The 86,694-nt window shown below is 72.9% G+C and carries 88 protein-coding genes, 4 tRNA genes and 1 pseudogene; 51 read left to right on the top strand and 42 right to left on the bottom strand.

The window, feature by feature from the left end:
• Positions 1 to 224, bottom strand: a 224-nt coding sequence (locus ACFC1T_RS27815; protein ID WP_375892819.1) for a hypothetical protein, incomplete at its 3' end; no start/stop codon positions are given.
• A gap of 57 nt (positions 225 to 281) precedes the next feature.
• Complete coding sequence (locus ACFC1T_RS27810) at positions 282 to 1,034, bottom strand: hypothetical protein (RefSeq protein WP_375892817.1); 753 nt, start codon at positions 1,032 to 1,034, stop codon at positions 282 to 284.
• 118 nt (positions 1,035 to 1,152) lie between these two features.
• On the opposite strand from ACFC1T_RS27810, the gene ACFC1T_RS27805 reads away from it, so the two are divergent.
• On the top strand, positions 1,153 to 1,371 hold the full coding sequence (locus ACFC1T_RS27805; protein WP_375892816.1) for a hypothetical protein: 219 nt from the start codon (positions 1,153 to 1,155) through the stop codon (positions 1,369 to 1,371).
• Positions 1,372 to 1,577: 206 nt separating this feature from the next.
• Here ACFC1T_RS27805 and ACFC1T_RS27800 read toward each other — a convergent pair whose 3' ends face one another.
• The 21 genes from ACFC1T_RS27800 to ACFC1T_RS27700 all read right to left on the bottom strand — a co-directional run bounded on the left by ACFC1T_RS27800 (position 1,578) and on the right by ACFC1T_RS27700 (position 10,834).
• Entirely contained in the window at positions 1,578 to 2,057 is a 480-nt protein-coding gene (locus tag ACFC1T_RS27800; RefSeq protein ID WP_375892814.1) for a hypothetical protein, read from the bottom strand.
• Positions 2,054 to 2,287, bottom strand: coding sequence for a hypothetical protein (locus ACFC1T_RS27795; protein WP_375892812.1), 234 nt, complete (start codon positions 2,285 to 2,287; stop codon positions 2,054 to 2,056). The genes ACFC1T_RS27800 and ACFC1T_RS27795 overlap by 4 nt, the downstream gene beginning before the upstream one ends.
• Positions 2,284 to 3,033 carry a hypothetical protein gene (locus tag ACFC1T_RS27790; RefSeq protein ID WP_375892811.1) on the bottom strand — a complete coding sequence of 250 codons (750 nt, stop codon included), beginning with the start codon at positions 3,031 to 3,033 and terminating at the stop codon, positions 2,284 to 2,286. The genes ACFC1T_RS27795 and ACFC1T_RS27790 overlap by 4 nt, the downstream gene beginning before the upstream one ends.
• A 10-nt stretch (positions 3,034 to 3,043) precedes the next feature.
• Complete coding sequence (locus ACFC1T_RS27785) at positions 3,044 to 3,226, bottom strand: hypothetical protein (RefSeq protein ID WP_375892809.1); 183 nt, start codon at positions 3,224 to 3,226, stop codon at positions 3,044 to 3,046.
• A 10-nt stretch (positions 3,227 to 3,236) separates the two neighbouring features.
• Positions 3,237 to 3,425 carry a hypothetical protein gene (locus ACFC1T_RS27780; RefSeq protein WP_375892807.1) on the bottom strand — a complete coding sequence of 63 codons (189 nt, stop codon included), beginning with the start codon at positions 3,423 to 3,425 and terminating at the stop codon, positions 3,237 to 3,239.
• An 11-nt stretch (positions 3,426 to 3,436) separates the two neighbouring features.
• Positions 3,437 to 4,183 (bottom strand): ATP-binding protein, encoded by a 747-nt coding sequence (locus tag ACFC1T_RS27775; RefSeq protein ID WP_375892805.1) that lies wholly within the window; start codon positions 4,181 to 4,183, stop codon positions 3,437 to 3,439.
• On the bottom strand, positions 4,183 to 5,064 hold the full coding sequence (locus tag ACFC1T_RS27770) for a hypothetical protein (protein WP_375892804.1): 882 nt from the start codon (positions 5,062 to 5,064) through the stop codon (positions 4,183 to 4,185). Before ACFC1T_RS27770 ends, ACFC1T_RS27775 begins: the two co-directional genes overlap by 1 nt.
• An 82-nt stretch (positions 5,065 to 5,146) precedes the next feature.
• Positions 5,147 to 5,494, bottom strand: coding sequence for a hypothetical protein (locus tag ACFC1T_RS27765; RefSeq protein ID WP_375892802.1), 348 nt, complete (start codon positions 5,492 to 5,494; stop codon positions 5,147 to 5,149).
• Positions 5,495 to 5,633: 139 nt separating this feature from the next.
• Positions 5,634 to 5,816, bottom strand: coding sequence for a hypothetical protein (locus ACFC1T_RS27760; protein ID WP_375892800.1), 183 nt, complete (start codon positions 5,814 to 5,816; stop codon positions 5,634 to 5,636).
• Positions 5,813 to 6,697 carry a hypothetical protein gene (locus tag ACFC1T_RS27755; RefSeq protein WP_375892798.1) on the bottom strand — a complete coding sequence of 295 codons (885 nt, stop codon included), beginning with the start codon at positions 6,695 to 6,697 and terminating at the stop codon, positions 5,813 to 5,815. Before ACFC1T_RS27755 ends, ACFC1T_RS27760 begins: the two co-directional genes overlap by 4 nt.
• Entirely contained in the window at positions 6,694 to 7,458 is a 765-nt protein-coding gene (locus ACFC1T_RS27750) for an exonuclease domain-containing protein (protein ID WP_375892796.1), read from the bottom strand. The genes ACFC1T_RS27755 and ACFC1T_RS27750 overlap by 4 nt, the downstream gene beginning before the upstream one ends.
• Positions 7,455 to 7,982, bottom strand: coding sequence for a hypothetical protein (locus tag ACFC1T_RS27745; RefSeq protein WP_375892794.1), 528 nt, complete (start codon positions 7,980 to 7,982; stop codon positions 7,455 to 7,457). Before ACFC1T_RS27745 ends, ACFC1T_RS27750 begins: the two co-directional genes overlap by 4 nt.
• Positions 7,979 to 8,887, bottom strand: coding sequence for a hypothetical protein (locus ACFC1T_RS27740; protein WP_375892792.1), 909 nt, complete (start codon positions 8,885 to 8,887; stop codon positions 7,979 to 7,981). Before ACFC1T_RS27740 ends, ACFC1T_RS27745 begins: the two co-directional genes overlap by 4 nt.
• Positions 8,884 to 9,027, bottom strand: a complete 144-nt coding sequence (locus tag ACFC1T_RS27735; RefSeq protein WP_375892790.1) for a hypothetical protein — start codon at positions 9,025 to 9,027, stop codon at positions 8,884 to 8,886. Before ACFC1T_RS27735 ends, ACFC1T_RS27740 begins: the two co-directional genes overlap by 4 nt.
• Complete coding sequence (locus tag ACFC1T_RS27730) at positions 9,024 to 9,176, bottom strand: hypothetical protein (RefSeq protein WP_375892788.1); 153 nt, start codon at positions 9,174 to 9,176, stop codon at positions 9,024 to 9,026. Before ACFC1T_RS27730 ends, ACFC1T_RS27735 begins: the two co-directional genes overlap by 4 nt.
• Positions 9,176 to 9,559: a hypothetical protein gene (locus ACFC1T_RS27725; protein WP_375892787.1), complete on the bottom strand. Its 384-nt coding sequence runs from the start codon at positions 9,557 to 9,559 to the stop codon at positions 9,176 to 9,178. Before ACFC1T_RS27725 ends, ACFC1T_RS27730 begins: the two co-directional genes overlap by 1 nt.
• Positions 9,556 to 9,744: a hypothetical protein gene (locus tag ACFC1T_RS27720; RefSeq protein ID WP_375892785.1), complete on the bottom strand. Its 189-nt coding sequence runs from the start codon at positions 9,742 to 9,744 to the stop codon at positions 9,556 to 9,558. Before ACFC1T_RS27720 ends, ACFC1T_RS27725 begins: the two co-directional genes overlap by 4 nt.
• Positions 9,744 to 10,007, bottom strand: coding sequence for a hypothetical protein (locus tag ACFC1T_RS27715; RefSeq protein WP_375892783.1), 264 nt, complete (start codon positions 10,005 to 10,007; stop codon positions 9,744 to 9,746). The genes ACFC1T_RS27720 and ACFC1T_RS27715 overlap by 1 nt, the downstream gene beginning before the upstream one ends.
• Positions 10,004 to 10,264: a hypothetical protein gene (locus tag ACFC1T_RS27710; RefSeq protein WP_375892782.1), complete on the bottom strand. Its 261-nt coding sequence runs from the start codon at positions 10,262 to 10,264 to the stop codon at positions 10,004 to 10,006. The genes ACFC1T_RS27715 and ACFC1T_RS27710 overlap by 4 nt, the downstream gene beginning before the upstream one ends.
• A 118-nt stretch (positions 10,265 to 10,382) precedes the next feature.
• Complete coding sequence (locus ACFC1T_RS27705) at positions 10,383 to 10,631, bottom strand: hypothetical protein (protein ID WP_375892780.1); 249 nt, start codon at positions 10,629 to 10,631, stop codon at positions 10,383 to 10,385.
• Complete coding sequence (locus tag ACFC1T_RS27700; RefSeq protein ID WP_375892779.1) at positions 10,628 to 10,834, bottom strand: helix-turn-helix domain-containing protein; 207 nt, start codon at positions 10,832 to 10,834, stop codon at positions 10,628 to 10,630. Before ACFC1T_RS27700 ends, ACFC1T_RS27705 begins: the two co-directional genes overlap by 4 nt.
• A 202-nt stretch (positions 10,835 to 11,036) precedes the next feature.
• Between ACFC1T_RS27700 and ACFC1T_RS27695 the strand changes: the two genes are divergently transcribed.
• The 4 genes from ACFC1T_RS27695 (at position 11,037) to ACFC1T_RS27680 (ending at position 13,337) form a co-directional block, all read left to right on the top strand.
• On the top strand, positions 11,037 to 11,555 hold the full coding sequence (locus ACFC1T_RS27695) for a helix-turn-helix transcriptional regulator (RefSeq protein WP_375892777.1): 519 nt from the start codon (positions 11,037 to 11,039) through the stop codon (positions 11,553 to 11,555).
• A 110-nt stretch (positions 11,556 to 11,665) separates the two neighbouring features.
• Positions 11,666 to 11,851, top strand: coding sequence for a hypothetical protein (locus ACFC1T_RS27690; RefSeq protein WP_375892775.1), 186 nt, complete (start codon positions 11,666 to 11,668; stop codon positions 11,849 to 11,851).
• A gap of 68 nt (positions 11,852 to 11,919) precedes the next feature.
• The gene (locus ACFC1T_RS27685; RefSeq protein WP_375892773.1) at positions 11,920 to 13,206 is read left to right on the top strand and encodes a hypothetical protein; all 1,287 of its coding nucleotides are present in this window, start codon (positions 11,920 to 11,922) and stop codon (positions 13,204 to 13,206) included.
• Positions 13,207 to 13,277: 71 nt separating this feature from the next.
• Positions 13,278 to 13,337, top strand: a tRNA-OTHER gene (locus ACFC1T_RS27680).
• Positions 13,338 to 13,449: 112 nt separating this feature from the next.
• Here ACFC1T_RS27680 and ACFC1T_RS27675 read toward each other — a convergent pair.
• Entirely contained in the window at positions 13,450 to 14,253 is an 804-nt protein-coding gene (locus ACFC1T_RS27675) for a phosphatase PAP2 family protein (protein WP_375892772.1), read from the bottom strand.
• A 425-nt stretch (positions 14,254 to 14,678) separates the two neighbouring features.
• On the opposite strand from ACFC1T_RS27675, the gene ACFC1T_RS27670 reads away from it, so the two are divergent.
• Positions 14,679 to 15,665 carry a sigma-70 family RNA polymerase sigma factor gene (locus ACFC1T_RS27670; protein WP_375892770.1) on the top strand — a complete coding sequence of 329 codons (987 nt, stop codon included), beginning with the start codon at positions 14,679 to 14,681 and terminating at the stop codon, positions 15,663 to 15,665.
• Between the two features lie 136 nt (positions 15,666 to 15,801).
• Positions 15,802 to 16,119: a hypothetical protein gene (locus ACFC1T_RS27665; RefSeq protein WP_375892769.1), complete on the top strand. Its 318-nt coding sequence runs from the start codon at positions 15,802 to 15,804 to the stop codon at positions 16,117 to 16,119.
• Between the two features lie 8 nt (positions 16,120 to 16,127).
• On the opposite strand, the gene mscL is transcribed toward ACFC1T_RS27665, so the two are convergent.
• From mscL to ACFC1T_RS27645, 4 genes are all read right to left on the bottom strand, one after another.
• Positions 16,128 to 16,544, bottom strand: coding sequence for a large conductance mechanosensitive channel protein MscL (gene mscL / locus ACFC1T_RS27660; protein ID WP_375892768.1), 417 nt, complete (start codon positions 16,542 to 16,544; stop codon positions 16,128 to 16,130).
• 571 nt (positions 16,545 to 17,115) lie between these two features.
• Positions 17,116 to 17,457: an FmdB family zinc ribbon protein gene (locus ACFC1T_RS27655; protein ID WP_375892767.1), complete on the bottom strand. Its 342-nt coding sequence runs from the start codon at positions 17,455 to 17,457 to the stop codon at positions 17,116 to 17,118.
• Positions 17,458 to 17,583: 126 nt separating this feature from the next.
• Entirely contained in the window at positions 17,584 to 18,960 is a 1,377-nt protein-coding gene (locus ACFC1T_RS27650) for an MFS transporter (RefSeq protein WP_375892766.1), read from the bottom strand.
• Positions 18,961 to 19,320: 360 nt separating this feature from the next.
• Positions 19,321 to 20,805 (bottom strand): potassium/proton antiporter, encoded by a 1,485-nt coding sequence (locus ACFC1T_RS27645; RefSeq protein ID WP_375892764.1) that lies wholly within the window; start codon positions 20,803 to 20,805, stop codon positions 19,321 to 19,323.
• Positions 20,806 to 21,162: 357 nt separating this feature from the next.
• Here ACFC1T_RS27645 and ACFC1T_RS27640 point away from each other — a divergent pair, with 357 nt between their 5' ends.
• Positions 21,163 to 23,883: a penicillin acylase family protein gene (locus ACFC1T_RS27640; RefSeq protein WP_375892762.1), complete on the top strand. Its 2,721-nt coding sequence runs from the start codon at positions 21,163 to 21,165 to the stop codon at positions 23,881 to 23,883.
• A gap of 106 nt (positions 23,884 to 23,989) precedes the next feature.
• Here the strand turns inward: ACFC1T_RS27640 and ACFC1T_RS27635 are convergent, their stop codons facing one another.
• Positions 23,990 to 24,559: a 5-formyltetrahydrofolate cyclo-ligase gene (locus ACFC1T_RS27635; RefSeq protein ID WP_375892760.1), complete on the bottom strand. Its 570-nt coding sequence runs from the start codon at positions 24,557 to 24,559 to the stop codon at positions 23,990 to 23,992.
• A 97-nt stretch (positions 24,560 to 24,656) separates the two neighbouring features.
• On the opposite strand from ACFC1T_RS27635, the gene ACFC1T_RS27630 reads away from it, so the two are divergent.
• The 10 genes from ACFC1T_RS27630 (at position 24,657) to ACFC1T_RS27585 (ending at position 34,273) form a co-directional block, all read left to right on the top strand.
• Positions 24,657 to 25,562 carry a GGDEF domain-containing protein gene (locus ACFC1T_RS27630; RefSeq protein WP_375892758.1) on the top strand — a complete coding sequence of 302 codons (906 nt, stop codon included), beginning with the start codon at positions 24,657 to 24,659 and terminating at the stop codon, positions 25,560 to 25,562.
• Between the two features lie 51 nt (positions 25,563 to 25,613).
• Positions 25,614 to 26,534 carry a UTP--glucose-1-phosphate uridylyltransferase GalU gene (gene galU, locus ACFC1T_RS27625; protein ID WP_270144670.1) on the top strand — a complete coding sequence of 307 codons (921 nt, stop codon included), beginning with the start codon at positions 25,614 to 25,616 and terminating at the stop codon, positions 26,532 to 26,534.
• A 27-nt stretch (positions 26,535 to 26,561) separates the two neighbouring features.
• Positions 26,562 to 27,896 (top strand): gephyrin-like molybdotransferase Glp, encoded by a 1,335-nt coding sequence (gene glp, locus ACFC1T_RS27620; RefSeq protein WP_375892756.1) that lies wholly within the window; start codon positions 26,562 to 26,564, stop codon positions 27,894 to 27,896.
• 161 nt (positions 27,897 to 28,057) lie between these two features.
• Positions 28,058 to 28,498, top strand: coding sequence for a cyclic pyranopterin monophosphate synthase MoaC (gene moaC, locus ACFC1T_RS27615; RefSeq protein ID WP_375892822.1), 441 nt, complete (start codon positions 28,058 to 28,060; stop codon positions 28,496 to 28,498).
• Between the two features lie 73 nt (positions 28,499 to 28,571).
• Positions 28,572 to 29,090, top strand: a complete 519-nt coding sequence (locus ACFC1T_RS27610; RefSeq protein ID WP_375892755.1) for a molybdenum cofactor biosynthesis protein B — start codon at positions 28,572 to 28,574, stop codon at positions 29,088 to 29,090.
• 38 nt (positions 29,091 to 29,128) lie between these two features.
• On the top strand, positions 29,129 to 29,713 hold the full coding sequence (locus ACFC1T_RS27605; RefSeq protein ID WP_375892754.1) for a GNAT family N-acetyltransferase: 585 nt from the start codon (positions 29,129 to 29,131) through the stop codon (positions 29,711 to 29,713).
• A gap of 150 nt (positions 29,714 to 29,863) precedes the next feature.
• Positions 29,864 to 30,868, top strand: a complete 1,005-nt coding sequence (locus ACFC1T_RS27600) for a hypothetical protein (RefSeq protein WP_375892752.1) — start codon at positions 29,864 to 29,866, stop codon at positions 30,866 to 30,868.
• A 72-nt stretch (positions 30,869 to 30,940) separates the two neighbouring features.
• Positions 30,941 to 31,014, top strand: a tRNA-Ala gene (locus ACFC1T_RS27595).
• 354 nt (positions 31,015 to 31,368) lie between these two features.
• Positions 31,369 to 32,610, top strand: coding sequence for a glycosyltransferase 87 family protein (locus tag ACFC1T_RS27590; protein WP_375892751.1), 1,242 nt, complete (start codon positions 31,369 to 31,371; stop codon positions 32,608 to 32,610).
• A 40-nt stretch (positions 32,611 to 32,650) separates the two neighbouring features.
• Positions 32,651 to 34,273, top strand: coding sequence for a DUF2079 domain-containing protein (locus tag ACFC1T_RS27585; RefSeq protein ID WP_375892749.1), 1,623 nt, complete (start codon positions 32,651 to 32,653; stop codon positions 34,271 to 34,273).
• Between the two features lie 11 nt (positions 34,274 to 34,284).
• On the opposite strand, the gene ACFC1T_RS27580 is transcribed toward ACFC1T_RS27585, so the two are convergent.
• The 3 genes from ACFC1T_RS27580 to ACFC1T_RS27570 form a co-directional block, all read right to left on the bottom strand.
• Positions 34,285 to 34,743, bottom strand: a complete 459-nt coding sequence (locus ACFC1T_RS27580; RefSeq protein ID WP_375892747.1) for a universal stress protein — start codon at positions 34,741 to 34,743, stop codon at positions 34,285 to 34,287.
• A 71-nt stretch (positions 34,744 to 34,814) separates the two neighbouring features.
• On the bottom strand, positions 34,815 to 35,684 hold the full coding sequence (locus ACFC1T_RS27575) for a peptidase (RefSeq protein ID WP_375892745.1): 870 nt from the start codon (positions 35,682 to 35,684) through the stop codon (positions 34,815 to 34,817).
• Positions 35,685 to 35,686: 2 nt separating this feature from the next.
• The gene (locus ACFC1T_RS27570; protein WP_375892743.1) at positions 35,687 to 37,009 is read right to left on the bottom strand and encodes a VWA domain-containing protein; all 1,323 of its coding nucleotides are present in this window, start codon (positions 37,007 to 37,009) and stop codon (positions 35,687 to 35,689) included.
• 173 nt (positions 37,010 to 37,182) lie between these two features.
• Between ACFC1T_RS27570 and ACFC1T_RS27565 the strand changes: the two genes are divergently transcribed.
• The 6 genes from ACFC1T_RS27565 (at position 37,183) to ACFC1T_RS27540 (ending at position 45,094) form a co-directional block, all read left to right on the top strand.
• A complete protein-coding gene (locus tag ACFC1T_RS27565) occupies positions 37,183 to 38,025 on the top strand; it encodes an ATP-binding cassette domain-containing protein (RefSeq protein WP_375892742.1) in 843 nt (280 codons plus the stop codon).
• Positions 38,025 to 38,708 (top strand): ABC transporter, encoded by a 684-nt coding sequence (locus tag ACFC1T_RS27560; RefSeq protein ID WP_375892740.1) that lies wholly within the window; start codon positions 38,025 to 38,027, stop codon positions 38,706 to 38,708. Before ACFC1T_RS27565 ends, ACFC1T_RS27560 begins: the two co-directional genes overlap by 1 nt.
• 165 nt (positions 38,709 to 38,873) lie before the next feature.
• Positions 38,874 to 40,283, top strand: a complete 1,410-nt coding sequence (locus ACFC1T_RS27555) for an FtsW/RodA/SpoVE family cell cycle protein (protein ID WP_375892739.1) — start codon at positions 38,874 to 38,876, stop codon at positions 40,281 to 40,283.
• Positions 40,283 to 41,791 (top strand): penicillin-binding transpeptidase domain-containing protein, encoded by a 1,509-nt coding sequence (locus ACFC1T_RS27550; RefSeq protein WP_375892738.1) that lies wholly within the window; start codon positions 40,283 to 40,285, stop codon positions 41,789 to 41,791. The genes ACFC1T_RS27555 and ACFC1T_RS27550 overlap by 1 nt, the downstream gene beginning before the upstream one ends.
• 247 nt (positions 41,792 to 42,038) lie before the next feature.
• Positions 42,039 to 43,526: an amino acid permease gene (locus tag ACFC1T_RS27545; RefSeq protein ID WP_375892737.1), complete on the top strand. Its 1,488-nt coding sequence runs from the start codon at positions 42,039 to 42,041 to the stop codon at positions 43,524 to 43,526.
• 143 nt (positions 43,527 to 43,669) lie between these two features.
• A complete protein-coding gene (locus ACFC1T_RS27540; RefSeq protein ID WP_375892736.1) occupies positions 43,670 to 45,094 on the top strand; it encodes a glycosyltransferase 87 family protein in 1,425 nt (474 codons plus the stop codon).
• A gap of 69 nt (positions 45,095 to 45,163) precedes the next feature.
• On the opposite strand, the gene ACFC1T_RS27535 is transcribed toward ACFC1T_RS27540, so the two are convergent.
• Together ACFC1T_RS27535 and ACFC1T_RS27530 are read right to left on the bottom strand one after the other, a co-directional pair.
• A complete protein-coding gene (locus tag ACFC1T_RS27535) occupies positions 45,164 to 46,930 on the bottom strand; it encodes a penicillin-binding transpeptidase domain-containing protein (protein ID WP_375892735.1) in 1,767 nt (588 codons plus the stop codon).
• 212 nt (positions 46,931 to 47,142) lie between these two features.
• Positions 47,143 to 48,948, bottom strand: a complete 1,806-nt coding sequence (locus ACFC1T_RS27530) for a dolichyl-phosphate-mannose--protein mannosyltransferase (protein ID WP_375892734.1) — start codon at positions 48,946 to 48,948, stop codon at positions 47,143 to 47,145.
• Between the two features lie 105 nt (positions 48,949 to 49,053).
• On the opposite strand from ACFC1T_RS27530, the gene rsmI reads away from it, so the two are divergent.
• The 8 genes from rsmI to ACFC1T_RS27490 all read left to right on the top strand — a co-directional run bounded on the left by rsmI (position 49,054) and on the right by ACFC1T_RS27490 (position 57,807).
• The gene (rsmI, locus tag ACFC1T_RS27525; RefSeq protein WP_375892733.1) at positions 49,054 to 49,923 is read left to right on the top strand and encodes a 16S rRNA (cytidine(1402)-2'-O)-methyltransferase; all 870 of its coding nucleotides are present in this window, start codon (positions 49,054 to 49,056) and stop codon (positions 49,921 to 49,923) included.
• A 229-nt stretch (positions 49,924 to 50,152) separates the two neighbouring features.
• Complete coding sequence (locus tag ACFC1T_RS27520; RefSeq protein WP_375892732.1) at positions 50,153 to 50,584, top strand: hypothetical protein; 432 nt, start codon at positions 50,153 to 50,155, stop codon at positions 50,582 to 50,584.
• Positions 50,585 to 50,737: 153 nt separating this feature from the next.
• The gene (metG, locus tag ACFC1T_RS27515; protein WP_375892731.1) at positions 50,738 to 52,357 is read left to right on the top strand and encodes a methionine--tRNA ligase; all 1,620 of its coding nucleotides are present in this window, start codon (positions 50,738 to 50,740) and stop codon (positions 52,355 to 52,357) included.
• Entirely contained in the window at positions 52,357 to 53,235 is an 879-nt protein-coding gene (locus tag ACFC1T_RS27510) for a TatD family hydrolase (RefSeq protein ID WP_375892730.1), read from the top strand. The genes metG and ACFC1T_RS27510 overlap by 1 nt, the downstream gene beginning before the upstream one ends.
• Positions 53,236 to 53,329: 94 nt before the next feature.
• Positions 53,330 to 53,929, top strand: coding sequence for a Uma2 family endonuclease (locus ACFC1T_RS27505; RefSeq protein WP_375892729.1), 600 nt, complete (start codon positions 53,330 to 53,332; stop codon positions 53,927 to 53,929).
• A 28-nt stretch (positions 53,930 to 53,957) separates the two neighbouring features.
• Entirely contained in the window at positions 53,958 to 54,875 is a 918-nt protein-coding gene (rsmA, locus tag ACFC1T_RS27500; RefSeq protein WP_375892728.1) for a 16S rRNA (adenine(1518)-N(6)/adenine(1519)-N(6))-dimethyltransferase RsmA, read from the top strand.
• Positions 54,872 to 55,786 (top strand): 4-(cytidine 5'-diphospho)-2-C-methyl-D-erythritol kinase, encoded by a 915-nt coding sequence (locus tag ACFC1T_RS27495; RefSeq protein WP_375892727.1) that lies wholly within the window; start codon positions 54,872 to 54,874, stop codon positions 55,784 to 55,786. The genes rsmA and ACFC1T_RS27495 overlap by 4 nt, the downstream gene beginning before the upstream one ends.
• Positions 55,787 to 55,992: 206 nt before the next feature.
• Positions 55,993 to 57,807, top strand: a complete 1,815-nt coding sequence (locus tag ACFC1T_RS27490) for an ABC-F family ATP-binding cassette domain-containing protein (protein ID WP_375892725.1) — start codon at positions 55,993 to 55,995, stop codon at positions 57,805 to 57,807.
• A gap of 84 nt (positions 57,808 to 57,891) precedes the next feature.
• On the opposite strand, the gene ACFC1T_RS27485 is transcribed toward ACFC1T_RS27490, so the two are convergent.
• Entirely contained in the window at positions 57,892 to 59,745 is a 1,854-nt protein-coding gene (locus ACFC1T_RS27485) for an FUSC family protein (RefSeq protein ID WP_375892724.1), read from the bottom strand.
• Positions 59,746 to 60,066: 321 nt separating this feature from the next.
• On the opposite strand from ACFC1T_RS27485, the gene ACFC1T_RS27480 reads away from it, so the two are divergent.
• The 4 genes from ACFC1T_RS27480 to ACFC1T_RS27465 all read left to right on the top strand — a co-directional run bounded on the left by ACFC1T_RS27480 (position 60,067) and on the right by ACFC1T_RS27465 (position 65,264).
• Positions 60,067 to 60,660: a hypothetical protein gene (locus ACFC1T_RS27480; protein ID WP_375892723.1), complete on the top strand. Its 594-nt coding sequence runs from the start codon at positions 60,067 to 60,069 to the stop codon at positions 60,658 to 60,660.
• Between the two features lie 70 nt (positions 60,661 to 60,730).
• Complete coding sequence (locus tag ACFC1T_RS27475) at positions 60,731 to 62,377, top strand: WXG100 family type VII secretion target (protein WP_375892721.1); 1,647 nt, start codon at positions 60,731 to 60,733, stop codon at positions 62,375 to 62,377.
• A gap of 193 nt (positions 62,378 to 62,570) precedes the next feature.
• Positions 62,571 to 63,791 carry a S8 family serine peptidase gene (locus ACFC1T_RS27470; RefSeq protein WP_375892719.1) on the top strand — a complete coding sequence of 407 codons (1,221 nt, stop codon included), beginning with the start codon at positions 62,571 to 62,573 and terminating at the stop codon, positions 63,789 to 63,791.
• A 138-nt stretch (positions 63,792 to 63,929) separates the two neighbouring features.
• Positions 63,930 to 65,264 (top strand): MFS transporter, encoded by a 1,335-nt coding sequence (locus ACFC1T_RS27465; RefSeq protein WP_375892717.1) that lies wholly within the window; start codon positions 63,930 to 63,932, stop codon positions 65,262 to 65,264.
• A 56-nt stretch (positions 65,265 to 65,320) separates the two neighbouring features.
• On the opposite strand, the gene ACFC1T_RS27460 is transcribed toward ACFC1T_RS27465, so the two are convergent.
• The gene (locus ACFC1T_RS27460; RefSeq protein ID WP_375892715.1) at positions 65,321 to 65,917 is read right to left on the bottom strand and encodes a flavodoxin family protein; all 597 of its coding nucleotides are present in this window, start codon (positions 65,915 to 65,917) and stop codon (positions 65,321 to 65,323) included.
• A 151-nt stretch (positions 65,918 to 66,068) separates the two neighbouring features.
• Between ACFC1T_RS27460 and ACFC1T_RS27455 the strand changes: the two genes are divergently transcribed.
• From ACFC1T_RS27455 to ACFC1T_RS27435, 5 genes are all read left to right on the top strand, one after another.
• A complete protein-coding gene (locus ACFC1T_RS27455; RefSeq protein ID WP_375892713.1) occupies positions 66,069 to 66,578 on the top strand; it encodes a winged helix-turn-helix transcriptional regulator in 510 nt (169 codons plus the stop codon).
• A gap of 98 nt (positions 66,579 to 66,676) precedes the next feature.
• A tRNA-Thr gene (locus ACFC1T_RS27450) sits at positions 66,677 to 66,752 on the top strand.
• Between the two features lie 188 nt (positions 66,753 to 66,940).
• Positions 66,941 to 67,627 (top strand): LuxR C-terminal-related transcriptional regulator, encoded by a 687-nt coding sequence (locus tag ACFC1T_RS27445; protein ID WP_375892712.1) that lies wholly within the window; start codon positions 66,941 to 66,943, stop codon positions 67,625 to 67,627.
• A 204-nt stretch (positions 67,628 to 67,831) separates the two neighbouring features.
• Positions 67,832 to 68,794 (top strand): UDP-glucose 4-epimerase GalE, encoded by a 963-nt coding sequence (gene galE, locus ACFC1T_RS27440; protein ID WP_375892711.1) that lies wholly within the window; start codon positions 67,832 to 67,834, stop codon positions 68,792 to 68,794.
• 341 nt (positions 68,795 to 69,135) lie between these two features.
• Positions 69,136 to 70,035, top strand: coding sequence for a LuxR C-terminal-related transcriptional regulator (locus ACFC1T_RS27435; RefSeq protein ID WP_375892710.1), 900 nt, complete (start codon positions 69,136 to 69,138; stop codon positions 70,033 to 70,035).
• Positions 70,036 to 70,083: 48 nt separating this feature from the next.
• Here ACFC1T_RS27435 and ACFC1T_RS27430 read toward each other — a convergent pair whose 3' ends face one another.
• Positions 70,084 to 70,581, bottom strand: coding sequence for a MarR family transcriptional regulator (locus ACFC1T_RS27430; RefSeq protein WP_360231165.1), 498 nt, complete (start codon positions 70,579 to 70,581; stop codon positions 70,084 to 70,086).
• A 111-nt stretch (positions 70,582 to 70,692) separates the two neighbouring features.
• On the opposite strand from ACFC1T_RS27430, the gene ACFC1T_RS27425 reads away from it, so the two are divergent.
• A complete protein-coding gene (locus ACFC1T_RS27425) occupies positions 70,693 to 71,484 on the top strand; it encodes a methyltransferase domain-containing protein (RefSeq protein WP_375892708.1) in 792 nt (263 codons plus the stop codon).
• 35 nt (positions 71,485 to 71,519) lie between these two features.
• Here ACFC1T_RS27425 and ACFC1T_RS27420 read toward each other — a convergent pair whose 3' ends face one another.
• Positions 71,520 to 72,122 (bottom strand): TetR/AcrR family transcriptional regulator, encoded by a 603-nt coding sequence (locus ACFC1T_RS27420; protein ID WP_375892821.1) that lies wholly within the window; start codon positions 72,120 to 72,122, stop codon positions 71,520 to 71,522.
• 227 nt (positions 72,123 to 72,349) lie between these two features.
• A complete protein-coding gene (locus ACFC1T_RS27415; RefSeq protein WP_375892707.1) occupies positions 72,350 to 73,342 on the bottom strand; it encodes an acyl-CoA desaturase in 993 nt (330 codons plus the stop codon).
• A gap of 267 nt (positions 73,343 to 73,609) precedes the next feature.
• On the opposite strand from ACFC1T_RS27415, the gene ACFC1T_RS27410 reads away from it, so the two are divergent.
• From ACFC1T_RS27410 to ACFC1T_RS27385, 6 genes are all read left to right on the top strand, one after another.
• Positions 73,610 to 73,680 (top strand) — tRNA-Gln (locus ACFC1T_RS27410).
• Between the two features lie 153 nt (positions 73,681 to 73,833).
• The gene (gene glmU / locus ACFC1T_RS27405) at positions 73,834 to 75,288 is read left to right on the top strand and encodes a bifunctional UDP-N-acetylglucosamine diphosphorylase/glucosamine-1-phosphate N-acetyltransferase GlmU (RefSeq protein ID WP_375892705.1); all 1,455 of its coding nucleotides are present in this window, start codon (positions 73,834 to 73,836) and stop codon (positions 75,286 to 75,288) included.
• A 202-nt stretch (positions 75,289 to 75,490) separates the two neighbouring features.
• Positions 75,491 to 76,468 carry a ribose-phosphate diphosphokinase gene (locus ACFC1T_RS27400; RefSeq protein ID WP_375892703.1) on the top strand — a complete coding sequence of 326 codons (978 nt, stop codon included), beginning with the start codon at positions 75,491 to 75,493 and terminating at the stop codon, positions 76,466 to 76,468.
• Positions 76,469 to 76,814: 346 nt separating this feature from the next.
• Complete coding sequence (locus ACFC1T_RS27395) at positions 76,815 to 77,408, top strand: 50S ribosomal protein L25/general stress protein Ctc (RefSeq protein ID WP_375892701.1); 594 nt, start codon at positions 76,815 to 76,817, stop codon at positions 77,406 to 77,408.
• 154 nt (positions 77,409 to 77,562) lie between these two features.
• Complete coding sequence (gene pth / locus ACFC1T_RS27390) at positions 77,563 to 78,141, top strand: aminoacyl-tRNA hydrolase (RefSeq protein WP_375892700.1); 579 nt, start codon at positions 77,563 to 77,565, stop codon at positions 78,139 to 78,141.
• A gap of 154 nt (positions 78,142 to 78,295) precedes the next feature.
• A complete protein-coding gene (locus tag ACFC1T_RS27385) occupies positions 78,296 to 78,619 on the top strand; it encodes a hypothetical protein (protein ID WP_375892699.1) in 324 nt (107 codons plus the stop codon).
• Between the two features lie 67 nt (positions 78,620 to 78,686).
• On the opposite strand, the gene ppc is transcribed toward ACFC1T_RS27385, so the two are convergent.
• Positions 78,687 to 81,497, bottom strand: a complete 2,811-nt coding sequence (ppc, locus tag ACFC1T_RS27380) for a phosphoenolpyruvate carboxylase (protein WP_375892697.1) — start codon at positions 81,495 to 81,497, stop codon at positions 78,687 to 78,689.
• 260 nt (positions 81,498 to 81,757) lie between these two features.
• Here ppc and ACFC1T_RS27375 point away from each other — a divergent pair, with 260 nt between their 5' ends.
• Positions 81,758 to 83,053, top strand: coding sequence for a sensor histidine kinase (locus ACFC1T_RS27375; protein WP_375892695.1), 1,296 nt, complete (start codon positions 81,758 to 81,760; stop codon positions 83,051 to 83,053).
• Between the two features lie 15 nt (positions 83,054 to 83,068).
• On the opposite strand, the gene ACFC1T_RS27370 is transcribed toward ACFC1T_RS27375, so the two are convergent.
• Positions 83,069 to 83,671, bottom strand: a complete 603-nt coding sequence (locus ACFC1T_RS27370) for an SUKH-3 domain-containing protein (protein WP_375892820.1) — start codon at positions 83,669 to 83,671, stop codon at positions 83,069 to 83,071.
• An 83-nt stretch (positions 83,672 to 83,754) separates the two neighbouring features.
• Positions 83,755 to 84,216 (bottom strand): YwqJ-related putative deaminase, encoded by a 462-nt coding sequence (locus tag ACFC1T_RS27365; RefSeq protein WP_375892694.1) that lies wholly within the window; start codon positions 84,214 to 84,216, stop codon positions 83,755 to 83,757.
• A gap of 516 nt (positions 84,217 to 84,732) precedes the next feature.
• Between ACFC1T_RS27365 and ACFC1T_RS27360 the strand changes: the two genes are divergently transcribed.
• Entirely contained in the window at positions 84,733 to 85,734 is a 1,002-nt protein-coding gene (locus ACFC1T_RS27360) for an SMI1/KNR4 family protein (RefSeq protein ID WP_375892692.1), read from the top strand.
• A gap of 63 nt (positions 85,735 to 85,797) precedes the next feature.
• A pseudogene (locus ACFC1T_RS27355) lies at positions 85,798 to 86,694 on the top strand (hypothetical protein); the annotation flags it as partial.

Here is an 86,694-nt window from a genome sequence, read left to right as displayed (position 1 = left end):
AGGCCGAGGCGGCGCGCGAACATGGCGGGCTCGTCAGGGTGTTCGGCGAGGTTCCGCTGAACGGCGGCGTCGATTTCAGCGGCGACCTGCTCGCGAACCTCGGTGGCGTGGTCGTCGAGGAGGCGCTCGACGCGGGCCTTGGCGTCGGCGTACTCGGGGCTGGCGGGGTCCTCGCCGGTGATGAGTTCGGCGAGGAGGGCGTCGCGGGCGGTCTGGGTGGTCATGGTGGTCTCCGTGGTGGGTGTGCGTGGCGGCCGGTGGGTACCGGCCGCCGGGGTGGGTCAGTTGTCCTTGGTCTTCTCCGGGGCCGAGACGACAGTGCCGGTGGGGTCCAGCACCATGGAGCCGTCGTTCAGGCCGTCGCGGATGTACTGAGCGCCGTACCGGGAACACCCGGAGGTGACGTTGCGGCTCGCCTCGGTGTCGAAGACTGCGAAGTAGCCGACGCCCACCTCTCGCACCACGTACCGGTCGCCTGCCTGCTCGGTGTCCTTCGGCGGCTCGATGGGGTCCGTGGCTCGTACTTCGGTGCGGTGCTCGATCACGCGGAAGTGTCGACGGGACCCCTCGATCAGGAATGCCTGCGCGCGACGGGTGGCGGCTTCCTCGCTGGCGTGGTCGCTGACGTAGGACCATGCGTCGGTGGTGTCCTTGCGGGACTGGAGCGTCCACGTGATCTCGGCTTTGACGATGGTCTTGTAGGCCGGCCGCTGGGGGCGTGCGGGTCGCGTCATCGGGGTGTGGTCAACGGTCTGTTCGGGGGCCGCGCCGTAGACCTCGAAGGACTCGCAGGGCTGGATCGGCTGCATGGAACGCTCGACGCGGGCGAGGTGGTCGTTCCATCGGGTTTCGCAGCTCGTGCAGAGGCGCCCGGAGATGTCCTCGGCGGCGTGCAGGCGGGCGTCCGGGTTGCGGGTGATGTTGCTGCGGCACGCAGCGACGAGTCGGCCGTCGGCGGCCGTCTTGAGCATGGCGTGGGCCAGGGTGCCGGTGTTGCTGTAGGCCCAGACGGCGAGCTCGTTGGTGGTTTCCATGGCGGTCTCCTTTGTGGGTGCTGCTCCGGCCTTGTGGGAACTATGTTGGCCAACTCTGTTCTCCTTGTCAACTCACTTGGCCTCTTGAGTTGGCCAACCCGTGTGTCACAATCCCTGCATGGACACCGCATCCCTCGACGCAGCCGCCCGGCGATACCAGGAAGCCGAAGTCGCGCTCGCCACTGCACGCCTCGCCCTCCAGGCCGAGGCCGTCGCGGCCCTCCGCGCCGGCACCAAGCAGGTCGACGTCGTCCGAGCCACCGGCTGGACCCGCGAGTACCTGCGCAAGCTGAGGAGCGCGGCCGACAAGCGCGACGCCGAGGCCGCCGAGAACTGACCCGCCCCACCCAGCAGCCGCCGGCCAGTGCCGCGCGGCGCTTTGTGCTGCCCGCATCCAGTGACGCCGGTCAAGGCCTGCTGACGCATCGTCGCCCTCCGTCGCGTGGCGGCCCTTCTGGGGCCTGCGGGTGTTCGGGTCGCGCTCTCCGGCGCCTGGGCCGTGCGCGGCCGTTGGTGGTCCGGTCCTGGCCGGGCACGGGGCCGTCAGGTGGCGGGTTGCTGACGGGCGATCTGGGCGTCGTCGGCGAGTCGGGCGTTGTGGGCCATCGCGGCACCCGCGGCCTCGCCGAAGCTGGGGTGCGGGGTGCCGAAGTGGGCGGGCCGGCGCTCGGCGCGGATCTGCTCGTTCTCGGCGGCGAGGCGCTGGATGTCCTCGGCGACGGCTTCGGCAGCGTCGAGGGCACTCTGGAGCTGTTCGGCGGCCTCGACGGCGCGGTCGCGACCGTGCTCGGTGATGTCGAGGTGCTCGCGGGCGGTGCTGGCGCGGGTCGTGGCGGAGTGCCAGGCGGCGCGGAGGCGCTCGTTCTCGGCGCGGAGTTGGGCGTTCTCCAGGGCGCGCTCGGCGATGTCGGCGGTTCGCTCGTCGAGGCGGTCCTCCAGCTGCCGGACCCGGGTGAGCAGGGCGGCCACGTCGTCGGTGTTGGGGTGGGTCTGGATGGCGTCGAGGTCGAGGGGCTGGTTCATCGGGTGGTCTCCTCGGCGTCGAGGTAGGTGCGCTGGTCGAGGGCCCAGGGCTGGTTGCTGCAGGCGGTGCAGGGGCGGCCGGTGGGCTCGCTGGCGCGGGTGCCGTGCTTGCCGCACGCGGTGATCACGATGTGGGCCTGGCGGCTGGGGCGGACGATGTGGTCGACGCGGCCACCGACCAGGGCGACGCGGTCGTCCTCGTAGCGGTCGCGGTACACGGTGCGGCTCATCGGCTGGTTTCCTCGGTGGCGCCGGCCGCGACCAGGACGGGCTCCTGCTGGCTGTCGGGTTCGGTGGTGGCCGCGGCGGTCAGGGCGGGGGCGGGCTTCCCGGCCTTGGCGCGGTCGTAGGCGGCGATGCCCCAGATGATCGCGTGGCAGCACCACACGTAGTGCCACGCCCAGTCCCGGACGTCCCACTCGGTGGACTCGAAGGTGAACGGCTCCTCGCGGCCGGGCCGGTACTCGAACTGGCGGACGCCGGCGAGGGCTTCGCCCTCGTCCTCGATGCACCAGGTGGGCAGCTCGCCGAGCAGTTCGTCGTCGAGCTCTTCGTGCAGGCCGGCCAGGTAATCGGCGGTGACGTCGCCGGACTCCGCAAGGGCGGCCAGGTCGTCGGCGATGTGCTGGCGGAGGAGTTCCTCGGAGTACTCGCGGACGCCAGCGTGCCGGTCGGCGGCGTCGAGCTTCTCCTCCCAGTACTGGAGGTTGGGGCCGCCGCCCCACGCCGAGCGGCGGAAGAAGTCGAGCATGTCCTGGGTGCGGCTGAACGTGTAGCTGCCCATGTCGCCCTTGATGGTCAGGGTGCCGGGCCAGGTGATCAGGTCGAACCAGTGCGAGCTGTCGCCGGGGGTGGCGTACCGCAGGTGTCGGTAGAGGCCGTCCTCGTGGAGGACGGTGAGCTGGTGCTTGGCGACGTCGAGGCGGAAGCGGGCGGCAACGCGCTGTTCGAGCGTGGGCTTCTTGGCGGTGGTCACGGTGGTCTCCTCAGGCAACGTCGCGGGTGACGGTGGTGAAGCCGCCGTGGATGGTAATGATCGAGATGAGGCCGGGCCGCTCGTAACGCCACTCGGCAACGTGGGCAAACGGGATGTCGCGGGCGATGAGCCGGAGCCGGGCCCAGATCGGCATGTCCGCGGGCGGGGTGGAGTTGAGCAGGACAGTCGGCATCGGGGTCTCCTCAGGCGGCGGGTTGGGTGGTCTGGTGGACGAGCCAGGCGTCGGCGCGGCTGGGGTGGCTGCCGGAGGCGAGGCGGCGGCCGGTGGGGGTCCGGCAGGGGGTGCCGGCCTTGGCGCGGCAGGTGGGGACGGGGCAGGGGATGGCCCACTCGGGCGGGCGGTCGCCGTGGCGACGCAGGCCCGGGGGCATCGGGGCGCCCATCACGCGGCCTGGCGGCGGCGGTCTCGTCCGGCCATGACGACGACGTCGGTCATCTCGGTGAGGCGGCTGACGATGCGGTCACCGAGGACGACGTTGAGCCCGGGGCCGAGGATCGCGCCGGTCTCCGAGTGGCGCGGCGCTTCGGTGGGGTAGTTCGAGGTGAAGATCGTCGGGCGGCATGCGTTGTAACGCTCGTTGATCAGCCGGTAGGTGATCTCCTCGACCCACTCGGATGCCTTGGCGGAGCCGAGGTCGTCGAGCAGGAGGAGCGGGATGCGGGCGAGCCGGTTGAGGCCGGTCTCGGTGCCCGCGTCGGATCCGCCAGGGCGGAGCCTGCCGTACATGTCGGCGGCGGTGGTAGCGATGATCTCGTAGCGGGCCGGGCCGGCTTCGGCGATCATCCGCAAGGCGGCCCATGCCTGGTGGGTCTTGCCGGTGCCGGTGGTACCGGTGAGGAGCAGGGAGCGGGCCTCGGTCGGGTTGGCGGCAACCTGCTCGGCCCAGGCGGCGATGGCGGGGTCGGTGACGATGCGGGCGTTGGCGTACCGGTTCGGGACAGCGTTGCCCCAGCGGGCGAGGGCGAACTCGGCGCGGGCGCGGTGGTGGTACTCGGGGTGGCCGGGCTGGTCGGGACTGGGGGTGTCGTCGACAGTGCCGCGGTCGGGGAGGTTGAGACCGCGGGCTTCGAGACGGGCCTGGAGGGCGGCCATGGCGGCGGCGGGGTTCATGCGCTGGGGCTCGGGCATCAGGAGGTCCAGCCGTTCTTGTACACGGACGGGTCGGGGTTGCTGTAGGGCTGCCAGTCGTTGCCGGAGACGGCGCGGAGCGGGGGTCGCTGGCCGGCGGCGGTGTCGGGCTCGTCGTCGTAGCAGCCCTTGTTGAGCCAGGTCGCCGGGTGCTTGGTGTACTGCGGGTCCTCGTTGGCGCGCTCTCGGGCGTAGGCGGTGGCGGCGTTGACGAGGTGCTGCGGATCGGCGCCGCGCTCAATGGCGGCGCACCACGCCTTCTTTGCTTCCTCGCGGGCCTTCTTCTTCGGGTAGACGAGCCAGAAGGCGCCGAACGCTTCGAGGTGGTGGTCGACTTTCGGCTTGGCGGGGGAAGGGGTAGCCGGGGCTCGGCCTTCGCGGCGGGGAGAGTCTTTATCTGTTGAGGGGTCTGAGGGGTATGAGGAGAAGGGGGGAGCCCCGGCTCCTTCTGAGTGAGCCGTGGCTCCTTCTGAATGAGCCCCTGCTCCCCCTTGCGGGTCCGAAGGGGTAGCCGTGGCTCCCTCTAGGGGTAGCCCGTGCTCCCCCTTGCCTCCGAAAGGGGGAGCCACGGCTACCCCTTCAAAGGGCGGAACGAGGAAGGTCATCCGGACGCCAGGTACTGCGTACAGCGCCCGTCCGTCCTTGCCCTTGCCGATCGGGATTCGGAACTCCCAGCCAGCCACGGCCAGCCGTTTCAGGGCGTTCCGCACCACGCTGGTGTCCTTCGCCCCGGCCCACCGGGCCAGATCCTCCAGGGCGGCCCAGGACTTGCGGGTCTCCTCGTTCGCGTCGTCCGCGATCTCCAAGGCCACGGCACGCTGGAGCCCGGTCACCTGCGGGCCCAGGGCCTCCCGCAGTTGGCGTCGCAGCTCGTAGCCCACGTGATCCTTCTTCCGGTCGTTCGGTCGGGGTTGGTGGCCTGGGGCGGGGGTTGCTGCCTCCCCGCCCCAGGCGGTCGGCGGGTCAGGTGAGGCTGTGGGCGAACACGCCACCGTGCTGCGTGATGACGGCATCGACGTCCATGACGACCTGGTAGGGCACCTTGCGGATGGACTCGACGCTGCCGGTCCAGTCGAGGGAGTCGGCGAGCAGGTAGTCCTCGGCGGCGAAGGTCGCGCGCTTGGCGCACGGCCAGCCGTAGGCCACGAGCCGGCCGCTGGCGTGGATCACCGCGTACGAGGTGTGCCGGCTGGACCAGGCGACGTAGAGCCCCGGGGTTCCGGTCGGGATGGCGGGGACGATGCGGGCTCGGGTGAGACCCGCGTGGGTGACGGGCACGGCGAGCGGAACGCGGTCGGCCAGGGTGGTCATCGAAGATCCTTCGGGTCGGGTGGCTCGGGGTGCCCGTTCTGCCGGGCGGGGGTGTGCTCTGCGCACCTGGCGCCGCAGGGGTAGGGCCGGGCGGGCTGCCCGCAGTGCTTGCGGACCGCGGGCAGCCACTGCTGGCAGGTCACGCCGGCTGGTCGAGGTCGAGAGCGGCCATCAGCAGGGCCTCGTCCGCTTCGCTGTGGGCCCGGCGGGCGATGTACCGGCGGGCCGCCGCCCGGGTCTCCTCGGGCAGCTCGGTCAGCGTCAGCGAGGCGCCGTACGACTCCGCCCGGTCCGCCGGATCCCTGTACCGGTTCGCCGTCATGCCGCCACCGATCCCACGCCGAGGATCGCCGGCACCGGCACCCCAGCCCTCTGGTGGGCCCTCTGAACCGCTTCCCACTGAATGCCCAGCCGGGTGGCGATGACCTGCCGGGTGCAGCCGTTCCGGGCCAACTCGGCGGTGTCCTCGATGATTGCCTGACGACGGTCTCCCGCAGACGGGGCCGAGTAGCGGCGGCCCTCCGGCGGTCCGGGCTGGGTGCCCGGGTCGTCGATGTTGGTGTTGAGCCAGCAGTTCGGTGCTGCCCAGTCCTGCCGCTCTGCCCAGGCCGCTGCCCGCCGCACGGACTCGGCCGGGACGTCGTGGCGCCGGGGGTCCTGGTCGCACAGGTCGTCGTACAACTCGGCGACCGCCGCCCGGGTGGACTCCTGTACCGTCTGTTGACGGGTGGACGCCATCGCCAGGGTGTGGCGGGCGACTCCCGACCGGTCGGCCAGGACCGACAACGGCCAGCCGATTGCCCGCAGGGCCTGCAGGCGGCGTGCCGTCCCCACCGACGGGACCAGGGCCTTCGGCGTGCCCGGCGACGGGTCGAACCGGATCGACAGCAGCAACTCGGCTCGCTCCGGCCGGATCCGTTCAGTGCGCGGCTTCGATCCAAGCGGCATCCGCAGCCGCCGCAGTTCCTCGACCAGGACACCCGAAACGCGGGCCATCTGCTCCCACGACATGCCCTGCGCGTGCAGGGCCTCCAGGTGTTCGCGCGCCGGGGTCGCGTCGACCAGGGGCTGCCAGGTGCCGTAGGCGCGCTTGCGGTAGCGGGTGCGCTGGTACGCGGCGTACGCGTCGCAGCAGGCCAGGCACTTGCAGCCGCGGTACTTGTAGCCGGTCACGGTGCCGTGCTTGAACGTGGCGGTCTTCATCGGGCCACCTCCTGCCGGGGGATGAGCGGCCAGTGGCCGTGGACACCGGAGGCGTCGCGGCTCTGCCGGGCCAGGTACTGCCGCAGGTTGTCGGCCTGCTCGGCCGCCCATCCGGTCTGGGCCGTGTGCAGGTCCGCCAGGGAGGCCTGGCCGATGGCCGGGTGGTGCTCGGCGATCGCGTACGCCACCTGCACGGCGGCCAGCGCGTCGGCCGCGGCCTCGTGCGCGCCGTCGAGGCGGACGCCGTAGTGCCCGCAGAGTGCCCCGAGGTTGCGCTTGCCGCGCCGGTACCGGTCGACCTGCCGGTCCAGGACCAGCGGGTCCACCACGACCGGCTCGCGGCCGGCCAGTTCGACGAGCGTGCGGTGCCCGTGACGCCGCAACTCCCGGTCCAGCATGGTGAAGTCGAACGGGGCGTTCATCGTCACAATCGGCGTGCCCTCAGCGATGTGCTCGGCCAGAGCCAGTGCGATCTCCAGCACCACCCGGGCCGCGGGCCGGCCGACGGCCAGGGCATGCGCCGTCGCGATGCCGTGCACCGCCGTGGCGGCCTCCGGGATCACCACCCCCGGCGCGGGAGCAACGATCCACCCGTACCGGGTCGGCGCCATCCAGCGGACCGCGTTGTCCTCGGGGTTCGTCCACCGCTGGGGGCCCACCCGCAGCACCGCGGCGGTCACGATCCGGTCGGATTCCAGGTCGAGGCCCGTGGATTCGAGGTCGAAGCCGGCCAGCGGCCGGTAGTGCCAGGGGCGACTCACTCCGCACCCCCAGAGGTCAGCTCCGGCAGCACCAGCCCGGCCAGCGCGCCGGACCGCCACGCCTCAGCAACCCGAGCGGGCCCAGCGGCCTCCCACGTCGTACGGGTATGGGCGGCACGCGGCTGCATCCGGACACCCGGCACGTCGTGCACCACACCGGTCTCCTGATCCACCCACTGCGGCACACCCGCGGCGGTCAGTTCCTTGAGCAGGGACTTCACGAACGCCTCGCGGACGGTGGTGACGAACTCGCGCTTGATCTGGTCGGGCCGGTTGTCCCGCACCCACTCCAGGAACGCCGCGTTGTCGACCACCTCGGCGGCCGGCTGCGGGGCCACCAACGTCACCTTTGCCACGACCGTGCCGTTCGGAAGCGTCGCCTCGATCCGGGTCGTGCCGTGCTCCTGGCGGGCCGCCTTCATGCCCGCGGCCTGCTCGGCCTTCGCGGCTTTGAGCTGCTCGCCGATCTCCTCGTACAGGGCCTGCAGTACGGCCGTCCGGCCTGCGGTCTCCTTGAGGGTCATGCCGCACCGACCAGCAGCTGGGTCATCTCGGCGAGCTGCTCGACCGACGCCTCGGCGATCGGCACGCCGTACGACTGCTTGAAGTCCTGCTCGATGGTGGCGGCGACGCCAGCGGTGAGCGCGGCACCGCGCAGGGCGTCCACGGCGACCGTCCGCCCGTCGTCCTCGACGACCTCGGCGTTGACCGGCCCAGCCGCCGCCTTCTTCCGGCCGACCTCAGCGATCTGCTCCAGGTACGTGTCGTACGAGCCGAAGGCCTTGGCTTCCTGCCAGATCCGGCGCACCTCATCGGCCGTTGTCGCCTGGTAGGCCTCGTGCAGGAAGTCGCGCTGCTCGACCGGTTCGGCCTGTACCGCCCGCAACGGCTGCACCGGCGCCTCAACCGGGTTGCCGTCCTGGTCGACGTACGCACCCAATTCTTCCGGCGTGTAGATCGTTCCCTGCAGAATCTCCGAGCACGCCGACCGGGCCGCCTCCGTGATCGCACGAGCCCGCAGCATCGCCGCCGGGAACTGCTTCCACGTGTCCTTCCCGGTCAGCTTCGCGGCCTGCGCCCGGTCGATGGTCCACACGGCCCGGAACTCGAAGTCCGGGTCGTCGGATCGGATGATCACCACCTCGGCCCGCTTGTCGTCGCCGGTCACCCGGAGCTTGTGGCCGGCCCGTCGTACGAGACCCGCGATCAGGTCCGCGCTGGCGGTGGGCTTGCCGTTGATGACGTGGATGGACTGGACGGCGGTCATCGGGTCGACGCCCAGCGTCTGGCCGTAGGCGATGGCCCACAGGAGGTTCGCCGGCTGGTTCTGGTACTGGCGCGGGAGGAGGCTCGACTGGGCGAGGGCCTTCGCGTAGTCCATCTGCGCGGCGAGTACGTTCGGCTGGAACGTGGCGGGCAGGTTGGTCATCGGTCGTTCTCCGTGCGGGAGTTCGGGAGGGGGCAGATCAGCCAGCCGCGGCCGTCGGGCCGGACCAGCTCCAGGGCCCGGAAGGGCCAGTCGCAGCGGCGCACGCGCAGGGCGGCGAGAGCGCGAAGGCGGCGGATCACCGGCCGTCCTCCTCGACGCGGAAGGTCGCGTAGGGCACCCGCTCCATCTCGGAGGCTCGGATCGACTGCACCCGCTTGCGGGCGGACCAGTCGAACCACCCCAGCAGCCCGAACCCGACGGCCGAGACGACGATCACGAAGGCGAGCATCACGCCACCTCCCCGCGGTGCTGGTGCGGGAACGCGATGACCTCGGGCGCCTCGGCAGCCTCACGCCGGGCCGACATCGTCAACGCCGCCGCCGCGGCCAGCTCGTCCGCGAGCCGGTACGCGTCCACGTGCGTCAACTCGACCTCGGCCTCGTCGAACTGCAGGTCCGCCTCGACGTCCTCGACTGCGGCGTCCCACGCCGGCCCGCCCTCGTCGACCACCGCCGCCAGGGCGTCCAGTGCCTCGACCACCCGCTGCCGCGAGTCACCCCACGCCTCCGCCAGCGTCCGCAACGTCCCGTACCGGACCCCACGGTCCTGGAGGACCACGTGCATCCACATCGGGTCGATGTGGGCATGCAGCATGCCGTCCTGGGCGCTCATCGACCCTCTCCCGTCAGCCGGTTGTGCTCGTCCTCGTACTGGCGGGCGACCGCCTCGGTCCACTCATCGGGGGCACCGTGGTCGTCGATGAACTGGCCCATCAACAGCAGCTCCGGGTCGGCCTCCAGCCAGTTCTCACCCGCCCCCGCAGCAGCGGCCTTCTCCTCCGGCGAGTACTCGGCCATCACGCGCTCACCTCGACACCCAGCAGCAGCTCCAAGCCCTGCACCTGCAGGCGGGCGACGTACAGCTCGTGCATCAGGCCCTCGATCGTCGCGTGCATGGAGCCGAACAGGTGCGCGGCTTCGATCGAGTTCATGAATCGGCCCGGACGGGCCTGCAGAGCGTTCGCACGGTCCACCACCGTCTGGGCCCGTACGATCAGCGACCCCTCCAACAGGCCGGCCTCCAAGGCCTCCTGCAGCGACATCACCTGCAGCGCACTCACCGGGCACCGCCCGTCCGCGCCGCGAACTCGGCCACCAGGGCCTCCGTCGAGGGCGACCACGCCGGCAACTCCGGCAACGGCCCGTACAGCACCACGTCCAGCGCGTCCAACCACGGGTCCTCGAACACCAACAGCGCCACCGGCATCGCGATCTCCGCGAGCAGGGCGTCCAACAGCGTGTCCAGCTCCGACTCGTTGGTCTCCGCGGCCCGGACCGGGGTATCGGTCTCCGGGAAGTGGTAGGGCATGATGGACACAGGTCCACCTCTCCTTCTTGTTCTTGGTGTGGTGGTGGGCCGCTGGGCCTTCGCGGGCGGCATCCGGGCGCAATCCGGGTGACTGCCGGGCGGGGGCCCGACCCTTTTCTGGGCTGCTTCAGGCGGCGCGACGGCGACCGCGGGTGGCCGGGTCAACCTCACCGGCCTGCTGGATCGCGAACACGTGGTCCAGGCGGAAACAGATCTTTCCGGCAACCTTGGTGTGCGGGATGCGCTTGTTGTACGCGGCGTCCTTCAACGTCCGGACGGTGTACGGCAGGAGCTTCATCTCGATCACCTCCTCCGGCGTGTAGAGCCGGAGCCGGTCCGCTGCGGAGAGCGCGGGAGGCTCGACCAGCACGGTCACGGCTGTTCCTCTCGGTTGATGGCGGCTACGGGCACCGTCAGCGCCGCGGCAATGCGCCGAAGCGTCTCCTCGCTGGCTCCGGATAGGCCCCTCTCCAAGCGGGAGAGGAACCCGACGTCCCGGCCAGTTCTGGCGGCGACCTCACGAAGGCTCAAGTATTGAGACCTCCGTATGGCCCTGATTGCGGTGCCGTTCGGTGTCACGAGAAGAGAACACCACACTGAGCCTCAACTTTCAAGGCTCCTGGCTACATGGTGGCCACACTTTTCACCGGTGATAGTTGAGGCCTTGCGGGCGTATGAGGCCTCTGATGCAACACTTTCGAGGTTGGCTTGAGCCTTAAGCGCAGCTCAAAAGGCTTGATCCGGTCGTCGGAGTTGCATGAACATGGGGCATTATGGGGCCATGGACAGAGACTGGGGCCGCCTCGGACGCGCCATGAAGGCGGCGCGGGTGGATTGCGGCATGACTCAAGACGACCTCGCCAGGGTCGTCGGCGTGGGCCTGTCGACAGTCCAGACCCTGGAGAGGGGCTCGCGCTCGTACGCCAAGGTCAACGCGACTCACAAGGCCATCGCCAAGGCCGTTGGCTGGACCGAGGACAGCATCGAGGCCGTGCTAGCCGGCGGCAATCCGACCGTTCGCGGGTGGCACGGCGACACCAAGCCGGGTGACATCGAGGACGGCGAAGTCGACGAGCTTCTCGATGACCTGACTGAGCGGGTGCGGGCAGCCCTGCTCGGCGGAAAGGTTGCCGACGCGACGGCGATCGAGCTCGACAGTGAGGACGAGGGCAAGGTGGTGTTGCTTTGGAAGCGAGGCGAGCAGCAGAACCTCACCCCCGGGCAGCAGCGGAAGCTGGAGAAGAAGTTCAGCCGGCTGCAGAGGGCCGCGCACGAGATCTTCTCTGAGGACGCAGAGTAAGTCGACAATCACAAGACACGCCCGCAAACCCGTGCGCATATGCCAACCGTGTGACACGATTCCGCTACCTGAGTGAGGGGGGTCACCCAACCAGGTAGGGGGAGCGACCCTTGCGGATCGAGCGCGTACCGGAAATCCCCCACGACGGCCTAGCCGTCGTCCGACGGAAGGCCGGCACGCCGGTGGTCCTGCTGAACGCCCGCCTCGTCACCGAGGCCCAAGCGCACCAGCTCGGCCGGCGGCTCCGTGAAGACCCGGACTTCCTAAGGGCGTTCGGCGGCGAGGCTGACGTGTAGCACCACTCTTGGCGCGGCGGGGCATGCGGGACGGCAGGCCCCGCCTGCCAAGACAAGGGAGGTGCACCTTGGCGTACGGCGAGAAGGTTTACAAAGTCCGCAACGGCAAGAAGACCAAGCAGTACAGCTGGAGAGCGAAGTTCCTACTGCCCGACGGGATCAACTACGGCAGTGCATCGGGGTTCGCCACCGAGAAGACGGCCAAGGAGTACGGGCAGGAGCAAGAGGCCGCCATTCGGGCCGGCCGCTGGGTGGACCCGAAGCTGAGCGGCACGCACTTCGGAGTGTTCGCTGCCGAGTTCATGAAGGCACGACCGAAGCGTGGTCAGACCGTCGACACGCGTTGGAAGCAGCTGACGGGGCACATCTTCCCGCGGTGGCAGTATGTGCCGTTGCGTGACATCAACTGGTTTGCCGTCGACTCGTGGCAGCTCAACGAGCTACAGGTCGACGACGTGACCAAGGGGCATGTCGTATCGCTGATGTCGACCATTCTCACAGCGGCGGTGGATGCGAGACACCTCCTGGTCAACCCGCTGATGGGGCGTCGGCGAACGAAGCCGGTCATGGTCCTTGGCGCGGTGCCGAAGCGCGTTGACGAGTCGAAGTGGCACCCGCCAGCTGCCGTCATTCAGACCGCGGAGCGACTCGGTTGGGCCGACGGTTTCCAGTTGTTGTCCGCGGCCTTCACTGGCATCAACTGGGGTGAGGGGCAGGGTCTGGACCGCACGCACGTCCTGGAGCGTCGGCAGCTTGACGACGACGGCTCGGCGTGGACGTGCCCGATACTGCGAGTCGTTCAAGAGGTGGCCGAGTACGAGCAGCGTGGACCGGGCGGGGAGAAGCTTGGAACGGTGCTGGCCCTGGAGCCGCTCAAGAACGAGCATCGGATCCGGGACGTCGACCTACCGCCCTTCCTGGCAGGGCTGTGGCGGCACCGGGCCGAGGTGTGGGAGAACGACTACCTGCTGTCGACTGAGAGTGGGTCGTGGTGGCGCCGCGGGAACTGGGGCAAGGTCCTGCGGCCGGCAGCGGACGGACGTCCGGCTCGGGCTCGGAGGCAGGGGGCGGCTGAACGGGTCGCCTGGGAGCCGCTTGCGCCTGGTCTGACGATGCGGGGGGCCAGACACACGCACGACACGCTGCAGGAACAGATCATGGTCGCGGCGTCACTTGCGTATGAGCAGGCCGGACACAAGCCGTCTGGGATCAAGGGCGTCTATCAGCACCCGACGGTGCGGATGCGACGGCACCGCCTGGATGGCTTGCAGGAGGTCTTCGTACGGGCCATGCTGAGCTTGGGGAAGGAGACCCTGTGGGGCATCCCGGTGAATCTGGAGCTCTCGCAGAAATGATCACCGAAATTTCCCCCAAACGATCTTCTCTTCGCTGTCTGAGGGAACATCACCGCTGGTCGGCAGCTTGCAGAGCAGCTGATAGCCCGGTCCTCCTAAAGCCGGTGTCGCAGGTTCGAATCCTGCCTGGGGCACATTCAGAACCGCAGTTCGCAGGCCCTCCGCCCACCCCGGGCGGAGGGCCTGCGGCGTTCCCGTCCCTCCGCTCCCCGGGCCCTCCGGCACCGTCCCCTCGGGGCCGGGTCAGCGGAGCGGACCGTCCAACTCGCTCTCCTCCAGCGGTTCGTCGGCCCGCGGCATGCGGACGGACGGCACGATGACCCGCTGGACCCTGGGCCTGGTGCGCCAGTTGACCCGTCGGACGTCCCGGGCCAGGGCGCCCGGCCGCCAGAGTTCGATCACTGCCGTCACGACGCCCAGGACGGCGCCGGCGGCCAGCCAGCCGGCCAGTACGTCGCTGGGCCAGTGCACCCCGAGGGCGGTCCTGGTCCAGCCGATGGTCAGCACCGTCACCGCGGCCACCGCGCAGGCGGCGGTCCGGCCGCGTCGGCCGACCCGGTACCAGACCAGGCCGACCAGGACGGCACAGGTGATCGCCGAGGCCATGGCGTGCCCGGAGGGGAAGGCCGGGCCGCCCGCGTGCGACACCGGGTCGGAGAAGGCGGGCCGCTGCCGGCCGACGGCCAGCTTGAGCGCCCACTGGGCCGCCCAGCCCACCAGCGCCTGGGCGGCCACCCAACCGGCCAGCACCCGGGCACCGATCAGCAGGAGCCAGGCGGCCGCACAGCCCAGCAGGATACGCATCGTGACCGGGCCGCCGATGTCGGAGAGGGTCTGCACCGCGGCGGTCCAGATCCGGTGATCGCGTGCGTAGGAGTGCAGTCCGCCGATCCAGTCCTGGTCGAACTCGTGCAGGGGGTGCCAGCGGCCCGTCACCAGCGCCGCCAGGAGGCCGAACAGCGCGGCGCAGCCCAGCGCGACCGACGCGTCCCGAAGGAGGCGGCGATGACGCACGGTGACGGGTCTCGTGCTGTTGGTCAGGTGCATGCCTGACACCTTCCCAGTGCGCTGTGCCGATCGGGAGCTGGAGTGATAGCGATTCGGCATCTTTTGTGCGGAGGACCTGCGTGCGCCGGGGGGCGGGCGCGGGCGGAAGCCGGGGGCGCGCGGGAACGTCCACAAGCGTTCGCCTGTTCAACCCATGGGCGACGGTTACGTGTGCGGTCGGTGAAGAGGCGTTCCACGGGCGGTCGCGAACGGGCACCCGAGGTGCCCGAGTGGTCACCGAGTGTCCAGAACCGGGGTGAAAACCGGCAGGATACTGCATCACGAGGAAGAATCTGAACGACTTGGGAATGTTGTCCGGAATCTGTTCGTTGGATCGTTACGTGTGAGCCCCTGGGGGCCCGCACTTCTTGCCCTCCAGGGGGGCAGGCAGGCAGACCTCGGCAACACCAGCAAAGGGAGCAAGCATGGCCACCCGTGCCGTCGTTCGCGACAGGGCCGACCGGACTCGCGCGGCCCGCCCGACCAACCTTGAGGCCGACCGCGACCTGGTCGGTATGTACCTCGACGAGATCGCCAGGACGCCCCTGCTCGATGCCGCCGAGGAGGTCGAGCTCTCGCTGCGGATCGAGGCCGGTGTGTACGCCCAGCACCTGCTGGAGGAGAGCGAACTCCCCGACGGCCGGCTCCCCGACGGCATCACGCGCGAGGAGCTGGAGACGATAGCCGCCGACGCCGAGCGCGCCAAGGACGTCTTCATCCGCTCGAACCTGCGCCTGGTGGTGGCCGTCGCCCGGCGCTACCCGCGCAGCGGCCTGCCCCTGCTGGACCTCATCCAGGAGGGCAACGCCGGTCTGGTGCGCGCCGTCGAGAAGTTCGACTACGCCAAGGGCTTCAAGTTCTCCACCTACGCGACGTGGTGGATCCGGCAGGCGATCACCCGCTCGATCGCCGACCAGTCCCGCACCATCCGGCTGCCCGTGCACCTGGTCGAGGAACTCGGCCGGATCCGCCGGGTGCAGCGGGAGAAGTCCAAGGAGCTGGGGCGTGAGGCGGAGCCGGCCGAGATCGCGGCCGAGCTGGACACCACCGAGGCCCGGATCAAGGACGTGCTGGACTGGGCGCGGGACCCGGTCAGCCTCAACATGTCGGTCGACGACGAGGGCGAGACCCAGTTCGGCGACCTGGTGGAGGACACCGGGGCGACGTCCCCCGAGGACGCCGTGATGGTGATGCTCCGCCGCGAGGAGCTGGACGGCCTGATCGGGCGGCTGGACGACCGCACCGCCTCGATCATCCGCTCCCGCTACGGCATGGAGGACGGCCGCGAGCGCACCCTCACCGAGGTGGGCAAGCAGCACGGCCTCACCCGCGAGCGGATCCGGCAGATCGAGAAGCACGCCCTGGCCGAGCTCAAGAAGATCGCCGACCACGCGGGCTTCGAGGCCGCCTGACGGCCGGCGGCCGAGGCCGACCACCCGGGCCCGGGTGCGGAGTGCTCCGCACCCGGGCCGGCGCATGTCGTCGGGAGCCTCGCGAGGCTTCTACGCTGAAAGGACAGGTCGGACCGCGAGCAGGGGAGTGGACGAGATGAGCGAGCAGGAACAAGGGCAGGCGCAGGAACCGGGGCGCGAACAGGGCCAGGACCGGGCGCGGGGGGGCACCCCCGCCCCTCCCTCCCCCTCCCCCTCCCTCCCCCCCTCCGCCTCCACCCCACCCACCACCACCCCTCCCGCCTCCACCACCTACACCTCCGCCAAGGCCCGCCTGGTCTTCCGCGACCCGCTGGACCAGCAGTCCAGGGACGACACCGACGCCGGCTGGGGCGATCGCCCCGGGGCGGGTGCCGGCGGTGGGCGGGGGCTGGACTGGTACCTGAGCCAGCGCCCGCCGCACCACGGCGACTGAGGGACTTCCTAGCGCGCCACGACCAGCGCGTCGCGGATCTCGGTCAGCAGTTGGACCTCCTTGGCCTCGGCCTCGGCCGCCACCTCGGCGGCGCTCTTCCGCTTGGCCGCCATCCGGTTCATCGGCACGATCAGCACGAAGTAGACGACGGCGGCGGTGATCAGGAACTGCAGGAGGGCGCTGAGCACCGACCCCCACAGGATGAGGATCCCGGACGTGACCTCACCGGTGGCGCTCACCTCGCAGGGCCCCTTGAGGCAGGAACTGTAGGACGCCAGGTCCTTCGTCCCGAACACGCCGACGATCGGATTGATCACGCCTTTGACGAAGGCGTTGACGATGTTGGTGAAGGCCGCGCCGATGACCACGGCGACGGCGAGTTCGACGACATTTCCACGCAGCAGGAATTCCTTGAAGCCTTTCATGCCGCCTCGAACGACGAAGTCGTCGCCGGGTTACGGGTGATCTTCCGGAAGCCCGGATTGACAACCCGTACGGCCCACGCCGCCGCCCGGGGGCGGTGGCAGCCCGGCCCGCGCGGGCCCGGAGGCGAATGCCGCGGCCGCCGCGAGCAGCACCAGCGCGGGCATCCCGCCCCGCCGTCGGACGGCCCGGCGCCAGCGGTGCCACCCGCCGCAGCCGCGCCGGATCGGCGGGAAGCTCGGCACCTCCCGCCGGGGCGGTACGGAGGGGGCGGGCAGCGGGAGGGGCAAGGTCGTGGTCGTCATCGGGACACCTCCGGAATCGGGCGGGTCTTGCTCGGTGTCCCCTACCTTGCGCGGATGCGCCGTGCCCCGGAAGTCGATTCCCACAGCCTGTGGACAAACCCGCCCCTGTGGACAACTTCGTACACCCGCACGAGTTGTTTCGATTCCGGAAGTTGACGGCGGTGCGCGGAAAGGCCCGCCCGGCGCGCGAAAGACCTGCCGCGACACGCGAAAAGGCCCGCCGTCCCCGCGTGGAGCGGGGCCGACGGGCCTTCCCGTGAGACCGAGGTCAGCCGGCGGCCGGAGCCGGGCTGCTGGACGAGCTGGACGAGCTGGACGAACTCGACGTGCTCGAAGAGCCGGACGACGAGCCGGCCGAGCCGGAGCCCGACGACGTCGAGGAGCCGGTCGACGAGCCGGAGGACGATCCCGAGCTCACCGAGCTGCTGGAGGACGAACGGCTGTCGGTCCGGTAGAAGCCCGAGCCCTTGAACACGACGCCCACGGCCGAGAAGACCTTGCGGAGCCGTCCCTGGCAGTCGGGGCACGTGGTCAGCGCCTCGTCGGTGAACTTCTGCACCGCCTCCAGGCCGTTGCCGCACTCGGTGCACTGGTACTGGTACGTGGGCACTTGTCTTCCTCCTGGCACTCTCGCCTGATGAGTGCTAACGATGGTCAATGATGCGGTATTCCGTTGGATCAGTCCAGCGAATCCGGTGTGAGATGAGCCGGTACCGAGTCACCGACGACCGCGCGTTCAGCCCTTCGCGGCACCGAACAGCTGTGCCGCGCCGCCGAGGTCGGCCGAGGAGGCCACCACGCGGCCCGCCCCGCCCGGGGCCACCAGCAGGTGCCGCAGCGACACCAGCGCGATCACACCCAGCCCGGCGCCGACCAGCGGCACCAGGAACCCGGCGGACGGCCCGTGGGCGTCGATCAGCCGCCCGGCCACCATCGAGCCGACCGCCAGGCCCAGGCCGATGGCCCCGGTCAGCCAGGTGAAGGCCTCGGTCTTGGCCCCGTCCTCGACCAGGGTCTCGACGAGGGTGTAGCCGCTGATCAGGGTCGGCGCGATGGCCAGGCCGCAGACCAGCGCGGCGATCGAGAGCGTGACCAGGTTCGGCATCGCCCACAGTGTGGAGCAGCCTGCCACCAGCAGCGCGTAGCTGACCACCATCCGCTGCTGGACAGCCCGCCGCCAGGCGATGACGCCGTAGAGCACGCCCGCGACCATCGAGCCGCCGGCGAAGATCCCGTACACGGTGCCGGCCGCGTCGTGCTGGCCGACCGAGTCGGCGAAGGCGTTCACCGAGACCTGCATGCCGCCGAACACGGCCCCGACCCCGAGGATCACCCCGGCCAGCAGCCGGACGCCGGGGGAGGACAGTGCGGAGGCGCGCCGGACGCCGGGCTCCGGGGTGATCCGGGCGGGTGCGGTGCGGCGCTGGGCGGCGAAGACCAGGCCGCCGACGAAGGTCAGCGCGGCCTCGACGACCAGGGCGGTGGCCGGGTTCACCGAGGTGGCGATGTTGGCGGCCAGGATCGGGCCGATCACGAACGTGAACTCGTCCGTCACGGACTCGAAGGCGAAGGCGGTGCTCACCTTGGCCGACGTGGAGGCGGACGCGCCCTCGGCGCCGATGGTGGCGATCCAGCGGGCCCGGACCATCGCGCCGATCTGCGGAACGCTCGCGCCGGCCGGGACGGCGGCCAGGAACAGGCTCCAGGCGGGCGCGTGGCCGAGCGCCAGCGCGATCAGCAGGCCGACCGAGGCCGCGTGCACCACGACGGTCGGGACGAGGACGGCGGCCTGCCCGTACCGGTCGGCGAGCCGTCCGGTCTGCGGGCCGATCAGGGCCTGGGCGACGGCGGCGATGGCCGTGACGGTGCCCGCGGTGCCGTAGGAGCCGTGGGTGTCCTTGACCAGGAGCAGGATGCCCATGCTGAGCATCGCGTAGGGCATGCGCGCGATGAAGGCGGGGGCCAGGAAGGTCCAGGCTCCGGGCGTGCGCAGCAGCGCGCCGTACCCGACCTTGGCCGGTGTCGCGGCGTCGGTGGTCGCGCTGTTCGGGGTGCTGTCCGCGGTGTCCGGAGCGCTGTCCGCGGTGGTCTCGACCGTTCGGCGGGCCGTCACGGTCGGTCCTTCCTGCTGCCTGGTAGCGCGGCAGGGCATGGGGTGGCCCCGACGGCGCCGAGAGTCGTCCTCTCGCGCGTCGACCGGGGTAGATACCGGGCCGGCCGGGCCTGGTGGGCCGGGGCCGGACCGCGGCCGCCGAGCGGTCGCGCCAACTCTGCGTCAGGCAGATGCTGGGGGTGTTCTAACGGTAGTCATACGGCGTGGTCGTACCACCATACAGTTACGCGCGTAGATCCCGCCAGACCACCCGGACCACCCGAGCCACCCAGACCGCCCAAGCCACCCGGACCACCCGGGCCCCTCAGGCCACCCGGGCCCCTCAGGCCACCCGGGCCACCGAGACACCCCGGCGGCGCCTCAGCGCCCGTTCAGCCACCCCGCCAGCTTGCCGCCCTTGTCCACGGCCCGCAGCCGCCGCTCGGCCGCCTCGCCGACCTCGTCCGTGGTGACCACCAGCAGCTCGTCCCCGCCGCGCAGCATCGTCGCCTTGTCCGGCACGAAGGAGCTGCCGTCCCGTACGACCAGGGTGACCGCCGCCCCCTTGGGCAGCCGCAGCTCGCTGACCTCCACACCGGACATCTTGGAGGTCGGCGACAGCGTGACCGAGAGCAGGTGCCCGTGCAGCTTCTCCAGTGGCGCGGACTCGATGTCGAGGTCCTGGCCCATGGCGCCCTCGCCGATCCGCAGCCGCTTGGCCATCCAGGGCAGGGTCGGGCCCTGGAGCAGGGTGAAGACCACGACCAGGATGAAGACGATGTTGAACACGTCGTCGGCCTTGTGGGCTCCGGAGACCACCGGGATGGTGGCGAGGACGATGGGCACCGCCCCGCGCAGTCCGGCCCAGCTCAGCAGTGCCTGCTCGCGGACGGGCACCTTGAACGGGGTGAGCGTGAGCACCACGGACAGCGGTCGGGCAAGGAAGACCAGCACCCCGCCGACCACCAGCGCGGGGACCACCGCGTCGCCCATGGTCTCGGGCGAGGCGAGCAGTCCGAGCAGCACGAACATCCCGATCTGCCCGATCCAGGCGAGGCCGTCGGCGAAGCCGCGGACGGCCGGGCCGTGCGGCAGCTTGGAGTTCCCGAGGATCACCGCGCTGATGTAGACGGCGAGGAAGCCGGAGCCGTGCAGCAGCGCGCCGCCGGCGTAGGCGAGCACGGTCAGGGCGACCACGGCGATCGGGTACAGGCCGGAGGACGGCAGGGCGACGTGCTTGACGGCGAACGCGCCGAGCTTGCCGACGGCCAGGCCCACCGCGGCGCCGATCGCCAGTTCGGCGGCGATCGTGGCGAGCAGCATGTACCAGGAGTCCAGCTCGCCGGTGGAGGCGAAGGCGACGACCAGGATGACCACGGGCGCGTCGTTGAAGCCGGACTCGGCCTCCAGCAGGCCGGTGAGCCGGTGCGGCAGCGGGACCATCCGCAGCACCGAGAAGACGGCGGCGGCGTCGGTGGAGGAGACGATCGCGCCGAGCAGCAGCGAGGTGCGCCAGTCCAGGCCGACCAGCCAGTGCGCGCCGGCCGCGGTGACGAAGACGCTGACGCCGACGCCGACGGTGGCCAGGACGGTGGCCGCCGGCATGGCGGGTCTGACCTCGCGCCAACTGGTCTTGAGGCCGCCCTCGGCGAGGATCACCACGAGTGCCGCGTAGCCGAGCACCTGGGTCAGTTCGGCGTTGTTGAAGGTGACGCCGATCCCGTTCTGGCCCAGTGCCACGCCGATCCCGAGGTAGATCAGCAGACTGGGCAGCCCTGATCGGGTCGAGAACCGGACGGCGACCACTGCGAAGAGCAGGATCACGGAGGCTTCGAGCAGGAGCTGGTTCAGGTGGGCGACGTTCACGCAGTGGCACCTCGGGCAGGCATGGGCGGGCGGGGTGTCAGGTGGTGCCGGGCCGGGCGGTGCCGGACCGTCGACCCGTTAAGAAGTCGTCAATGCTCCTGTTGCGGATCGTTACTCAGTCTAACATTTTGCCATATCTTTAGTTTCATTGCCTACTTCCTTCCTCGTCGCGCCCGCCGTGAGTGCCCTCGGGGCGCCCACCGGCCCCTTCCGGGCCGCCCGTTGACCGCCTCCGATCCCGCCGGGAGCGTCCCCCGTGCACGCCGGCCGTCCGACTCGGCCTAATGTGGTGCCCTGTCACGGCCCCAGGCCCTGGACACGCCCGCCCGCCCCGAAGTCAGGACCGCAAGGACCCAGATGCCCCGCTCGAAGAAGTTCCGGCGCGCCCGTCTGATCGTGATCGTGCTGGTCGTGCTGCTGGTGGCCGGTGTCGGCTACGGCGGCTACCGCGGGGTCACCGCGGTCCGCGCCTCCTTCCCGGAGGTGGACGGCACGGTCAAGGTGGCGGGCCTGAGCGCGCCGGTCGACGTCAAGCGCGACGCCAACGGCATCCCGCAGCTGTACGCGGACACCAGCGAGGACCTGTTCCGCGCCCAGGGCTACGTCCAGGCCCAGGACCGCTTCTGGGAGATGGACGTCCGGCGGCACATCACCGCGGGCCGGCTGTCCGAGATGTTCGGCGACGGCCAGGTCGACACCGACTCCTTCATCCGCACCATGGGCTGGCGGCAGGTGGCGCAGAAGGAGTACGACACCAAGCTCTCGCCGGAGACCAAGAAGTACCTCCAGGCCTACGCGGACGGCGTGAACGCCTGGCTCGCCGAGCACCCCGGCGGGGAGAAGGCCTCGCTGGAGTACGCCATGCTCGGCGCGGTCAACAGCGGCTACAAGCCCGAGCAGTGGACCCCGGTCGACTCGGTGGCCTGGCTCAAGGCGATGGCCTGGAACCTCTCCGGGAACCTCCAGGAGGAGATCGACCGCTCGCTGCTGGCCCAGGACTTCGGCCCGGACAAGATCGCCGAGCTGTACCCGGACTACCCGTACGCCCGCAACGGCACGATCGTGAAGACCGGCACCGTCAACGGCGACACCTACCGCCCGGCCGACGGCTCGACCCCCGCCGGCGCCGCCCCCGGCGCGGGCACCGCCCAGGGCGCGGCCACCACCAAGGCGCTGCTGCAGGGCCTCACCGACCGGATCGACGGGATGCCGCAGCTGCTCGGCCGCCCCGGCCAGGGCATCGGTTCCAACTCCTGGGTGGTCGCCGGCTCGCACACCACCACCGGCAAGCCGCTGCTGGCCAACGACCCGCACCTCGGCCCCGGCCTGCCCTCGGTCTGGTACCAGATGGGCCTGCACTGCCGGACCGCCTCGCCGGCCTGCCAGTTCGACGTCACCGGGTTCACCTTCGCCGGCATGCCCGGCGTGGTGATCGGCCACAACAAGGACGTCGCCTGGGGCTTCACCAACCTGGGCGCCGACGTGACCGACCTCTACCTGGAGAAGGTCACCGGCCCGGACACCTACCAGGTGGACGGCAAGGACGAGAAGTTCGACCTCCGCAAGGAGACCATCAAGGTCGCCGGCGGCGAGGACCGCACCATCACCGTCCGCACCACCCGCACCGGCGCCCCGCTCATCTCGGACGTCAGCACCGAGCAGCAGAACGTCGGCAAGTACGCCCCCAACGGCAGCTCCGCCCCCGACCGCGGCACCGGCGGCTACGGCGTCGCCCTGCAGTGGACGGCGCTGAGCCCGGGCAGGACCATGGACGCGGTCTTCGAACTGGACCGGGCCCGCAACTGGGACGAGTTCCGCGCCGCCGCCAAGGACTTCGCCGTCCCCGCGCAGAACCTGATCTACGCCGACAGCAAGAACATCGGCTACCAGGCCCCGGGCGTCATCCCGGTGCGCGGCAAGGGCGACGGCTCGATGCCGGCCCCGGGCTGGGACTCCTCGTACCAGTGGAAGCCGGACCCGGTCCCCTTCACCGCCCTGCCGTACAGCCTCAACCCGGCGGCCGGCTACATCGTCACCGCCAACCAGGCCGTGGTGGACCCGAGCTACAAGTACAGCCTCACCAAGGACTGGGAGTACGGCACCCGGGCCAAGGAGATCACCGACCAGATCGAGGGCCTGCTCAAGAACAACGGCAAGATCTCGCCGGACGACATGCAGACCCTCCAGCTGGACAACACCAGCATCATGGCCAAGACGCTGGTGCCGCTGCTGCTCAAGCAGCGGATCGACGACCCCTACGTGCGCGAGGCCCAGGACCTGCTCAAGGACTGGAACTTCCACCAGGACGCCGACTCGGCCGCCGCCGCCTACTACAACGGCGTCTGGCGCAACCTGCTCAGCCTGGCCTTCGGGCAGAAGTTCCCGGCCGACATCCGGGCCAAGGACAACTGCCTGCTGGTGCGCCAGCAGGACGACCCGACCAAGCCGGACAGCTCCAGCAAGATCGTCACCCAGTGCGGCACCCGTGACCCGAGCAAGGCCCAGCCGGACGGCGGCGACCGCTGGACCGAGGTCGTGCGCACCCAGCTCGACAAGCCCGACAGCTCCTGGTGGACGTACATCGACTCCGACCACAAGGAGCAGAAGGGCCTGGACAACCTGCTCAAGGAGGCGATGAAGAACGCCCGGCAGGACCTGACCTCGCTGCTCGGCAAGGACATCTCCACCTGGAGCTGGGGCCGCCTGCACAAGCTGGAGCTGCGCGAGCAGACCCTCGGCACCGACAACTCCTCGATCGCCTCCGGCCTCGTCCACAAGCTGCTCAACCGCGGCCCGTACCGCCTCTCCGGCGGCTCGGCGGCGGTCGACGCGGCCGGCTGGAACGCGGCGGCGGGCTACCAGGTGGACTGGATCCCGTCGATGCGGATGGTGGTCGACCTGAACGACCTGGACTCCTCGCGCTGGGTCAACGTCGGCGGCGCCTCGGGCCACGCCTTCCACCAGAACTACAACGACCAGACCGACCTCTGGCTCAAGGGCAAGCTGCTGACCTGGGCCTACACGCCGGACGCGGTCGAGAAGGCCACCAAGCACAAGCTGGTGCTCACCACGGGCTGAGGCCCGTCCCGAGCCCGCGCGGCCCCGCCCTCCTCCCCGGGAGAGCGGGGCCGCCGCCGTTTCAGCCGCCGCCGCCCCGGCCGCCGCCGCCTCAGCCGCCGCCGCCTCAGCCGCCGCTGTCCCGGCCGCCGCCGTCCCGGCCGAGCGCCCGCACCCCGGAGGGCGTGACCGCGAGGTCCACCGGCAGGTCGTGCGGCTCGGCCGGCACCCGCTCCAGCAGCTCGTGCTCGTACAGCAGCACCGCCAGGACCGGCCGCGTCCCGGCCCGCTCCAGCCGGGCCAGCACCCGGTCGTAGCTGCCCCCGCCGCGGCCCAGCCGCAGACCGGCGGCGTCCACCGCCAGGCCCGGCAGCAGCACCACCGAGGCCCCCGTGACGGCCTCCGGCCCGAGCCGCGGCCCGACCGGCTCCAGCAGCCCGCGTCCGGCCGCGGCCAGCGCCGCCGGCCCCGCGTACTCGGCCCAGTCCAGGTCGTTGTCGGGCAGCAGCACCGGCAGCAGCACCCGGACGCCGCTCTCCCGCAGCGCGTCCAGCAGCGGACGCGTCCCGGGCTCCGCGCCCACCGACACGTACGCGGCCACCGTGCTGCCCGGCGCGGCCAGCTCCCGCGCGTGTCCGGCCAGCGCGAGTGCCGCCCGCGCGCGCCCCTCGGCGGTGAGTGCGCGGCGCCGCGTCAACAGCCGTGTCCTCAGGTCGCTTTTCTCGTTGTGCACCGGATCCTCCACGTCCGAAAACCGTGACGCGCAGAGCCTGACACGCGAAAGGGCGCCCCGATTGTCCACCCCGTTGCTGGTCCAGGCCCTGGCCGCGCTGAGCGCCCCCGCGCTGGCCGGCGCCACCGTGCTCGGACTGCGCGCGCGCCGGGAGCGGGCCGGGGCGGCCGCCGACCGGGAACGGCTGACCGGCCGGATCGCCGAACTGGAGGAGCGCTGCGCCGAGCTGGAGCGGACCGCCTCCTGCGACCCGCTCACCGGCGTCTGGAACTACCGCCACCTGCAGCTCACCCTGGACCGGGAGATCGAACGGGCCCGCCGCGCCGAGCACACCGGCCAGGCCGAGGGCCCGCGCCCGCTGGCCGTCCTGCTGCTGGAGATCGCCGGCTTCGACGCGGTGCTCGCCGAGCACGGCCGGGCCCGCGGCAACGCGATACTGCGCGACCTCGCCCAGCGGCTCGCCATGGAGATCCGCCGCGCCGACACCCTGGGCCGCTACAGCGGCGAGGAGTTCCTGGTGGTGCTCCCGGACACCGGCGCCGAGGGCGCCGCGCAGGTCGCCGAGCGGCTGGTCTGGTCGGTGCGCCGGCACCTGCTGCTCGACTGGTCCTCCGGCACCCGGGCGCCCCGTCCGGCCGGGGGCAACGGCCTGACCGCCGCCGTCGGCATCGCCGTGCTCCCCGAGGACGGCGCCCACGCGGCCGTCCTGCTGCGCTCCGCCGACGGGGCCCTGGCCGCCGCCCGCCGCGCCGGCGGCGACTGCTGGCGGCTGGCGCCGGGCCCCGGCCGCCCCGCCGGGCCCCGTGAGCAGCCCGCATCCGGGCCGGAGCGGGCGCCGACTCCCGAACGTGACCGTTCGGAAAAGCCGGGTAGTCTGTCGGCCTGTACCGGAGGGGACCCCCTGGCCCAGCCGGTCGCTTCCCATACGCCCGCCACCGTGGCCGTGCCCCGGGACGTGCTGTCCTAGCCGCCCGACCGCGCTCGGCCGGGCGAAAACGTGCCTGAGTAAGGTAAACGCATGACGACGACCACCTCCCGTATTCCGGTAACCAAGGCCGTGGTACCCGCGGCCGGACTGGGCACCCGCTTCCTCCCGGCGACCAAGGCCACCCCGAAGGAGATGCTGCCCGTCGTCGACAAGCCGGCCATCCAGTACGTCGTCGAGGAGGCCTCCGCCGCCGGCCTCTCCGACATACTGATGGTCACCGGCCGCAACAAGCGCGCGCTGGAGGACCACTTCGACCGCGCCTACGAGCTGGAGGAGCTCCTCGTCCGCAAGGGCGACGAGGACCGCCTGCGCCGGGTCCGCGAGTCCGTCGAGCTGGCCAACATGCACTACGTCCGCCAGGGCGACCCGAAGGGCCTCGGCCACGCCGTCTCCGTCGCGGAGCAGCACGTCGCCGGCCAGCCCTTCGCCGTCCTGCTCGGCGACGACCTGATCGACCCGCGCGACCCGCTGCTCGCCCGCATGATCGAGGTGCAGCAGGAGCTCGGCGGCTCGGTCGTCGCCCTCATGGAGGTCGACCCCTCCCAGATCCACCTCTACGGCTGCGCGGCCGTCAAGGCGAACGGCTTCGGCGAGGACGTCTTCCAGGTGACCGACCTGGTCGAGAAGCCCGAGCCGGGCGAGGCGCCCTCCAACTACGCCGTCATCGGCCGCTACGTCCTCGACCCGCTGGTCTTCGACGTGCTGCGCGAGACCCCGCCCGGCCGCGGCGGCGAGATCCAGCTCACCGACGCCCTGCGCGAGCTGACCACCCGCGACGCCGAGGCCGGCGGCCAGGTGCACGGCGTGCTCTTCAAGGGCCGCCGCTACGACACCGGCGACCGCGCCGACTACCTGCGCGCTATCGTCCGACTGGCCGCCGAACGCGAGGACCTGGGCCCGGAGTTCCGCTCCTGGCTGCGGGAGTTCGTCGGTTCCGAGCTGCAGGACTGATCTCACGACACAGAGAGCGAGCCGCCGATGACCCGGTCCACGGAGCACACCACCACCCCCGCAGCCTGCTGCGACGGGTCCGCGGACCGGGCACCGGCGGCTCCTCGCTTCTGGACGGTGGACGAGCACCGCGCCGACGTCCTGGCCGCGGTCGGCCCGCTGCCCGCGATCGAGCTCCAGCTGCTCGACGCCCAGGGCTGCCGGCTGGAGGAGGACGTGGTCGCCGAGGGCGACCTGCCGCCCTTCGACAACAGCTCGATGGACGGCTACGCCGTCCGCACCGCCGACACCCGGGGCGCCACCGAGGCCTACCCCTCGGTGCTCGCCGTGGTCGGCGACATCGCGGCCGGCGCGGGCGACCTGCCCAGGGTCGGCCCCGGCCGGGCCGCCCGGATCATGACCGGCGCCCCGGTGCCGCCCGGCGCCCAGGCGGTCGCCCCGGTCGAGTGGACCGACGGCGGCACCGGCACCGGGACGGCCGCCGCCGCGATGACCGCGCCGGTGCCGGACGAGGAGGTCCGGGTGCTGCGCCCGGTCGCCGAGGGCGCCCACATCCGCCGCCGCGGCAGCGACGTCGCCGCCGGCACCACCGTCCTGGAGGCCGGCACCCGGCTCGGCCCCACCCAGCTCGGCCTGCTCGCCGCGATCGGCCGGGCCACCGTGAAGGTCCGCCCGCGGCCGCGGGTCGTGGTGCTCTCCACCGGCAGCGAGCTGGTCCAGCCCGGCGAGCCGGTCGGGCCCGGGCAGATCTCCGACTCCAACAGTTTCACCCTCACCGCGGCCGCCCAGGAGGCCGGCGCGATCGCCTTCCGGGTCGGTGCCGTCCCCGACGACGCCGACCGGCTGCGCGCCGTGCTGGAGGAGCAGCTCGGCCGGGCCGACCTGATCGTCACCAGCGGCGGGGTCAGCGTCGGCGCGTACGACGTGGTCAAGGAGGTCTTCGAGTCCTACGGGGGAGTCGACTTCCGCAAGCTGCGGATGCAGCCCGGCAAGCCCCAGGGCTTCGGCCGGATCGGCGGCGCGGCCGGGGTGCCGCTGCTCGCCCTGCCGGGCAACCCGGTGAGCGCCTACATCTCCTTCGAGCTCTTCGTCCGCCCGGTGATCCGCACCATGCTGGGCGCGACCGACGTTCACCGCCCGGTGGTGCGCGCGCTCTGCCCGTCCGCGCTGCGCTCCCCGGCCGGGCGCCGGCAGTTCCTGCGCGGCCGGTACGCGGCGGACGGCACCGTGCGGCCGGTGGGCGCCGCCGACTCGCACCTGGTCGGGGCGCTGGCCCGGGCGAACTGCCTGATCACCGTTCCCGAGGAGGTCACCGAGCTGCCCGCCGGCAGCGAGGTCGACGTGGTGCTGCTGGACTCCTGAGCGTTCCGCGGGCGGCGGGTCAGCAGCGCCCCGAGGCGAGCGGGCGGCGGCAGAGCGGTACGGTAGCGCGGTATTCGACCTGCGCGCCCCTGGAGTTACCCGTGACGACACCGAATCCCGGCGACCGCCTCACCCACGTCGACGACCGGGGCGCCGCCCGGATGGTCGACGTCTCCGAGAAGGCCACCACCGCGCGCACCGCCGTCGCGGCCGGGCGGGTCAGGGTCTCGCCGCGGGTGGTGGCGCTGCTGCGCGGCGAGGGCGTGCCCAAGGGCGACGCCCTCGCGGTGGCCCGGATCGCCGGGATCATGGGCGCCAAGCGGACCCCGGACCTGATCCCGCTCTGCCACCCGATCGCGGTCTCCGGCGTCGAGGTGGACCTCACCGTCGGCGACGACGCGGTCGAGATCACCGCCACCGTGCGGACCGCCGACCGCACCGGTGTCGAGATGGAGGCGCTGACCTCGGTGACGGTCGCCGCGCTGACCGTGATCGACATGGTCAAGGCGGTCGACAAGGGCGCGAGCATCGAGTCCGTCCGGGTGCTCAGCAAGACCGGCGGCAAGAGCGGCGACTGGTTCGCGCCGGAGGTTTCGGCGTGAGCGAGCGGAGCGAGCGAGCCGTCAAGAGGTGCGGATGGGCGAATGCCCCTGCCGAGCGAAGCGAGGTGGGCGCATGAAGGCGCTCGCGGTGACGGTCTCCAACCGGGCCTCGGCCGGGGTGTACGAGGACAAGGGCGGCCCGCTGCTGGTGGCGGGTCTGACCGCGATGGGCTTCACCGTCGACGGCCCGCGGGTCGTCCCGGACGGCGAGCCGGTCGAGGCCGTCCTGCGCGAGGCCGTCGCCGCAGGCTACGACGTGGTGCTGACCACCGGCGGCACCGGCATCTCGCCGATGGACCTCACCCCCGAGATGACCGCCCGGGTGATCGACCGGCAGGTCCCCGGCATCGCCGAGGCCGTCCGCGCGTACGGCCGCGACAAGGTGCCGACCGCGGCGCTCTCCCGCGGGCTGTCCGGGCTCGCCGGACGTACCCTGATCGTCAACCTGCCGGGTTCGACCGGCGGCGTCAAGGACGGTCTGGCCGTCCTGGAGCCGCTGCTCGCGCACGCCGTCGACCAGCTCGGCGGCGGGGACCACCCCCGGCCCGACGCACCGGCTTCCGGGACCGAAGCATCGAGGAGAGGGCACTGAACGCCGGCTGGCCGGTAGAACTCCACGAGGGGGAGGTCGTGCTGCGCCCGATCCGGGCCCGCGACCAGCGCGAGTGGCAGGAGGTGAGCCGCCGCAACCGGGACTGGCTGCGGCGCTGGGAGGCCACCGTGCCGCCCGGCCCGGCCGGCCAGGCCGCCGGGCCCCGCCCGACCTACCGGCAGATGGTCCGCTTCCTGCGCGGCGAGGCCTCGGCGGGCCGGATGCTGCCCTTCGTGGTGCTCCACAAGGGCCAGCTGGTCGGCCAGTTGACCGTCGGCGGGATCACCTGGGGCTCGATGTGCTCGGCCAACGTCGGCTACTGGATCGACGAGGCGGTGGCCGGCCGGGGCATCATGCCGACGGCCGTGGCGCTGTCGGTGGACCACTGCTTCCACACCCTCGGACTGCACCGGATCGAGGTCTGCATCCGCCCGGAGAACGGCCCGAGCCGACGGGTGGTGGAAAAGCTCGGCTTCCGTGCGGAGGGAATGCGCCCGCGCTATCTCCACATCGACGGGGACTGGCGGGACCACCTGGTCTACGCCCTGACCGCCGAGGAGGTCCCGGAGGGGATGCTGGAACGCTGGCGGGCGCTCAGTTCCGGCCGCGAGCCGCGTAATTGAATATTTGTTCGAAAGAAATATCGATATGGCATCGGCGCGGTGGCGGACCGTCACAAACACCGGCAAAATAGTCGGAGAATCAGCTTGATCACACGACACGCCGCGCCAAATTGCTGCCGGGCCTTCCCCGTCGCCCGTACGGTGTGAATCGTGAGCAGTAGCGGCCTTATCTACGCCGTCATCGTAGGGGCCTGGGCCGCCTATCTGGTGCCCATGTGGCTCCGCAGGCAGGACGAACTCAACGAGGCGCGCCCGACGGAACGCTTCAGCACCGCCATCCGCCTGCTGGCCGGGCGTTCGGCGCTGGAGCGACGGGCAGCCCGGGCCCTGGGTGACGAATCGCGTGACGACGAGCACAGCAGCGACGGCCCCCCCGAGCGGGACGCGGCCGACTCCGGCGACCCCGCCGTGCGGGAGCCCGAACCACCGGTGGAGCGGCCGGCCGAACGGCCGGCCCCGGTGCGGCAGGTCGGGTCCGAGCGCCGGGCGCTGCTGCTGGCCCGTCGGCGCCGGATGGTCACCGCCCTCTTCCTGGCCTTCGCGCTCGGCGCGGTGGTCGCCGCGGTGGCGGGCCTGGCCTTCCTCTGGGTCCCGGCCGTGCCGGCGGTCCTGCTCACCCTCTACATCGGCCACCTGCGCAAGTTGGAGCGCCAGCGGTACGAGGTGAAGCTGGACCGCGACCGGGCCGCCCAGGCGGCCGAGCGGCTGCGCCAGCGCGAGCGGCAGCGCGCCGAGGCCCCGGCGGACGACCGGCCGACGGTCGAGGCGCCCGCCCCGGACGACGACGCCCTGCCCGCGCCCGCCGGGCACCGCTCCGGCCGCCGTCCGCACCTGCGGCTGGCCGCCGATCCGGAGCAGGCCACCGTCGCGGTGCCCTCCGCCTCCGCGGTGGCCGAGGCGACCGAGCACGAGGAGTGGGTCGACGGCATGCGCGAGCGCGGTGCGGCCGGCCCCGACTCCTGGGAGCCGGTGCCCGTCCCGCTGCCGACCTACGTCACCGCGCCGGTCGCCCCCCGGGTCTCCCGCGGCCTGGACCTCTCGGCCCCCGGCACCTGGACCGCCGGCCGGCCCGCCGAGTCCCGCACCACCCCGCTGTTCGACCAGTACGCCGAAGCCCCGGCTCCGCAGTCCCGTCCCCGCGCGGCCAACGAATGACCGCCGTGACCGCCCCCGACCAGGGGGGTGGTCACGGACCCCCTCCGAAAGGTGCTAGAGTTTCTTCTCGTTGGGGCTGTGGCGCAGTCCGGTAGCGCACCTCGTTCGCATCGAGGGGGTCAGGGGTTCGAATCCCCTCAGCTCCACCCAACGGACCGGTTCCGACCGGCCCAGCAAATCCCGCCGGGAGTTCAACTCCCGGCGGGATTTCGCGTTTTGACGCCCCGGAAGCCCCGGGCCGCCCGCTCCGTGACCGAGCTCACAGCGCCCCCGCCGGGCGGAATTCGTTGTGCTTCCGGGCCCAGGGGACTCTCAGAGGGGTCGGTTATGGTGGGTGGGCCCAGACGGTGACGAGGGAACGATCTGGTCTATCTCAACGGGGTGCCATCGCGGTGCGCGAGTTCGGTCTGACACGGTGGACGCGACAGGCGGACCCGGAGGGGCCCGAGGGCGGCCCGGCGAGCGGAAGACCGAATTCCTGGACCATCGCGGCGGCCTGCGTGGCCGTGCTGTCGGTGGCGGCCTTCGTCCTCCAGCGCCACCTGCACGGGGCGAACATGGTCGACATGCTCGTCTACCGGGCCGAGGGCCAGGCCGTGGTCAACGGCGACGACCTGTACGCGATGCGGCTGCCCGGTTGGGACCTCCCGGCCACCTACCCGCCGTTCGCCGCGATGCTGTTCGTGCCGAGCACCTGGTTCGACGTGAGCCCGCTGCGGATCCTGGTGACGCTCGGCAACTACGCGCTGCTCGGCCTGGCCGTGCACCTGTCGCTCAAGCTGGCCGGCTGGCCTGCCCGGCGCTACCGGACGGCGGCCACCGTCCTCGCCGCCGGCCTCGCGGTCTGGCTGGAGCCGGTCTACACCACCTTCCAGTACGGCCAGGTCAACCTGGGCATCCTCTGCCTGGTGCTGTGGGACCTCACCCGCCCGGACCGCAGCCGGTCCAAGGGCGTGGGCATCGGCCTCGCCACCGCGATCAAGATCACCCCGGGGCTGTTCACCGTCTACCTGTTCCTGACCGGCCGGACCAGGGCCGCCCTGGTCTCCATCGCCACCTTCCTGGCGGCCGGCCTGGTCGGCTGGGCCGTGCTGCCGGACGCCTCGTACGGGTTCTGGGCCAAGTACCTGTGGGACCCGAGCCGGGTCGGCGTCACCGTGCTGGTCGACAACCAGTCGCTGCGCGGGGCCGTCTGCCGGCTGCTCGACGTCAACGACCCCGGCACGGTCGGGCTGATCGCCTCCGCGCTGGTCGCCACGCTCGGGCTCGGGGTGGCCGTGCTCGCCGGGCGCTCCGCCCGGGTGCTGCGCCGGGCCGACGCCTGGGGCGGCGTCTGCGCCGCCCTCACCGCGCTGCTGGTCTCGCCGATCAGCTGGACCCACCATTGGGTGTGGTGCCTCCCGCTGATCGCCCTGCTGGCCGCGGAGGCCCGCAGCGCCGGCCGGCGGGTGCTGCTCGGCGTGACGCTGGCGGTGTTCCTCTCCCACGTGATGTGGATCGTGCCGCACCGCTGGGGCCGCGGCGTCGCCTGGTACTGGCAGCTGCCCGGCTCGATCTACCCGCCGCTGGCGGTCGCCGTCCTGGTCGTCATCGGCCTGCGGCTGTACCGGGCCCGGCGGCAGGCCGTGGACGCCTCGGCCGGTGCCTGGGCGCTGCTCGGCGCCAAGCTCGACCACGACCCCGACGACCGCAAGCACGACGACGACCGCGACCGCGACCCCGCCCTGAGCAACCGGACCTGACGGACCGGACCTCACGGACCAGAGACGGACCAGAGCCGACGTGACCACCCAGACCGCGACCCCGCCGACGACCCGGGCCGCCGTACCCGCCGCCGCCCGCCGGGCCGCGGCCGTCCTGGGCCCGCCCGCCCGGCGCACCGTGCTGCTCAGCCTGCTGTGCTTCGCGGTGATGTGCGCCATCGGGATGCAGGGCTGGCTCTCCGTCTCGCTCGGCGGCTTCGACCTCGGCATCTTCGACCAGGGCGTGCGCGGCTACGCCCACTTCGGGCTGCCGGTCTCGACGCTGAAGTACTACCACCACGAGTTCCCGCCCGGGTTCTCGCTGCTCGGCGACCACTTCTCCCCGGTCCTGGCGCTGCTCGCGCCGCTGTACTGGATCTGGGACGACCCGCGCTCGCTGATCATCGGGCAGGCGCTGCTGTTCGCGCTCGGGGTGCCGCTGATCCGCCGGATCGCCGCGCACTCCTTCGCCGCCGCCGAGCCGCGCACCGCCCGTCGGGCCGCGGACCTGGCCGGGCTGGTCTACGCGCTCGGCTGGCCGCTGCTGGTCGCCTCCCGGGTCGGCTTCCACGAGGTGGCCTTCGCCGTCCCGCTGACCCTGCTGATGCTGGAGCGCGGCCTGGCCCGCCGCTACGGCACGGTGGTGCTCGCCGCGGTGCTGCTGTGCTGCACCAAGGAGGACCTCGGCCTGCTGGTCGGCGCGTACGGACTGGTGCTGCTGCTGCGCACCCGCCGCACCGGGGACCGCGCGGGGCGCCTGACCGGACTGGGACTGCTGCTCGGCGGCCCCGTCGCCTCGGCGGTGGCGATCAAGTGGCTGATCCCGGCGATGGGCGGCGAGCCGGGCTACTACTGGAACTACAAGGCGCTCGGCGACGACGGCGGCCAGGCGGTCACCCACCTGCTGCACAACCCCTTCCTGCTGGTGCAGACCGCCTTCGACCAGCCGTTGAAGCCGCTGCTGCTGCTCTGGCTGTTCGGCACCGTGTTCCTGCTGCCGCTGCGCTCGGCGACCGTGCTGTGCCTGCTGCCGCTGCTGGCCGAACGGATCCTCTCCAGCAACCCCAACCACTGGTCGATCGCCCGGCACTACGACTCGATGCTCTGGCCGGTCCTGCTGACCGCGAGCCTCGAGGTGCTGGGCCGGCTGAGCGGCACCGGGCGGCCCGAGCGGACCCGGCGACGGGCCCGGCTGCTGGGCCTGGGTACGGTCGGGGTGGCGCTGGTGGCGGCGGTGCCGATCGGGCTGCTGCAACTGGCCGTGCCGTCCTCCTGGGAGCCCAGGGCGAGCGAGGCCGCGCTGGTCCGCGCGGCCTCGCTGATCCCGGACGGCGCCTCGGTGGAGGCCGACAACCAGATCGCGCCGCGGCTGACCGCCCGGACGGACGTGGTGCTGGTGGACGGGACACCGCGCGGGCGCGAGTACGTGCTGACCCGCTCCGACAAGCGGTCCTTCCCCTTCAAGACCGACAAGGAGCAGGCCGACCGGATCCAGCTGCTGCTGGCGCACGGGTACCGGCAGCTCTGGGCCGAGGACGGGGTGGTGCTGCTGCACCGCGAGGGCGACCAGCCGATCCCCGGTGAGCACGTGCCGGGGCCGGGCAGCAAGCCGGTCCAGGACGAGGTGCCGTCCGACGTGGGGCACAACCTGTTCAAGGGCTGATCCGCGCGCCGTCACGGGCCGGTCCGCGTACCGTCCGCCCGGACGACGGCCACCGGGCAGGGCGCGTGGTGCAGGCAGTACTGGGCGACGGTGCCCAGCGGGGCGTCCGGCGGGGTGGAGTGGCCGCGGTTGCCGAGGACGAGCAGGGCGGCGCCGGCCGCGGCGGCGACCAGGGCGGGCCCGGGCGGCCCGGCCTTGAGCCGGCGGTCCAGCCGGAGACCGCAGTCCAGCCGGAGACCGCAGTCGGCGGCCGCCTCGTCGAGGATCTCCGCGGCGCGGCGCTCCGGTTCGAAGCCGTCCAGGGCCGGCGGCACCAGGCCGTGCTCGCCGAACAGGGAGGGGAAGTCCCAGACCGCCACCGCCTCCAGCGGGCCGCCGGTGCGGCGGGCCAGGCGGGCCGCCCAGCGGACCGCGGCGCGGGCGGGGGCGGAGCCGTCCACGCCGACCACGATCCGGCCGCGCGGCTGCACCCTTCGATCGTAGACGCGGTCGAGGGCCGGCCGGAAGGTGTCCGGCCGGCCCTCGACGGGTGGGGCCGGGACTACGGGCGCTCGGCGTAGTGGCCGTGCTGGTGGTGCGAGCCCTGGGGCGGGACGGCGCCGTGGTGGCCGGGGCGGTGGCCGCGCGGGTGCCGGGTCAGGTGGTAGCCGAGGATGCCGGCCAGGGCGGCCAGGAAGCCGCCGCCGATGGTCCAGTACCAGCGGCTGTTCCAGCCGGAGAACCAGCCGGTGTACCAGTGGTCCTGCTCCGCGACCGGGGCCGCGGCCCGGGCCGTGCTCGCGCCGCCGCCGACCGGCGGGACCAGCGGCGCCTTGAGCGCGCCGCCCTCGGGCTGGGCGTTGTCGGCGTTGCCCTTGGCGGCGACGTGCAGCTGGGTGGTGGCGGCCAGGCCGAGGTCGGGCTGCGGGGCGTCGGTGACCGAGAGCCGGACGTAGTAGGTGCCGGGCAGCGGGTCGCCGGACCACGGCTCGGCCCAGGTGCGGACCTCGCGCAGGGTGCAGTTCAGCGCCAGCGAGGTGGTGTTCTGGTCGCCGGTGGCGTTCTGGGTGCCGGCGGTGCAGGCCTGGCGGCGGCGCAGCCCGTCGAAGACCTCGACGCTCCAGGTCTGCGGGCCGTGCCGGTCGGCGGCCGGGGCCAGGTTGACGGTCAGGCTGACCGTCGGGGTCTGGCCCTCGGAGGCGCCGAACGCCCAGTAGAGGTAGTCGCCGGTGGAGACGGCGACATCGGCGTCCTGGCCGGGGGAGAGGTTGACCGCGGTCAGGAAGGAGGTGCCGGCCTTGGTGGCCGGGGCCGGGGTGCCGCTCGCGGTCGCCGTCGGGGACGGCGAGGCGGCGGAGGCGGCCGGGGCGCCCAGCGCGAGGGCGGGCAGCAGGGCGAGGGCGGCGAGGGCGCCGCGGATCGTCGTACGCATGATCAGTTCTCCCGCCAGACGGCGATCCGCCAGCGTGCGATCCAGCCGGCGAGCAGGCCGAGGACCAGGCCGGCCAGGGTGAGGGTGAGCAGCAGGATCCAGCCGCGGCCGAGGCCCATGGCGGCGCCCTCGGGGGCGGGCGAGGCGGAGGCGAGGTCCACGGTCAGCTCCAGCGGCATGCCGGGGTCGGCCTGGACGCCGGACTGCGGGGCCAGCGAGTTGCTGACCACCAGGCAGACGGTGGTGTCCGGCTTGTCCTTCGCGGAGGCGGTGGGGCTCGCGGTGACGTAGCCCTTGGAGTCGTTGGTGGACCAGCGCAGGCCGGTGGAGATCACGTCGGCGCGGGCGCTGCCGGCGTCGGTGCCGCGGACCAGTTCCTGGCCGGCGGCGCTGGTGGCCTGGAGCAGGACGCCGTAGTCCCGGGCCACCGCGCGGTCGAGGCCGACGCTGACCGAGGCGCGCAGTTCCTGGCCGGACTTGACCGGGACCTTGTAGACGCGGTGCTCGGAGAACTTCTCCCGGTCGCTGTAGACGCCGGGGGTGAGCACCGGGGCGCTCTCGCACTTGTCGGTGCCGGCGGTCTTGGACGGGGTCACCGTGTAGGTGTCGTTGGAGCGGTCGACCAGCTGCTTCACCTTGTCGGTGAGCTGCTGGGGGGTGCGGACGTCGGTGTAGGTGCCGCCGGTCGCGTTGGCGATGCAGAGCAGCTGCTGGCGGGTCTTGTCGTCGTGCGCCAGGCCGAGGGTGTCGACCACCAGGTGGATGCCCTGGGAGGCGAGTTCGCGGGCGACGTCGCACGGGTCGGGCGGGGTGCAGGTGTCCTCGCCGTCGGTGATCAGGACGATCCGGCGGGTGGCGTCGCCCTTGCCGAGGTCCTGGGCCGCGCCGCGCAGGGCGAGGCCCATCGGGGTCCAGCCGGTGGGGCGCAGGGTGGCGACCGCGGTCTTGGCCTCGACCTTGTTGGTCTTTCCGACCGGGAAGAGCTGCTTGGTGTCCTGGCAGCCGATGTTCTTGTCGTTGCCGGGGTAGGTGGCGCCGAGGGTGCGGATGCCGAACTCGGTCTCCGCGGGCAGGGCGTCGATCACCTCGTTCAGCGAGTTCTGGGCCACCGAGATGCGGCTCTTGCCCTGGATGTCGGCGGTGTTCATGGAGCCGCTGACGTCCAGGATCAGGTCGACCTTGGGGGCCTCCTTCGGTGCGGGGGAGGCGCCGGCTGATGGTTCGTCGGCGTGGGCGGGCAGGCCGAGGAGCAGCGAGGCGCCCGTTATCGCCAGGGCGGCCAGCAGGCTGCCGAGCCTGGTCTTCGGTCGTCGTCCGGTATTCACCCGGCCGATCCTAGGGATCATCAGTTCGTCAAGGCCAAACGAGACCGGACGGTGCACCCGCCCGCCCCGGCGTGAACTCCGGCGTGCGGGGCAGGGTTTGCCGGACGCGGTGCTGACGTCGGCCTTACCCGCGCTGGATAGCCTTCGGGGGACCGGAGGGAGGCGGGGTGCGGATGGAGCTGGCCGCGGTCGGCAAGCGGTACGGGCGGGGCGGGCGGTGGATCCTGCGGGACGTCGGACTGGTCGTGGGGCCGGGGGAGTTGGTGCGGATCTCCGGGGCGAACGGGAGCGGCAAGTCGACGCTGCTGCGGCTGGCGGCCGGGATCGAGCGGCCGAGCACCGGCCGGGTGGTGCGGCCCGGGTCGGCGGCGTACGTGCCGGAGCGGTTCCCGCCGGCGCTGCCGTTCGACGCGGCCTCGTACCTGGTGCGGGTGGGCCGGGTGCACGGGCTGTCGGCGGGGGAGGCGCGGCGGCGGTCGGGGCAGTGGCTGGACCGGTTCGGCATCGCGGACCGGGCGGGCACCCCGTTGAGCCGGCTGTCCAAGGGCACCTGTCAGAAGGTGGCGGTGGTGCAGGCGTTGATCGCCGAGCCTCGGGTGCTGCTGCTGGACGAGGCCTGGACCGGGCTGGACCCGCGGGCGCGGGCGGTGCTGGACGACGCGGCCGCCGAGCGGGCGGCGGCGGGTGGCGCGGTGCTGTTCGTGGACCACGACCCGGCCCGGCTGGCAGGGCGGACCAGCGCCGCCTACCGTGTGGGCGCGGACGGCGGGCTGCGGCCGGTCGGGGAGCCGGTGCCGGCGCTGGACGGGGGGCCGGTGGTGGAGGTCGAGGTGGACCTCGCGGACGGTGCCCCGCTGCCGCGGCGGCTGCCCGGCGGGCCGGTGGTGACCGCGCTGGACGGTACGGCGGTGCGGCTGGAGGTGCCGGCCGGGCACTCGGACGCCCTGCTGCGCGGCCTGCTGCTGAGCCGCCCGGCGCTGCGGGTGCTGGCGGTGCGCCGACGGGAGGAGGGGTGATGGGGCAGGTCGGGGCGCTGACCCGGTACCACCTGGAGCTGCTGGTGCGCTCGCACGCCTGGCTGCCGCCGTTCCTGGCGTTCGCGCTGGTGCTGGTGGTCGGGGTGACGCCGGGTGATCCGCTGCTGGGCGGGCTCGGGTTCGGGGCGGGGCTGCTGGTGCCCGTGAGCGCCTGGTGCGTGCGCGGTGTGCTGACGGCCGAGCCGCCGGCCTCGCGGGCCTGCCTGGTGGCGGTGGCGGGCCCGGTGCGGGTGCACCTGGGGGCGCTGCTGGCGGCGGTGACGGCGGGGCTGCTGCTGGCGGTGGGCGAGGTGGCGGCGCTGTGGTGGGTCGGCGGCGCGGTGGCCGACCCGGGGGCGGGGCGGGAGCCGGGTGTCGGCCGGGCGCTGCTGGCCGGGCTGGTGGCCTCGGTGGTCTGCGTGCTGCTGGGGGCGTCGGCCGGGGTGCTGGGCAACCGTCCGGTGCTGGTCCGCTCGCCGTACGGGATCCTGGCGGCGCTGGGGTCGGCCGCGGCGGCGCTGGTGCTGCCGGGTTCGCCGGCCAACGCGGCGGTGCGCGGGGTGGTGACGGCGGCCCGGACCGGGCGGGTGGCCGTGCCCTGGGGTGAACTGCTGCTCTCCGTCGTGCTGTTGGCCGTGTTCGGGGCGGGGGCGGCGGTGCTGGCCGGGCGGCGGCCGGAGTGAGGTGCGGCGGGCACGGTCGTGGCAAAGGCGGACACACCGTGGCAAAGAGTCGATATATATGGATAGTGCTCGTTAGGGTGACGAACCGGGGCACCGGTGTCCGGACCCGGTCGGCCCCTTCGACTCCCGCCTCCCCCAGGACGGTCCGTGGCGACACCCTCCGCCGTGACGAGATCCGCGGCCCGGCCGGTCCGGCCGGTGCGGCCCCGGCGCACCACCGAGCTGGTGCTGGTGCTGGCCGCCGTCCTGATCGCCGTGTTCGGCTACGTCGAGGTCGGGGTGAACCTCGACGGGCGGGCGCCCGCCGACGCCGCCCAGTACGGGGCGGCGCTCGGCGTACTCGCCCTGGCGGCGCACGGCGCGGTCCGCCTGCGGGCCCGGTACGCGGACCCGCTGCTGCTGCCGATCGCGGTGCTGCTGAACGGGATCGGCCTGGTGGTGATCTACCGCCTGGACCGGGCCACCCCCGGCCGGGAGGCCGCCTCCACCCAGCTGCTCTGGTCGGCCCTGGGGGTGGGACTGTTCACCGCCGTGCTGCTGCTGGTGCGCGACCACCGGCGGCTGCGCCGCTACGCCCACGTCGGGGCGCTGCTGGCGCTGGTCCTGCTGGTGCTGCCGATCCTCTTCCCGCCGGTGTACGGCTCGCGGATCTGGATCGTGGTCGGGCCGCTGTCCTTCCAGCCGGGGGAGTTCGCCAAGATCCTGCTGGCGGTCTTCTTCGCCGCCTACCTCGCGGTGCACCGGGACGCGCTGGCGCTCACCGGCCGCCGGGTCTGGCGCTGGCAGCTGCCGCGCGGGCGGGTGCTCGGGCCGGTGCTGCTGATCTGGGCGGCCTTCGTCGGGGTGCTGGTGCTGGAGACCGACCTCGGGACGGCCCTGCTGTACTTCGGGCTGTTCGTGGTGATGCTCTACGTGGCCACCGCGCGCACCGGCTGGATCGCGATCGGGCTGGGCCTGGCGGCGGTCGGCGCGGTGACGGTGGGCTGGCTCTCGCCGCACGTGCACAGCCGGGTGGTGGACTGGCTGGACCCGCTGGGCTCGATCGCGGCGGGCCGGGGCGCCAACCAGATCGCCCAGTCGCTGTTCGCCTTCGCCTGGGGCGGTGAGCTGGGCACCGGGCTGGGCGACGGGCACTCGGTGCTGATCGGTTTCGCCGCCAAGTCGGACTTCATCCTCGCCACCATCGGCGAGGAGCTCGGCCTGACCGGGCTGTTCGCCGTGTTCCTGCTGTACGCGGTGCTGGTCTCGCGCGGCTTCCGGACCGGCATCGCGCTGCGCGACCCGTTCGGGCGGCTGCTGGCGATCGGGCTGGCCGCGATCGTCGGCCTCCAGGTGTTCGTGGTGGCGGGCGGGGTGCTGGCGCTGATCCCGCTGACCGGGATGACGATGCCGTTCATCGCCCAGGGGGGTTCGTCGGTGGTGACCAACTGGATCATCGTGGCGCTGCTGGTGCGGATGAGCGACGACGCCCGGCGGCCGGTCCCCGCGCCCGCGCCGCTCCCCGTGACCGCGCCCGGGACCGCGCCCGTGACCGGTCCGGAGCAGGGGCCCGGCGCCGGGCCGGAGGCGCGGTGATGGCCGGCCTCGGGCCGCGGGGCAACGGGCCGCAGGGGCTGCCCGGGATCTCGGTCACCGGGCGCCGGGCGGCCACCTTCTGCCTGCTGCTGGTCGGGGCGCTGTGCGTGCAGGCCACCCGGGTGCAGGTCTTCGAGGCCCGGGACCTGGACCGCAACAGCGCCAACCAGCGGCTGGTCGTCGAGCGCTACGCCCGCCCGCGCGGGGACATCCTGGTCGACGGGCAGCCGGTGACCGGCTCCCGGCCCACCGGCGGCCGGTACGCCTACAAGCGCACCTACGCCGACGGGACGACGTACGCCGCCGTCACCGGCTTCTCCTCCCAGGCGTACGGCAACAGCCAGCTGGAGGGCACCGAGGACGGCCTGCTGAACGGCACCGACGGCCGGCTGACCGGCTGGTCGCTCCGGGACGCGCTCACCCGCCGGCGCAGCCCCGGCGGGAACGTCCTCACCACGATCGACCGGGCCGCCCAGCAGGCCGCGGTGCGCGGGCTCGGCGACCAGAAGGGCGCGGTGGTCGCGATCGAGCCGGCCACCGGGCGGATCCTGGCGCTGGCCAGCACCCCCTCCTACGACCCGGGCGACTTCGCCGGCTCGGCGGGGGCCGACCAGACGGCCTGGAACCGGCTGCAGGCCGACCCCGACCAGCCGATGCTCAACCGGGCGCTGCGCCAGACCTACCCGCCGGGCTCGACCTTCAAGGTGGTCACCGCCGCGGCGGCGCTGGCGGCCGGGGTGGTGACCGACCCGGACGCGCCGACCGACGCGCCCTTCCCGTACGTGCTGCCGGGGACGACCACGCCGCTGGTGAACGACAGCGCGGCCTGCGACCGGCCCGGGCTGTCGCTGGACGCGGCGATGACCGCCAGCTGCAACAGCGTGCTGGGCCACCTGGGGGTGCGGACGGGGGTGGAGAGGCTGGTGGCGACGGCCGAGGGCTTCGGCTTCAACGACCCGAAGCTGGACGTGCCGGTGCGCCCGGCCCGGTCGAACGTCGACACCGCGATGGACCCGGCGCAGCTGGCGCTCTCCTCGATCGGGCAGTTCGACACCGCGGCCACCCCGCTGGTGATGGCGATGGTCGCGGCCGGGGTCGCCAACGACGGGACGGTGATGCGGCCGCGGCTGGTGGACCGGCTGACCAGGGGCGACGGCACCGTGGTCGAGGTGCGCGGGCCGGCCGTGTACCGGCAGGCGCTGACCCCGGCGGTGGCCGGGCAGCTGCGGAAGCTGATGACGGACGTGGTGGAGAACGGCACCGGCGGCAACGCCCGGATCCCCGGGGCGGTGGTCGGCGGCAAGACCGGTACCGCCCAGCACGGGGTGGACAACAGCGGGACGCCGTACGCCTGGTTCATCTCCTGGGCCGCGCCGGCCGGTTCGGCCGCCGTGGCGCCGGTCGCGGTGGCGGTGGTGGTCGCGGACAGTGACGCCACGGACGTCACGGGTGGCGCGCTGGCCGCCCCGATCGCCCGCTCGGTGATGCGGGCGGTGCTCGGCCGCTGACTCGGACAGGGGTGCTGACCTGGTCTTTTATCCGATGCCCGGAAGATCCGCCGCGTGCGAAGTGTCCGGTTTGTGAGCTCTGGTGCGCCGATTCGTACAATGCGCGGATCGGTATTGTTTGTTTGCGACACTGGCGCCTTTGCCGGGTACTGTCCCATGTTTGTTCGGTTGGTCCCCGAAGTCACCCCCCAGTACTCGGAGTGACCGGCCACCAGGACACCCTCCCCCGCCCAGAAGGACAGCAGTTTTGGCCAGCAACACCCTCGGTGCGCGTCTGCTGCGCCGCAAGCCCGTCTCGACCCTGCTCGCCGAGAGCGAGGGCCACGGCCTTCCGGCCGGCGCACCCGAGGAGGGCGGCCGCTCCGGCATCCACCTGCGCCGCTCGATCGGGCTCTGGCAGCTGTCCGCGATCGGCATCGGCGCCACCATCGGCACCGGCATCTTCTTCGTGCTCAACACGGCGGTGCCGTCGGCCGGTCCGGCGGTCATCCTGTCCTTCGTGATCGCCGCGGTCACCGCCGGGCTCACCGCGCTCTGCTACGCCGAGATGGCCTCCGCGATCCCGGTCTCCGGCTCCTCGTACTCCTACGCCTACGCGACCCTCGGCGAGGGCGTCGCCTTCGGCGTCGGGATCTGCCTGCTGATGGAGTACGGCGTCTCCGCCTCGGCCATCGCGGTGACCTGGGCCGAGTACCTGAACAAGTTCTTCGACCTGGCCTTCGGGTTCAAGATCCCCGAGCAGCTCTCCGGCGCGCCGGACAGCACCCACTGGTTCAACCTGCCGGCGCTGCTGCTGGTCGCCATGGTCTGCTTCCTGCTGATCCGCGGGGTCAGCGAGTCGGTGAAGGTCAACGCCGCCATGGTCGCGGTCAAGATCGTGATCCTGCTGCTGTTCATCGGCGTCGCGCTCACCGGCTTCCACTCCGGCAACCTGACCCCGTTCATGCCGCTCGGCATCGGCGGCGTGCAGGTCGCCGCGTCCAGCATCTTCTTCTCCTTCATCGGCCTGGACGCCGTGTCCACCGCCGGTGAGGAGGTCAAGAACCCGCGCCGGACCATGCCGATGGCGATCATCATCTCGCTGGTCGTGGTGACCCTGCTCTACATCCTGGTCGCGCTGGCCGGCATCGGCGCCCAGCCGTGGCAGAAGTTCGACGGCCAGGAGGCCGGGCTCGCCCAGATCCTCCAGGACATCACCGGCCAGAGCTGGCCCGCGATGATCTTCGCGGTCGGCGCGATCGTCTCGATCTTCAGCATCACGCTGGTGGTGATCTACGGGCAGACCCGCATCCTCTACTCGATGGGCCGCGACGGCCTGCTGCCCAGGCGCTTCGCCGAGCTCTCCCCGCGCACCGGCACCCCGGTCTGGAACACCCTGGTGGTCGGGCTCGGCGTGGGCGCGCTGGCCGCGTTCATCCCGCTGAACGTGCTGGCCGACATCACCAGCCTGGGCACCCTGATCGCCTTCTCGGTGGTCTCGATCGGCGTGATCGTGCTGCGCCGCACCCAGCCCGACCTGCCGCGCGGCTTCAAGGTCCCCGGCTACCCGGTCGTCCCGCTGCTCAGCGTCGGCTTCTGCGTCTACCTGATCACCGGCCTGCACGCCGACACCTTCCGGGCCGGGGCGATCGCCCTCGCCGTCGCCCTGGTCGTCTACTTCGGCTACAGCGTCAAGCACTCCCGCCTGGAGCGCGCCGAGCAGCCGGCCGTCCCGAGCGGGACCGGCACCGGCTGACCAGGGCGTCGGCCGCCGGGCCGTTATCCAATCGTGAAGGGCCGCCGCGTGGTACGACACCCGGCGGCCCTACGCGCGTAGCGTCCCGACCGGGGCCCGAGGCGGTGGCGACAGCGCCCGGTTCGCCGCCATAACCTTCCACCATGGTGAGCACCCGCACGCCCGGCTTCTCCCGCCCGCGCGGCCGCTTCACCGGCCGTTCCAGAACGCCGGCCCCGACCATCGACGCCGAACCGCCGCCCAGACCCGGACGGCCGCCGACGGGCTCCACCGGCCGCCCGTTCCCCCGCCAGCGTGGTGAGAGCACCTTCCCGCCCACGCCCGTTCGGTGGAATCCCGCCCGGCTCGCCTCGCTGCGCTGGGTGCAGCTGCTCGGCTGTCTGATCGCGGCCGGCTGGGCCGCGGCCTTCCCGCTCGTCTCCGACCTGGCCAACCAGCGGCTGTGGGGCCTGGTCGCGGCCCCCGCCTACGTGGTGGCCGGGCTGCTCTGCCTCACCCTGCCGCGCCGCTTCGCGGCCGAGGCCGCCGCCGTGGTCGCCCTGCTCGGGGCCGTGCTGGCGCCGCTCGGGCTGCTCGCGGTGACCGGCCGCCACCAGTCCGAGGTGATGGTGGTCGAACGCTCGGCCCACCTGATGCTCACCACCGGCGACGTCTACCTCCCGCACCCGGTGGTGGTCACCGACTACAACCCCTACCTCCCGGCGATGTCCCTGTTCGGACTGCCGCGCCAGCTGCTCGGCAGCTCCACCGCCTTCGCCCGGGTCGCCGGGGACGCCCGGATCTGGTTCGCCCTCACCTTCGTGGTCTGCCTGCTGGCCGCCTGGCGGCTGCTCCGGCCCACCCGGCCCGGCACCGACGGCCATCGCGCGCCGCTGCTGCCGCTGGCCGTCCTCACCGCCTCGCCGCTGATAGCGCTGGCCCTGGTGGTCGGCGGCGTCGACCTGCCGCTGATCGGGGTCTGCTGCCTGGCGATGGCGCTCGCCGAGCGGGACCGCACCGTCGCCGCCGGGCTGGTGCTCGCGCTCGCCTGCAGCCTCAAGTGGACCGCCTGGCCCGCCCTGCCGGTGGCCGTCCTGCTGCTGTGGCGGCTGTACGGCCGGCGGCCCGCCGCCCGCACCGCGCTGATCGGGGCCGGGGTGAGCGCGGCGGTGCTGCTGCCGTCCGTCCTGACCCAGCCGCAGGCGCTGCGCGACCAGGTGGTGCGCTTCCCGCTCGGGATGACCGCGATCCGCACCCCGGCGGGCAGCCCGCTGCCCGGCAAGGTGCTGGCCGGCTTCGGGCCGACCGGGCACACCGTCTCCCTCGCGCTGATGACCCTGGCCCTGGTCGGGGTGGCGATCTGGCTGGTGGCCCGGCCGCCGGTCTCCGCGATCGCCGCCGCCGACCTGCTGGCCGCCGGGTTGGCGATCGCCTTCACGCTCGCCCCGGCCGGGCGGTTCGGGTACCTGGCGCTGCCCGCCGTCCTGGTGATCTGGCCCCGGCTGGCGGCCCGGCGCTGGAGCAGCCGGCGCCCGGCGGCGCCCAGGCCCGCGCCGGAGGTGCCGCGGCCCGCCCTGCCGAGGAGCTGACCGGGCCCGCACGCACGGGAGCCCGCCACGTCGTCCGTGGCGGGCTCCTCGCGTACCGGACTCAGGCGCTCACTTGTTGCCGGACTTGAGCAGCGAGGCCACGGCCGGGCCGGCCGCGTCCACGCCGTGGCCGCCGCCCTGGACCTCGGCGGCGACCGCGAGGTTGCCGCGGAAGGCGGTGAACCAGCTGTTGGTGGTGGACGCGCCCTGGACCTCGGCGGAGCCGGTCTTGGCCCCCGCGTTGTCGGTGATCCCGGCCATCACCTGGCTGGCCGTGCCGCCGACGGCGGTGGCGTTCATCATCGCGCGCAGCTTGGCGGCGACGTCCGGCGAGATCTGCCGGGCCGCCTGCTGCTGGGGCAGTCCGGCGACCAGGATCGGCTGCTTGAACGCGCCGCTCTGGACGGTCGCCGTGATCGAGGCGATGGCCAGCGGGTTCATCTGGACCTTGCCCTGGCCGATGTAGTTCATCGCCTGCTCGTCCTTGCTGCCCGGGGTCGCCGGGATCTTGCCGTCGGCGTTCGGCAGGCCGGTCTTCCACTCCAGGCCGATGCCGTACACGTCCTTGGCGGTGCCGGACAGCGTCTCGGGCTTGAGGCTGGTCAGGCCCTGGTTGATGAAGGCGGTGTTGCAGGACACCATGAAGTCCTTCTGGAGCGAGTAGTCCGGGAAGGCGCCGGGGAAGTCGTTCGGGATCGCCACCGGGTTGCTGCTCTTCTCCGGGCAGGCCACGTTGCTGTCCGGGGTGAGCCCGGACTCCAGCAGGGCCGTCGAGGTGACGATCTTCATCGTCGAACCGGGGGCGAGCAGGCCGGTGAAGGCCCGGTTCTGGCCGGTGGCCGGGGCGTTGGCGAAGGCCAGCACCTGGCCGGTGCTGGGCTCGACGGCCACGATGGAGCCCTGCTTGCCGCCCAGGTCGGTCATCGCCTTCTCGGCGGCGGCCTGGAGGGTGTTGTCGATGGTCACCTTGAACGGCTTGCCGGGCTTGGGCTCGACGATGGTGAACAGCTTGTCCGCGGCGGTCTTGCCGGCCGGGTCGGTGATCACCACCGCGCTGCCCGCGTCCTGGTCCTTGTTCGGGTCCGGCGGCAGCAGCTTGTGGGCGTTGTCCTGGAGGGTGGCCATCAGCGCCGGGGTGAGCGAGGCGCCCTGCAGCGCCTTGCCGTTGCGGTCCACCACGGTGGACGGCGGGGCGAAGACCTGCTGGGTGGCGATGGTCTCGTTGCCGGACAGGTGCGGGTGGATCACCGAGGGCGCCCAGTGCACGGCCGGGGTGTTGTCGCTCATCTTCACGACGCCGAGGAAGCCGTTGTAGTCCCAGACCCGGCTGGTGCCGGCGAACTCGGCGCGGGCCTTGAAGCCCATCAGCACGCCGGTGGGCCCGGAGGGGGAGGCGGCGGCGGACGGCGAGTCGGTGGCGCCGGCGGTGGCGCCCGCGGACGGGGTCGCCGAGGCCGCGCCGGTCGGCTTGGCCGGGGCCGGGGTGCCGGTCGCCGAGGCGAAGGCCTGCGGCGTGGCCGGGCCGGCCGGGGACAGGGTCAGCGCGCTCGGCTTCACCTGGTCCTTGAAGGCCGTCAGCGCCGTGGTGGCCGCGGCCGGGTCGTCGGTCAGCGAGGCCGCCTTGGCGATGTCGCCGGAGGTCCAGGCCGCCAGGAAGTCCTTCGCACCGCTCGCCGCCTGGTCGGCCGTGGGCGGCTCGGCGACCACCGTGCGGGGCTTCTTGTCGCCGGACGAGGAGTCCGACCCGCCCATCAGGCTGTAGGCCCCGTAGCCACCGCCCGCGAGGACGGCGATGGACACGCCGGTGATGATGCCGATCTTCGCGCCACTGCGCATGGTGCAAATCCCCCAGGGGTCTCGCGGCCGGGCGCAACCGGCGGGGCCGGAAACGCGGTACTCCCCCCACCCTAGGCAGGGCGGATCGGTGCGCCGACGAAACGCCGGGGACTTGTGACGGATCTGGTACGTGTTGTGGACGGGTTCGGACGGTTGGAGGGGGACCGTGTGCGCGCCCTCCCCGGACGCTTCCGCCGCTGGTCACGGGGGTCTCAGATCCAGCTGTTGAACCACATCCGGGCGCGCCAGTCGCTCAGCGGGATGGTCTGCCCGGTGAACAGCGGATAGAAGTACAGGAAGTTCCAGATGATCAGCAGCACCAGCAGCCCGGCCGCGGCCGAGCCGATGATCCGGCGGTCCCGGGAGGCGCCGGCCGGCCCGATCAGCGCGCCGATCAGCATCGTCACGGCGAGCACCAGGAACGGGACGAAGACCACCGCGTAGAAGAGGAAGATCGTCCGCTGCTGGTAGAGGAACCACGGCAGGTAGCCGGCGGCCAGGCCGCACAGCAGCGCGCCGGCCCGCCAGTCCCGGCGGAAGGCCCAGAGCCACAGGCAGTAGACCAGCGCCAGCAGGGCCGTCCACCAGAGCAGCGGGGTGCCGATGCCCAGCACCTCACGGGCGCAGTCGGCGACGGTGCAGCCGCTCTGGCCGAGCTTGGGGGACTCGTAGTAGAAGGACACCGGGCGGCCCAGCACCAGCCAGGACCACGGGTTCGACTGGTAGGTGTGCGGGTCGGTCAGGTGGGTGTGGAACTCGTAGACCGTCGAGTGGTAGTGCCACAGGGCCCGCAGGCCCTCGGGTATCCACGGGTAGTCGGTGGAGCGGCCGACCGCCCAGTCCCGGCCCCAGCCGCCCTGGCCGGGTGCGTTGCTGCTGGCGAACCAGCCCCACCAGGACGCCACGTAGACCGCGACCGAGACCACGACGACCGACACGAAGGCGGGCACCACGTCCCGGGCCAGCACCGCCAGGTACGGGCGCGGGGCGCCGGCCAGCCGGCGGGCGCCGACGTCCCACAGCACGGTCATCAGGCCGAACGCGGCCGCGACGTACAGGCCGCTCCACTTGGTGGCGCAGGTCAGGCCGACGCAGACGCCGGCCGCGATCCGGTACGGGCGCCAGCCCAGGTGGAGCCGCTGGGCGAGCACCGCGTCCTCGACCCCGCCGAGCCTGGCCGCGAGCCGGGCCCGGGTGCGGTCCCGGTCCAGGACCAGGAAGCCGAAGGCGGCGAGGATCCAGAACATCACCACCAGGTCGAGCAGGGCGGTGCGGCTGAGCACCAGGTGCAGGCCGTCCACCGAGAGCAGCAGTCCGGCCACGCAGCCCAGCAGGGTGGAGCGGAACATCCGGCGGGCGATCCGGGCCAGCATCAGCACCGACAGGGTGCCGAGCAGGGCCACCGCGAACCGCCAGCCGAAGGGGTTCATGCCGAACAGCTGCTCGCCCGCGCCGATGATCCACTTGCCCACCGGCGGGTGCACCACGTACGACGGCGTCGAGCGGTACGGCACGGCCGCGCCCGGCGTCATGATCGTCGTGTTGGCGTCCTCCGGCCAGTTGATCTCGTAGCCGCCGTGCCAGAGCGCGTAGGCGTCCTTGGCGTAGTACGTCTCGTCGAAGATGATCGCGTGCGGCTGGCCGAGGCCGGTGAACCGCAGCAGCCCGGCGAACACCGCGACCGCGACCGGTCCCAGCCAGCCGGACCAGCGGCACAGGAAGTACCAGAGGCCCTGCGGCAGCCGCACGCCCAGCCGCAGCAGCAGCGGGGACTGCGCGACGTCGGGCCGGGTAACCCCGGGGCCGTCCGGCATCGGCGGGACGAGGCGCTCGGTGAGCGTGCCGGTCGGGCGGGCCCGGTAGCCGAACCCGGCCAGGCGCTCCCGCCAGGGCGCGGGTGCCAGGGGTGGCTCCGGTGTCAGGGGTGACTCCGGTGAGCGGGGGGACGGCAGGCCGACACCGCCCCGCGCGGAGTGGTCCGTACCCGTGGGCGTCTGCGCCGCCGTGTCGCCGTTCATCCGCCACATCGTAGGGGCGCTCCTCGTACGTGTGACCGGTCCCTCGGAAGCTGACCGAATCGTCACCAAACGCCCCGGCGGCCCGGAGCTGCGAGGATGGGGCCCGTGACAGGAGTACTCGTTCTCGCAGGCACCCCCATCGGCGACGTCTCGGACGCCCCGCCCCGGCTGCTCACCGAGCTGGCCACGGCGGACGTCATCGCGGCGGAGGACACCCGGCGGCTGCGCCGGCTCACCCAGGCCCTCGGGGTGACCCCGGCCGGGCGGGTCGTCTCCTACTTCGAGGGCAACGAGGTCGGCCGCACCCCCGAGCTGGTCGAGGCGCTCCTGGGCGGCGCCCGGGTGCTGCTGGTCACCGACGCCGGGATGCCGTCCGTCTCCGACCCCGGCTACCGGCTGGTGGCCGCCGCCGTCGAGGCCGACGTCAAGGTCACCGCGGTGCCCGGGCCGTCCGCGGTGCTCACCGCGCTCGCGCTGTCCGGCCTGCCGGTCGACCGCTTCACCTTCGAGGGCTTCCTGCCGCGCAAGACCGGCGACCGGGCCCGGCAGCTGGCCACCGTCGCCGCCGAACCGCGCACCATGGTCTTCTTCGAGGCGCCGCACCGGATCGCCGAGGCGCTGGCCGCGATGGCGGAGGCCTTCGGGCCGCAGCGCCCGGCCGCCGTGTGCCGCGAGCTCACCAAGACCTACGAGGAGGTCAAGCGCGGGCCGATCGGCGAGCTGGCGGCCTGGGCCGCGGACGGTGTCAGGGGCGAGATCACCGTCGTGGTCGCGGGCGCCCCGCCGGCCGCGCCCCAGGAGCTGACCCCGGCCGAGCTGGCCCGGCTGGTGGCCGTCCGGGAGGAGGCCGGGGAGCGGCGCAAGGAGGCCATCGCGGCGGTCGCGGTCGAACTGTCCGTGCCCAAGCGGGAGGTCTTCGACGCGGTCGTCGCGGCGAAGCGGGAAGCCGTGGAAGGGGCTTTGAAAAAGGGGTGAATTCCGGGGGTTGCGTGGCGGGCGGGGAGTCGTACCTTGGAGGGAAGGCCCGGCTAAACGCCCGCTGCGATGAAGGTTCGACCCCGGATTCCGGTTCCCGACGCGCCCTTTGTATAGGGCTCGCCAACCCGCATCCAAGTCTTCACAAGAAGGGCGTCAGCCAGGGCGGTACGGGCATTTCCTTGAACGGAAAGACCCAGCCGGGCGAGCGCCCGACGGGCACTGGGAGTTGGCTATGAGCGACACGATCGGTAGCCCCCGCAGTGGCAACGCGCTGAACGCCCCCGGCCTGGCGGGGCGGGCGCACACTCCCGTCGAGACCGTCCGGGAGGCCTACTCCTTCGCCTGCCTGCGCTGCGGGTACGGCTGGGAGCAGGCGTACGACATCGAGCACCACGTGGCCCGGGACGGTCACATCGTGTTCGAGTACCACGCCAACGGTGTCCGGGTGCCGTCCCCGCTGCTCAAGCCGACCTGCCCGGGCTGCGGTGGGCACACCGTCCGGATCATGCGCGAGGGCCGGGTGGCCGGCGCCGACCAGCCCTGGCAGCACGCCCCCGGCTACCCCGCGCACGCCGAGCCGGCCCGGCCGGCCCCGGCCGCCGGGCCCGCCCGGCCGCAGGGGCGCTGGGCCCGGTTCTGGTCGCGGCTCCTGGGCTGACCGGGCCGACGGGTCCGGGGCCGACCGGGCCGACGGGTCCGGGGGAGCGCGGCCGGGGCCGCCCGCCGCGAGCAGTGCGGCGGGCGGCCCCGCGGTACGCCCGGGCGATATCCGGTCGAGGGGTGCGTTCGGGCCCGACTAAGCTTTCCGACCATGGCGGCCACTTCAGACCACAGCACCACCGGGACGAGCGCCCCGGCGTACTACGTTTCCACTCCGATCTACTACGTCAACGACCGTCCCCACCTGGGCCACGCGTACACCACCGTGGCGGGCGACGTCCTCACCCGCTGGCACCGCCAGCGCGGCGAGAAGGTGTGGTACCTGACCGGCACCGACGAGCACGGTCAGAAGATCATGCGGACCGCCGAGGCCAACGGCGTCAGCCCGCAGGAGTGGTGCGACAAGCTGGTCGAGGAGGCCTGGAAGCCGCTCTGGCAGCACCTGGAGATCGCCAACGACGACTTCATCCGCACCACCGAGGAGCGGCACACCGCCCGGGTGCAGGAGTTCGTCCAGGACCTGTTCGACAAGGGCGAGATCTACAAGGGCGGCTACTCCGGCCCCTACTGCGTCGGCTGCGAGGAGTTCAAGCTCCCCGCCGAACTGCTCGACGGCGCCACCGAGGACGAGAAGCTCTGCTCCGTCCACAAGAAGCCGGTCGAGTGGCTGGAGGAGGAGAACTACTTCTTCCGCCTCTCCGCCTACGCCGAGCGGCTGCTGGAGTTCTACGCCGCCAACCCCGGCTTCATCCAGCCGGCCTCGGCCCGCAACGAGGTGCTGCGCTTCGTCGAGCAGGACCTCAAGGACCTCTCGATCTCCCGCTCCACCTTCAACTGGGGCGTGCCGCTGCCCTGGGACGAGAAGCACGTCCTCTACGTCTGGGTCGACGCGCTGCAGAACTACATCACCGCGGCCGGCTACGGCAGCGACCCGGAGCGCTTCGCCGAGCTCTGGCCGGCCTCCGTCCACCTGGTCGGCAAGGACATCCTGCGCTTCCACGCGGTGATCTGGCCGGCCATGCTGATGGCCGCGGGCCTGCCGCTGCCCAAGCGGGTCGTCGCCAACGGCTGGCTGATGGTCGGCGGCGAGAAGATGTCCAAGTCCAACCTGACCGGCATCGCGCCCACCGACCTCACCTCGCACTTCGGCGTCGACGCGTACCGCTACTACTTCCTGCGGGCGATCCCGTTCGGCACGGACGGCTCGTTCTCCTGGGAGGACTTCACCGCCCGCTACACCTCCGAGCTCGCCAACGACTTCGGCAACCTGGCCTCCCGGGTCGCCGCGATGGTCGGCAAGTACTTCGGCGGGACGCTGCCGGCCGCCACCGCCGCGGGCGAGGCCGAGCAGGCCGTCGCGGACGGGCTGGCCGCCGCCGTCGCCGCCGCCGACGCCAAGATCGGCGAGGAGCTGGACTTCGCCGGCGGCCTCGCGGCGATCTTCGAGTTCGTCAAGCAGGTCAACGGCTACCTCACCACGCAGGAGCCGTGGAAGGTCGCCAAGGACGAGTCCGAGGAGGGCCAGGCCCGCCTCGCCACCATCCTCTACACCGCCGCCGAGGCGCTGCGCGGCACCGCCGTGCTGCTCAACCCGGTGATGCCGTCCACCGCCGAGAAGCTGTGGGCCTCGCTGGGCGCCGCCGAGGGCCTCGGCGCGCTCGCCGACCAGCGCATCGCCACCACCGGTGACTGGGGTCGGCTGCCCGTCGGCGCCACCGTCACCAAGGGCGAGATCCTGTTCCCGCGCCTCGAAGAGAAGCCGGCCTCCTGATGGCCGGCAAGGACGACGACCGGTCGACCCCGCCGCCGCTGCCGCACCCCCTGGCCGTGGCGGTGGCCGACTCGCACACCCACCTCGACATGCAGGCCGGCACCCCGGCCGAGGGGCTCGCCCGGGCCGCCTCGGTCGGGGTCGCCACGGTCGTCCAGGTGGGCTGCGACGTGCCCGGCTCGCGCTGGGCCGCCGAGCTGGCGGCGCAGTACGAGCAGGTGCACGCGGCCGTCGCCCTGCACCCCAACGAGGCGCCGCGGATCTTCCTCGGCGACGCCGACGGGTGGTCCGGGCAGCAGCGGCTCGCGGGCGGGCAGGCGGCGCTGGACGAGGCGCTCGCCGAGATCGACGCGCTGGCCGCGCTGCCGCAGGTCCGCGCCGTCGGCGAGACCGGGCTGGACTACTTCCGCACCGGGCCGGAGGGCGTGGAGATCCAGAAGGAGTCGTTCCGCCGCCACATCGAGATGGCCAAGCGGCACGGCAAGGCCCTGGTCATCCACGACCGCGACGCCCACGAGGACGTCATCGCCGTCCTGCTGGCCGAGGGCGCCCCGGAACGGACCGTCTTCCACTGCTACTCCGGCGACGCCGGGATGGCGAAGGTCTGCGCCGAGCACGGCTGGTACCTCTCCTTCGCCGGCCCGGTCACCTTCAAGGCCAACCAGCCGCTGCGCGACGCCCTGCTCGCCACCCCGCTCGACCGGATCCTGGTCGAGACCGACGCCCCCTTCCTCACCCCGCACCCGTACCGGGGGCGGCCGAACGCGCCGTACCTCATCCCGGTCACGGTGCGGTCGATGGCGGCGACCCTGGGGCTGCACGAGGACGAGCTGTCGACGGCGATCGCGGCGAACACGGCACGGGCCTTCGGGTACTGAGCGGGTCGAACGGGTTTCGGGTTTCGAAGGAACGATTCGGCACTCCCGGCTTCTTCCTAGGCTGGTTAGCATGAGTGCAGTGAGGGAGGTGGCAATGACCGCCGAGCCGATCAGCGAACCCGTGGACGATCGCGTCGAATGGTTCCTTCCGCCAGCCCAGGGCTGGACGTACGAGCAGGCTCAGGATTTCGACCTGCCGTTCGAGTGGGATCTGGTGGACGGAGTCATTGTGGTCCGGGGGCAGACGAACTTCTGGCATGACCTGGTGCGTTCGGGGCTGGAGCGAGGGCTGTTCGCTGCGCGCGTCGAGCCCTGTGCGGTCCTGCCGGAGCGGTGCATGCTGCTGGACGAGAGCAACACGGCCAAGCCCGATGTGGTGGTGTTCGACAAGACCGGTCTCGACGTCTTCGAGCTGGACTGTCTGCCGGTCGAGTCCGTGGTTCTGGCCGTCGAGGTGGTGTCGCCCGGGACCCGGGCCAGGGACCGCTTCGGCAAGCCCGGGCAGTTCGCCGAGAAGGGCATCCCCCACTACTGGCGGGTCGAGCGCGGCATCGACGACCTGCCCATCGTCCACGAGTTCCACCGGGACGAGGAGAAGGGCGTCTACTTGCCCGTCGCCCAGCACGAAGGGGTGCTCCGTACCTCGGTCCCGTACCCCGTGGAGATCGACCTCGCCGCGGTGGTCGAACTCTGAGTGCCGCCCGCGCCCGTATCCTTGGCGCGTGAGCAGCACCGACCCCACCCCTGACAGCCACCTGCTGGGCGCCGCCGACATCCGCGAACTGGCGGCCGCGTTCGGCGTGAAGCCGACCAAGCAGCGCGGGCAGAACTTCGTCATCGACGGCAACACCGTGCGGCGGATCGTCCGCGCCGCCGAGGTGACGGAGCAGGACGCGGTGGTGGAGGTCGGGCCGGGGCTCGGCTCCCTCACGCTGGCGCTGCTGGACGTCGCCCGGCACGTCACCGCGGTCGAGATCGACCCGGTGCTCGCCCGGCACCTGCCGGACACCGTCGCGGGCCGGATGCCCCGCAAGGCGGACGCCTTCGCGCTGGTCCTCAGCGACGCCATGGAGGTCACCGAGCTGCCCGGGCCGGCGCCCACCGCGCTGGTCGCCAACCTGCCGTACAACGTGGCCGTGCCCGTCCTGCTGCACATGCTGGCGACCTTCCCCAGCATCGAGCGGACCCTGGTGATGGTGCAGAGCGAGGTCGCCGACCGGCTCGCCGCCAAGCCCGGCAACAAGGTCTACGGCGTCCCCTCGGTCAAGGCCAACTGGTACGCCGACGTGAAGCGGGCCGGCGCGATCGGGCGGAACGTGTTCTGGCCCGCCCCCAACGTCGACTCCGGGCTGGTCTCGCTGATCCGCCGCGAGCCGCCGAGGACCACCGCCACCCGCGAGCAGGTGTTCGCGGTGGTCGACGCCGCGTTCGCCCAGCGCCGCAAGACCCTGCGCGCCGCGCTGGCCGGCTGGGCCGGCTCCGCCGCCGGGGCCGAGCAGGCGCTCGCGGCCGCCGGGATCGACCACAAGCTGCGCGGCGAGATGCTGACGGTGGAGCAGTTCGCCGCGATCGCCGAGCACAAGCCCGTCGCGCCGGTGGCTCCGGGCACGTCTGCCACGTCTGCTGAGGACGGCGAGTGATCACCGTACGGGTACCGGCCAAGGTCAACGCCCAGCTCGGGGTCGGCGGACTGCGCGCCGACGGCTTCCACGACCTGGCCAACGTCTTCTTCGCGGTCGCGCTCGGTGACGAGGTCACGGCCACCCCGGCGGACGGCGTGACGCTGTCCTGCTCGGGCCCCGACGCCGACGCCGTCCCGCTCGACGACAGCAACCTCGCCGCCCGCGCCGCCCGGCTGCTCGCCGCCCACCACGGGATCGCCGACCCGGGCGTCCACCTGCACATCGCCAAGGCCATCCCGGTCGCCGGCGGCATGGCCGGCGGCAGCGCCGACGGCGCCGCCGCGCTGGTCGCCTGCGACGCGCTGTGGCAGCTCGACACCCCGCTCCCGGTGCTGCTGGACCTCGCCGCCGAACTGGGCTCCGACGTGCCCTTCGCCCTGCTCGGCGGCGTCGCGCTGGGCCGCGGCCGGGGCGAGATCCTGGAACCGCTGCCGGTCGACGGCACCTTCCACTGGGTCTTCGCGGTTGCCGACGGCGGCCTGTCCACCCCCGCCGTCTTCCGCGAGTGCGACCGGCTCCGCGAGGAGGCCGGCACCGGCTCCAGCGACCTCCAGGTGCCCACCCCCGACGCCGACCGGGCCCTGCTCGCCGCCCTCGCCGACGGCGACGCCGTCGCCCTGGCCGGCGCGCTCACCAACGACCTCCAGGCCGCCGCGCTCTCCCTGCGCCCCGCGCTGGCCGCCACCCTGCGGGCCGGCACCGAGGCCGGTGCGCTCGGCGCCCTGGTCTCCGGCTCCGGACCGACCTGCGCCTTCCTGGCCAAGGACGCCGAGGCGGCGGCCACCGTCGCCCGGGCGCTGCTGGCCTCCGGCACCTGCCGGGCCGCGCACGCCACCTACGGGCCGGTGCCGGGGGCCTCGGTCGTCTGACTCCGACGGGGTGGGGTGCCGCGTCCGGTGCGGTGAGGGCGTCGGTCCTCCGGTGTGCCGGGGGCGTCGCTCGGGCGGCGTGGTGGGGGCGCTCGACGCGGTGAGGGCGTCGCGGCCCGCCCATTAGGCTGGGGTGATCGGGTCGTCCCCGAGAGAGGGGCGGGCTGGGCCCGCCCCCGACCGCCGAACCCAGGAGCGCAGCACACGTGGCCGTCAACCTCGCCACCATCGAGTCCGTCACGAAGGTCTACGGCACCCGCACCCTGCTGGACGCGGTCAGCCTGGGCGTGAGCGACGGCGACCGGATCGGCGTCGTCGGCCGCAACGGCGACGGCAAGACCACCCTGATCCGGATGCTCGCCAAGCTGGAGGAGCCCGACGGCGGCCGGATCACCTGGAACGGCAACCTCGAACCGGCCGTCCTCACCCAGCACGACTCGCTCGACCCGAAGGCCACCATCCGGCACGAGGTCATCGCCGACCGCGCCGACCACGAGTGGCTCGGCGACGCCCGGATCCGCGACATCATCGAAGGCCTCTTCGGCGGACTCGACCTGCCCGGCTTCGCCGACGGCCTCGACACCGTCATCGGCCCGCTCTCCGGCGGCGAGCGCCGCCGGATCGCCCTCGCCAAGCTGCTGCTCGGCTCCCCCGAGCTGATCATCCTCGACGAGCCCACCAACCACCTCGACGTCGAGGGCATCAACTGGCTCGCCCAGCACCTGCAGAAGCGCCGCTCCGCGCTGGTCTGCGTCACCCACGACCGCTGGTTCCTCGACCAGGTCTGCACCCGGATGTGGGACGTCCAGCACGGCGACGTGCACGAGTACGAGGGCGGCTACTCCGACTACGTCTTCTCCCGCGCCGAGCGCTCCCGGATCGAGGCCGTCGAGGAGCAGAAGCGCCAGAACCTCGCCCGCAAGGAGCTGGCCTGGCTGCGCCGCGGCGCCCCCGCCCGCACCTCCAAGCCGCGCTACCGGATCGAGGCGGCCAACGCCCTGATCGCCGACGTGCCGGACCCCCGGGACAAGAGCGAGCTGATGAAGTTCGCCAACGCCCGGCTCGGCCGCACCGTCTTCGACCTGGAAGGCGTCACCGTCAAGGCCGGCCCCAAGCTGCTGCTGGAGAACCTCACCTGGCAGCTCGGCCCCGGTGACCGGATCGGCCTGCTCGGCGTCAACGGCGCCGGCAAGACCTCGCTGCTGCGCGCCATGCGCGACGCCTACGCCAGCGAGGGCGACGTCCAGCCCACCTCCGGCGTGATCAAGGTCGGCAAGACCGTGCGGCTGGCCTACCTGTCCCAGGAGGTCGCCGAACTGGAGCCGACGACCCGGGTGCTGCAGGCCGTCGAGCAGGTCCGCTCCCGGGTCGACCTCGGCAAGGGCCGGGAGATGAGCGCCGGCCAGCTGTGCGAGCAGTTCGGCTTCGGCAAGGACAAGCAGTGGACGCCGGTCGGCGACCTCTCCGGCGGCGAGCGGCGCCGGCTCCAGCTGCTGCGGCTGCTGATGGACGAGCCCAACGTGCTGTTCCTCGACGAGCCGACCAACGACCTGGACATCGAGACCCTCAACCAGCTGGAGGACCTGCTCGACGGCTGGCCCGGCTCGATGGTCGTCATCAGCCACGACCGGTTTTTCATCGAGCGGACCACCGACGTCGTCCACGCGCTGCTCGGCGACCAGAAGATGCGGATGCTGCCGGGCGGCGTCGACGAGTACCTGGAGCGGCGGGCCCGGATGGCCGCCGCAGCGGCGCAGGCCGCCCCCGTCGCCGCGGCCCCGGCCGCCGACCCCGCCGCCGGGCTCTCCGGCGGGGACCTCCGGGCGGCGAAGAAGGAGATGCAGCGGATCGAGCGCCAGATCTCCAAGCTGGACCAGAAGGAGTCCAAGCTGCACGCCCAACTCGCGGAGCACGCCGCGGACTTCTCCAAGGTCGCCGAACTGGACGGGCAGCTGCGCACCGTCCGGGAGGAGAAGGAGGAGCTGGAGCTGACCTGGCTGGAGCTGGCCGAGCAGGTCTGACCGCCCGCCTTCTCGACTACCGCCGTTCGAGCAGGAGTTCCAGCTCGTCACTACCGCCGCTTGAGCAGGAGTTCCCACTCGGCACTACCGCTGCCTGAGCAGGAGCTCCAACTCGTCCGCCGCACGGCCCAGCGCACTGAGCGCCGGGTCGTGCGGTGCGTCCGGCCGGGCCGCCGGACCGACCGGCGGACGGTGCTCCCGGGCGGCGGCCGTCAGCTCGTCCAGGGCCCGCCGGACCCGCTCGGTCTCCCCCGGATCCGGCACCCGGCCCCCGTACCGGATCTGCGCGGCGAACGCCGCCACCGCCCCGCCCAGCCGCTCCAGCGCCGCCGTGGCCGGCAGCCACTGCTCGGCCAGCCGGCCCGTGGGCGGCGGCTCGGCCAGCCCCTGACGGACCTCCTGCCGGGCGTCCGCCAACGACCGGTAGGCCGTCCGGCGCAGCCACACCTCTCCGGTCCGGTGCTCCGTCACCGCATCCAGGTAGGCGCGCAGGGCGGTCGTCGCGGTCACCAGCCGCGGCTCGATCCGGTGCCGCGGGCGCTCCGGCCACAGCAGGTAGCCGAAGAGCAGCACGATCGTGCTCGCCAGGACCGTGTCCAGCACCCGCGGCCAGAACTCGGCCGCGCTGCTCTGCCCGCCGAGTTGGAGCAGCACCAGCGCCATCGGCGTCATCGCCACCGTGGTCAGCCCGTAGTGCGCCGCCGTCGCGTACGGCAGCAGCGCCACGCACAGCGCCGCCACCGCCGTCAGCACCCACTCCTCGGTGGTCGACGCCAGCAGCGCCGCCGTCACCACCACGCCCAGCACCGTGCCGACCGCCCGGCTCACCGCCCGCAGGAACACCGAACCCAGATCCGGCTTCACCACGAACGCGATCGTCATCGGCACCCAGTAGCTCTTGCTCAGCGGGTAGTTGGCCGTCACCGCCGAACCCACCGCGATGCACAGCGCCACCCGCAGCCCGTACCGCGCCGACGCGGCGGACCACAGCCGCCCCCGGAGCCGCCACGGGTCGGGCGGCGGCGCGGGAACCGCGTCGATCCGGGCCGGCCGGCCCGCGACCGCGTCCGCGGCGGCCCGCAGCGCCACGTCCAGGGCCTGCCGCGCCGGGGTGTCCGGCCGCCACCGCGGCACCACCACCTCGCCGCCGCCCCGCCGCACCGCGGCCGCCAGCTGCCCGGGCACCGCCGCCACCTCCGCCGGCACCGGCCGCCACGCCCACAGCAGGCCCGTCGCCGCCTCGGTCGCCGCCAGCGCCGCCTCGTACACCGGGCGCAGGGCCGTCCGGCCGTGCCCGGGGAACAGGTCCTGCACCTGGTTCAGGCGGGCCGTCAACACCCGGCGGGAACCCGCGCCCCGCGGCGTCCCCAGATCGCCGAGCGTCCGGCCGAGCGCCTCGTACGCCGCCGCCAGCGCCCGGACGCGCGGGTCGGCCGCACGACCGGGCAGACCCAGCAGTACCACGAACGCCGCACCCGCCAGCATCATCGGCGCCGCCGCCCACCACGGCCCCGGCAACGGCATCCCACTGCCCAACGCCGCCGACACCAGCAGCAGCATCCCCGCCGCCGACCCGCGCGGACCCGTCGCACTCAACGCACCCGACACGAACGCCGTCAGCGTCAGCCCGGCACCGAGCACCACCACACCCGCGTGGACGTGCTGCAAGGCCGTGCCGATCAGCATCCCCGCCGCCGAAGCCGCCACCGCCGACCCGATCCGCGCCGTCCGCAGCCCCGCGGGCTCGACCCGGTCGTTCATCGTCGCGTGCATCGCCCCCAGCCCGGCGAACACCCCCAGGTCCAGCCGGTGCGCCCACAACCCCAGCACCAGCGGCACCGCCATCCCCACCGCGGCCCGCACCATCAACACCACCGGCAGCGGCGGCCGTTCCGGCCGCACCGCCCGGGCCCACCAGGGCGTCCTCTGCTCAGGCATGTCGTCACACGTCCGTTCTGCGGCCACGGCTCGCTGCTGAGCGACATTGCACGGCAGATGGGGCGTACCGGGGCAGTCTACCCAGCGGCCCGACCCCGGACTGGACGTGTCAAGTTCGTACCGATCGCGCCCGCGCGGACCAAGGGCCCTGCCGGGCCGACAGAGGCGGTGGCTACCATGACAGAGGCGGGGGCCGCCCCCAGGGCGGGCGGCCGAACCGACCAGGACGGTACGTCTTGGAAGTTGACGGTGCGTTGCGGCGCGACGGGGCCCGGGACACGCCCGGGACGCGCGGGCCGTACGGGGGAGAGGTGGATTGCTGTGGGAGAGCCGACGACCACGCCGAGCGCGGGAACGACGCCGGCACCGGGGACACCGGGGGCACCGGACGCGACGCCGTTCATGCTGGACGGGCCGACGATCCCGCTGCCGTGGGGGCACGGGATCAAGATCGCCCCTGTGGTCAGCACCGTGCAGACCAACGTCAGCGCCGGCGACCTGGTCGCGGCCTTCGGCAAGCACGACGTCCAGGTCGAGATCAACACCCTCACGGAGTTCGCCAAGAAGGTCGAGGCCCTGCTCGCGGCGATGGAGGGCTCGGAGGCCGCGTCGTACAAGCTCGAGGCGCAGAAGGTGTCCCAGAAGAGCTTCGTCAGCGGGGGCCAGGCGCACCAGTTCGTGGAAGCGGTCGCGCTGTCCTCGACCTATGAGAAGGTCCACACCCAGCTCGTCAAGCTGCACAAGGACTTCACGTCCCAGATCAAGGCGATGCAGAGCGCGGTCGCGTCCACGGCGCACAACTACTCGACCAACGAGGACAACGCGACAGCCGATCAGAACGCGGTCGCGCAGAGTGCGGGTCTGACGGGAACGAGCGGCCCGGGGTCGAAGCGGACCGGCGCCAAGGACTTCTGATGGCGGTCGACGAAGACGGTTCACGGGGAACGGGGAGAGAGTAGTGGCAGTCCAGTCGAAGTTCGAAGGCATGGATCATCAAGTCCTCGCGGACATGGTCGGGGGAACCGATCCCGCGACGGTCCTGAGCCGCGGCGGGAAGCTGCAACAGGCCGGCGGCGTCCTCAAGGAGTTGAGTGAGGCACTCAAGTCGCACCTCTCCAAGGTCACCTGGGAAGGCCAAGCCGCGGAGAACTTCAAGACGTGGGCCGGGAATCTGCAGCAGTCCGCCGAGAAGCTGGGAACCTACTCGGTGGGCGCGGGCGATGCCATGAACCAGGCCGGTGAGGCGCTCAGCACGGCCAAGGCCGCGATGCCCAAGGTGCCGACGGAAGCCCTCGGCTGGGTGAGCGGGCGGAGGAACCAGGGGAACCCCGACCCCGATGTGATCAGGCAGCTGAATACAGTCGGTTGGAACCCGAACGGCCCTTCCACCGGGGACATCGACGCAGCCATGAAGCGGAAGAACCCGAACTGGGTCTCCGAGACGCAGGCGATGGCCGGAACGAAGGAAGTCTACGACGCACACCAGGAAGCCATCCGCCAGATGGAGAAGCTGGGCGAGGCCTACGCCGCTGCGACGACGACGCTGAACGGGCTGGGCGACAACGTGGTGCTGCCGGGGACGCCCGGGGCGAACCAGAACGATTCCACTGCGGTCTCCCGCGACGGTGGGAGCACCAGCGGCAGCTACGGCGGGTCCGTGCGCGCTCCTCGTTCAGCGGGTAGCAGGAGTGGCGGAAGCTCCAACCCGTCCGTGGGTTCCTATGACGGCCCCACCATGCGGCAGCGCGACCCGGGATCAGGCTGGCAGGACCCGTACAACCCGACCCACCCCGGCCCGACTCCGCCCTACGGCGGCGGGCAGCTGCCGCCCCCGCCGCAGGACCCGGGCACCCCGACCCCGCCGTCCCACCCGTCGGACCCGGTCACCCGTCCCGGCACCGGCCTCGACAGCATCCCGACCCTGCCGGACCAGACCACTCCGGTCGGTCCCGGGGGCGGCCCGGTGCTGCCGAGCGGTCCGGGTGGAACTCCCGGCTACCCCGGCGGTCCCGACGGCCGGGGCGGGCTGCCCGGCACGCCGGGCAGCGGCCCCATCTCCGGCTTCCCGGTGGGCATCGGTGGCGGGTCCGTTCCGACCAAGGGCATCGGCGGCATCCCCGGCAAGGGCGGCGGCTCGGTTCCCCTCCGTACCGGCCCGTTCAGCGGTGGTTCGGTCCCCGGCAAGGCCGGTACCCCGGGACTCCCGAGCGGAACGGTCTTCGGCCGTGAGGGCGCGCCGGGCGGCGGCCGGGTCGGCGGTTCGGCCATGGGTGGCGGAATGGGTGGCATGCACCCGGGCATGGGCGGCGGCCACGGCGTCGTCGGCGGTGCCGGTGGTACGCGCGGCCGGGGCCTGACCTCGACCCCGGGCGGCACGGTCGGCGGCCGCAAGGGCCCTGCTGCCAGCGGGGAGTTCACCCCCGGCGGCACGGGCCTGCGCAACCGCGCGGCTGCGGCGGAAGCTGCCGAGAGCGGTGCCCGGTCCGGGCAGAACGGCATGATGGCCCCGGGTGCGGGCGGCCACGGTGGCAAGAAGGACCGCGACCGCCGCAACCGCGCGGACTACCTCCACGAGGACGAGGAGACGTGGACCAGTGGTACGCCGCACAGCAACCCGGACGTGATTGAGTAGGACGGCATCGTCTGCCCGGCCACTGGGCCTGCCCAGTGGCCGGGCAGATCTGTTCGGGGCACGCTTTCCCGGCCTGTGGGGAGGCAGACGAGGAGTGGTGATGGGGCGGACGAACGCGCGTGGGCGTTGCCGGGCTGCGGTTGCGGCGCTTCTGGCGGCGGGAGCCGTAGTCGGCCCGATGACAGTGCCTGCAGTGGCAGAGGGATCGATCCGTGAGAAGCAATGGCATCTGGATGCCATGCATGCGTCGGAGATGTGGACGACCTCCAAGGGACAAGGCATCACCGTTGCGGTCATCGACGGTGGATTCAAGCTGGATCACCCCGATCTCGTGGGGCAGTTCCTGCCAGGAAAGGACTTCAGCGGTGGCTCCGACGGCGTAGGGACCTACACCGACGGGCACGGTACGGAGATGTCGAGCCTGATCGCTGGGACCGGGAAGAGCGTCGGGGGGACGGGTGCATACGGCCTGGCTCCAGGAGCCAAGATCCTCCCCCTGAAGATCAACAATGGCTCGGGCTCAGCGATTTCCCCGTCCGACTTCCTCGACCAGATCGGTCAGGCCGTCACTTATGCGGTCGACCAAGGGGCCAAGGTCATCAACATCTCGCAAGGTTTGGATGCGGTCCGATTTGCTTCGGACGACGTCGACAAACTGAAGCGGATTATTGCCCAGGCAAGGGCCAAGGGATCCCTGGTTGTGGCGAGCGTTGGGAACGAGGCACAGTCGGGGAACCCTGTCTCCTATCCAGGCGGTCTCCCCAATGTGGTTGGCGTCGGTGCAGTTGATCACGATGTCATCGCAACGTCCGAATCCGAGCAGGGGCCGCAAGTGATCCTTGCCGCGCCCGGCATGGACATCATTGCGGCCTGTACTGCTGATACCGGGTACTGCAAGAGCCACGGCACGTCCGACGCAGCCGCGTTGGTATCTGCGTCGGCAGCCCTGGTCTGGTCGGTGCACAAGGACTGGACCGCGAATCAGGTTCTCCGAGTTCTCATCAACACGGCGGGGAAGCCGACTGACGGGTCCGCCCGCAGCAATGATGTCGGATACGGAGTCGTACGGCCGCGGATCGCTCTGACGGAGCCCGGGGATCCTGGTCCAGCGGATGTGTCTCCGGTGCCGGTGGCGGATCCCGTGCCCTCGAAGAGCCCGTCCGTGTCCGCTGCCTCCAAGGCTCCGTCGTCGTCGGCTGCGGGCCCTGGTGGAAGTCCGTCCGATGTGGCGGTGGGTGCGCCGACTGCGGAGCCGAAGGCTGGGGCGTCGTCCGGGTCGGGTGGTGTGCTGCCGGTCGTGGGTGGGGTGGTGGCCGGGCTGCTGGTGGTGGCGGGTGTGGTGTTCGCGGTGGTGCGTCGGCGGAGGGCTGCCGTGCCGCCGGTGCCTCCGGGGGGCAATCCGTACGCGCAGTAGGCGGGTTGGGGCAGGTGGGCCCGGGTGTCGCGGTGGCGGCGCTCGGGCTTTTTGGTGGGCGCTGGGGGGCCGGGTGTGCGCCGGGGTCACTCGGGTGGGTGCTGGCGGGGGTGGGGTGGGGGTGGCGAGGGTGGTGGTATGGATGCGGAGGGTGCCCGGCGGGCCGGGCAGTTGAGGCGGGCCGCGGCTGCGGCGTTGATCGGGACGGCGATCGAGTTCTACGACTTCTTCCTGTACGGGACGGCGGCGGCCCTGGTGTTCGGGCCGGTGTTCTTTCCCGGGCTGGGTGGGGCCGGGGCGTTGTTGGCGGCGTTCTCGGTGTACGCGGTGGCGTTCCTGGCCCGGCCGTTGGGGGCGGTGGTGTTCGGGCACTTCGGGGACCGGGTGGGGCGGAAGGCGACGTTGGTGGTGTCGCTGTTGCTGATGGGCCTGGCGACGGTGGCGGTGGGGTTGTTGCCGGGGTTCGCGGTGTGGGGGTGGTGGTCGCCGGCGCTGCTGGTGGTGCTGCGGGTGTGCCAGGGCGTCGGGTTGGGCGGGGAGTGGGGCGGGGCGGCGCTGCTGATCGCGGAGAACGCGCCGGCCGGGCGGCGCGGGCGGTACGGCGGGTTCCTGCAGTTGGGGCCGTCGGGCGGGTTCGTGTTGGCGAACGGGGCGTTCCTGGTGCTCCAACTCGCCCTGGACGAGGGGTCGTTCCGGGCGTGGGGCTGGCGGGTGCCGTTCCTGGCCTCGTTGGTGCTGGTGGCGGTGGGGCTGTTCGTGCGGCTGCGGCTGGCGGAGACGCCGTTGTTCCGGGCGGACGAGCGGCGGGACCGTCCGCCGGTGGTGGAGGTGCTGCGGGAGCACTGGCGGCCGGTGCTGGCGGGGGGTGGGGCGATCACGCTCGGGTACGCGTTGTTCTACCTGACCACCACGTACGCGCTGGCGTACGCGACGTCCGGCCTGGGGGTGGCGAGCACGGTGGTGCTGGCGATGCTGCTGGTCGGTGCGGTGGGCGGGGCCGTGACGGTGTGGCTGAGCGCGGCGCACAGTGACCGGTGGGGGCGGCGGCGGACGCTGCGCTGGGCGGCGGGCCTGGCGGCGGGCTGGTCGCTGGTGCTGTTCCCGCTGCTGGAGACGGTGCGCCGGCCGTTGATGTTCCTGGCGTTGGCCGGGGCGATGGTGGTGCTGGGGTGCCTGATGGGCCCGGTGGCGGCGTTCCTGCCGGAGCTGTTCCCGACCCGGGTGCGCTACACGGGTGCCGCGTTGACGTACAACCTGGGCGGGGTGGTCGGCGGGGCGCTGACGCCGTTGGTGGCGACGCGGCTGACCGGGGTGTACGGGACGGCGCAGCCGGTCGGCTGGTACCTGGGGGTGCTGGGGCTGGTGGCGCTGGGCTGCCTGTGGTTGCTGCCGGACACCACGGGCGCGGAGTTGGCCACGGTGGACGGCGGACGCCGCCGGGCGCCCGTGTTGGGGGCGGATCCGGCGGCGTAGCCGTGCGGTGCGGCGGTGCGGCCTCGGTCGGCCAGGGCCCAGCAGTCGGCCAGGGCTCAGTCGGCCAGGGCGGCGCGGCCGGCCAGCACGACGGCGGTGTGCCGGGCGACGCGCTCGCCCAGGTGCTCGGCGGTGGCGATGTCGGCCTTGTGGACGGCCTCGGGGCCGGCGTCGGCGGGCGAGGAGGCGGCGGCGCCGGAGAAGAAGCCGAGGCGGTTGAGGTCGTCCTCGGAGGCGGTGGTGGCGTTCCAGCCGGGCTTGAGGCCGAGGTTGACCCAGTTCATGCCGTGCTGGGCGGCGAGGGTCTGGAAGAAGCCGAGGGTGCCGGCCTTGTCGCCGCTCTTGGAGGCGGAGTTGGTGAAGCCGGCCGCGAGCTTGTCCTTCCAGGCGTCGGTGAACCAGCGCTTGCTGCTGGCCTCGGCGAAGACGTGGAAGGCGCCGGAGGCGGTGCCCATGTAGGTGGGGGAGCCGAAGACGATCGCGTCGGCGGCGTCCAGCTGGGCCCACTGCTCCTCGGTGATGGTGTCGACGGCGATCGTGACGACCTCGGCGCCCGCTGCGGCGGCGCCTCGGGCGACGGCCTCGGCGATCACGGCGGTGTGGCCGTAGCCGGAGTGGTAGGCGAGGGCGACGGTCGGGCGGATGGCGGTCATGCGGGCACTCCTGGGGACGGGACGGCGTGAGCAGGGGAGGGCAAGGAGGACGGAGCGGGGCGGGCCCGCTCCGTCGAACGGTCTCCAATATAGACCAGGTCTCCATCGGAGACCAGGTGCGGATCGGAGACCGCAGGTCTACCCTGGGCGTATGACGACGGAGGAAGCGGCCCGGGTCGAGGTCGAGCGACGGGCGGAAGGCGCCGGGGCCGGGCGGGAGCCGGAAGGCGGAGGGCGGCAGCCGGCAGGCGAAGGCCGGGTGCCGGAGCCGGAGCCGGGACCGGAGCCGGGGCCGGAGCTGGACGTCTTCGCCCAGCTCTGCCCCAGTCGCGAGCTGTTCGCCGAGCTCGCCGACAAGTGGTCGATGCTGATCCTGATGAGCCTGTCCGCCTGTGGGCCGCAGCGCTTCTCCGAGCTCCAGCGCGGGGTCGGCGGGGTCAGCCGCAAGATGCTCACCCAGTCGCTGCGGAGCCTGGAGCGCAGCGGGCTGGTGCTCCGCACGGTCTTCCCGGAGACGCCGCCGCGGGTGGTCTACGACCTGCTGCCGCTCGGCCGCGAGCTGGCCGCGCTGGTCGCCCCGCTCGGGCGCTGGACGGAGCGCCGCGCCGGGCAGATGCTCGCGGCGCGCGAGGAGTTCGACGCGGCGCACGCCGGGGGCTGACGGCCCACGGGGTCCGGGGTGGAGCCGATTTCCCTTCCGGGCCGACGGCCGTGTAATGTCTTCCTTGTTCGACCGGCCAGGCGGAAACGCAAGGCCAAGCCCCTATAGCTCAGTCGGTAGAGCGTCTCCATGGTAAGGAGAAGGTCTGCGGTTCGATTCCGCATGGGGGCTCCACTGAAAGACCCTCGCCTCGCGGCGGGGGTCTTTCGCGTTCTGTGCACCGGGCTCCGCCCCGTTCCGCCGCTGGTCCCGCGATCCTCGGTGGCCTAGCGGGTCGGGTACGGAATGCGTTGTGATGGTGCGTCATCGGCCGCCCGCCCGCGGGGTGCGGGCGCGAGCCGGACCCCGACCGGGAGGGCGTCATGGGTGTTCGACTCGTGGTGGTCGACGACCACCGGCTGCTGGCCGAGGCGCTGGCCACCGCGCTGCAACTGCGCGGGCACCGGGTGCTCGCGGTCGGCTCGCCGGCCGGCGTGGCGGCCGATCTGGTGGCCGGGCGGCGGCCCGAGGTGTGCCTGCTGGGGGTGTCCGCGCCGGGCGAGCCGGGGGCTTTCGACGGGCTGCGCCGGATCCGCCGGGAGCGGCCCGAGGTGGCCGTGATCGTGCTCGGGCCGGTGGGTGAACTCCGGGGTGTGGCCTGCGCGTTCGCGGCCGGGGCGGCGGGGTACGTGCCCAGCGACGAGCGGATCGAGGTGGTCGAGCGGGCGATCGGGCGGGCCCGGGCGGGCGAGGCCGCGGTGACGGTGGACGTCCTGCGCGGGGCCTTCGACCAGTTGCTGCGCCCGGTGGCGGAGCCGGACGACGAGGCGGTCCGGCTGCTGCGGCTGCTGACCCGCCGTGAGGTGCAGGTGCTGGCCCGGATCGCGGACGGCGAGGACACCGCGGCGATCGCGGCCGGGATGCGGATCGCCGCGAGCACCGCCCGCACCCACGTGCAGCGGGTGCTGATGAAGCTGGGGGCGCGCACCCGGCTGGAGGCGACCGCGGTGGCCGCGCGCACCGGCCTGCTGGAGCGGATGGCCGACGGCCGGCGGACCGCCGACGGCTGAGCGGGTCGCCGGGTTGCCGGTGCCCGCGGGGCGGCGGCGCGGCAGCGCCGTGGAGGTCGGCTGAGGAGTGGGTGAGAATGCCGGGGAGCGACCGCCCCGGTGGTCCGGAGCACCCCGGCGGGCAGGGACAATTGAGCGCAGTCGTACGCATTCCGTCGATGGCGCCGCCGACCGCGCGGACCATCGCCCGCTGGAGGTCTCATCATGAGTAAGTACCTGGTCACGGGTGGCGCCGGCTACGTCGGCAGCGTGGTGGCCGCGCACCTGCTGGAGGCGGGTCACCAGGTGACCGTCCTGGACGACCTCTCCACCGGCTTCCGCGAGGGCGTCCCGGCCGGTGCCGAGTTCGTCGAGGGCCGGATCCAGGAGGCCGGCCGGGTGCTGGACGGTTCCTTCGACGGCGTGCTGCACTTCGCCGCCTCCTCGCAGGTCGGCGAGTCGGTCGTGGACCCGGAGAAGTACTGGCGCAACAACGTGGCGGGCTCGCTGGAGCTGATCACGGCGATGCGCGCCGCGGGCGTGCGCAAGCTGGTGTTCTCCTCGACCGCGGCCGTCTACGGCGAGCCGGAGGTCGTGCCGATCGCCGAGACCGCCCGGACCTCGCCGACCAACACCTACGGCGCCAGCAAGCTCGCCATGGACCACATGATCACCAGTGAGGCCGTCGCGCACGGCCTGGCCGCCGTCTCGCTGCGCTACTTCAACGTGGCCGGCGCGTACGGCGCCTACGGCGAGCGGCACGACCCCGAGTCGCACCTGATCCCGCTGGTCTTCCAGGCCGCGCTCGGCCGGCGCCCGCACATCGCGGTGTTCGGCGACGACTACCCGACCCCGGACGGCACCTGCATCCGCGACTACATCCACGTCGCGGACCTGGCCGACGCGCACCTGCTGGCGCTGGACGCCGCCAAGCCGGGCGAGCACCTGATCTGCAACCTGGGCAACGGCAGCGGCTTCTCGGTGCGCGAGGTGATCGAGTCGGTCAAGCGCGTCACCGGCCGGGAGATCCCGGTGCAGGTCGTCGGCCGCCGCGCGGGCGACCCGGCCGTGCTGGTGGCCTCGGCCGAGCGGGCCCACCAGGAGCTGGGCTGGACGCCGCGCCGCCCCAACCTGGACGACATCGTCGCCGACGCCTGGAAGTTCACCCTGGAGCAGACCGGCGAGTAGTCCGACGAGTAGGTCGGCGAGCAGACCGGCGGGCAGTCCGGCGACGGCCCCGCCGGCCGGGCCGGAACGGGACGGCTCCCGGGGCGCGCTCCACCGCGAGCGCACCCCCGGGGGCCGTCCGCCCGGTCAAGTCCGGCCCCTCGCGCACCACCTGACGAAACTTCACCGAACCGCCACGGGAGCGTTTCCCGGCCCGTACGCTGAGTGCGGTACCGGTGGGGGCCGGCGTCCTTTCGGCTTCACCGGCCACCGGTGGGCGGGCGGAACGGCGGGTCCGGAACGCGGACGCCGGACCGGCCCCCGTCCCCGGGCTCGGGCGCTCTGAGCAGGGGGTAGTGACGATGGGGCGGATCCGGGTCCTGGTGGTCGACGACCACCGGATCTTCGCCGAGGCACTGGCCGCGGCGCTCGCCGCCGAGCCCGATGTGGAGGTGGGCGCGGCCGGTAGCGCGGCCGCCGCCGAGCGGGCGCTGGAGCGGGCCGCGGCCGAGGGGCGGGCCTACGACGTGGCGCTGATCGACGCCGACCTGGGGGTTGAAGCGGGCGGTCCGGCGGCCCGGGCCCGGCCCGGTCCGGAGGCGGCCGAGGAGGCCCGGCGCCGCCCGGCCCCGGGGATGCCCGCCGCCCGCAGGCCGGGTGCCGCCCCGCTCGCCCCGCCCATCCCGGCGACCGCCGCCGCCCGCCCCCCGGACCAGCTCCGCGCCGATCAGCTGCGGCCCACGGCCCCGCCGCCGGACGGCATCACCCTGCTGGGCCGGCTCCGCCGGGCGCATCCGGGGCTGCGCGGGGTGGTGCTGGCCACCGCGGACGATCCGCACCGCGCCGCCCGGGCGCTGCACGCGGGTGCCACCGGCTGGGTGGCGAAGGAGAGTTCGCTGGCCCGGTTGCTCGCGGTGGTCCGGGGGGTGCTGCGGGACGAGACCCACCTGCCGCCGGCGCTGCTCACCGGGGTGATCCGCGAGCTCACGACGGCCCGGCGGGACCGCACCGAGAGCGAGCGCCTGGTGGACACCCTGACCCCGCGGGAGAAGCAGATCCTGCGCTGCATGGTGGCGGGCCTGGGCCGGCAGGCGGTGGCGGAGCGGCTGTACCTGTCGCCGCACACCGTCCGCACCCACATGCAGAACGTGCTGGGGAAGTTGGGGGTGCACTCCACGCTGGCCGCCGTCGCGGTGGCCCGCCGGGCCGGGGTCAGTCCGGCGGAGCCGGCCGCGCCGCCGTCGATCGCCTCCACGCCGTAGCGGGAAGCCGTAGCGGAGCGCCGTGGCCGGACGCCGCAGCGGTGGTCGTCAGCCCGGGATGTTGTCGAACGGGGCGACCAGCAGCCGCAGCAGGCCGGCGAGTTCGCCCTGCTGGCCGGAGCTGAGCTGGGCCAGCAGTTCGCGCTCGTGGGCGAGCAGACCGGCCAGGGCCTGGTCGGCGCGGTCGCGGCCGTCGTCGGTGAGCCGGACGAGCACGCCGCGCCGGTCGTCGGGGTCGGGCAGGCGCTTGACCAGGCCCTTGCCGGTGAGGCGGTCGATCCGGTTGGTCATGGTGCCGGAGGTGACCAGGGTCTGGGTGAGCAGCTGGCCGGGGGAGAGCTGGTACGGGGAGCCGGCCCGCCGCAGGGCGGTCAGGACGTCGAACTCCCAGGGCTCCAGCCCGTGCTCGGCGAAGGCGGTGCGGCGGGCGCGGTCGAGGTGGCGGGCGAGCCGGCTGACCCGGCTGAGCACCTCCAGCGGCTCCACGTCGAGGTCGGGGCGCTCCCGGCGCCACGCCGCGACCAGCCTGTCGACCTCGTCCTCCATGACGATCAGTGTATCGGTGGATGTGTCGATGTGAAGTCTCTTGACATCGAGAAATGTGCCAGCGAGGCTTTTCGGCGATATCTTGATGTCGAGATACCTGCGAGGTGAACCATGACCAGCCCCGTCTGGGACCCGGCGCAGTACCTGCGCTTCGCCGACGAACGCACCCGCCCGCTGCGCGACCTGCTCGCCCGCGTCCCCGCCCTGCCGAACGAGCCCGCCCCGACGGTCCTCGACATCGGCTGCGGCCCCGGCAACTCCACCGCCGTCCTGCGCGAACGCTGGCCGAAGGCCCGGCTCACCGGCCTCGACAGCTCCGCCCCGATGCTGGAGGCCGCCCGCACCGACGGCGAGCCCACCGCCGACTACCTGCTCGCCGACGCCCGCGACTACGACCCGGCCCCGGCCGCGCCCGACCTGATCGCCTCGAACGCGACCCTCCAGTGGGTGGACGGCCACCTGGCGGTGCTGGCGCGCTGGGCGGACGCCCTGGGGCCCGGCGGGGTGGTCGCCGTCCAGGTGCCCGGCAACTTCGAGGCCCCCAGCCACACCCTGCTCGCCGAACTGCGCCGCAGCGCCCGCTGGCGCGACGCCCTCGGCGCCGACGCCGTCCGGGGCGGCGTCCACCCGCCCGGGCGGTACCTGGACGTCCTCGCCGGGGCCGGCTGCGCCGCCGACGTCTGGGAGACCACCTACATCACCCTGCTGCCCGGGCCGGACCCGGTGCTGGAGTGGGTCAAGGGGACCGCGCTGCGGCCCGTCCTCGGCCGGCTCGCCGACCCGGCCGACCGGGCCGCCTTCCTCGCCGAGTACGGGCGGCTGCTGCGCGAGGCCTACCCGGCCGGGCCGCACGGGACGGTCTTCCCGTTCCGGCGGATCTTCGCGGTCGGGGTCAGGCGGTAGCCCGTCGTCCGGCGTGAGGACGGGCGGACGGGCGGTCAGGTCAGGCGGTCGCCGACCAGCCTCGGGTGCCGCTCCAGGCCCTCCAGCCCGTGCCAGGCGAGGTTCACCAGGTGCGCCGCCACCGTGGCCTTGTCCGGCTTGCGGACCTCCAGCCACCACTGGCCGGTCAGCGCGACCATCCCGACCAGCATCTGCGAGTACATCGGGGCCAGCCGGGCGTCGAAGCCCCGGGACTTGAACTCCAGGCCCAGGATGTCCTCGACCTGGGTCGCGATGTCGCTGATCAGCGAGGCGAAGGTGCCGGTCGACTGGGCCACCGGGGAGTCCCGGACCAGGATCCGGAAGCCGTCCGTCGAGGTGTCGATGTAGTCCATCAGCGCGAAGGCCGCCTGTTCCAGCAGCTCGCGCGAGTGCCCGCCGGTCAGCGCCCCGGTCACCATGTCCAGCAGCAGCTGCATCTCGCGGTCCACCACCACCGCGTAGAGCCCTTCCTTGCCCCCGAAGTGCTCGTACACCACGGGCTTCGACACCCCGGCGCGCTCGGCGATCTCCTCCACCGAGGTGCCGTCGTAGCCGCGCTCAGCGAAGACCGTCCGGCCGATCTCCAGCAGCTGTTCCCGGCGCTGCTTGCCGGTCATCCGGACCCGGCCGCCCCGGCGGCGCGGGGCCGGGGCGGCCGCGGACCGGTCGGCGGCGCCGTCCGCGGTCCGTTCGGCACCGCCGTCGGGGGCCGCGCCCGGCGCCGCAGCGGCCCGCGGACGGGCCGGCGCCGTTCCGGGCGCCGGGTCCGTCCGCGTGCTGTGGTGACCGCCTGTGCTGTCTGCGCTGCTCCCGTTCACCCCTACATCATGCTGGAAGCGCCGCCTCATGCGGCGCGGCGGGCGGCGATCCGCTCCGCGTCCGGCCAGCGGACGTCCCGGACCCAGCCGGCCAGCTCGAACCAGCGGATCAGCCGGGCCGAGGAGTCGATCTGTCCGCGCAGGACGCCGTGCCGGGCCGAGGTCGGGTCGGCGTGGTGCAGGTTGTGCCAGGACTCGCCGCAGGAGAGCACCGCGAGCCACCAGACGTTGCCGGAGCGGTCCCGGGAGCGGAACGGGCGCCGGCCGATGGCGTGGCAGATCGAGTTGATCGACCAGGTGACGTGGTGCAGCAGGGCGACCCGCACCAGCGAGCCCCAGAAGAAGGCGGACAGCGCGCCCTCCCAGGACAGGCTCACCAGCCCGCCGACCAGCGCGGGCAGCAGCAGCGAGATGGTGGTCCAGAGCCAGAACAGCCGGGAGATCCGCCGCAGCGCCGGGTCGCCGACCAGGTCCGGGGCGTACTTGAGCTGCGGGGTCTGCTCCTCGTCGAACATCCAGCCCATGTGGGCCCACCACAGGCCCTTGACCAGGGCCGGGACGCTCTCCCCGTAGCGCCACGGCGAGTGCGGGTCGCCGTCCTTGTCGCTGAACCGGTGGTGCTTGCGGTGGTCGGCCACCCAGCGCACCAGCGGTCCCTCGACGGCGAGGCTGCCGACGACGGCGAGGGCCAGCCGCATCGGGCGGGGGGCCTTGAAGGAGCCGTGGGTGAAGTAGCGGTGGTAGCCGACGGTGATGCCGTGACAGGTGAGGAAGTACATGGCGACGGTGACCGCGACGTCGGTCCAGCCGAGCCCCCGGCCCCAGGCCACCGGTACGGCGGCGACCAGCGCGGCGAACGGGACGAGGATGAAGAGGCCGAGCGCGATCCGCTCGGCGGCCCCCTGCTTCTCGCCGCCGCGGGTGGCGGACAGCCGGGTCGCGGCGTCGGCGGAGGGATCGGGGGAGGGGTCGGGGAGGGCGGTGGCCCCCGCGTGCGCCTCGTCGGCCTGGATGGTCATGGGCGTCCCTTCGCGGCGTCCCGGAACGGGACAGAGCGGACCTACGTTGGCGTAACCTACGGCATCGTAGGTTGCGCTCCGTGTCCAGGGGAACACACCCCCGCGCGGCGCTTGAGTGAATTCACCCGACTGGATGGATGAACCCGGAACCCCTCCCGTGCCCGGATCGGACGGGCCAGGAGGGTCGGCATTGGTGGTAGATGTGAGGCGCGCTACCCCGTAGTCTTGGCCCAGCGCGCCGCCGGGCCTCCGGCGGTGGAGCTCCGGTCCCGGATCGTCTAAGGGCAGGACAGCTGGTTTTGGTCCAGCTTATGGGGGTTCGAATCCTCCTCCGGGAGCACTGAGTACGGCCGCGGGCGGGCACGCGCGGGCCGGGCGTCTGGCGTTTCGGCTCGCCGCCCCGCACTATCCTCGAACTGCCAGAGCACATGTGCGGACCGCGTTCTGGCCTGCTCTGCCCTCTCTTTGAACCTAATGAGGAGCCTCCCCGCATGGGTGCCAATTCGCTTGCCGCCGTTGTCGTGCTCGCCGCCGGTGGTGGGACCCGGATGAAGTCGAACAAGGTGCCCAAGGTGCTGCACGAGGTGTGCGGGCGCTCGCTGGTGGGTCACGCGGTTTCGGCGGCCGGGGAACTGACGCCGGGGCAGCTCGTCGTGGTGGTCGGCCACCAGCGCGAGCAGGTCGAGGAGCACCTGGCGACGCACTACCCGGCCGTGCGCCCGGTCGTTCAGGAGGAGCAGAACGGCACCGGCCACGCGGTCCGCACCGCGCTGGAGTCGCTGGCCGCCGACGGCGTGACGCTGGACGGCACCGTGATCGTCACCGCCGGGGACTCGCCGCTGCTCACCGGGGACACCCTGCGCCGGCTGGCCCGCTCGCACGAGGCCCAGCAGAACGGCGTCACCGTGCTGACCGCCGTCGTCCCCGAGCCCTTCGGCTACGGCCGCATCCTGCGCGACGAGGACGGCACCGTCGCCGCGATCGTCGAGGAGCGGGACGCCAGCGACACCCAGCGCGCCATCGCCGAGATCAACTCGGGCGTGTTCGCCTTCGACGCCAAGCTGCTCACCGAGGCGCTGGCCGAGCTGACCACCGACAACTCGCAGGGCGAGGAGTACCTGACCGACACCCTGGAGATCCTGCGCGAGGCCGGGCACCGGGTCGGCGCCGTGGTCGCCGAGGACCACCGGGACATCCTGGGCATCAACGACCGGGTCCAGCTCGCGCAGGCCCGCCGGCTGCTGAACGACCGCCTGCTGGAGCGGGCGATGCGCGCGGGCGTCACCGTGGTCGACCCGGCCAGCACCTGGATGGACGTCCAGGTGACGTACGAGCCGGACGCCGTGGTGCTGCCGAACACCCAGCTGCAGGGCGCGACCCACCTGGGCGAGGACTGCGAGGTGGGCCCGAACTCCACCCTCCGGGACACCCTGGTCGGCGCCGGCGCCCGTGTGAGCAACACCACGGCCGACCGCGCCGAGATCGGCGAGCTCGCCTCCACCGGCCCGTACGCCTACCTGCGGCCGGGGGCGAAGCTGGCCCGCAAGGCGAAGGTCGGCACCTACGTCGAGGTCAAGAACTCCGAGCTGGGCGAGGGCGCCAAGGTGCCGCACCTCTCCTACATCGGCGACGCCACGATCGGCGAGGGCACCAACGTCGGCGCGGCCTCGGTCACCGTGAACTACGACGGGGTGAAGAAGCACCGCACCGTCATCGGGGCGCACTGCCGCACCGGCTCGGACAACATGTTCATCGCCCCGGTGACCGTCGGTGACGGCGCTTACACCGGCGCGGGCTCGGTGATCACCACCGACGTTCCGCCCGGCGCACTCGGCGTGAACCGCGCGCAGCAGCGCAACATCGAGGGCTGGGTGGAGCGCAAGCGCCCGGGCACGGTGTCCGCGCAGGCCGCGCGGGCCGCGACCGACGGCGCGGCCGAGGTCTGACGCGCCCACCGGGGACCGGTCGGCCGGTCCCCGGGGCGGACGGTTTCTGCGCGGGCGCGTAACCTGGGGGACATACGTGCGCCACTGGGCTTACCGCCCGTGTCCAGGCGTACCGACATTCCCCGATCCCCTCGTGAGTGCGGGCTGCGCCTGCCCTCCTCGGGAGCGGGGTTCAGCGTCCGCAACACGAGGAGACGGTGCAGTGAGCGGGATCACGACGTCGGGTGAGAAGAAGCTCAAGCTCTTCTCCGGCCGTGCCCACCCGGAGCTGGCGAGGGAGGTTGCCGAGGCGCTGGGGACCGAGCTGGTCCCGACCAAGGCCCTGGACTTCGCCAACGGCGAGATCTACGTCCGCTTCCTGGAGTCGGCGCGTGGCGCGGACTGCTTCGTGATGCAGAGCCACACGGCTCCCATCAACCAGTGGATCATGGAACAGCTGATCATGATCGATGCTCTCAAGCGGGCCTCCGCCAAGAGCATCACCGCGATCCTGCCGTTCTACGGGTACGCCCGCCAGGACAAGAAGCACCTCGGCCGCGAGCCCATCTCGGCCCGTCTGGTCGCCGACCTGCTCCGCCAGGCCGGTGCCGACCGCCTGATGGCCGTCGACCTGCACACCGCGCAGATCCAGGGCTTCTTCGACGGCCCGGTGGACCACCTGTTCGCGCTGCCGCTGCTGGCCGACTACATCGGCGAGAAGGTGGACCGCTCCAAGCTGACCGTCGTCTCGCCGGACGCCGGCCGGGTCAAGGTGGCCGACCAGTGGTGCGACCGGCTGGACGCCCCGCTGGCGATCATCCACAAGCGCCGCGACATCACCCAGGCCAACACCATCCTGTCGGCCGACGTGGTCGGTGACGTCGACGGCCGGGTCTGCGTCCTGGTCGACGACATGATCGACACCGCCGGCACCATCTGCGCCGCCGCCGACGCGCTGTTCGAGAACGGCGCCGCGGACGTCCTGGTGGCCGCCACCCACGGCGTGCTCTCCGGCCCGGCCGCGGACCGGCTCAAGAACTCCCGGGTCAGCGAGTTCGTGTTCACCAACACGCTGCCCACCCCGGCCGAGCTCCAGCTGGACAAGATCACCACGCTGTCCATCGCCCCGTCGATCGCCGCCGCGATCCGCGAGGTCTTCGAGGAGGGCTCGGTCACCAGCCTCTTCGAGGGCGTGCACTGACGAAGCCCCGCGCAGGCGGCCCCGGACCACCCCGGTCCGGGGCCGCCGCCGGTTCGGGGCCGCTGCCGGTTCGGCGGGGGGCGCCGGGTTCGGCGGGGGCGTCGGCCGGGGGCCCGATTTCGTCGCAGCGGGCCGGTGCGGTTAGACTCGTGAAACTGCTCGGCGAGGGATGTCGTGTGCCCGCTCGACGGACACCGACTCCGTGATCGACGCGCTGCCGTAACGGATTCCGTCCGTCGGCAGAAGTCGTTGCCGCCGAGTGACCCCCGAACGTACTGAGGGTGTGGTCCCGGCGGTTTTTCGCGTTGCCTGCACCCCCGCGCCATTCTTCACGAGGAGTGCAGTCGTGTCCGAGATCCGCATTGCCGCTGAGACCCGTTCCGAGTTCGGCAAGGGTGCCGCCCGTCGCGCCCGCCGCGCCGGCTTCGTCCCCGGTGTCGTCTACGGCCACGGCCACGCCCCGGTTCACCTGAACCTGCCCGGCCACGACCTGATGATGGCCCTCAAGACCCCGAACGCCCTGCTGGTCGTTCCGATCGAGGGCAAGGACGAGTACGTCCTGCCGAAGGCCGTCCAGCGCGAGGCCATCAAGCGCACCATCGAGCACGTCGACCTGCTGCTGGTCAAGCGCGGCGAGAAGGTCACCGTCGAGATCCCGGTCCACACCGAGGGCGAGCTGGCCCCGGGCGGCAACCTGCTGGAGCACGTCCTCAACGCGCTGCCGGTCGAGGCCGAGGCCACCCACCTGCCCGAGTCCGTCACCGTCTCGGTCGAGGGCCTGGAGGCCGGCGCCTCCATCCACGCCAAGGACATCGCCCTGCCGGCCGGCGTCACCCTGGCCGTCGACGCCGACGCCGTCGTGCTGCAGGTCATCGGCGCCCAGGCCTCGCAGGCCGACGCCGACGCCGAGGCCGCCGAGGCCGAGGGCACCGAGGCCTGAGCCTCCGGTACCCCGTAGCTTTCGACCGCTGCCCCGGTCGCTCCCCTGGAGCGGCCGGGGCAGCGGTGCGTCCAGGATGATCGGGATGACGGCGTCGAGCGCGGCGTCGGGCGCGGAGTCGAGCGCGGAGTCGAGCGCGAGGGAGAAGGGAAACATGGCGGAGGAGTACGACGGGCCCTGGCTCGTGGTGGGGCTGGGCAACCCGGGCGAGCAGTACGCCCGGAACCGGCACAACATCGGTTTCATGGTGGTCGACCTGCTGGCGCAGCGGATGGGTGCCAGGTTCAAGGCGCACAAGAGCCGGGCCCAGGTGGCCGAGGGGCGGTTGGCGGGCAAGCGGGTGGTGCTCGCCAAGCCGATGTCCTTCATGAACCTCTCCGGCGGGCCGGTGACGGCGCTGCGGGACTTCTACAAGGTGCCCGCCTCGGCGCTGATCGCCGTCCACGACGAGCTGGACATCGACTACGCGGCGCTGCGGCTCAAGCTGGGCGGCGGGGACAACGGCCACAACGGGCTGAAGTCGATCACCAAGTCGCTGGGCCCGGACTACCACCGGGTGCGCTGCGGGATCGGCCGGCCGCCGGGCCGGATGGAGGTCGCCGACTTCGTGCTGAAGGACTTCTCCTCGACCGAGCGCAAGGAGCTGGAGTGGTTCGTGGACCGCTCGGCCGACGCGGTGGAGGCGCTGCTGTCCGAGGGGCTGGAGCGGGCGCAGGGCACGTACAACTCCTGAAACGGGCGGCGTCTGACGTGACGTCATGCGCACGGTGTGCCGGGTACACAACAGTCGTACAACGCTTGCCCGGTAAACCTGAATCCGTGTGAGAACCCTGTGCGGGATCGGATAGCGTCGGCCCGGTACGCGAACGGGTCCTGGGGAGTTCTCGATGCGCAGATTGCGTCCGGTCCGCCGACTCCGGCGGCTCCGGGTGGTTCGGCTCAAGCAGTTCGGACGACGGGTCGGCACCGCCGGTGCCCTGGGGGCGGCCGGGATGCTGCTGTCCAGCGGCGCGGTGGCGCACGCCGATCCGGTGGCCGAGCCCGATCCGGCGATCACGCCGGAGCCCGCGGCGGCGCAGTTCGCCCCGCTGCTGGGCGAGTCGGTCGGCCCCGACGCGGGGCTGCTGGCGGTCGGCGGCGGCCTGGTGGTCGTGGCCGGCGGGGCGGCCCTGTGGCTCAAGCGCCGGCGCGCGGGCGAGCCCGCGGAGTAGGAACGTACGTACGCAGGGCCGGTGTCCACGGGACGTGGACACCGGCCCTGCGTCGTTCGGCCGGTCGTCAGCCGGTGTTGCGCAGGCCGGCGGCGATGCCGTTCACGGTGAGCAGCAGCGCGCGGGCGCGCAGCGGGTCCTCCGGGCGGCCGGTCGCGACCTCCTCGCGCTGGCGGCGCAGCAGCGCGACCTGGAGGTAGGAGATCGGGTCGAGGTAGGCGTCCCGGACGGTGAAGGTCTGCTTCAACACCGGGTTGTGCTCCAGCAGTTCGTTCTCGCCGGTGAGCCGCAGCACCTCGCGCAGGGTGAGGTCGTGCTCGGCGACGATCTGGTCGAAGATGTGCCGCAGCTCGCCGGGCACCAGCTGCTCGACGTAGTGGCGGGCGATCCGCAGGTCGGTCTTGGCCAGCGTCATGGCGACGTTGGACAGGAAGTTGCGGAAGAAGTGCCACTGGCCGTGCATCTCGTCCAGCACGTCGCCGAGGCCGGCCGCGCGGGCGGCGGCGAGGCCGGAGCCGACGCCGTACCAGCCGGGGACGACCTGGCGGGACTGGGTCCAGCCGAACACCCACGGGATGGCCCGCAGGCCGTCCAGGCCGGCGCCGGAGTCGGGGCGGCGGGACGGGCGGGAGCCCAGGTGCAGCGAGGCGAGCTGGTCGACCGGGGTGGAGGCGAAGAAGTACTTCGGCAGGTCCTCCTGGTCGACCAGGGCGCGGTAGGAGGTGTGGGCGGCCTCGGAGACCCGGTCCATCGCGGCGTCCCAGCGGGCCAGTTCCTCGGGGGCCTGGCGCGGGGCGGTGTGCAGCGCGGAGGCGGCGAGGGTGGCGGAGATGGTCAGCTCCAGGTTCTCCCGGGCGAGGGAGGGGAGCAGGTACTTGTCGGAGATGACCTCGCCCTGCTCGGTGACCTTGATCTCGCCCTCCAGGGTGCCCCAGGGCTGGGCCAGGATGGCTTCGTGGGAGGGGCCGCCGCCGCGGCCGACGGTGCCGCCGCGGCCGTGGAAGAGGCGCAGCCGGATGCCGTAGCGGTGGGCGACGTCGCGCAGTCGGCGCTGGGCGCGGTGGATCTCCCACTGGGAGGTGGTGATGCCGCCGAACTTGGAGGAGTCGGAGTAGCCGAGCATGACCTCCTGGATGTCGCCGCGCAGTGAGACGAGCAGCCGGTAGGAGGGGTCGGAGAGCATCTCGTCGAGGATGCGGTCGGCCTGCTGGAGTTCGTCGGTGGTCTCCAGCAGCGGGACGATGCCGATCTTGGCGATCCCGGCGTGCAGGTCGATCAGGCCGGCCTCGCGGGCCAGCACGGTGGCGGCGAAGACGTCGTCGGCGCCCTGGCACATCGAGATGATGTAGCTCTCGACGATCTCGTCGCCGAAGCGCTCGAAGCCCTGGCGGATGGTGTTGAAGACGCCGAGGGTCTTGGTGCCGGCCTCGTCCAGCGGGGCCGGGGTGGGGGCCAGCGGGCGGCGCGAGCGGAGCTCCTTGGCGAGCAGCTTCTGCCGGTACTCGCGGGGCATGTCGGCGTAGCGCCAGGCCTCCTCGCCGAGCCGGTCGAAGAGCTGGCCGAGGGCGTGGTGGTGGGCCTCGGCGTGCTCGCGGACGTCCATGGTGGCGAGCTGGAGGCCGAAGGCCTCGATGGTGCGGATGGCGCGGGCCAGCCGGCCGTCGGCGATCAGCTCGCCGCGGTGGGCGCGCAGCGACTCCTGGATCAGCCGCAGGTCGGCGACGAGTTCGCGGGTGCCGACGTAGTCGCGGCCCTCGACGTGCGGGGTGCCGCCGGCCAGCCGCTCGCGGGTGTTCTCCAGCTTGAGCCGGATGCAGGTGGCCTTGAGGCGGTACGGCTCCTCGGCGTTCATCCGCTTGTAGCGGGGGCTGAGTTCGGGGAGCCGGTGCAGGTCGGTGTTGAGCGAGGCGAGCAGTTCGACCGAGGCGCCGGCCAGCCGCTCGGAGGTGGAGAGGGTGTTGCGCAGGTCGTCGATGGCGGCGAGGGCGTCCTGGATGCCGTACTCGTGCTGGAGGTTGAGGACGTCCCAGGTGACCTGCGGGGTGACGTTGGGGTTGCCGTCGCGGTCGCCGCCGATCCAGGTGCCGAAGGTCAGCGGGCGCACGCCGTCGGGCAGGTTGAGGCCGACCCGGGCGAGCTCCTCGTGCAGTTCCTCCAGCACCTCGGGGACGGCCTCGCGGTAGAGCTCGTCCAGGTAGTAGACGGCGTTGCGGGCCTCGTCGGTGGGCTCGGGGCGGGCGATGCGCAGTTCGTCGGTCTGCCAGAGCAGGTCGATGACCTCGGCGAGGCGGCGGTCGGCGGAGCGCTTGGCGCTGCTGGTGCGGGCCGGGTCGGCGGCGGCCAGGCCGTTGCTGAGCTCCTCGCGGTGGATCCGGTCGAGGAGTTCGCCGATCCGGCGCAGCTTGTTGAGCACGCTGCGGCGGGCGGCCTCGGTGGGGTGGGCGGTGAAGACCGGGCGGACCGCGAGGTTGGCCAGGGTGTCCTGGAGGTGCTTGGGGTCGGCCTCGGCGAGCTGGTCGGCGGTCTGGGCCAGCAGCGAGCCCTCGCGGGCGCGGCGGGTGGCGAACTCCCGGCCGCGGTGCACCTGTTCGGTGACGTTGGCGAGGTGGAAGTAGGTGGAGAAGGCCCGGACCAGCTTGGCGGCCGTGTCCAGGTCGATGTCGGAGAGGAGTTCGGCGGTGGCCTCGCCGTCGGTGCGGCTGAGCAGGCGGACCTGTTCGACCAGGCCCAGCAGCTGGGGGCCCTCCTGGCGGACCAGCGTCTCGCCGAGCAGGTCGCCGAGGCGGCGGATGTCCGCGCGCAGGGCCGAGTTGTCCTCGGCTGCGCCGGCGGCGAGGACGGTGGGGCTGTCCGCCGGGGTGGGGACCGGAGCGGTCACGGCTGGCTCCCTCTGGTGGTGGGGTTCGGCAACGGCTCATCGTCACAGGTCCACGCGCAGTGTGGCGGGTGTGACGCGTGCGGACCGCGCTGTCCGACGCGACCAGCATAGGTGTCGGGGCGGTCGCTGTCCGCGAGGTGGCCGGATGGCGGACAGGGCTGCCGAAAACCACCTGTGGTCTGGACCACTTGAGGGGGGTCGGGGGTGTGCCGGGCAATCCGGGTGGGGAAGGGCGGGGGTTGCCGCTTAACCTGTCACGCATGAGCAAGTCGCCTGGGGAGCGCGTGCCGGTCCGGTCGTTCTGGTGGTGGAAGCGGCGGCGCAGCGCCCTCCTCGACGTCGGGCTGGCGCTGCTCGCCGCGGTCGAGTGCTCGGCCAGCACGATCGCCTTCCTCTCCGCCCGGATGCACGTGAGCGTCCTCGGCATGGCCGGGATCGCCCTGCTCGGCACGCTGGCCGGCGGTTCGCTGGTGGTGCGCCGGCGGTGGCCGGCCGTGCCCGTGGTGGCGACCCTGCTGGTGCTGCCCGGGATGCTGGGCGTGCTGCTGCTGGTGGTGTCGCTGTACACGCTGGCGGAGACCTGGGAGTGGCCCTCCCGGCGCCGCCGGGTGGTGGCGCTGTCCGGGCTGGCCTTCGCCGAGGCCGGCGCCGTGATGGCGCTCCAGTTGATGACCCCGGACGACTCGGTCGCGGCGGAGCGGACCCCGCTGTGGGGCCTGGTCGTGCTGTCGCTGCTGGTCGCGGTCGGACTGACCGTCGCCCCGGTGGTGACCGGACTGTACGTGGGGGCGCGGCGGCGGCTGATCGAGTCGCTCAAGGACCGTGCGCACGGCCTGGAGACCGAACTGGACCTGCTCGCCGAGCAGGCCCAGGAGCGCGCCCGCCGGGCCCGGTTGGAGGAGCGCACCCGGATCGCCCGGGAGATGCACGACGTGGTCGCCCACCGGGTCTCGCTGATGGTGGTGCACTCCGGGGCGCTGGAGCGAATAGCCGTCAAGGACCCGGAGAAGGCCGCGCAGAGCGCCAGGCTGATGGGCGAGGTGGGCCGGCAGGCGCTGAACGAGCTGCGCGAGATCCTCGGTGTGCTGCGGATGGACGACGAACGGCCGCAGGAGCCGGACTCGCTGGCCGTGCTGCCCCGGCTGGTCGACCAGTCCCGGGCGGCCGGGATGGCCGTGACGCTGACCGTCAGCGGCAGCCGGCAGGAGTTCACCGGCGAGGCCGAGCAGACCGCCTACCGGGTCGTCCAGGAGGGGCTGACCAACGCCCACAAGCACGCGGGCGGGGCGCAGGTGTCGGTGCTGCTGGCGTACGCGCCGAACGGGGTGCGGGTGAGCGTGGTGAACGCCTGCCCGGGCGGGGAGCGGGGGGCGGCGCAGCTGCCCAGCGGGGGCAACGGGCTGGTCGGGATGCGGGAGCGGGTGATCGCGCTGGGCGGCACCTTCTCCTCCGGGCCGGAGGCGGACGGCGGCTTCCGGGTCGAGGCGGTGCTGCCGTCCCGGCTGGCCGTCCGCGCGGACCGGCTCGGCCGGCCGGGCGCCGCGGGTCCGGCCTGATCCACGGGAGGCGCCTCAGCCCGGCGTGGACGGGCCCTGGCCGTACGCGCGGCCGTACTCCTCGGCGGTGCGCAGCCGTTCCGGGGCGGTGCCCAGGACCAGGGTGCTGATCGCCTGGTCGATGCCGTGGCCGAGGAACCACTCGCCGGTGTGGTCCAGGCTGTAGACCCGGGCCTCCTCGTCGACGGCCAGCAGCGCCTGCCCGTAGGCCTCCTCGCCGAGCGGGGCGAGCCGGCTGCCCAGGGCCCGGCCGAGGTCGAACAGGGTGCGCGGCTGGTGCAGCCCGCACATCGGGTCGATCAGGAACGGGGTGCGGGCCAACTGGCGGCCGGGGCCGGAGAGGTCGAAGGCGAGGCCGCCGAACTCGGCCCAGGCCTCGACGGCCGCCGGGAACACCGCGTGCGGGACGCCGCCGGGACCGCCGTGCCCGACCAGGGCGTCGGCCCACTCCTCGGCCTGCCGGATCTGCCAGCGGCCGGGGTGCCAGCCGGCCGCCTTGAGCTCGGCGGCGACGTCGGCGGGGAAGCGCGGGCGGGTCCGCCCGGTGGGGCCGGCCGGGGGCGGGGTGCCCGGGGCGAGGGTGGCCGGCGGGGGCGGGGGCGGGCTGGGCGGGTTCAGGGCGTGCTCCGGGGCTCGGGGACAGGGGGCGTACGAGAGGCGTACGGGAGGCGGGCGGGCGTGGGCGTCCGGCGTGCGGACGCTCAGCGCGCCGGCGGTCCGACGGCGACGCTCTGCACCGTGAAGTGCTCCAGCATCGGTGCGCAGGAGCGGCACGGCGGGGCGTGGGTGCCGTGTGCCGGGTCGCCTTCCTCGCGGATCCGGAGCGTCGTCATCCGGGAGCCCTTGAGCGCCTTGCGGGCTTCCTGCAGGCTCATCGGCTTGCGGGCGGCGCGCTTGGAGCGCTTCCCGTCGACCGTGGTCAGGTACTGGGAGAGCAGGACGGCCTCCGGGCAGCGGCCGGTGAACCGTTCGCGGGCCTCGACCGGCAGGGTGTCCAGGAACTCGCCGACCAGCGGGTGCAGGACCGGGCGCCGGTCGTCCTTGTCGCCCGCCAGGGTGTGCACCTCGCCGCCCTTGGGCGACAGCGCGGCGGCGACGGCGGGCAGCAGGCTGTCGCGGTGGTGGCGCAGCACGGGCGGGCCCGCCGGCTCACCGGTGGTCATGCGGTGTCCTCCTCCTCGTTCCTGGCGGTCCGGTTCCCGTTGGCTCCGGTCGGTCCCGGGGCAAGCCTGTCATTCGGTACCGACAACCGCACAACCGGGGTGCGGGGCGGACCGAACACCCGTACGGCCACCGGCCGGCCGGGCACCCGTCCCACCCGCATCCTGGCCGCCCACCGGCCGGACCCGCACAGCATCGTCATGACTTGTCCGTCGATTTACCGAAACCGCCCCCGGTCCGGACCCCGCCCGGTACGGTTCCGGCAGCGAGCCCCGGGCGGGCCCCGGTGGCAACGGCGACGCCGGGGCGGTGCTCGCCGACGACGACGAACTCGCCGCCCCCGTACGGCCGATCGGCGGCCACGGCGCCCGCGACGAGTCACACAGGCCCGGCAGGTAGGGGTCGTGGAGGTGTTGCGGCGGGCCCTGGGTGCGAGGGGTCGGCCGGGCGGGTGACCCAATAGGCTGGTGCCCAGCAAGCGCACCGAGCATTTTGCAGCAGCCAGTGGGGGCTCCCAGATGACGACAGGTCGGCCCGGCGTCACCGCCGCACCGAACGCGGCGTACGCAGGTCAGGTGGTGCAGTTCCCGGACCCGGTCCGTGCCGAGCGGCACCCGGCCGGGGTCCGGGTGGACGAGGCCGGCTACCCGGACTTCGGTCCGTACGCCGCCGCGGCGGCCGAGGTCGCCGACCCGCCGCAGGGCTTCGGCGTGGACGAACTGCGGCTGACCGACTACGTCTCGGCCAACGCCGCCCTGTTCACCCAGGGCCACCCGCTCTGGGCCGACCTGGAGACCGCGGTGGCCACCCCGCCCGGCTGGACCTGGCACCACGCGGTCGGCCGGGCCGCCCCCGGCTGGCGCCGGATGGAGCTCGTCCCGGTCGAGGTCAAGTCCCTGCTGCGCCACCACGGCGGCCTGGCCACCTCGCCCGCTGACCACACCCGCCGGGGCACCCGCCCGCTGCAGGAGCGCCGGCCCGTCCACTTCTCGCTGGCCAAGGACGGCGGCGACCCGATCGGCGTCCCCGAGGACCTGGTGCAGCGCGCCGAGGAGCGCCTCGGCTACCAGCTGCCCGGCGCCTACCGCACCTTCCTCAAGCTCGGCGGCGGCCGCGGCCCGGTCGGCGTCGCGCTGGACACCGAGCTCGGCATGCTGCTCGACCAGCCGTTCCTCACCCTCACCGAGGAGTACGGCACCGAGGACGTCGTCTACGCCAACAAGTGCCTGCGCGACCACCTCACCAAGGACTACCTGGGCATCGCCTACGCGCAGGGCGGCCTGATCGCGCTCAAGGTGCGCGGCGACCGGATCGGCTCGGTCTGGTTCCACCTGTACGACGACGCCCGGGACTCCGGCGGGCCGGAGGCCCCCGAGGAGCGCTGCGCCCGGCTGCTGCTGCCCTGCGGGGACGACTTCGACGCCTTCCTGCTGCGGCTGGCCGGCAGCCCGCCGGAGCTGGAGACGGTCGCGGAGCTGATGGTGGACGGCGGGTTCGCCCGGGCCGTCCCGGTGGACTGACGTGAGCGCGGGAACGGCGTTGAGGGAACGAGTGGGGACGACGGGGACAGGGGTGAACCGGGCGTGGTGACGTACGCGCAGGCGCAGGAGCTCGCCGAGGAGTGGGTCAACGGCGGGGTGCCGCACGGGCAGCAGCGCGAGGTGCGGGTCCGGGAGTTCGACCTCGGCTTCGTCTGCTGGGCGGTCTCGCCCGCGGACACGGCGGGCGGGCCCGCCGCCGGTGCCGACGGCGGGGCGGGTGCGGGCGGGGCGCGGCTGGTGATCGCCCGCGACTCGGGCGCCAGCACGCTGTGGCCCGCGCTGCCCGTCAACGAGGTGGTCCGGCAGTTCGAGGAGGTGTACGGGCGGCCGGTCGCGGCCAACCCGGCCGGGGCGGCGAAGCCCGCACCGGGGCCGGTGGAGGCGACCTCCTTCCTGCTCAGCCCGCCGCAGTGGCTGCAGGAGGCGGGAGCGGCGGCGATCGCGGCGGAGGCCGAGAAGCTGGGGGGTGCCGCGGCCCCGGCCCCGACCCCGGCCCCGGCTGCCGCGCCCGCGCCTGCCGATGTGCCGCCCGCACCGCTGCCGCCCGCGCCCGTACCGGTCGCGCCCGCCGTGCTGACCGAGCCGCCGGTCTCCGCGCGGCCCGCCGGGGACGCGCCGACCATGCTCGCGCCGCCGCCCGGCGAGGACCCGTTCGCCGCCCCGCTGCCGCCGAGCGCCTCGACGCCGCCGCCCGCGCCGGTCGCGCCGGTCGCGGCCGAGGCGGCGACCGTGCTGATGCCGGAGGGCCTGCGCACCTCCGGTTCGGACCTGCCCGAGGCGCCCGCCCCGGCCGGGGCCGAGGCCGCGACGATGCTGATGCCCCCGGGCGGCGGCCACGGCCTGCCGCCGGTCGGTGCCCAGCCGCCGGTCGCCCAGGCCCCGGCCCAGGCCCCGGCCGCGCCGCCCGTCGCCCCGCCCGCTCCGGTCCCGGTGCCCGCC

It is taken from the genome of Kitasatospora sp. NPDC056076, assembly GCF_042266305.1.
Taxonomy (GTDB): Bacteria; Actinomycetota; Actinomycetes; order Streptomycetales; family Streptomycetaceae; genus Kitasatospora.
The sequence above is the reverse complement of the archived record's forward strand: the minus strand, read 5'-3'. Positions and strand labels throughout refer to the sequence as shown.

Coding starts and splice junctions, on each gene's coding strand:
- ACFC1T_RS27810 (WP_375892817.1), bottom strand. CDS start 1,034: ATGGAAACCACCAACGAGCTCGCCGTCTGGGCCTACAGCAACACCGGC.
- ACFC1T_RS27805 (WP_375892816.1), top strand. CDS start 1,153: ATGGACACCGCATCCCTCGACGCAGCCGCCCGGCGATACCAGGAAGCC.
- ACFC1T_RS27800 (WP_375892814.1), bottom strand. CDS start 2,057: ATGAACCAGCCCCTCGACCTCGACGCCATCCAGACCCACCCCAACACC.
- ACFC1T_RS27795 (WP_375892812.1), bottom strand. CDS start 2,287: ATGAGCCGCACCGTGTACCGCGACCGCTACGAGGACGACCGCGTCGCC.
- ACFC1T_RS27785 (WP_375892809.1), bottom strand. CDS start 3,226: ATGCCGACTGTCCTGCTCAACTCCACCCCGCCCGCGGACATGCCGATC.
- ACFC1T_RS27780 (WP_375892807.1), bottom strand. CDS start 3,425: ATGCCCCCGGGCCTGCGTCGCCACGGCGACCGCCCGCCCGAGTGGGCC.
- ACFC1T_RS27775 (WP_375892805.1), bottom strand. CDS start 4,183: ATGCCCGAGCCCCAGCGCATGAACCCCGCCGCCGCCATGGCCGCCCTC.
- ACFC1T_RS27765 (WP_375892802.1), bottom strand. CDS start 5,494: ATGACCACCCTGGCCGACCGCGTTCCGCTCGCCGTGCCCGTCACCCAC.
- ACFC1T_RS27760 (WP_375892800.1), bottom strand. CDS start 5,816: ATGACGGCGAACCGGTACAGGGATCCGGCGGACCGGGCGGAGTCGTAC.
- ACFC1T_RS27755 (WP_375892798.1), bottom strand. CDS start 6,697: ATGAAGACCGCCACGTTCAAGCACGGCACCGTGACCGGCTACAAGTAC.
- ACFC1T_RS27745 (WP_375892794.1), bottom strand. CDS start 7,982: ATGACCCTCAAGGAGACCGCAGGCCGGACGGCCGTACTGCAGGCCCTG.
- ACFC1T_RS27740 (WP_375892792.1), bottom strand. CDS start 8,887: ATGACCAACCTGCCCGCCACGTTCCAGCCGAACGTACTCGCCGCGCAG.
- ACFC1T_RS27730 (WP_375892788.1), bottom strand. CDS start 9,176: ATGCTCGCCTTCGTGATCGTCGTCTCGGCCGTCGGGTTCGGGCTGCTG.
- ACFC1T_RS27725 (WP_375892787.1), bottom strand. CDS start 9,559: ATGAGCGCCCAGGACGGCATGCTGCATGCCCACATCGACCCGATGTGG.
- ACFC1T_RS27720 (WP_375892785.1), bottom strand. CDS start 9,744: ATGGCCGAGTACTCGCCGGAGGAGAAGGCCGCTGCTGCGGGGGCGGGT.
- ACFC1T_RS27695 (WP_375892777.1), top strand. CDS start 11,037: ATGGACAGAGACTGGGGCCGCCTCGGACGCGCCATGAAGGCGGCGCGG.
- ACFC1T_RS27675 (WP_375892772.1), bottom strand. CDS start 14,253: ATGCACCTGACCAACAGCACGAGACCCGTCACCGTGCGTCATCGCCGC.
- ACFC1T_RS27670 (WP_375892770.1), top strand. CDS start 14,679: ATGGCCACCCGTGCCGTCGTTCGCGACAGGGCCGACCGGACTCGCGCG.
- ACFC1T_RS27665 (WP_375892769.1), top strand. CDS start 15,802: ATGAGCGAGCAGGAACAAGGGCAGGCGCAGGAACCGGGGCGCGAACAG.
- mscL (WP_375892768.1), bottom strand. CDS start 16,544: ATGAAAGGCTTCAAGGAATTCCTGCTGCGTGGAAATGTCGTCGAACTC.
- ACFC1T_RS27640 (WP_375892762.1), top strand. CDS start 21,163: ATGCCCCGCTCGAAGAAGTTCCGGCGCGCCCGTCTGATCGTGATCGTG.
- galU (WP_270144670.1), top strand. CDS start 25,614: ATGACGACGACCACCTCCCGTATTCCGGTAACCAAGGCCGTGGTACCC.
- glp (WP_375892756.1), top strand. CDS start 26,562: ATGACCCGGTCCACGGAGCACACCACCACCCCCGCAGCCTGCTGCGAC.
- moaC (WP_375892822.1), top strand. CDS start 28,058: ATGGTCGACGTCTCCGAGAAGGCCACCACCGCGCGCACCGCCGTCGCG.
- ACFC1T_RS27610 (WP_375892755.1), top strand. CDS start 28,572: ATGAAGGCGCTCGCGGTGACGGTCTCCAACCGGGCCTCGGCCGGGGTG.
- ACFC1T_RS27575 (WP_375892745.1), bottom strand. CDS start 35,684: ATGCGTACGACGATCCGCGGCGCCCTCGCCGCCCTCGCCCTGCTGCCC.
- ACFC1T_RS27565 (WP_375892742.1), top strand. CDS start 37,183: ATGGAGCTGGCCGCGGTCGGCAAGCGGTACGGGCGGGGCGGGCGGTGG.
- ACFC1T_RS27560 (WP_375892740.1), top strand. CDS start 38,025: ATGGGGCAGGTCGGGGCGCTGACCCGGTACCACCTGGAGCTGCTGGTG.
- ACFC1T_RS27550 (WP_375892738.1), top strand. CDS start 40,283: ATGGCCGGCCTCGGGCCGCGGGGCAACGGGCCGCAGGGGCTGCCCGGG.
- ACFC1T_RS27540 (WP_375892736.1), top strand. CDS start 43,670: ATGGTGAGCACCCGCACGCCCGGCTTCTCCCGCCCGCGCGGCCGCTTC.
- ACFC1T_RS27535 (WP_375892735.1), bottom strand. CDS start 46,930: ATGCGCAGTGGCGCGAAGATCGGCATCATCACCGGCGTGTCCATCGCC.
- ACFC1T_RS27530 (WP_375892734.1), bottom strand. CDS start 48,948: ATGAACGGCGACACGGCGGCGCAGACGCCCACGGGTACGGACCACTCC.
- metG (WP_375892731.1), top strand. CDS start 50,738: ATGGCGGCCACTTCAGACCACAGCACCACCGGGACGAGCGCCCCGGCG.
- ACFC1T_RS27510 (WP_375892730.1), top strand. CDS start 52,357: ATGGCCGGCAAGGACGACGACCGGTCGACCCCGCCGCCGCTGCCGCAC.
- ACFC1T_RS27505 (WP_375892729.1), top strand. CDS start 53,330: ATGACCGCCGAGCCGATCAGCGAACCCGTGGACGATCGCGTCGAATGG.
- ACFC1T_RS27485 (WP_375892724.1), bottom strand. CDS start 59,745: ATGCCTGAGCAGAGGACGCCCTGGTGGGCCCGGGCGGTGCGGCCGGAA.
- ACFC1T_RS27475 (WP_375892721.1), top strand. CDS start 60,731: ATGGATCATCAAGTCCTCGCGGACATGGTCGGGGGAACCGATCCCGCG.
- ACFC1T_RS27465 (WP_375892717.1), top strand. CDS start 63,930: ATGGATGCGGAGGGTGCCCGGCGGGCCGGGCAGTTGAGGCGGGCCGCG.
- ACFC1T_RS27460 (WP_375892715.1), bottom strand. CDS start 65,917: ATGACCGCCATCCGCCCGACCGTCGCCCTCGCCTACCACTCCGGCTAC.
- ACFC1T_RS27455 (WP_375892713.1), top strand. CDS start 66,069: ATGACGACGGAGGAAGCGGCCCGGGTCGAGGTCGAGCGACGGGCGGAA.
- ACFC1T_RS27445 (WP_375892712.1), top strand. CDS start 66,941: ATGGGTGTTCGACTCGTGGTGGTCGACGACCACCGGCTGCTGGCCGAG.
- galE (WP_375892711.1), top strand. CDS start 67,832: ATGAGTAAGTACCTGGTCACGGGTGGCGCCGGCTACGTCGGCAGCGTG.
- ACFC1T_RS27435 (WP_375892710.1), top strand. CDS start 69,136: ATGGGGCGGATCCGGGTCCTGGTGGTCGACGACCACCGGATCTTCGCC.
- ACFC1T_RS27430 (WP_360231165.1), bottom strand. CDS start 70,581: ATGGAGGACGAGGTCGACAGGCTGGTCGCGGCGTGGCGCCGGGAGCGC.
- ACFC1T_RS27425 (WP_375892708.1), top strand. CDS start 70,693: ATGACCAGCCCCGTCTGGGACCCGGCGCAGTACCTGCGCTTCGCCGAC.
- ACFC1T_RS27420 (WP_375892821.1), bottom strand. CDS start 72,122: ATGACCGGCAAGCAGCGCCGGGAACAGCTGCTGGAGATCGGCCGGACG.
- ACFC1T_RS27415 (WP_375892707.1), bottom strand. CDS start 73,342: ATGACCATCCAGGCCGACGAGGCGCACGCGGGGGCCACCGCCCTCCCC.
- glmU (WP_375892705.1), top strand. CDS start 73,834: ATGGGTGCCAATTCGCTTGCCGCCGTTGTCGTGCTCGCCGCCGGTGGT.
- pth (WP_375892700.1), top strand. CDS start 77,563: ATGGCGGAGGAGTACGACGGGCCCTGGCTCGTGGTGGGGCTGGGCAAC.
- ACFC1T_RS27385 (WP_375892699.1), top strand. CDS start 78,296: ATGCGCAGATTGCGTCCGGTCCGCCGACTCCGGCGGCTCCGGGTGGTT.
- ACFC1T_RS27375 (WP_375892695.1), top strand. CDS start 81,758: ATGAGCAAGTCGCCTGGGGAGCGCGTGCCGGTCCGGTCGTTCTGGTGG.
- ACFC1T_RS27365 (WP_375892694.1), bottom strand. CDS start 84,216: ATGACCACCGGTGAGCCGGCGGGCCCGCCCGTGCTGCGCCACCACCGC.
- ACFC1T_RS27360 (WP_375892692.1), top strand. CDS start 84,733: ATGACGACAGGTCGGCCCGGCGTCACCGCCGCACCGAACGCGGCGTAC.